Source organism: Aeromonas sp. QDB54 (assembly GCF_027707385.1).
Lineage (GTDB): Bacteria > Pseudomonadota > Gammaproteobacteria > Enterobacterales > Aeromonadaceae > Aeromonas > Aeromonas hydrophila.
In genome coordinates this window covers 114,217-228,602 of the sequence record NZ_JAPCIT010000001.1, presented here as the reverse complement: position 1 = coordinate 228,602, position 114,386 = coordinate 114,217, and the positions used below count along the sequence as shown (strand labels likewise).

Below are 114,386 nucleotides of genomic sequence, written 5' to 3'. Positions count from 1 at the left end.
GCGGGTTGTCGGCCGGCTCGCCGCGGGCGATGGCGGCCTTGTCCAGCGACGCTTCCAGCACCGCCAGCTGACGCTGGTTGGCCAGCACCAGCTCGTGGATCAGGGCCGCATCGAGGGAGGAGAGCATGTGGCCGTAACCGGCCACCGTCTTGTCGATGCTGCGCAGATAGCTGGCCGTCGCCAGGGCCAGGGTCACCACCAGCACCAGGGTGCCCAGCAGCAGGGTCAACGAGGTCAACAGGTAGTAACGCCGACTAATCAACCACTGGATCATCAACACCCCGCAAAAAATTCTGTAATGCGAGGATTCTATGGCGGTCGGACAGAATCATTCATTGATTAAAATCAGCCGCCCTCCGGCTAACTGACAAAAAACATATAAACGTGATACTGCTCATCCATGCCGTGGATATGTATATCAACAAAAAGTAAAAACAGTGACCACTGTGCGTTGACGGCTAACCAGGAAGGGGGTGTTATAGTCTATAGCTTGAACAATCGGAGCCGGATGGCCTTGCCAAGGACCACCGAAGACGATTCCCTGTCAAACAAAGGAGATGTTATGAGCAGTCCGTTTATCGAACAGATCAAAGTACGTCGTACCATCTATGCCCTGGGTGACCAGGTTTCCCATACGCCGGAGCAGCTGACCACTCTCATCCAGGATGCCATCAAGCACAGCCCCTCCTCGTTCAACTCCCAGAGCTCCCGCGCCGTCATCCTGTTTGGCGCCCAGCACCACAAGCTGTGGGACATCGTCAAGGCGGAGCTGAAGAAGATAGTGCCGCCGGAAGCCTATCCCCAGAGCGAAGCCAAGGTGGACGGCAGCTTCCGCGCAGGTTTCGGCACCGTGCTCTTCTTCGAGGACACCGACGTCATCAAGGATCTGCAGCAAAAATTCGCCCTCTACGCCGACAACTTCCCCATCTGGTCGGAACATGCCACCGGCATCGCCCAGTTTGCGGTCTGGACCACCCTGGCCCAGGAGAAGATCGGCGCCTCCCTGCAGCACTACAACCCGCTCATCGACCAGGCGGTACACAAGGAGTGGAACCTGCCCGCCAGCTGGCTGCTGCGCGCCCAGATGCCCTTTGGCAGCATCAAGCAACCGGCCGGTGACAAGACCTTCATGGACGACGCCGCGCGTTTTCGCGTGTTCAAATAAGCGTATCGCCCACCATCCAAGCCCCCGCTCGACGGGGGCTTTTTGTTGTCAGGCCAGCAGCGTCAGCTGCAGACCCGCCGCCTCCTCCACCACGCTCACCTGGCGCCAGTCCTGGATCAGGGCACTGATGTCCGGGTCGAGCCGCTGCCTTCCCCCCACCTGCACTACACGACAACCCGCCTGCAGCGCACTGGTGATGCCGGCCGGCGCATCCTCGAACACCAGGCAATCGGCCGCCGCCAGCCCCAGACGCTCGGCCGCCAGCAGATAGGGCTCGGGATCCGGCTTGCCATGCACCACATCCTCGGCCCCCACCAGCAGGGCGGGCAACGGCAGAGCGGCACTGCGCAATCGATGACGGGCCACCCGCTGGCTGGCGGAGGTCACCAGCGCCCAGCGCTCGCTCGGCAAACCCGCCAGCAGAGCCCGGGCACCGGCAATGGCCTCCGCCTGGCCGGTGTGGTTGATCTCCAGCTCGTCGAGCAGGGCCACCTCCTGCGCCATGTCCAGTTGCGGGGCCAGGGTGCGGAGCACCTCTCGCGAGCGCACCCCGTGGCACATGGCCAGCACCGGCTCGGGCGCCAGCTGATGGCGGCGGCACCAGAGCCGCCATACCGTTTCCACTTCGTCGGTGGAGTGCACCAGGGTGCCATCCATGTCCAGCAGCAGGGCGCTGGCCCGCAGCACAAGCCGGCTCATGCGCCGACCCCGGCCAGGCCGGGTTCACTCCCCGCCAGAATGTCGCCGAAGGCCCGCCGCTGGGCCGCCTGTTCATAGCAGGCCAGCGCCTGTTCGGCATTGCTCGCCCAGACTTGCAAGGGGCCGACCGCAAAGCCCTGTTGCAACAGGCTGGTAAGCAGCTCTCCCGTCTCCGGCGCAGCCAGCGGCTGGGCCAGTACCAGGGTTCCCTTGATCAAAAACAGATAGCGTTCGGCAGGCATAAGATGACTCCTTGTGACGGATCGGATGGGGCCAATGGGGCCCGCTACCAGACCATTAGAACAAGGCGGTTAGATAATTTATAATCACAAAATGGCCACTTTAGATAACCATATGGAATGAAATTCGATCTGAAGCAACTGCAGGCATTCGTCACCCTGGCCGACACCGCCAACTACCGGGAGGCCGCCAACCGGCTGTTCATCACCCAGCCGGCCCTCACCAAGCAGATCCAGGGGCTGGAGCAGACCCTCGGCAGTACCCTGTTCAACCGGGGTCGCCACGGCGCCGAGCTGACCGCCATCGGCGCCCAGCTGCTCACCCAGGCGAGCGCCCTGGTCGAACACGGCAAGGGCTTTGAACTCCACGCCATGGCGTTGGCCAGCGGCATTGCCGGGCGCCTCAAGATTGGTTTCGGCCTGTCGAGCTTCGCGCTGGCACCGGCACTGGTGGCCAGCTTCAAGCAGCAGGTGCCCGAGGTGATGGTGCATCTGCAGGACATGACCTCCGCCATCCAGCAGGAGCGGCTGCTGTCGGGCCAGCTGCAGCTCGGCTTCATGCGCCGGCCCCAGGCGCCGCAGTTGCAGGAGCACAGACTGCTGACCGATCGGCTGGTGCTGGCGGTGCCAACCCTGATGACGCAGCCGGATCCGGCCGCCTTCGATGTGGAGCAGGCGCTGGCCAGTCAGCCCTTGCTGCAGATGGTCGGCCACCGCTGCCCCGGCCTCAGCCAGCAGATCGCCGGCTTCCTCGGCGCCAACCGGCTGACCGGCATGATCCAGGAGGCGGAGGATATCCAGACCCTGGTGGCACTGGTGGCCGCCGGCATCGGCAACGCCATCCTGCCGCGCAGCGTCAGCTTCATCGCCGGCCCGGACGTCACCCTCTACCCCTTGTCCGGCCCCTGCTCCGAGTGGGAGATAAGCCTGGTGTGGAACCCGGAATTTGCCGATCCCATCCGCGATCGCTTCGTGCAGCTGGTCATCGATGCCCACCCGGCGCCGCAGCCAGCCCTGCCGGGTCGCTGATGCGATAGGTTCAGGGAGTCGATATCAGGGGACAGGCGAGGTATCGCCACGGGGGGTGTGGCAATCGAGTATCAGGCGGCCGGCAGCGCGCTGCAGCTGACGCAGTGGCAGCGATTCTTGCCCCCCTGCTTGGCCAGATAGAGCGCCATGTCGGCGGCGGTCAGCAGCTCCTCTTCCGAGACACGGGCCTGCTGCGGCAACAAGGTGGCGATGCCGACGCTGGCACTGAGTCTAAGTCCATCCGCCCCCGGGATCAGCAGCTCGCCGATGCCGACGCGAATGGCCTCCCCCATGCGGGAGGCGGCCTCGTCCCCGGTGTTGCCGAGGATCAGGGCAAATTCGTCGCCGCCGAAGCGGCACGGCAGATCGGTAGCCCGCTGGCAGAAGGTGCTCAGCAGCTGACCCACCTGCTGCAAGAAACCGTCCCCGACCTGATGGCCGAAGTGGTCGTTGCACAGCTTGAAGTTGTCCAGATCCAGCATGATGAAGGAGATGGGGGTCTGTTCGCGCATGCTGCGCCGCCACTCGTTGTGCAGAAAGCTGTTGAACAGCCGCCGGTTGGCCAGCCCGGTCAGCGGGTCGTGCAGGGAGAGGTAGGCCATGTCCAGCTCCTGCAGCTTGCGTTCGGTGACGTTGATGTGGCTGATGGTGTAGAACTCGACCTCGATACCGGGGATGGCGGAGACTCGCATCATGAACCAGCGCTGGGTATCCGGGCTGTGACAGGGGTACTCCAGATGAAAGTGCTGCTGCTCGTGGCGCAGTACCCGCCGGATCCCCTCGGCCGCCATCTGGGCCAGCGGCTCCACCGAGTTGTCGCACACCCTCAGATAGTTGACGCCCAGCCAGTCGTACCCCTCCGGCATGCCGTTCTGTTCGGCGAAGCTATTCCAGGCGAGGTTGGTGTAGTGGATGACGCCATCCCGATCGATCACCGAGATCTGCTCCTCCAGCGAATTGAGCAATGCAGACAGGTATTGCGCCCGATCGGAGAAGTGAAACAGTGATCCCTGAAAATAGTCCGCCATGACCCTGTTCCTCACCCAACAACGACGTACCGCACCTGCCGCAACCACCAGCGTAATGCCGGCGTGCCGTCCATGACGAAGGGGCATCGGCGGCCATGGCCCGCTCCCGGCCTGCAAGATAAAGATAGATGATCAACCACTTGCACCATCCCCGCTAGTGGCCGCACCACTGGCTTTCACAAGGAATCCCATTCCCTCTTCCTCTGCCGTCCATCTTGGTATTGGGGCAGTTTTGCAAAAACCAGGTCGCCTCCTCGCAGGAGGTCATCTGGGAGCAGTACTGCCGACCGTCGCACTGACGGACGAAGGTGGGCGCCGCCTGCGGGCTGTCTGTGCTGTCCACTGTCTGCTGACTGAAAGAAGAGCTTGGCGAAGGCGAGACCGACTCGGCCGAGAAACGGGAGTAAATGGAGAAGATCCCGGCCAGCACCAGCAGCGGGATCAGCTTGCCGCGCCAGTTGCTGCGGCGTCGATAGACGGGGCGCGGGCGTGCCCTGGCTGGCGTCGGCCGCTCCCCGGTCACAGCCTGTCTGCCCACAGAGGGCGCTGGTTGGGCGCCTGCCAGCGACAGCGGCCGATCCACAAAGAACACCTGCTCGGCCCTGGGTTTGCCATCTTGGCCGCTGCCAAGCTGATAGGAGACCCGCTCGCCGGCCTTGGGCAGCGAGCCATCTGACTGCAGCGCCGAGATGTGCACAAACAGCTCGGCACCTTTCGGCTCGCCATCCCCCTGTTCGGGGGCGATAAAACCAAAGCCGCGCGCCTCGTTCCAGCGCACGATCCGTCCCTGATAACGCATGCCCTCATCCTTGTGGCCATCGATGCTCGCTTCATGTTGCCCAAAATGGCTGCGGCCCGACAGGGGGCCGCAGACAAAATGTCAAAACAGTGAGCAAGCTCCGCTTGCCGCCGGGATCAGGCCAGCTGGGCCACCTTGCAGATCTCGGCGATGCGGCCGAGCATTCGCAGCGAGGCATGGTGCTCATTGGCATCCGCCGCCGCGCAGGCATCCTCCAGGATGGTGATGGCGTAGTCGCGATCATGACCCTCCCGCGCCGCCGCCTGAATGGCCCAGCTGGTGCTCACCCCGCACAGATAGAGGTGGTCGATGTGGTTGGCTCGCAGCGCCGGCTCCAGCGCGGTGCCGTAGAAGGGGCTGACCCTGGGCTTGGTCAGCACCAAGTCGCCTGGCTGCACGTCGAGGTCGGCGTGAAAGTCGGTGCCGCTGTCGCCAAGCGACAGCGCCCCGAACTGGTGAGCCCGGCCAAACATGGGCGAGCCCTTGGGTTGCAGCAGATAGTGCGGGTCAAAACCCACCTTGATCAGCACCACCAGCCAGCCGTGGGCGCGGGCATGGGCCAGCGCCTGATTGGCGTGCGCGATGGCGTCCTGTTCCAGCACATGGGCCGCCGAGGCGGCGATGCGCCCGTCCGGGTGGGCGATGTCGTTGATGAAATCGATCACCAGCAATGCCTTGTTCATGCTGCCTGCTCCCTCATGATGGCGCCGTGCGCCTTAAACCAGCCCCAGCGCATAGCGTAGCGCCATCTCCTTGAGCGGGCCCGCCTTGTCCGCCAGATTGAGGGCCAGGTTGCGCGCCAGCTTGAGCGGGCCAATCTCGTTGCTGAACACCCCGTAGAAGAGATCCATCCCCGACTGCATCAACAGGTTGTCGGGGCGACGGCGCCGCTCATAGCGCCCGGCCAGCCCCAGCTGATGCCAGTCGGCCCCGGCCCCTTGCAGCAGATCGCTCCAACAGGCCACGTCCTTGAAACCGAGGTTGACCCCCTGCCCCGCCAGCGGGTTGATGGTGTGGGCGGCATCGCCCAGCAGCACCACCCGACCGGCGTGATAGTCGTTGGCGTGGCGGCGCACCAACGGGAAACACCCCTTGGCCGTCACGGCAAACCCGCCAAGCCGGCTCGGGAAGTGGCGGCGCACCTCGGCGGCCAGCCCCTCGTTGCTCATGGCAGCCAGCGCCCGGATGCGGGCCGGACTGTCATACCACACCAGGGAGCCGTGCTGGCCCGGCAGCGGCAGGAAGGCGCGCGGGCCGCTCGGGGTAAACTGCTGCCAGGTGATGTCTTCCTGCGCGAAGTCGGTGTCGATGTTGATCAGCATGCAGTGCTGGCGGTACTCGAAGCGCGACACGCCTATGCCCGCCAGCCGGCGCATCTGGGATTCGGCGCCGTCGCAGGCCAGCACCCAGCGGGCGGCCAGCTCGCTGCCATCATCCAGGGTCAGCACCGCCTCGTCCGCGCTCTGGCGCAGGCTCGTCACCGCCGCCGGGGTGTGGGTCTGGATGTTGGGGAAATCTTCCATGCGTCTGAGCAACGCCAGCTGCACCAGCCGGTTCTCGATGATGTAGCCAAGCTGGGGCAGGCCGAGGTCGGCGGCATTGAAGCGGGTGGCGAAGCCATCCAGCTCCCAGGTCTCCAGCCGGCGATAGGGGCACAGCCGCATCTGCTGCAGATGCTGCCAGGCGCCGGCCTGCTCCAGCAGTGCCACCGAAGCCTGGCTGATGGCGGAGACCCGCAGATCCAGCGGCTGCTCGGGGGCGTATTGCTCCGGCAGCCGGGTCTCGATGACCCGCACCGACAGACCCTGCGCCGCCAGCAGACAGGCGGTGGCGGCGCCGACCATGCCGGCCCCGACGATGGCGATATCACACTGTTCCATAACTTGATTCCTGCAAGGGGTGAGCCCGGGCAAGGGGAAAACGCAGCCGGACCGAATGACCACATGATACCGCAAGGGGCGCCGGGAAACAGTGAAGGGTGTGGAGAATTAGTGCGCCAAATCAAGGAGAAAGCCGATGCCGACCGGAAGCCCGTCGGCGGCGCTCCGGCCGTGGCCAGCTGGATATTCGCTAGGCAGTCTCCGGATTGCGGAGTAAAATGCCCGGTCCTTTGACCATGCCGCATTCAAAACAAGTCAAGAGAAGCAATGAGCAAAAAACTTCACATCAAAACCTGGGGTTGCCAGATGAACGAGTACGACTCGTCCAAGATGGCCGACCTGTTGGATGCCAGCAATGGCTACACGCTTACCGAAGAGCCCGAAGAGGCAGACGTTTTGCTGCTCAACACCTGCTCCATCCGCGAAAAAGCGCAGGAGAAGGTGTTTCACCAGCTGGGACGCTGGAAGAAGCTCAAGGCAAACAAACCCGGTCTGGTGATCGGCGTGGGCGGCTGCGTCGCCTCTCAGGAGGGGGACAACATCCGCACCCGCGCCCCCTATGTGGACATCGTCTTCGGCCCGCAGACCCTGCATCGCCTGCCCACCATGATCAAGCAAGTGCAGGAGGGGCGCGGTGCCCAGGTGGACGTCGCCTTCCCGGAAATCGAGAAGTTCGACAGCCTGCCCGAGCCGCGCGCCGAAGGGGCGACCGCCTTCGTGTCCATCATGGAAGGCTGTTCCAAATACTGCTCCTTCTGCGTGGTGCCCTACACCCGCGGCGAGGAGGTGAGCCGTCCGCTCGACGACGTGCTCTATGAAATCGCCCAGCTCGCCCAGCAGGGCGTGCGCGAAGTGAACCTGCTCGGCCAGAACGTCAACGCCTATCGGGGCCCGACCTTCGACGGCGGCATCTGCACCTTCGCCGAGCTGCTGCGGCTGGTGGCCGCCATCGACGGCATCGATCGCATTCGCTATACCACCAGCCACCCCATCGAGTTCACCGACGACATCATCGAGGTCTACAAGGACACCCCGGAAGTGGTCAGCTTCCTGCACCTGCCGGTGCAGAGCGGCTCCGACCGCATCCTGACCATGATGAAGCGCCCGCACACCGTGCTGGAGTACAAGTCCAAGATCCGTCGCCTGCGCGCCGCCCGTCCCGACATCACCATCAGTTCCGACTTCATCGTCGGCTTCCCGAACGAGACGGACGAGGATTTCGAGGCCACCATGAAACTCATCGAAGAGATCAACTTCGACATGAGCTTCAGCTTCATCTACAGCCCGCGCCCCGGTACCCCGGCCGCCGATCTGCCTGATGATGTCGACATGGAGGTGAAGAAAGCCCGCCTGACTCGCCTGCAGCATGTCATCAACAACCAGTCGATGCAGATTGGCCGCGCCATGCTGGGCTCCACCCAGCGCATCCTGGTGGAAGGGCCCTCCAAGCTCGACCCCATGCAGCTGTGCGGCCGCACCGAGAACAACCGGGTGGTCAACTTCGAGGGCCCGCATACCCTGATCGGCGGCTTTGCCGACGTGGAGATCACCGAGGTGCGTCCCAACTCCCTGCGCGGCAAATTCCTGCGCGGCGAGAACGAGATGAACCTGCGCATCGCCACCGCTCCGAGCGAGATCCTGGCCCGCCGCCCGGATAACATACCGGACCAGCTGGGCGTTGCCGCGTTTACTCCCAACCCAAGCGAGATCCTGGTTAAATCCGACCGCCCGGACAATGTACCGGACCAGCTGGGCGTGGCCGCCTTCACTCCCCACTAATCTATTCACCCCATCCGGCCCCGGCCGGGTGGGATCGCGTCAAGACGAGGACACTTTGAGCCGACACATCTCGACCCTGAATCTGCATCTGGAACCCGCCGACAACCAGCGTCTCGCCAGTCTGTGCGGTCCGTTCGATGACAACGTCAAACAGCTGGAGCGCCGCCTCGGCGTCGAGGTCAGCTACCGCGACAACCACTTCCAGCTGCTGGGCAAGCAGGCCCAGGTGGAGGCGGCCGCCGTCATCCTCAAGCACCTCTATGTGGAAACCCAGCCGCTCAAGGGTGGCAAGGTGACCGACATCACCCCCGACATGGTCCATCTGGCCATTCAGGAGTCACGGGTGCTGGAGCAGGATGACGAGCCGGCGCCGAGCATCCCTTACGGCAAGGAGGTGACGGTCAAGACCAAGCGCGGCCTCATCAAGCCGCGCAGCCCCAACCAGGCCCAGTACATCGCCAATATCGTGCGCCACGACATCTGCTTCGGCATCGGCCCTGCCGGGACCGGCAAGACCTATCTGGCGGTGGCGGCGGCGGTGGACGCGCTGGAGCGTCAGGAAATTCGTCGCATTCTGCTGACCCGTCCGGCGGTGGAAGCGGGGGAGAAGCTCGGCTTCCTGCCCGGCGATCTCTCCCAGAAGGTGGATCCCTACCTGCGCCCGCTCTACGACGCCCTGTTCGAGATGCTGGGCTTTGAGCGGGTGGAGAAGCTGATGGAGCGCAACATCATCGAGGTGGCGCCGCTCGCCTACATGCGAGGCAGAACCTTGAATGACGCCTTTATCATCCTGGACGAGGCCCAGAACACCACCACCGAGCAGATGAAGATGTTCCTGACCCGCATCGGCTTCAACTCCAAGGCGGTGGTGACCGGCGACATCACCCAGATAGACCTGCCCCGCAACCAGAAATCGGGCCTGCGCCACGCGCTGGAAGTGCTGCAGGATGTCGACGGCCTGTCGTTCAACTTCTTCGAATCCAAGGACGTGGTGCGCCACCCGGTGGTGGCTCGCATCGTGCAGGCCTACGAGGCGTTCGATGCCAAACAGGCGGCCGATAAAGCCGCCCCCCACACCAGCAAAGAGAGTGCCCAATGAGCGTGACCCTGGATCTGCAACTGGCCAGTGCCAGCACCGACGGCCTGCCGAGCGAGGCCCAGCTGCAGGGCTGGCTCGACGGCACCATTCTCGGCTTCCAGCAGGAGGCCGAAGTGACGGTGCGCATCGTCGACGAGGCGGAGAGCAACGAGCTCAACCTCACCTATCGCGGCAAGGACAAGCCCACCAACGTGCTCTCCTTCCCGTTCGAGGCCCCGCCCGGCCTGGAGCTGCCGCTGCTCGGCGATCTGGTGATCTGCCGCCAGGTGGTGGAGCGCGAAGCCGTCGAACAGGGCAAGCCGCTGATGGCCCACTGGGCCCACATGGTTGTGCACGGCAGTCTGCATCTGCTAGGTTATGACCATATCGAGGATGACGAGGCCGAAGAGATGGAAGCGCTCGAGCGCGACATCATGCAGGAGCTCGGTTTCGCCGATCCTTATCTGAACGACGAAGAGTAAAGAACCGGATGGTCATCGTCTTGAAACAGCCGATGCCCATCCTCATATAGCCACAACGATTTCAAGTGTGTTCATACGAGTAACCAAGAGAGAAAATGACCGACGATCACCCTAGTACCGGCTCGCCGAAGAAAACCTGGCTCGACAAACTCAGCCAACTCTTCCAGGGCGAGCCAAAAGACCGCAACGATTTGGTGGAAGTGATAGCCGACGCCGAAGAGCGCGATCTCATCGATCAGGACACCAAGGACATGATCGAGGGCGTGCTCGAAATTGCCGAGCTGCGCGTGCGCGACATCATGATCCCCCGCTCCCAGATGGTGACCATCGAGAAATCCCAGCCAGTGGACGAGATCCTGCCGGTGATCATCGAGTCGGGTCACTCCCGCTTTCCGGTGATCAACGAAGACAAGGATCACGTGGAGGGCATCTTGCTCGCCAAGGATCTGCTGCCGTTCGGGTTTGGCGGCCACCACGCCAGCGAACCGCTGCAGCTGGAGAAGATCCTGCGTCCCACGGTGATCGTCCCCGAGAGCAAGCGGGTCGACCGTCTGCTCAAAGAGTTTCGTGAAGAGCGCTACCACATGGCCATCGTGGTGGACGAGTTCGGCGGCGTCTCAGGTCTGGTGACCATCGAGGACATCCTCGAGCTCATCGTCGGCGAGATCGACGACGAATTCGACGACATCGAGGATGAGCCGGACGAGATCCGCCGTATCAGCAAGCGGGTGTTCGCCGTCAGCGCCCTCACCGAGATCGAAGATTTCAACGACTTCTTCGGCACCCAGTTCAGCGATGAAGAGGTGGATACGGTGGGCGGTCTGGTGATGCACGCCTTCAGCCATCTGCCCAAGAAGGGCGAGGAGATCGAGCTGGAAGGCTACCTGTTCAAGGTGATGCACGCCGACAAGCGCCGCCTGCAGCAGCTGCAGGTGAAGATCCCCGACAACCATGTCGCGGCCCAGTCCGAGGCCCAATAAGCCTTGACCCTTGCCAACAGCGCCCCGCCCGTCGGGGCGCTGTTCGTTTGAGCACACACCACCTCTGCTTCTCCCCGGTCACAAGGCCCGTCATCGCCCTTTTATCCCCTCGCTTCGGGCCGTCGGCCGGGAGGCTCGCCGTTGACCGCCTTTACGGGTTAAGATACCGGCCACTCAACCCATTGCAGTTCAATCCGAGCCTTATCGCCCGTGAAACTACAGCCCGTGAAATCAAAACTCCTGACCAGCCTGTTTGCCATGGCCTCTGGCGCCATCGCCGTGCTCGCCTTCTCGCCCTTCAACTACTGGCCGCTGGTGATCCCCTCCCTGCTCGGTCTCTACGCCCTGCTGGACAAGGCCAACCCCAAGCAGGCGGCCTGGCGCGGCTTTGGCTACGCCATGGGGCTGTTTTTGCCGGGGCTGTGGTGGATCCACGTCAGCATGACCATGTTCGGCGGCATTCCACTGCCGGTGGCCTTCGTGCTGCTGGCCGGGCTGTCGGCCTATCTGGCGCTCTACCCGACCCTGGCCTGCTGGGCCTTCGCCCGCTTCTTCAGCGGTCGCCACTGGAGTCGCTGGCTGCTCGCCTTCCCGGCGCTCTGGCTGATGGCCGACTGGCTGCGCGGCTGGGTGATGACCGGCTTTCCCTGGCTCTGGTTCGGCTACAGCCAGATTGACGGGCCGCTCAAGGGCTTTGCTCCCATCCTCGGCGTGCAGGGCATCACCCTGGCATTGCTGTTGACCGCCTCCGCCCTCTGGCTGCTCTGGCAGAGCCGCAAGCCGGCCTGGCTGCTGGTGCCGGTGGCCCTGGTGGGCGCCGCCCAGGGGCTGATGCAGCTCAACTGGGTGACCCGCGGTGAACCGGTCAAGGTGGCGCTGGTGCAGGGCAACATCGAACAGTCCCTCAAGTGGGATCCGGAGGCGCTGGTGCCGACCGTGCGCAAGTATCAGGATCTCAGCCGCGAGAACCAGGACGCCGACATCATCGTCTGGCCGGAATCGGCCATCCCGGCCATCGAAAAGGAGATGGGCAACTACCTGGAGAGCCTGGACAAGGCGATGAAGGTGAACGATACCGGCCTGCTGGCGGGGATCATCCACTACGATCTCGAGCAGCAGCGCTTCTTCAATACCGTGCTCGGCATGGGGGTGCAGGATGCGGAAGGCAAGGAGTCCTACTACTACCAGCACAAGAACCGTTACTACAAATACCACCTGCTGCCCATCGGCGAGTTCGTGCCCCTTGAAGATCTGCTGCGTCCCATCGCGCCCTTCTTCAACCTGCCCATGTCCTCCTTCAGCCGTGGCGACGAGGTGCAACCGAACCTGATCGCCAAGGGGCTCAAGTTTGCCGCCGCCATCTGCTACGAGATCATCTTCCCGGACGAGGTGCGCCGCAACGTGCAGCCGGATACCGACTTCCTGCTGACCGTCTCCAACGACGCCTGGTTCGGCACCAGCATCGGTCCCTGGCAGCACATGGAGATCGCCCGCATGCGTGCCCTCGAGCTGGCCCGCCCGCTGCTGCGCGACACCAACACCGGCATCACCATCGTCACCGAGATCGACGGCAGCATCATCGCCCAGATCCCGCAGTTCGAGGCCGGCGTGCTGCGCACCGAGGTGCGTCCCGCCCACGGCGAGACCCCCTACCTGCGCTTTGGCAGCTGGCCCATGTATGGCATCGCCGCCCTGCTGCTGGCGCTGGGACTGGGGCTGCGCCCCCGCGCCCACCCCTGGGCGCGCAAGGGCTGACCCGGTCGTTCAACCCGATAAATAAGAGAGGCGCCCAAGGGCGCCTCTCTTCTGTTCAGTCTGATACCCGATCAGAACCTGTTCAGGCTCTGTAACGAGAGGTCGTCAGCAAGGTGAAGAGCAGCGCAGGAACCGGAGCGTATAGATATACGTGAGGATTCCGAGCAGCACATGAGCCTTGATCACGGCCTCGCAGCAAGAGCGTGGGCAGGTTCTCAGGGGGAGAGCGGCTCACGGTGATACTCATCGGCCCCGCACTCGGGACAAGTGCCGAGCTGCTGGGGGTGCAGCACGGTATGGCGCCACTCGCAGTGATCGCACACCAAGACCCCGAGCCCCACCCAGTCGCCGGCCCGGTAGACCCCCTTGTGCTCCAGCTCGTCCGCCAGCTCCTGCCACTCCACCTGGGTGCGGTCGGTCACATCCGCCAGCCATGACCAGGCAGTGTCTTTGAGCGCCAGCATGAAGGCGGACTCCTCCACCTGCTCATCCTTGCGCCCCTCGTCATAGTTGCCCAGATCCCGCTTCACATACTCGGCGATCAGCGCCAGCTCGTCCTGGGTCAGATCCCCGGCCGCCTCCAGATAAGCCTGCACCTTGGCGGTCATCCGGTTGAGGCGCTCCCCCTGGAACTGTTCTGTCTCTTGCCACTGCTTTTGCAGCTCGGCAATGAAGGCTTCGTACCCTTTTTGACGTTTGTCCATGGCCGTTACTCCTCTACTGAACCCTGATCAGGCCCGGCTTAAGGCCCGAGGGACGCTGGCGGTTGTTGCCGCCGCAGGATATGGGTATTCTATTGCGATTTCCCAGCTGATTTATCTATCCATTTCACAGATCCGGATGTCACCAATGCAAGAGCAATACGTTCCCCAATCCATAGAACCAGCAGTGCAAAAGCACTGGGATGCCAAGAAAACCTTCAAGGCGGTGGAGAAAGTAGACAAGGAAAAGTTCTACTGCCTCTCCATGTTCCCCTATCCGTCTGGTCGTCTACACATGGGGCACGTTCGCAACTACACCATAGGTGATGTGATCTCCCGTTATCAACGCCTCAATGGCAAGAACGTGCTGCAACCCATCGGTTGGGACGCATTCGGCCTGCCGGCGGAAAACGCCGCCATCAAGAACAACACGGCACCGGCGCCCTGGACCTACGAAAACATCGAATACATGAAGAACCAGCTGAAGATGCTGGGTCTGGGTTATGACTGGGATCGCGAGCTGGCCACCTGCAAGCCGGATTACTACCGCTGGGAGCAGTGGTTCTTCACCAAGCTCTACGAGAAGGGGCTGGTCTACAAGAAGACCTCCTCCGTCAACTGGTGCCCAAACGACATGACCGTACTGGCCAACGAGCAGGTTGTCGACAACTGCTGCTGGCGCTGTGACACCCCGGTGGAGCAGAAAGAGATCCCCCAGTGGTTCATCAAGATCACCGACTACGCCGAAGAGCTGCTGAACGATATCGACAATCTGGAAGGCTGGCCGGAGATGGTCAAGACCATGCAGCGCAACTGGATTGGCCGCTCCGAAGGGGTCAACATCAGCTTCGCCATCGAGGGTCAGGCTGAGCATCTGGAGGTCTACACCACCCGTCCGGACACCTTCATGGGCGTGACCTATGTCGGTATCGCCGCCGGCCACCCGCTGGCGCTACAGGCAGCCGAGAGTAACCCCGAGCTCGCCGCCTTTATCGAAGAGTGCAAGAACACCAAGGTGGCCGAAGCCGAGCTCGCCACCATGGAGAAGAAGGGCATGGCCACCGGCCTCTACGCCATTCACCCGCTGGATGGCCGCAAGGTGCCGGTCTGGGTCGCCAACTTCGTGCTGATGAACTACGGCACCGGCGCCGTGATGGCGGTACCGGGCCACGACCTGCGTGACCATGAGTTCGCCACCAAGTACGGTCTCGAGATCAAGCCGGTCATCAAGCCGATCGATGGCGAGCTGCCGAACGTGATCGACGCCGCCTACACCGACAAGGGCGTGCTGTTCAACTCTGGCGAGTTCGACGGCCTCGAGTTCCAGCCGGCTTTCGATGCCATCGCCAGCAAGCTGGAGAGCCTTGGCTGCGGCAAGCGCACCGTCAACTTCCGTCTGCGCGACTGGGGTGTCTCCCGTCAGCGCTACTGGGGTGCTCCCATCCCCATGCTGACCCTGGCCGACGGCACCGTAGTGCCGACCCCGGAAGACCAACTGCCGGTGCTGCTGCCGGAAGACGTCGTGATGGACGGCATCCAGAGCCCGATCAAGGCCGACGCCGAGTGGGCCAAGACCACTTACAACGGTCAGGAAGCGTTCCGCGAGACCGATACCTTCGACACCTTCATGGAGTCCTCCTGGTACTACGCCCGCTACTGCTCCCCGGACTACGACAAGGGCATGCTGGATCCGGCGGCGGCCAACCACTGGCTGCCGGTGGATCAGTACATCGGCGGCATCGAGCACGCCTGTATGCACCTGCTCTACGCCCGCTTCTTCCACAAGCTGCTGCGTGACGCAGGCCTGGTGAACAGCGACGAGCCGTTCAAGCGCCTGCTCTGCCAGGGCATGGTGCTGGCCGACGCCTTCTACTACAAAGACGAGAAGGGCGGCAACGTCTGGGTCAGCCCGACCGACGTCAAGGTGGAGCGTGACGAGAAGGGTCGCATCACCAAGGCCGTCGACAACGAAGGCCGTGAAGTCATTCACTCCGGCATGACCAAGATGTCCAAGTCCAAGAACAACGGCATCGACCCGCAGCTGATGGTGGAGCGTTACGGCGCCGATACCGTGCGTCTGTTCATGATGTTCGCCTCGCCGGCCGAGATGACCCTGGAGTGGTCCGACTCCGGCGTCGAGGGTGCCCAGCGCTTCCTGCGCCGTCTGTGGCGCATCACCTTCGAGCACGTCAGTGCCGGCGTAGCTCCCGCACTGAATGTGGCGGCACTCAGCGGCGACCAGAAGGCCGTGCGCCGCGAGCTGCACAAGACCATCGCCAAGGTGAGCGACGACGTGGGTCGCCGTCAGACCTTCAACACCGCCATCGCAGCCATCATGGAGCTGATGAACAACCTGGCCAAGCTGGGCAGCGACGAGCAGGATCGCGCCCTGATGCAGGAAGCGCTGGAAGCGGTCGTGGTCATGCTCTACCCCATCACCCCGCACATCGGCTTCGAGCTGTGGAAGATGCTGGGCAAGGGCGACGACGTGGATCACGCCACCTGGCCGGTGGCCGACGAAGCGGCCATGGTCGAGACCGAGAAGCTGGTGGTAGTGCAGATCAACGGCAAGATGCGCGGCAAGCTGACCGTGCCGGCCGAGATCAGCCAGGCCGACGTCGAGAAGCTGGCCATGGCCGATACCTCGGTCCAGAAGTTCACCGACGGTCTGACCGTGCGCAAGGTGATCTACGTGCCGGGCAAACTGCTCAACATCGTGGCCAACTGATGCCATACCGCCTGGCCATGCAGACTGACCGTCTGGTTGCCAGGTGGTAACAGCAAACGGATGATAACGGCGGGCCCTGCGCCCGCCGCTCTTCACTTCATGCAAAGAGGATTTTCTATGGGCACCACCCTCACTCGCTGGCTGACCATACTGCTGACCGGCCTGCTACTGCAGGCCTGCGGTTTTCAGATGCGCGGCACCGCCATCCCGCCCGAGTTGATGACCATGAAGGTGGTCGGTGACAACAAGAGCGATTTCTATCGGCTGGTCACCACCCGCCTCAAGGCGGCCGGCGTGCAGCTCGCCGACAAGGAGGGCATCCCGGTGCTGACCCTGTCCGGCGTCGGCAGCACCAGTCAGGTCGCCTCCGTCGACTCCATCGGCCAGGCCCGTGAATACGTGTTGGGCTACAACACCCAGTTCACCGTCTCCATGCCGGGCAAACCGACCCAGGTCTTCCCCATCGCCTTCAACCGCAGTTTCCTGAACAAGCCGGACGCGGCGCTCGCCTCCTCCCGCGAGCAGGAGCAGCTTGGCAAGGAGATGCAGGAGCAGGCCGCCAACCTGGTGATCCGCCAGCTCAGCCAGGTCAAGTTCTGATGCGAGTATCTTGATGAGAGTACGTTGATGAGAGTCTATCCCGAGCAGTTTGCGGATCACCTCAAAGCAGGGCTCAAGCCCTGCTATCTCATTTTTGGGGACGATCCCCTGTTCAAGAATGAGCAAGCCATCGACCGTGCATCCTTCCCCCTCAACCAGGCCAGGTTCTGATGCGGATTTACCCTGAACAACTCGCGGACCATCTCAAAGCAGGGCTCAAGCCCTGCTATCTCATTTTTGGGGACGAGCCCCTGCTCAAGCTGGAAGCCATCGATGCCGTGCGCCAGGTGGCGCGCAAACAGGGCTTCGATGAGCGCCACAGCTTCGTGGTGGAACAGGGACTGGACTGGAATCAGGTCTACGATGCCTGCCAGGCCATGAGCCTGTTCTCGGCCCGCCAGATCATCGAGCTGGAGCTGCCGGCCAAGGTCGACAAGGAGTTGGCCGCCCGCATCAGCGAGATCGGCAAGCAGCTGCACCCAGACCTGCTGCTGGTCCTGAGCGGTAATCGCCTCAACCAGACCCAGATGAAGGCAGCCTGGTTCGACAAGCTGAGCCAGAGCGGCACCTATGTGCCGGTCAACCACCCCGAGCCCCGCTTCTTTCCGCGCTGGATGAGCGCCCGCTTCCAGCGCTTCGGGCTGAAGGCGCTGCCGGATGCGGTCAACTTCATGTGCCACTCCTACGAGGGCAATCTGCTGGCCGCCAGCCAGGAGATAGAGAAGCTGACCCTGCTCTCGCCACCCCAGCCCATCAGCGTCGCCTATCTGCAGGAGACCATCATCCGCCACGCCCACTTCACCCCGTTCCAGCTCATCGACACCCTGCTGGAAGGGAAGGTGAACCGGGCACAGCGCATCCTGCTGGCCCTGCGCGCCGAGGGCACCGAGCCCGGCATGCTGGCCTGGGCCCTGTGCCGCGAGCTGGAGCAGCTCACCGAGCTGGCGCTGGCGGCCAGGGCCGGTCAGCCGCTGGTGGAGCACTTCTCCCGCCTGCGCATCTGGCAGAGCCGCCAGCAGCTCATTCAACAGGCGCTGACCCGGCTGCCCTTCGCCAAGCTGCAGCAGTTGTGGCAACTGATGGCCCGGCTCGACGACGCCCAGCGTCGCTTCGATACCGAGCAGGCCTGGCTGATGCTGCAGACCCTCGCCCTCGGTTTTCGCGATGGCACCCCCTTGCCGCTGGCAGGATCTGACACATGATCCAGCCCGTCGACATCCCGGCCGTCACCGGAGGGAACCCCATGTTGCAGCCGCCTATCGGCATTCTGGGGGGGACGTTCGATCCCATCCACATCGGTCACCTGCGCCCGGCCATCGAGGCCCGCGACGCTCTGGGCCTGGCCGAAGTGCGTCTGCTGCCGAACCATATTCCGCCCCACCGGGCCAGCCCCTTCTGCTCCAGCGAGCAGCGTTTGGCCATGGTCGCCCTGGCAGCGGCGGAAAACCCGGGCTTCGTGGTGGATGAGCGGGAGCTCAAGCGGGACACCCCCTCCTGGACCATCGACACCCTTATCGAGCTGCGTCATGAACTGCCGGACACCCCGCTCTGCTTTTTGATGGGGATGGACTCCCTGCTCGGCCTGCCGAGCTGGCATCGCTGGCAGGAGCTGCTTGATTACGCCCATCTGGTGGTGAGTACCCGCCCCGGCTGGCAGCAGGATTACCCGGCCGAGGTGGCCGAGCTGCTGGCCCGCCACCAGAGCCGGCAGGTGGCAGATCTGCACCGACTGCGCCACGGCCGCATCTGGCTGGCGGACAATCTGCCGGTCGAGCTGTCGGCCACCCGCTTGCGGGCCCTGCTGGCAACGGGCGCGGATCCCCACTATCTGCTGCCGCCGTCGGTGGCACAATACATCCGCCAGCAGGGGCTGTACCGGCCGGCATGAACCCGATCGCGGCCGGCGGTTGTCCGACACGGATCGCGCACTATAGTGATCAACAGGGGGCGAGTTTGCCAAGCGGGCACGGCCCCTGTTCCACTCCCCTTCGCCGCACTGGGAAACGGGAGTGACCATGATATAATCCGCCGCCCTCACGCCGTGAAAGCGCGCCGGAATACAGGAGAGACTCATTGCAAGGTCAAGAATTGCATGCCTTTATCGTCGACAAGATCGATGACATGAAAGGCCGCGACATCATCACCCTCGATGTACGCGGCAAATCCAGCATCACCGACACCATGATCGTCTGTTCCGGCAACTCCAGCCGTCACGTCAGCGCCATCGCCCACCATCTGGCCAGCGAGGCCCGCCATGCCGGGCTCGATCTGCTGAGCGTGGAAGGCCAGCTCACCGGCGAATGGGTACTGGTGGATCTGGGGTCGGTGATCGTGCACGTGATGCAGGATGAGCATCGCGACTTCTACCAGCTGGAAAAACTCTGGAGCGGCACCGCTCAAGTGAACGCGCAATAACCGAGTACATGTGTAATAAGCGATGAAGATCCAGTTGATTGCGGTGGGCACCAAGATGCCCGCCTGGGTAGAGCATGGCTTCGAAGAGTATCGTCGTCGTTTCCCCAAAGACATGCCGTTCGAGCTGGTCGAGATCGGCGCCGGCAAACGTGGCAAAAATGCCGACATCCCCCGCATTCTGCAAAAAGAGGGGGAAGCCATGCTGGCGGCGGCCGGTCGTTCGCGTATCGTGACCCTGGATATTCCCGGCAAACCCTGGACCACCGAGCAGCTCGCCGTGCAGCTGGAAGCCTGGAAGCTGGATGGCCGCGATGTGGCCCTGCTGGTGGGCGGCCCTGAAGGGCTGTCGCCCGAGTGCAAGGCTGCCGCCGAGCAGAGCTGGTCGCTGTCGCCGCTGACCCTGCCCCACCCGCTGGTGCGGGTGCTGGTGGCCGAAAGCCTCTATCGCGCCTGGAGCATCACAACCAATCATCCGTATCACAGAGAGTGAACCATGCGTTATTCCAGCATCACCCTCGCATACCCGTATCACAGAGAGTGAGCCATGCACTATTCCAGCATCACCCTCACATACCCGTATCACAGAGAGTGGGACATGCACTATTCCAGCATCACCCTCACATACCCGTATCACAGAGAGTGGGACATGCACTATTCCAGCATCACCCTCGCATACCCGAATCACAGAGAGTGAGCCATGCACTATTCCAGCATCAGCATCCCCCTCTCAAACCAGAATCACAGAGCGTGAGCATGCACATCTGCACCCCGTTTCTCACCTGCTCGACAGTCATAAGGTAGCGGCATGCTGAAGAATCGCATCGAGATGCGCGACCACAGCGCCGAGGGTCGCCTCTTCTTCCGACGTACCCTGGTCGCCTACATCGGCATGATAGTGCTGATGCTGGTGTTGCTGGGCAACCTCTATTACCTGCAGGTCGAGTCTTACGACACCTACCAGACCCGCTCCAACGACAACCGCATCCGGGTGGTGCCGGTGGCACCGCCACGCGGCCTCATCTATGACGCCAACGGCGTGCTATTGGCGGAGAACCGCCCGGTCTACAGCCTGGAGATAGTGCCGGAAGAGACCAAGGATCTGGAGAAGACCGCCGACGAGCTGATCGCCCTGCTGAAGCTGCCGGAGGGAACCAAGGAGAAGTTCCTGGCCGAGGTCAAGCGCCAGCGCCGCTTCAAGCCGGTGGCCCTGTTCGAGAAGCTGACCGAGTATCAGGTCGCCCTCTTCTCGGTCAACCAGCACAACTACCCCGGGGTCAGCATCGAGGCCTACCTCAAGCGCTACTATCCGTTTGGCGACACCCTCACCCATGCGCTGGGCTATGTGGCCAAGATCAACACCCGCGACGTGGAGCGCCTCGACAAGGAGGACAAGCTCGCCAACTATGCCGCCACCAAGGACATCGGCAAGCAGGGGGTGGAGAAGTACTACGAGGATCAGCTGCACGGCGTGGCGGGCTACCAGGAGGTCGAGGTCAACAACCGCGGCCGGGTGGTGCGTACCCTCAAGTTCCAGCCGCCCGAGCCCGGCAAGGACATCTACCTCAACATCGACATCCGCCTGCAGCTCAAGGCGCAGGAGTTGCTGGCCGGCCGCCGGGGCGCCATCGTGATGATGGATCCCAATACCGGCGCCATTCTGGCCATGGAGTCGAGCCCGAGCTATGACCCCAACCTGTTCGTGACCGGCATCTCCAGCGCCAACTACTCGGCGCTGCTCAACGATCCGGCAAGGCCACTGGTGAACCGCACCACCCAGGGCATCTATGCCCCCGCCTCCACCGTCAAGCCCATGATGGCGGTGATGGGGCTCAACGAGGGGGCCATCACCCCCAACTACCGCTACTTCGGCGGCCCCAGCTTCTCCATCCCCGGCACCACCAAGAAGTTCCGAGACTGGCGCCGCTGGGGTCACGGCTGGCTCGACGTCTACCGCGCCATCGAAGTGTCGGCGGATACCTACTTCTACGATCTCGCCTACCGGGTCGGCATCGACAAGATCAACAGCTACATGACCAAGTTCGGCTTCGGTCAGTACAGCGGCGTCGATCTGTACGAGGAGACCAAGGGGGTGATGCCGTCACGCGACTGGAAGATGGCCCGCTGGCGCCAGCCCTGGTATCAGGGTGACACCATCTCCATCGGCATCGGCCAGGGCTACTGGAGCGCCACCCCGATCCAGCTGGCCAAGGCGATCAGCATCCTGACCCAGAACGGCCACGACGTGACGCCGCACCTGCTCAAGAGCACAGCCTCCATCGATGGCGTGGTCAATGCCCCCATCAACCCGAACATGGCCATCCAGACCAAGAGCGACAGCTACTGGCAAGTGGCCAAGGACGGCATGTGGCGGGTCATCAACGGTCACGAGGGGACGGGTCGGCGCGCCTTTGCCAACACCCCCTACAAGGCGGCAGGCAAGTCCGGTACCGCCCAGGTGGTGGGGCTGAAGGAGAACCAGGTCTACAACGCGGCCACCACCAAGGTGGAGCACCGCGACAACGCCCTGTTCGTCTCGTTCGCCCCGTTCGAAGCACCCAAGGCGGTCGTCGCCCTGGTACTGGAAAACGCCGGTGGCGGCAGCAGCATGGCCGCTCCGGTGGCCCGCCAGATGCTGGATGCCTACCTGCTGCCACCGGAGCCGCAACTGCCGCCGGCGCCGGCCAAGAAGCCCCAATCTGAAGAGGTCGCTCCTCATGAGTAATTCCGCTCGCCAGCAGAGCATCTGGTACAAGCTGCACATCGACTTGCCGCTGCTGCTCGGCCTGCTGACCCTGATGTCCCTCTCCATGGTGGTGCTCTACTCCGCCTCCGGCCAGGACGTCGACTCCATCGTGCGCCAGCTGGTGCGCGGCGGGCTGGCGTTCGCCCTGATGATCGGCATGGCCCAGCTGCCCCCCTCCCTCTATGCCCGCTGGTCGGTGCCGCTGTTCGTGGTGGTGGTGCTGCTGCTGGTCGCGGTGGACGTGTTCGGTCATATCGGCAAGGGGGCCCAGCGCTGGCTGGACCTCGGCTTCATGAAGTTTCAGCCCTCCGAGGTGATGAAGCTCTCCATGCCCATCATGGTGGCTGCCTGGCTCAGCCGCCACTCGCTGCCGCCCAAGTTCAGCCACCTGGTGCTGAGTCTCATCATGGTGCTGCTGCCAACCCTGCTGATCGCGGCCCAGCCTGACCTCGGCACCTCCATCCTGGTAGCCGCCTCCGGCTTCTTCGTCATCTTTCTGGCGGGGATCAGCTGGTGGCTGATCGGGCTGGCGGTGCTGCTCATCTGCGCCTTCATGCCGGTTCTCTGGTTCTTCCTGATGCACGACTACCAGCGCCAGCGGGTGCTGATGCTGCTGGACCCGGAGAAGGACCCGCTCGGTCGCGGCTATCACATCATCCAGTCCAAGATAGCCATCGGCTCCGGCGGCGTGTTCGGCAAGGGCTGGCTGCAGGGCACCCAGTCCCAGCTGGAGTTCCTGCCAGAGCGCCACACCGACTTCATCTTCGCGGTGTTCAGCGAGGAGTTCGGCCTGGTGGGCGTGGCCCTCCTGCTGGTGATCTATCTCTACATCATCAGTCGCTGCCTGTTTATCTCCATGCAGGCCCAGAACAGCTTCGAGCGCCTGCTGGGCGGTGCCCTGACCCTCACCTTCTTCGTCTACGTGTTCGTCAACATGGGCATGGTGAGCGGCATACTACCCGTGGTGGGGGTCCCCCTGCCGCTGGTGAGCTACGGCGGTACCTCCATGGTGACCCTGATGGCCGGCTTCGGCATCCTGATGTCCATCCAGACCCACAGAAGGCTGCTGGCCTGATGAGACTGGCCGGTGTGCTGCTCTCGCTCGTTGCCCTGACCGCAGTGGCGGCCGTCGAGCCCCCGGGGCTCGCCCGGCTCGCTGAGCAGCAACAGGTGCCGCTGGCCGAGCTGCAGGCCGCCGCGGCCCAGGCCAGCTTGCGCCAGGAGGTGCTCGACACCATCAGCCGCCCCTGGGAGGCTAAACCCTGGCACCGCTACCGGCCGCTGTTCATCACCCCGGAGCGGATCCGGGACGGCGTCGACTTCTGGCAACGCCACGCCGCTACCCTGGCGCGGGCCGAACACACCTACCAGGTGCCGGCGTCGCTCATCGTCGCCATCATCGGCATCGAGACCTTCTACGGCCGCCAGATGGGCCGCCATCCGGTGCTCGACAGCCTCTATACCCTGGGCTTCCACTACCCCGAACGGGCAGACTTCTTTGCCAAGGAGTTTGCCCAGCTGGTGCTGCTTGCCCGGGAAGAGAAGTGGCCACTCACCCGCCTGAAGGGTTCCTATGCCGGCGCCATGGGGATGGGTCAGTTCATGCCCTCCAGCTATCGCCACTACGCAGTCGACTTCGACGGCGACGGCAAGCGCGATCTGTTCGCCAATCCGGTGGATGCCATCGGCAGCGTTGCCCACTATTTTGCCGAGCACCAGTGGCGCTGGGGGGAGTCGCCGGTCGAACCCGCCTTGATCGGGCTGGCGCCAGTGGGTACCCTGCTGGGGCCTGCCCCCGAGCTGACCCAGACCTGGGCCGAGCTGGCCACCGCAGGCATTGAACTCGCCACCCCTCTGGCACCCGACACGCCGGTGAAACTGCTGGCATTGGAACAGGCCGATGGACCGGAATACTGGGTCGCGCGCCACAATTTTTACGTGATCACCCGCTATAACCGCAGCCCGCTCTATGCGATGGCGGTGCATCAACTCAGTCAAGCAATCCAGGACGCGTATGCATTACAGCCACAAACTTCTCCCGCTCAGCCTGACCTTGTTGCTGGCCGCCTGTAGCAGCCAGCCGGAACAGCTTCCCCCGCCTCCCGAACCGGTCCAGCCGGAAAAACCCCAGGTCATCGAGATCCCGCAGGCCACCGGCGCCATCCCGCGCCCCGAGCCCCTGAGCGCCAGCGGCAACCGTGACTACTGGATTGGCAAGCAGAAGAACGAGGTGTGGCGCGACATCAAGCACTACAGCGAAGAGGGGACCGCCAGCTGGCTGGCGCAGGATCTGGACGGCCAGAAGACCGCCAACGGCGATGTGCAGGACAGCAAGCTGTTCAGCGCCGCCCACCGCAACCTGCCGCTGCCAAGCTATGTGCGGGTCACCAACCTGGACAACGGGCTGGAGACCATAGTACGCGTCAACGATCGCGGCCCCTTCGGCAGCGACCGGCTGATCGATCTCTCCCATGCGGCCGCCAAGCAGCTGGAGATGGTGGAAGGGGGCGAGGCACGGGTGCGGGTCGAGCTCATCAACGACACCCCGGACCAGATGGTGATCATGGCCCCCATGAAGCCCATCGAGATGACGCCGACCACGCCAGCAGCTACTGCGGCCCCCGCCGCTCAGGACGGCTTCGTCGGCCAGCCCACCGAACTGGCCATGGCTACACCGGCCCCCGTCAAGGCTCCGGTCGCCAAACCCGCCAAACCGGCAGCGGCCAAAGCGGCCGCGCCCGCCAGCAGCGGCGAGGGCAAGATGATCCAGGTGCTGGCCAGCGGCTCGCAGGCGCGGGCCGAGGCGATGGGCAAGGTGATGACCCAGCGCCATGGGGTGCCCTACCAGGTGGCGGCCCACGGTGCCATCTTCCGGGTCCTGCTGGGACCGGTCCCCGCCGCTCAGCAGACCGCCCTGCTCGAACAGATCCGTCAGGGGGGGCTGGAGCAAGCCTTCATCGTCCCCTGATAGCGGGGTGGCTCAGCCAGCATGAACCACCGCCAACCGCCCGCCATCACGTCGTTTCCCGGCGTGATGGCGGCAACGGATGGATAAAAAACCAGGCCAGATGGCACGTCGGGCTTTGACCGACGGTCGCTTCTGGTATAGTGAAGCCCGCATTTTTAACTTGGGTTACCCCAACCAGGCTCCAGGAATTTCAAGATGTCCAAATTTGCCCGTTCAGTTATTCTGGCCTCCCTGATAAGCGCCACCGCTCAGGCCAACACGCCTGTACCGACCCCGAACGCCAACCCCGTGGTCGTTCCCGCCGCGCCGGAGATCTCCGCCAAGGCCCATATTCTGATCGACTACTACTCGGGTCAGGTGCTGGCCGAGCAGAACGCCGAAGAGCGTCTGCCGCCCGCCAGTCTGACCAAGATGATGACCTCCTACATCATCGGCCAGGAGCTGCTGAAGGGGAACATCAAGCGCACCGACATGGTGACCATCAGCCAGAACGCCTGGTCCAAGAACTACTCCGACTCCTCCAAGATGTTCATCGAGGTGGGCAAGCAGGTCTCGGTCGATGATCTCAACAAGGGTATCATCATCCAGTCCGGCAACGACGCCTGCGTCGCCATGGCCGAATTCCTGGCCGGCAGCACCGACTCCTTCGCCAGCCTGATGAACAGCTGGGCCGCCAAGCTCGGCATGAACGACAGCCACTTCATGAACCCGCACGGTCTGGATGCGGAAGGTCACTACAGTACCGCCCACGACATGGCCCGTCTGGGTCAGGCCCTGATCCGCGATCTGCCTGAGGAGTACAAGATCTACTCCCAGAAATCCTTCGTGTTCAACGGCATCACCCAGCACAACCGCAACCGTCTGCTGTGGGATCAATCCCTGCAAGTGGATGGCATCAAGACCGGCCACGTCAGCCAGGTCGGCTACAACCTGGTCTCCTCCGCCACCAACAACGAAGGCATGCGCCTGATCGCCGTGGTACTGGGCGCCAGCAGCGAGGGTTCCCGCGCCGCCGAGAGCAAGAAACTGCTCACCTATGGCTTCCGTTTCTTCCAGAGCCTGACCCCGTACAAGGCCGGCACCGAGCTGGTGACCCAGAAGATCTGGATGGGCGACAAGTTTGAAGTGAAACTGGGCGTCGACAAGGACGTCTCCGTGCTGGTCACCCGTGGCCAGGGCAACAACCTCAAGGCTGACTTCCAGCTCGAAAGCGAGCTGAAGGCACCGCTGGCCAAGGGCCAACGGGTCGGTACCGTGTTCCTCAAGCAAGGCGACAAGGAGATCAAGCAGGTTCCGCTGGTCGCCCTGGAAGAGGTGCAAGAGGGTGGCCTGATGAGCCGTCTGTGGGATTACCTGGTGATGCTGGTCTCCAGCTGGTTCAAGTAACCTGCGCACAAACCTGACCAAACAGCGGCGCCAACAGGCGCCGCTGCTGTCTTTTGCGGTCGGGCCAGTCAATAACCCTGCAATCTGCAGGTTCCGCCGACTGACGATTTGTGGTAAAAAGCAGCACCTCCATGCCTCGTCTGCCAGACCGGACCTTGATCCCGGCCTGGGCAATGCCCATATACACTTGAGCAGTGCCCGCCACAGACGGGTAGATGGCGGCCCTGATGGGCCATCGGCCACTAGCCACAAGCGATGAAGTCGTCCCGTGACGACACCAAAAGGTGAGTAAATGAATACCAAGTTTGATGAACTGCTGGAGTTCCCCTGCAAGTTCCCGTTCAAGGTGCTCGGCGTTGCCGACCCGGCGCTGCCGGACATGGTGGTGGAAGTGCTGCAGCAGCACGCCCCCGGTACCTACAGCCCGACCGTGCAGCCCAGCTCCAAGGGCAACTACCACTCGGTCCGGGTCACTGTGACCGCCCAGAGCAAGGAACATATCGAAGCCATGTATACCGCACTCGGTAACATAGAGCTGGTTCGCTACGTCCTGTAAGTCGCCTCTCTCGCCCCGCCACCGGGGCGACTGATTATTTGCCAGCCGGCTGTCGTGGCCGCGCTGGCCGACCCCAGCGCCTGTCAGTGAGGAAAGATGTCACTCCAAAACCCCGCCGAATCACCATCGTCAGCCCCCCGGCTGCTGGTCAGACAGCTGGGCCGCCGTCCCTACCAGCCGGTATGGGATGCCATGAAGGCCTTCACCGACAGCCGTACCCCCGATACCCCGGACGAGTTCTGGGTGGTGGAGCACGATCCCGTCTACACCCAGGGTCAGGTCGGCAAGGCCGAACATCTGCTCGCCCCCGGCGACATCCCGGTGGTGCAGAGCGATCGCGGTGGTCAGGTGACCTATCACGGCCCCGGCCAGCTGGTGCTCTACGTGCTGGTGGATGTGCGTCGCAGCAAGCTGACGGTGCGCGAGCTGGTGACCTGCCTCGAGACCGCCATCATCAACACCCTGGCCAAGAGCGGGATTGAGGCTTATGCCAAACCCGATGCCCCCGGCGTCTACGTGAAGAACCAGCTCGGCGCCTCGCTGCAGACAGAAGCCAAACTGGCCTCGCTCGGCCTGCGCATCCGCAAGGGTTGCTCGTTCCACGGCCTGGCCCTCAACGTCAACATGGACATGACCCCCTTCCTGCGCATCAATCCGTGCGGCTATGCGGGCATGGCCATGACCCAGACCAGCGCCCTGGGCGGCCCGCAGAGCGTGGCCGAGGCGCAAGCGATGCTGGTGGCCGAACTGGCCAGCCTGATCGGCTATGAGACAATCACGAATACCGAAGAGGCGGCATGAGCGAGCCCATGCTGCCTGGCCATGAGGGCACCAAGATGACCCTGGTGGCTATCAACCAGACAATAACAAACACCGAGAGTGAATCATGAGCAAACCCGTTCGTATGGAGCCGGGCGTCAAGCTGCGCGATGGCGACAAGATGGCCCTGATCCCGGTGAAATTCATGCCGGATCCCAACGAGGAAGTGCTGCGCAAGCCGGACTGGATGCGGATCAAGCTGCCGCCGTCGAGCCAGAAGATCGAGCACATCAAGAGCACCCTGCGCAAGAACAAGCTGCACTCAGTGTGTGAGGAGGCCTCCTGCCCCAACCTGGCGGAGTGCTTCAACCACGGCACCGCCACCTTCATGATCATGGGCGCCATCTGTACCCGTCGCTGCCCCTTCTGCGACGTGGCCCACGGCCGCCCGCTGGCGCTCGATCCGGACGAGCCGAAGAAGCTGGCGCTGACCATCAAGGAGATGGGGCTGAAATACGTGGTGATCACCTCGGTGGACCGCGACGATCTGCGCGACGGCGGTGCCCAGCACTTCGCCGACTGCATCAAGCAGATCCGCGAGCACAGCCCGCAGACCCGCATCGAGATCCTGACCCCGGACTTCCGCGGCCGGATGGAGCAGGCGCTGGAAGTGTTCCGCGAGACCCCGCCTGACGTGTTCAACCACAACCTGGAAACCGCCCCGCGCATGTACCGGGTCGCCCGTCCGGGTGCCGACTACAAGTGGTCGCTGGAGCTGCTGCGCCGCATCAAGGAGATGCACCCCCATGTGCCGACCAAGTCCGGCGTCATGATGGGCCTGGGCGAAACCAACGAAGAGATCGTGCAGGTACTCAAGGACTTGCGCGAACACGGCGTCAACATGCTGACCCTGGGCCAGTATCTGCAGCCAAGCCGCCACCACCTGCCGGTGAAGCGCTACGTGCCGCCCGCAGAGTTCGACGAGCTCAAAGATGTGGCCATGGGGCTGGGTTTCTCCCACGCCGCCTGCGGTCCCTTCGTCCGCTCCTCCTACCATGCGGACCTGCAAGCCAAGGGCGAAGAGGTGAAATAACCTCCTCCTGGTCAAAAAAGAGCGCCCAAAGGCGCTCTTTTTTATGGGCCGGCCGCAGGCGGACGCCGCTCCGGCTGCCGACCACAGCCAACGCCGTTTGCACTCACTTCGCCGCCGGGTTAACGTGAGCCTCCCTTCTCCCCTTGAGTGATCTGCAGGATGCCGACACCGCTTATCCGCTTGCTGCCCATGAGCGAGCAGCACTACCCCGCCTATTGCGCCTGCTTCATCGAGGAGTACGCGCAGGATCTCGCCAGCAACCAGGGCCACGATCTCGCCACCGCCCGCCACAAGGCCGAGGCCTCCCTGCAGCGCTATCTGCCGCAAGGGGTGGCCAGCGCCGGCCACAGCCTGCTCTGCATCCTGCCCGCAGAGGGAGCAGTTGCCCCCGCCGACGAGGAGCCACTGGGTTATCTCTGGCACGCCATCGACAGCGACGGCGCCGCCACCTTTATCTATGACTTCTATGTCGCGCCGGCCCACCGCAGCCGGGGGATCGGCAAGGCCGCCATGGCGCTGCTGGAAGCCGAGCTCAGGCGCAGCGGCATCCGCCAGATCACCCTGCGGGTCGCCCACGACAACCCGCGCGCCCTGGCGCTTTACCAGGAGGCGGGCTTCTCCATCACCGGCTACAACATGGCCAAACGGCTGGGTTGAACGGTTTATCCCGCCCTTGTACCACCCGGACAGGGGCGTGCCACCACCCGGCTGGCGCTGATATGATGAGGCCGCCCCGGCCCGCGTCGCTGCGCACGTCCTGTTTGTTCCCTGTCGCCCCGTTTCAGGATCCTGCTTATGTCGCACACCCGCGTCTTCATCGTGCACGGCTATACCGCCTCCCCCCACTCCCACTGGTTCCCCTGGCTCAAGGCGCAGCTCGAAGCCCGCGATATCCGGGTCGAGGTGCTGGCCATGCCTGATCCCCACCATCCGCAACCCGCCGCCTGGGACGCCGCCATGGACAGCCTGGTGCGGGATCACGATGAACGGACCTTTTTGCTGGGCCACAGCCTCGGCTGCATCACCATCTTGCGCCAGCTGAGCCGCCTGCCCGCCTCCCGCCGGGTGGGCGGGATCCTGCTGGTATCCGGCTTCGATCAGCCGCTGCACACCCTGCCTGAGCTGGATCCCTTCATGACCCAGGGTTACGAGCCGGCCCACATCATGGCGCTGGCGCCCCGACGGGTCGTGGTTGCCTCCCGCGACGATGCCATCGTGCCCTATCGCTACTGCCAGCACCTGAGCGAACAGCTGGCCGCGCCGCTCTACAGCCTGGAGCATGGCGGTCACTTCCTCGATCGGGACGGTTTTCTGGAGCTGCCACTGGTACACGACCGGCTGCTGGGGATGATCGAGGACCAATAGATGGCAAAACGGCCACTTGCGTGGCCGTTGTTACACCCATTCGGCTAAAGCGAGATGCCGGAAAAAGACATGAAGCCGAGCGACATCAGCCCGGCCACGATGAAGGTGATGCCGATGCCGCGCAGTCCCTCTGGCACATCCGAATACTTCATCTTCTGGCGCAGACCGGCGATGGCGACAATGGCCAGCAGCCAGCCCAGCCCTGAGCCAGCCCCGTACACCACGGATTCGATAAAGTCGTAATCCCGCTGGGCCATGAACATCACCCCGCCGAAGATGGCGCAATGCACCGTCAGCAGCGGCAGATAGATGCCCAGCGCGTGATAGAGCGCCGGGAAATGTTTGTCGAGCACCATCTCCATCACCTGCACCAGTGCCGCCAGTACCCCGATATAGACGATGAAATCGAGAAAGCTCAGATCAAACTCGCCGAGGAAGGTACTCTCGGGACGCAGGATATGACGGTAGATCAGGTTGTTGAGGGGAATGGCGATCACCATGACCACCAGCACCGTCATGCCAAGGCCGAAGGCGGTGTTGATGTTCTTGGAAACGGCCAGGAAGGTGCACATGCCAAGGAAGAAGGCCAGCGCCAGGTTTTCGACAAAAATCGAGTGAATAAACAGGTTTACATAATAATCCATCGGGTCGGCTCACAAGGTGTACGGGGTGGGAGCCGCCTTCGTGCTCGCCGGCGGGCAGGCATGAAGACGGTGCAAGGAGGGCACCGGACCGCACGGGCATGCCTTCGCGGCGGACATCAATCAGCGAGGGAGAAAGCCTTGGGCGGACGGGCGCTCAGCAAGCAGCCAGGTACGAGTCGCTGTGGCAGAAACGAAATTGCAGGTGATGGCAGCTCAAGCGCCACCGGTGCAGATAACCGAAGTAGTCGCTCAGTTGCCTTAGGTAGATGAGGGGCAGGAAGAACAGCAGGCCGCAGAGCAGGCCGAGGATATCGTGCTGGAACCAGGCCAGCAGCACCTGATAGAGCTCGGCTTGAGCGGCCCCTTCCAGCCGTCGCCCCTGCTCGAAGCTGAGCCGCCACTGGCCGCCCGGCGGCAGGCTGACGCTGTTGACAAGCCCTGGATCGGCTGGCTCATGCAACTGCATCGAGGCGCCCTGGCCGACCGTAGCCTGACGTACGGCGGCACCGACCTCTGCCGCGGCGAAGGCGGCAAGCCACAGAAGGCAGGCGATGGCGAGGGCCATCAGCCAGGTCGAGCGTCGGCCAGCGAGTGACAAGCGGGGAGTCCCTTCTTGAAAAGAGGATTCAGCGAGGCCGAATATATCACAATTCATCTTTTTCTTGAATTTGAAACCCTGCAAACACTCACGAATCGATACTAAAAACCCTCGTTATCAATAAAGCTGGCAATTAAAAACCACAATGAACGCAAGGAGCACTCTCTTTGCCCTCACAGTGCCCCTCACGCCTGCACAAAGGCCGGGTGGTAGCACACTTCGCCACGGGGCATGGCGGCGCCGAACGAGCGGGCCATGAAGTACTCCGCCGGCACGCCGGGCAGCGTCAACCCCGGCTCGGACACGAAGCCGAAACGGCCGTAGAAACCGGGATCCCCCAGCACCACGCAGCCGGCCGCCCCCATCCCCTCGAGCTGTGCCAGACCCGCCTCCATCAGCCTTGACCCCAGCCCCTTGCCGTGCAGCGCAGGAGAGACCGAAATGGGGCCAAGACCATACCAGTGCGGGCTGCCATCACTGATGGTCACCGGCGAGAAGCAGAGGTGGCCGACCACCCGCCTCTCCTGCTCCGCCACCAGCGACAGACTGAGTGCCCCGGCCTGGCGCAGGTCGCGCACGATCCGCTGCTCGTTGTGATCGGTATGGGGCGCATTGAGGAACGCGGCCATGGTCAACGCCTCAATGGCGTCGTGATCGGCACCCGTTTCGGGCCGAATGAGGATGTTCATAGGTTTTCTCCGTTTGTTCTCTTGCAATGGATGGCCTGATCAGACTGCCTGCAGGCAGCAGATCACATAGCCGTAGCAGCCCAGGTATTGACGGTGCATGGCCACTTCCCGGCTCAGATCCTGCCAGGCTGGGCTATCCCCCAGCTCGGCGCGATGGCGCGCCAGATTGCGTTCGATGGGGTCCAGATAGTTGTGCCAGGCCCTTTGCGGCAACGGGGTGTGCGACAGACAGCGATAACCCGCCTCTTGCACCGTCTTCAGCAGGCCCGCCAGGGTCTGCATGGCGGGATAATCCCGTTGCCAGAACGCCAGTGCCTCCTCTGGCGGCGTGTCCGTCAGCCATACCAGGTCGCTCAGCACCAGGCAGGCAGCAGGGCCGGCAAGGTACGGCCGCCATGCTTGCAAGGCGTTGGCCACCCCTATGGTGTAGGCACTCCCCTCGGCCCAGATGAGATCGGCGGGGGCAAGTTCCATGGGCAAGTCCGCCATATTGGCGCACAGGGTGGTGACCTGACCCAGACCCGCCGCACTGGCGCTGCGGGCCACGGCGGCCAGCGCCTCCTCGTCCAGATCGATGGCCACTATGGTGGCGTCCGTCAGCTGTGCCAGCGCCAGGGTGGCGGCGCCGCGCCCGCAGCCCATGTCGAGGATCCGGCGAGGCTGGCTGGGCAGCGCGGCAAATTGCTGCTGGGTGAAGAGGCTATCGCCCGCCCCCCAATAGCTCATGCCGTCCAGCAGCAGCTTGAAATCCCGGATATAACGTTCATGTTCATTCATGTCTTTGCTGAGCCACTGCAGGTGGTAACGCGCTTTTTCACTGAATCCCTGCTTCATCACCCAGGCAAAGTAGGCCTGCGGGGCTTGATGCTGCAGTTGCCGCTGCCAGGCCTTGAACTCGTCGCCGGAGTGCGCACGCAAACCGGCGAGATCCGCTAGCAGATCCCGGGCGCGTTGCATCCGCGCCAGCTCTTCATCCAGCTCCCTGACCCGGGCTTCCAGCGTTGCCTGCTCCAGCTCGCCCGCCAGGCAGGCGAGGCACTGCTTGAGGCTGAGCCCGCCGGCCTGCAGGGCCTGTACCATCCGCAGCCGCTGCAGATCGTCATCGTCGTAGTGGCGATAGCCGTTGGCGCCCCTCGTGCCCGCAATCACCCCCAGCTTCTCGTAATAGAGCAGGGTGGAGCGGGCCAGGCCGCAGCGCCGGGCCAGTTCGGATATTTTCATGACAACCACTCGCTGAGGGGTCCGTGACCCGATGAAGGGAAGCTTAAACTGTGAAGCAATAGACGGGTCAACGACAACATCCGGGTTCACACCATAAAAAAACGGCCACCCTGAGGTGGCCGTCATCGACAGCAAGAGAGACTCGCGGGAATCAGAGGCCGGCGGCTTCCAGATGCTCCACCAGCAGCTGCACGCTGCGGTTGCCGCGCCACTCGTTGACGTCGAGCCGGTAGACCAGCCGCACCCGCTTCACCGAGGCATCGGGCCAGCGCTGCAAGTCGACGCCAAAGGCGATGGCATCCACCGCGTGGCCGGAATCCGTGGTCAGCATCATCTTGAGGTGCTTCTCCCCCACCAGCCGCTGCTGCACCAGCACGAATTCCCCGTCAAACAGCGGCTCGGGAAAGGCCTGACCCCAGGGGCCGGAGGCGCGGATCAGCTCCGCCAGCTCGAGGGTGAGCTCGTCCGGCAGCAGCTCGCCGTCGGTGAGCAGCACCCCGGTCAAGAGCTCAGGGGTCACCAGCTCGCCGATGACCGCCTCGAAGGCCCGGCCGAAGGCCTCGATATTGGCCTTGGGCAGGGTCAACCCGGCCGCCATGGCGTGGCCGCCAAACTTGCCCATCAAGCCGGGGTGGCGGGTATCGAGCAGTTCCAGCGCATCGCGCAGGTGCACCCCCGGGATGGAGCGCCCGGATCCCTTGAGCTCGGTCTCGCTGCTCTCGGCAAAGGCGATGACCGGGCGGTAGTACTTCTCCTTCACCTTGGAGGCCACCAGCCCCACCACCCCCTGATGCCACTCATCCCGGTGCAGCACGATGCCGGAGGGCACCTCGCCGTCACGAAAACGGATCTGCTCCAGGGTGGCGAGCGCTTCCTGCTGCATCCCCTGCTCGATCTCCTTGCGCTCCTGGTTGAGGCTGTCCATTTCGGAGGCGAACTGGCGCGCCAGGTTGATGTCGTCACAGAGCAGACAGGCGACCCCGAGGGACATGTCATCGAGCCGGCCCACCGCGTTGAGGCGCGGCCCCAGCGCAAAGCCGAGATCGGCAGCGCACAGGCGACGACCGTCGCGGCCCGACACATCCACCAGCGCCTGGATGCCGGGGCGACAACGGCCGGCCCGGATCCGCTGCAACCCCTGATGAACCAGGATGCGGTTGTTGCCATCGAGCGCCACCACGTCGGCCACGGTGCCGAGGGCCACCAGATCCAGGTAATCCGCCACGTTGGGGGCGCGCAGCCCCTGGCGCTCATACCAGCCGCTCTGGCGCAGATGGGTGTTGAGGGCCGCCATCAGATAGAAGGCGACCCCGACCCCGGCCAGGGACTTGGAGGGGAAGTCGCAGCCATGCTGGTTGGGGTTCACTATCGCGTCGGCGTCAGGCAGCTCCTGACCCGGCAAATGGTGATCGGTAACCAGTACCTGCATGCCTGCCGCCTTGGCCGCCGCCACCCCGGCGATGCTGGAGATGCCGTTGTCCACCGTGATCAGGAACTCGGCGCCGCGGGCCACCGCCAGCTCGACGATCTCCGGGGTGAGGCCATAGCCGAACTCGAAGCGATTGGGCACCAGAAAATCGATGTGGTGCCCCCCCATGGCGCGCAAGGCCAGCACGCACAAGGCCGAGCTGGTGGCGCCGTCGCAGTCGAAGTCACCGACGATGAGAATGCGTTTTTGCGCCGTCAGCGCCTCGGCCAGCAGCGGCACCGCCTGCGCCATGCCGAACAGACGCTGGGGCGGCAGCAGCTGGTTGGCGCTGCGCTCCAGCAGGGCAGGGTCTTCTACCCCGCGGCTGGCGAAGATCTGGCGAAGCAGCGGGTGCAGGGTGGCGGGCAGATGGGAATCATCAACTCGCGGACGACGACGGATTTGCAGGGGCATTGATGTGATCCAGTATCTTGAGCAGTTGTTCGGGGCTCTGGTAACCACGCACCAGATCACCATTGGGCAGGACCCAGCTCGGTGACGCCTTGATCCCGAGCCATTGGCTCAGGCCGATATGATGGGCAAGGATCGCATTACAGCCGCTCTCAGGCAAACGATCGCTGAAGTTGAGTTCGCGCAGCAGCCCGGGATCGCACCAGCTAGCCTGATCCGAGGCGGCGACAGGCGCAGGCAGCAGTTGCACGCTCACGCCCCTCGCCTGCAAGCGGGGCAATTCCTCCAGCGCGATGCGGCAAGGACCGCAGGCGAGATCGGTAAACAGGGTGAGGCGGTGGCGTTCAGGGGTGGCCTTGAGCCAGAGCCGGGCCTCCCCTATCTGGGAGAGCGCCAGCCTGCGTTGCTGCTGCTGGCTGAGCCGGGTGAGGTTTCTCATCTCGTGGGCCAGATCCAGCATGGAGCCCTGCAGCACATAGTCTCCCCTGGCATCGCTGTAGAGCAGTCCCTGGGCCGTGCCCAGCAGATAGAGGCCCGGCATGGGGGTCTCGTCCACCAGGTAGACCTGCACACCGAGGCGCTGCTCTATGGTCTGTTTCAACACATGGGGGTCCATCCCCGCGCTGGCCGCAAAAGCGCACAGCAGCATCATTCCCAGCAGTAAATATCGCATCAGCTCATTCACTTGGCATGATTGAATGGCCTCATAAGGTAACCCAGACAATTCCCTCTCCCAAAGACCTTAATTAGTGATCGATTAATAACGTCCGCAAGAAAAAATCACGGGATGACAGGTTGCCAATCGGGCTTTAGCCCCGCAAGCTAATCAGGACGACGGGAGACATCTTTAGTCATCCCTCTGTTTTGCTGATGTTTTATTATTCAAATCGACGTGCGCTCAAGTGGCATGTCGTCCATTTCTAGGGGGAAAAATGAGTCTGATTCAAGAGTTCAAGGCCTTTGCATCCAGGGGCAATGTGATCGACATGGCGGTCGGTATCATCATAGGTGCCGCCTTTGGCAAGATTGTCTCCTCCTTCGTGGGAGACGTGATCATGCCCCCCATCGGGCTGATCCTGGGGGGCGTGGATTTCAGCGATCTCGCCGTGACCCTGAAGGCCGCCGAAGGGGATGCCCCTGCCGTGGTCATCGCCTACGGCAAGTTCATCCAGACCTGTATCGACTTCCTGATCATCTCCTTCGCCATCTTCATGGGGCTCAAGGCCATCAACACCCTGAAGAAGAAGCAGGAAGAGGAAGCCGCTGCCCCGGCCGGCCCCACCAAGGATCAGGAGCTGCTGACCGAGATCCGCGACTTGCTGAAATCCCAGCAGGGGAAATAACCGTTTCCTCCCTGTCGTGTGCTGAAAAAAACCGCCTTCGGGCGGTTTTTTGTTGCAAGGCCGGTGAGGCGATCAGGCTCTGGGGTGGTGCTGGCCGTGCAGCGCCTTGAGCCGCTCGTTGGCCACGTGGGTATAGATCTGGGTGGTGGAGAGATCCGCGTGGCCCAGCAGCATCTGCACTACCCGCAGATCGGCGCCATGGTTGAGCAGATGGGTGGCGAAGGCGTGGCGCAGGGTGTGGGGGGAGAGCTCGCCCTGGATGCCGGCGCGCTGGGCATAGAGCTTGATCCGGTGCCAGAAGGTCTGACGGGTCATCATGCGCGCCTGCTTGGAGGGGAACACCACGTCCGAGCTGGTGCCGCCGAGCAGCAGGGTACGCGCCTCCCGGTAGTAGCGCTCCAGCCAGTGCACCGCTTCCTCCCCCATGGGGACCAGTCGCTCCTTGTTGCCCTTGCCGACCACCCGCACCAGCCCCTGGCGCAGGCTGACATGCTCGGCGGTCAGCCCCACCAGCTCGGAGACCCGCAGCCCGGTGGCGTAGAGCAGCTCGAGCATCGCCTTGTCCCGCAGCTCCAGCGGCTCGTCCACCAGCGGCGCTTGCAGCAGCGCCTCCACCTCGGCTTCGCTGAGATCCGATGGCAACTTCTTCGGCAGTTTGGGCCCCTCCAGCAGCACGGTGGGGTCGTCGCTGCGCAGCTTCTCTCGGTTGAGGTACTGATAGAAACGGCGCAGGGCCGACAGAAAGCGGGCCGTGCTGCTGGCCGCAAACTGCTGGTCCACCCGCCAGGCGAGATAGTGCTGGATGTCGTCCAGCCCCGCCAGCAGCAGGGAGCCCCCCTGCTCATCGAGCCAGAGGGCAAATTTTTCCAGATCGGTGCGATAGGAGCTGACCGTGTTGTCGGAAAGACCCCGCTCCAGCCAGAGGGCGTCCAGAAACGGCTCGATCAGGGGATGGGATTCAGACTTGCTCATGGTGCGCCGCGCTCAGGGGAAACATGGCCCATTGTAACGTGCCGACCCACCGCGGCCGCAAGTTGCCGTTGTCCATCGCCCGCCAGGCGGTGAAGCGCGTCGGGCAATCTGCTAGACTGACGCCCTCCCCCGGGCGCCACCCTGCGGTTGCCCGCTCCCATTGCCGACTGCGATCAAGAGAAGAGCGATGAAGATAGGTTTGTTTTACGGCTCTACCACCTGCTACACCGAGATGGCCGCCGAGAAGATCCGCGCCCTCATTGGCCCCGAGCTGGTTGATCTCCACAACATCAAGGATGTGCCTCTCACCCTCATGCAGGAGTACGACATCCTGATCCTGGGCATCTCCACCTGGGACTTTGGCGAGCTGCAGGAAGACTGGGAATCCCGCTGGGAAGACATTCAGGATGTCGAGCTGGAAGGCCGCATCATCGCCCTGTTCGGCATGGGCGATCAGCTGGGTTACGGCGAATGGTATCAGGATGCCCTCGGCCTGCTGCACGATCAGCTGGTCCCCAAGGGGGTCAAGCTGGTGGGCTACTGGCCCAACGAGGGGTACGAGTTCGATGCCTCCAAGGCGCTGATCGACGATGGCCGTCACTTCGTCGGGCTGGCGCTCGACGACGCCAATCAGTACGACCAGACCGAATCCCGCATCGAGCAGTGGGTCGACCAGATCCTGAGCGAGATCCACGAGCTGCTGTGAGCCAGCAACCACACAGGGTTGCCTGATACAACTGGCGATGGCCCCCAGCCATCGCCCTCTCCCCACACGGCATGACGAAGAAGGCCTGGTGAAAGGTCCCCTTGAACAAACGTCAGCGGAGACGCTTCCCTGACTACCGGCGGCTGGGTGTCGGGCCGCCGGGCGCATAAATCGCACCGATTTTCTCAATCGGTATCATCGCATGACGCTATAGCGACTTTTTTGTGCTGGTCTGCAACAATGGAAACGGTACCCCATAACAATCACAGCCGGGTATCGGAAGCAAACGGACAGACCAGAATAAGGAAATTCTATGACCCCATTCTCCCTGTTGGCCCCCGCCATCGCCCGCGACGTGCTCGATCACGCGCTGGCGCTGGGTGCCGACTTCGCCGAGCTGTTTGTGGAGCGCAAGCGCCGCAGCCAGCTCAGCCTGCTCTCCAGCCAGATAGAAAACATCAGCGGTGGCCTCGATTTCGGCATCGGCGTGCGCCTGTGCTACGGCCACAAGGTGCTCTATGGCTACACCAACCTGGCCAGCCGCGATGAGCTCTTGCGCATCGTCAGCCTGCTGGCGGCCAAGGATCGGCGTGACCCCGTGGTGACTGCCACCGCCTTCGACTTCAGTCGCCTGAGCGATCGCAACCCGGTGGCCTTGCCGCTCTCAGCCGACAAGCTGCTGGAACAGAAGATCGCCTACCTGCACGCCATGGATGCCGCGGCCCGCGCCGAGAGCACCAAGGTGAGCCAGTTTACCGGCAACGTGCTGGGCTGGGAGCAGGAGGTGGAGATCTTCAACAGCGAAGGGGTGCAGGTGAGCGATCGCCGTCACTACAACCGCATCATGGCCCAGACCATCGCCGCCCTTGGCAGCGAACAGAGCGTGGGTTACGAAGCCCCAGGCGCCATGATGGGCTGGGAACACGCCGCCGGCGTGGATCCCCGCGAGCTGGCCCTCACCGCCACCCGCCAGGCGCTGGTGAAGCTGGGGGCAGCCCCCTGCCCGAGCGGCAAGCTGCCGGTCATCATGGAGAGCGGCTTTGGCGGCGTCATCTTCCACGAGGCGTGCGGCCACCTGCTGGAGACCACCTCGGTGGCCAAGAAGGCATCCGTGTTCCACGACAAGATGGGCCAGCTCATCGCCAACCCCGCTGTTAGCGCGGTGGACGAGGGGCTGCAGGGCAACGCCTGGGGTTCCATCAACGTCGATGACGAGGGAATGGCGACTCAGCACACCCAGCTCATCAAGGATGGCGTGCTCACCGGTTTCCTGGTGGACCGGATGGGGGCCCTGCGCACCGGCTACGCCCGTACCGGTTCCGGGCGCCGCGAATCCTACAAGTTCGCGCCGGCCTCGCGCATGCGCAACACCTACATAGAGCCGGGCCATCACAGCCTGGACGAGATGCTGGCAACCGTGGAGCACGGCATCTATGCCAAGCGGATGGGAGGAGGCTCGGTGCAGCCCGGCACCGGCGAGTTCAACTTCAACGTGCAGGAGGCCTACCTCATCGAGGGAGGCAAGATCACCCGGCCACTCAAGTCGGCCACCCTGATCGGCACCGGCCCGCAGGTACTGAAGGAGATCTCCATGGTGGGGCGCGATCTGGCCCTCTCCGCCGGCATGTGCGGCTCGGTCTCCGGCTCCATTCCAGCCTCGGTCGGCCAGCCGCCGCTCAAGGTTGACAACATTCTGGTCGGAGGGAACGCCTGATGAGCCAACTCGACATGAACCAACTGCTTGCCCGCCTGCTGGACCAGGTCGCCGCTCTCGGTGCCGAGGCCGACATCATCGCCAACCAGGACAAGGCCTTCTCCCTCAAGGCCGACAAGGGCGAGCTCAGCGAATACAAGGTCACCAGCAGCCAGCAGATCGGCATTCGGCTGATAAAAGAGGGCCGGGTCGGCATCGCCTATTCGGAGTCCCTCGACGAGTCGGCGCTGGCCGCCATGCTGCAGGATGCGCTGGATGCCAGCCGCTTCGCCAAGGTGGACCCGGATCAGACCATCACCGTGCAGCAGAGCCGGCTCACCACCGACTGCGCCGAGATCAATCAGCCCGACACCACCCCGGTGGAGGAGAAGATTGCCCTGGCTCTGCGCCTCGAGTCGGACATGCTGGCGCTGCCGGACGTGACCGGCGCCCCCTACAACAGCTTCTTCGAGGGAGAGGGCCGGCTGTGGCTCGCCAACAGCCAGGGCAGCCTCTGCCAGCATCAGGCGTTCAGCGTCGGCTGCTACAGCTCCGCCCTCATAGAGCGCGACGGCCGTCAGTCCATGTTCTCCCAGGGGCAGTATGAGCGCCGCTTCGATGCACTGGACAGCCAGACCCTCATCCGCCAGATCCACGCCGTGGCCGATGGCCTGCTGGCGGGAGAAGCGGTGCCGAGCGGCCACTACAGCGCCATCTTCGACACCAATGCTCTGGCCAGCCTGTTCGGCTGCTTCCAGGCCGCGCTGTCGGGTAAGTGGGCCCAGCAGGGGATCAACCCCTGGCGCGACAAGCTGGGCCAGTCGGTGGCCTCCCGCTGGCTCACCCTGGAGAGCCGGGCCTATATGCCGGGTGGCATGCATATCAAGGCCTTCGATGGCGAGGGTGCCCCCACCCGGGATCTGCTGCTGATCGGCGAAGGGGAGCTCAAAACCCTGCTGCACAACAGCGCCACCGCCCACCACTTCGGCCTGGCCAGCAACGGCTCGGCGGCGCGCAGCGCCCGCAGTGCGCTGGATGTCAGCCCGCGCCACCTGGTGTTCGGGCTCGGCCCCCACAGCGAGGCCGAGACGCAAGGCGGCGAGTACCTGGAGCTGGTCAAGCTGGACGGCCTGCACTCCGGCGCCGATGCGGTGAGCGGCGACTTCTCGTTCGGTGCCTCCGGCTTCCTGTGTCGGGACGGCGTGCGGGTGGCGCCGGTACGCGGCATCACGGTGGCGGGCAACTTCTATCGCCTGCTGGGTGAGCTGGAAGCGGTCGCCAACGTGCTGCACCACGACGATGGCAAGAGCTTCTATGCCCCGCTCATCCGCTTCGGCGGACTGAGCATTGCTGGCAAGTAACTGTATATCGAAGGAAAAAACCTCCAATTCCCCACCCAAAAGCGGCGCCATCAGGCGCCGCTTTTTTAGCTCTGGCGCCCCTCATGGGCCGCTCCTAACCTCTAGGAAGCTGCCTGCGAGCTGCCGCCAGAGGCCGTCAGCAAGGAACAGCGCCGCCGGTCGCATCGGCCGGAACATGCTGGAGATCACCAAGATGGACAATACCCTGGTCTGGGCCGACATTCCGACAAAGGATCTGGATCGCGCCATGGCCTTCTACTCGGCCCTGCTCGACGTGCCGGTCACGCCGATACAGGAGGAGATCCGCTTCGCCATGTTGCGCCACGATGGCAACAACGCGGCGGCCTGTCTCGGCCCCATGGACAAGTACCACCAGCCGGGACACACGGGCCCCCTCATCTACCTCGCCCTTGGCAAGCGCCTGCAGGAGGCTGAACAGCTGGTGCCCAGCATCGGCGGACGGGTACTCGAGCCCCTGCACAGCATCGGCAGCGGCCATGGCTCCCGGGTCATCATCGAAGATACCGAGGGCAACTGGCTGGCCCTCTATGCGCCCCCCGCCAGCTGATGGCCGGTGGCAGTGCCAGAAACAACAACGGCGACCTCATGGTCGCCGTTGTGCATTAGCCTGTCTCCCCGGTCATCAGACCTGCGGGTTGAGACGGGTCGGCATGCCGGTACGCTGTTCCAGCACCTGCTTGACCACATTGGAGTCGCTGTCCATGTGGGCGATGAAGCGGGTGGTGGCCTGGGTCATGGGCAGCGGCACGGAGGCGGTAGAGTTGAACTCCTCCTCGTTGCGTGACAGCGGCTCGTGCACTTCCATGTAGCGACCGCCATCCGGCTCGACCGTGGTCTTGACCGGCTGGTTGACGAACTGGACGCGAGTGCCGACCGGCACGTTGTCGAACAGATACTTGATGTCGTCGGCGCGCAGACGCACGCAACCGCTGCTCACCCGCAGACCGATGCCGAAGGTGGCGTTGGTGCCGTGAATGGCGTACAGGTTGCCGATGTAGAGCGCGTGCAGGCCCATGGGGTTGTCCGGACCGGCCGGCCAGACTGCAGGCAGGGTCTTGCCCTGGGCGGCGTAGCGGCGACGGATGTTTTCAGTCGGGGTCCAGGTCGGGTTGGCGCGCTTGCGCTCCACCTTGGTGATCCAGTTCTCCGGGGTGTTGACCCCCAGCTGGCCGATGCCGATGGGCAGCACCTGCACCACGTTCTTGCCTTTCGGGTAGTAGTAGAGACGCATCTCAGCCACGTTGATGACGATCCCTTCGCGGGGAGCGTTCGGCAGGATCAGCTGATGGGGGATGACCAGTTTGCTGCCCGCCTTGGGCAGGTAGGGGTCGACACCCGGGTTGGCTTCCATGATGTTGGTCAGACCCAACTGGAAGTCGGAGGCGATCTGCTCCAGCGGACGGTTGTCCGCGGGTACCACGTACTCCTGGTTCTCACCGATCAGACGGCTGTTGGCTGCAGGCAGCTGGTATTCAACAGCGGCGGCCTGCTGGCTGACCAGCGCCAGAGTACATAAAAGAGCCGAAGCGGCAGTGCGAAGGGGATTCATAAAATTCCTGTGTGGTTTCCTGTACCAAGTTGGCCGACGGCCATTTCATCCTCGGTCTGGCCCGTGACGAGTCACCTTGCGTCCGAGGTCGATTACCGAGCGCGCATTCTTTCCTGAGTCGGCCAAAAATTCAACGTCGGGATCGCTCTTTTTGCATGAAAAAGCGCATCCGGCGCCGCTGACGCCGCCTCTTGTCACCCTTGCCACCCTAGCAGCCACAAACTGAGCGCAAGCTGAACAACAGGGAGGCCATCGAGCCCCCCTGTTTCATCACGGGATCACCCTTGCCCGCCGAGCAGGGCCGTCACCGTCCCGGCGATGGCGGCGCGAGCATCGAGCGCAGCCATCTCGTCGGCCAGCAGCCGGGCCCTGGCCCGATAGCGCGGCTCGTGCACCAGCTTGCGCACCGCCGCCGCCACCGCGTCCGCCGTCGGCTCGTTGCTGTGCAGATTGATGCCGGCGCCGCTCCACGCCACCCGGGTGGCCACCTCCGCCTTGTCCTCCCCGGTGCCCGCTACCACCAGCGACACCCCGTGGGCCAGCGCGGCCTGCACCGAGCCGTAACCACCGTTGGTCACCAGCACGGCGGCGCGGGGCAGCGCCAGTTCGAACGGCACGTGTTCGGTGACGATGGCATTGGCCGGGACGGCGGCGCCCAGCCGCGCCGGATCCCGCCCGCCGGTGGTCAGTAGCAGTTGCAGCTCGTCGCCAGCCAGCCCCTGCATGGCCGGGATCAGCAGTTGCCCCAGATCCACGTTGGCCAGGGTGCCCTGGCTGACGATGACCAGCGGCCGCTCATCGAGCCGTGCCCACCAGGGCGGCGGCGTCAGCTCAAGCCGGGGTGGCAGCAGCGGGCCGACATAACGGATCACCCCCTCCAGCTCCGGTCGCTCGTATTCAAAGCCGGCGCAGGAGAGCTGCAAAAAGGCATCGGGGGCCGTCACCATCACGTCGGTGAAGGGAGCCGTCAGCGGCGGCGCCCCCGCCTCGGCCAGCGCGGCATCGAAGCGCTGCTGAACCTCCCTTTGCAGTTGCCGGGTCGGCTCATCGAGCCAGGGCAGCTCGCCAAGGGAGCGGCGCAGCTCGGGAGGAATGCGCGGGCCGTAGAAGATGGCGTCCGGACTCGAGAAGGAGACCGGGTTCACCCCCAGCATCAGGATGGGAAGGCGCCGCCCGTCCCCCTGCTGCAACAGCGGCAGCACGCCGTAGAAGCCGTTCTCCACCAGCAGCAGATCCACCTTCTCCGTCGCGATCAGCGCCCGCAGATGGCGGTCGTGCTGCGCCATGGGGGCGGCGAAGAAGCGCTTGAGCGCCAGCGCCATCTGGGCGGTACCGCTCAGGCTGGCCCGCTCGGGAAAATGCCGCTCCAGCGCCCGGTAGTCAAAGTCCACCTCGGGGGCGAAGGGCACGAATTCGGCACCGGTTGCGCGGATGCGCTGCTCGAACAGGGCGCCGCACAGCATCAGCACTCTATGCCCCTGCGCCACCAGCAGACGGGCCGCCGCCAGCATGGGATTAACGTGGCCCGGGGTGGCGGTGGCCGCCAGCAAAATGGTCGCCATCACGCCGCCCCTTGCGGCGCCAGCGCCGGGTTGAGGCAGACCGGGCTGGCCTGGATGTGGACCCGCTGGATGTGGCGGGCCGAGCGGGCGGTGAACCCCTCGCGGCCGTGCAGCAGGCCGAGGTTGTCGGCGATCACCACGTCCCCCCCCTGCCACTGGTGGGCATAGAAGTAGCGCGGGTCGTAGAGCCGCTGGTGCAGATCCTGCAGGAAGGCGGCCTGTTCGCCGGGTGCCACCCCCTCAATCTCGAGGGCATGCTGGTTGAGAAAACGTACCCCCTCGCGCGGCGGCTCGTTGTAGCGCAGCACCGTCTCGCCGCTCACCGGATGAGGCACCAGCAGCGGCGAGCGCACCTGGCCGCCGTAGTGCACCACCTGCTTGATGCGATAGGTGATGTGCACCCGCTCCCAGCGGGCCAGTCGCTCGCCGTCGAGTTCGGTGAGCAGCTGACGGGTATTGATGAAGGTGGTGCGCCCCCCTTCGTCCGCCGCCGGGGCGTGCACGCAGTGAAACAGCTGGAACTCGGGCAGGGTCGGCTTGTACATGCCGTCCCAATGCAGCGGCACATAGCTGGAGTCGAAGATGTGGTCGGTGGCGTTCTCGTGCTCTTTCACGTCCAGCACGGCGCCGAAGGGCCACATCATGATCTCGCCCCACTCCTCGCCGTAGCGGGTCAGCCGCTCGGGATCGGTGAAGCCGGACTCGAACCCGCGCAGGATCAGCACGCCGTGGCGGCGGGCCAGCTCGCGCAGCGCCTCGATAACCAGGCTCTGCACCGGCTGGGCGTTGCGGGCCGGTTCAATCAGCAGGCCGAACGGGGCCTGTGGCAGGATGCGGCAGCGCTCGCCGCCGAGGGTAACGATGGATGCAGTCATGGGAAACTCCTCAGGCGGCGGCCTGCTTGCCGTTGATCAGGTAGTGGCTCGGACGGCCGTGGATATGGACCAGCTCATGCTCCATCGCCAGCACGTCGCGCCGCTTCATCAGCACGAACTGGCCATCCAGGTTGGCCGCCACCCCGTGCCAGGGGGTGAGCCAGTCATCCCGGGTCGGCAGCATGTGGATGCCCATCTTCAGGCTGTGGCTCGCCTGGGGGTGGATGGAGAGACGGATCGCCTCGGGGAAGCGCTCCGCCAGCAGGTTGCCCCAGGCACGGCTGCGCTGGATCACCGCATGGGTGCGCGCCTTGGCATCCCGCTGCAGCGCCGTGTTGGAGAGCGGAGTGTCCGGCAGTTGGCTGTCTTCATAGAGGAAGCGGGTCATGGCGCGATAGAGGCGAATGCCCTCCTCGGTGCTTCTCACCTCTTCCGTGATCTGTGCCAGCGGCTCGGCATAACGCTCCACCAGCTGTTCGCGCAGGGTGTCGAAGTCGCGGCTGGCGCAAAACTCGGCCATGCCCGCCACCATGCCCAGGTGGAAGACCCCGAGGTGGGTCGCCCCCAGCTCCAGGATCAGTTGCTCGATGTGGGCCTGATAGGCGTCGATGGCCGGGTCCGCCACCCGGATGAGGTCACCGAACACGTGGCCGTCCGAGCAGATGAGGATCCGCATGCCGGGCGCATAGTGCAGCTGAATGCGCTGGCAGAGGTGGTTGAGAAAGCTGAGGGAGAGCCGCTCCGCCATGTCCGGCAGGGTGCCCAGCACCTTGTTCGGATTGGGCGACTTGGTTGGGAAGGCGGGCAGCACGCAGGTGATGGTCTCGCCCCGCTCGATGAAGGCCTGCAGACGGGGGATCTGGATGGCGGCCACCTCTGCTTCCTCCTGCTGCCGATCCAGAATGGGATCGGGGAAGCGGCGGCGATAAGGCAACAGCTCGGCAAATATATTTTTGGCAATATGACGGGAAGATAAACCACTCATTATTCCGGCTCCTTTGGCAGGATTAAAATCAATAAAGATGACTCTTTATCAATGCGTCCAGTCTCTGTCGTTATTATTTTTGTATCCGTTTGCTACCCAAACGAATCGAGAGGGGACAGTAGCCGAGATGAAGTCAGGCTATCAATTCGCCATTGATGTAAACAGATTCAACCCGCAGCGAATAATCTATTTCGCATAAGCTAAGTTGAACTATACATATGAATAAAAACAGATTTTATTTAAATTGATGCGTGTCAAATATCACCAATCAGAAAAGTTCCCCAACCGCTTTATTATTCAGTCACAAATTGACTCGTGGATTATTTAGCACAACTTAATAGTGATATTTTGTCATGGCGGCAATCCTGACCATTTCGCTGTAAATATCGCAAATAATTATCCAGCTACATATTAAGCAGACAAACAGAGTGCAGCCACCGCCGCGCAAGAGGGGGAATGAGTGGGCGAAATGACGCGTCGCATCTCTGCTGCGCCATCGCCATGCGCTTTCATGGGGCGGGATCCTAACAGGGCCGCAATGGCGTACAAAAAGCGCCTAAGCGCTCCCTAGGTAGTCGAGGGCCGCCTGCCAGCCCATCTGATAACCCTGCTCCAGCCGCCCCCGGTCGGTGGTCATGCGACCGACCCGAAAACCCGCCGGCGGCACTATGACCCGGATGCGGCAATCGGCCGGAGGCTGGCGGATGAAGTCGATGGCATCGTTGTAGCTTTGATGACGCGACAGGCTGGCACGAGCCAGGGCCGGCGTCTCGCGCAGCAGGTAGCGATGCAGGACGGGCAGGCGCGGCACCCGCTTGCGATAGCCCAGCGGGCGGGAGAGCACCACTGTGATGTCGCGCGCCCCCTGCTCATAGGCGTGGCGCACCGGAATGGAGTCGGCCACCCCGCCATCCGTCATGGCCTCCCCGTCGATGCGCACGAAGTCCCGGTAGACCAACGGCACCGAGCAGGAGGCCTTGATCTGCTGCTCCAGCTCGGCGGCGTTGGCCTTGAGGTAGGCGGCCTGACCATCCGCTACCCGGGTGGTCACCACGGTCAGCGGCACCGGGTTGGCGGCAAAGCGCGCCAGATCGAGTCGGCACTCGCGGATGGTGATCGCCCACAGCCAGTCGAGATCGAGCCAGTGGCCGCCGCGCAAGAACTTGGCCAGGTTGATGAACTCGGGGCGGCAGGAGTAGTCGGTGATGACGTTGTGGTTGCGCCCCTGCTGACCGGCCAGAAAGGCCGCCAGATTGACCGCCCCGGCCGATACCCCGATGCAGTGATCAAACGCCGTGCGGCCCTTGGCCAGAAACGCATCCAGCACCCCGGCGGCGAAAATGCCGCGCATGGCGCCCCCCTCGACCACCAGGGCCGTCTGTCGCCGACTCATCTCGCCTCCCCGTTTTGCTCTGTGAATGGTCTCACACTTTGGCCCATTCAGAGCCCGACTGCCGGCCGGGATCCCTATAATGGGCACGCCTTTGCTCCCCATGAGCAAGGTATAACTTATTGATGCTACGGAATATTACAATGAAAAATATCAGCAAATCCCTACTGGCCGCTGCCATTTCCCTCGGATTGATGGCAGGCTGTAACAGCCAAAATGACTCCGAGACCCCGACCCCCATGGTTCGCTTCGCTACCTTTAACCTCTCCTTCGATCGCACCGCCGCCGGCATGCTCGCCGGTGAACTGGCCCTCAGTCGCACCGAGCAGGATGCCTTGCTGGCCCGCCTCGCCGACGGCACCTTGAGCGGCGCCGAGAAGACCAAGGCCCTCGACGTGCAGCAGATCCGCAACATCGCCGAAATCATCCAGCGTACCCGGCCGGACGTGTTCCTGCTCAACGAATTCGACAACGATGGCAAAGGTGAGAACACCGCCGATCTGAAAGCCTTCAACGACAACTACCTGGCCCATGCCCAGCACGACGAGGTGAAGGCCATCAGCTACCCGGTGCTGCAGAACTTCGCCACCAACACCGGTCTGATGAGCGGCCATGACCTCAACCTGGACGGCAAGGTCAACAACGGGCCGGATGACGCCTGGGGCTTTGGCAACTACCACGGCCAGTACGCCTTCGCCGTGATGTCCCAGTACCCCATCGATACCAAGCAGATCCGCACCTTCCAGAAATTCAAGTGGAAGGACATGCCCGGCGAAGTGAACCCCGTCATCGACGACTGCAACAATGCCAAGGCGCCGATCCCGGCCGGCCGCCAGTGCGGCGATGCCTGGTATGACGACGCCGCCTGGCAGGCCTTCCCGCTCTCGTCCAAGAACCACGCCGACGTGCCGGTGCGCATCAAGCGCGGCAACAAGGAGGAGGTGGTCCACTTCCTCATCTCCCACCCGACTCCGCCCATCTTCGGCAACGCGGCGCGCCACAACGTCAAGCACAACCGGGCCGAAGTCGCCTTCTGGCAGGATTACGTGGAGACCGCCAGCTACATGGTGGATGACGCCGGCAAGGCCGGTGGCCTGCCCGCGGGCGCCAAGTTCGTCATCGCCGGCGATCTCAACGCCGATCCCCAGATTGGCGATGGGGATCTCACCGCCATTCAGGACTTGCACAACCATGTACTGGTCAATCAGGCCGTCACCAACGGCGCCCTGATCCCGGTCAGCCAGGGCGGCCCCGAGTGCCTCGCCAGCCAGCCGGATCAGTGCAAGCGCAACAACAACCGCCCCACCCCGGAGCGCATCACCAGCAGCAGCGGTCTGCAGCTCGACCACGTGCTGCCCTCCGCCAACCTGAACGCGGTCGCCTCCGGCGTGTTCTGGCCGGCCAGCTTCGAGCCGGGCTACCATCTGGTGTATGACGCCAAGCTCGGCATCGCCAAGGGAGTCAGCTCGGATCACCGCCTGGTATGGGTCGACTTCAAACTGTGACAGTGACGCAGAGCAGATAAGCAACGGGGCCCACAGGCCCCGTTTTCATTGGATCGTCATACCAGCTTCTCCACCCGGGCCGGCAGCCCCTGGCGGGCCGACGAGCCGATGGCCCAGTCCACCAGGGGGTAGCGGCCATGGCGGCTGGGATCCAATACCGCCAGATCGTTGAGGTTGACCCCGGCTCCGCGCAGCGGGTTGGCAACCACTTTCTGGCCGTCTATCCAGTGCTCCCGCGCCCCCAGCTCCTTGTGGCCGAAGCCGTGCTCGATGGCGATGGCATCGGCCTGCACCCCGGCCACGCACTCGGCCACCCCGATCACGCTGCCATCCGGGGTGCTGACCCGTACCCGGTCCCCGCTCTCGATCCCCAGCTGCGCCGCCGTCTGCGCATTGAGCCGCACCCGGTTGCTGGGGTTCACCTGGCGCAGACGATCCGAGCCGATGCTCATGGAGCTCATGGTGTGGGACTTGTAGCTGGTGAGCAGCAGCGGCCACTGGGCCGGCTTGAACGCCTCATTGAGCGGCGTGCCGTCCGCCAGCTGGGGGCGGAAGAAGCGCGGGGTACCGCTCAAGTATTGCCCGCTCTGGCTGTGACGGCGGCTGCCCACCTCGGGGTTCCACACCATCAGCGGCTTGGGCCAGCGCTTGCTCGGTTGACCCGCGTCATCGCGCCCCTGGGCCGCCGGCTCGAAGCGCCCACCGCGGGCGAAGAGATAGGCGGCGCGGCCCGCCTCCTCCGCACTCAGGGTGGCGTTCAGCACTGGTAGGATGCGTTCTACTCCGGACCAGGCGAGATCCTCGAGACCTATGGCGGGCACCGGCTGACCCAGGTAGGCCACGTTCGCAGCCCCGTAGAGGGAGAAGTCCGCCGCCCGGTTCAAGCCGTGCAGCTTGCCGTCCGCCCCTTTGAGCGCCCCCTCGCCAAAGCCCGGCAACCCCAGCCGTTTAGCCACCGCGATAAAGAAGGACTCCATGCAGACGGGATCTCCCTCGGCGGTCTTGGCGACACGGGGCTCCACGATGGGCCAGCGGCCGGTGGAGACCTTGGTCAGCACCCCGTGCCAGGCGGTGGCCCAGCCCCAGGATTCGTAGGTCAGGGTGTCCGGCACTAGGTAGTCCGACAGCGCCGACGACTCGTTGATGAAGCTGTCGATGCTGACAATGAGCGGCAGCACGGCAGGATCCTTGAGCTCTTCGCCTATGGCCTTGGCGAGCCCGGCCTGGCCGTAGAGGGGGTTGCCCATGTGATTGATCCAGGCCTTGAGCCGGTAGGGGTAACCGTTCACCGCAGCGGTCAGGTGTTCGCCGAGCAAGGGGCCCGAGATCGGGAACCAGGGCTCTTGCGCCGGATAGGGGTTTTGGCCTGCCTCGCGCTTGCGCCGATATTCGGAGGTCTTCTCGTAGGGGAACTTGGATCGCGACAGGAAGACTCCGGTGGGCTTGACCATGCCCGGGAAGCTCGCCAGATCGTAGCGCGGCCCCGCCCCGAAGGGATCGAACTTGCCGCCGCTCGCCACGGCGCCGCCCCGGGCATTGAGGTTCCCAATCATGAGGTTGAGCATCATGATGGCCCAGGCCGAGTAGAAGCCGTTGGCGCTCATGGTGCCGCCATGGGAGACCACCGCCGCCCGAGTGCCGTGGCTGGTGAACTCCCGCGCCAGCGCCTCGATGTCGGCCACCGGCACGGCGCACTCGGCACTGTATTGCGCGAGAGAGTGCTCCCGGCACGCCTCGGCCAGCAGCTGGAAGCTGCTCTTGACCGCGAACTCCCCCTTGGGGCCCTGAATGGGACGATCCACCCAGAGGTTGGCTCGCTCACACTGGCCGGCGGGTCTCGGCTCGCCGCTGCTCGCCTCCTCTACCAGCATGGCGTCCCCCTCCCCATAGGCTTCCCCCTCAAAGGGCAAGCCAAGATCGCTGGCCCGCAGCATCTGGCCGAAGCGCGGATGCCCCTCATCGCAGAGCACCAGGTGGCTGGCGTTGCAAAAACCGCGATAGCCGGCCCGCTCGGCGGCAGCGGCATGGGGTGCCGTCAGGAAAGACTCGGCGTAGCGTTGGTTGTCGATGATCCAGCGCAGCATGGCCATGGCCAGCGCCGAGTCGGTGGCAGGGCGGATGGGCAGCCAGCGGTTGGCGGGGGCGGACGGCATGTTCACCGTGTTGGGCAGGCTGGGGGCCACTACCACGTAGGAGAACGGCTTGCCCGGCCGCGCCCGGTTTGCCGCCAGCTGACGGGACTGGCGCTTGAAGGGATTGCCCGATTGCTGGGGCGAGGTGCCCATGAACAGCAGGAAGTCGCTCTCGTCCCAGTCCGGCTTGAGGTGGGCGTTCTTCTCCAGATCGTCCAGCAGGGCGCCGGCCCCGACCCGGAATGACAGGCCGCAATAAGCGCCGTGGTTGGCGAAGTTGCGGGTGCCGAAGCTGTTGAAGGTGAAGCGCTTGATGAAGTGATCCCGCCCCTCGTCCGAGGCGTTGCTCACCAGCAGCTGGTTGGCCCTGGGGCCGTACTCCGGGTTGGCCGGGTCGAGCGGCTCGGCGAGGTTGCGAATGGCCCGCAGCCCATCGACCTGGCCCTCGCCAAACAGATCGCCCCCCTCCACCACCTCGGCCACCAGCTGCTCGAAGGGGATGCTCTGCCAGCGACCGCTGCCACGGGGCCCCACCCGCTTGAGACAACGGGTGACCCGCTGCGGGCTGTCGAGCTGCTCGAGCATGGCGTTGCCCCGGGCGCAGGCGGTGGAGCGCCCGTCCAGCCCCCCTTCCTGGTAGCCACTGGTTGCGAGCAGCGCCTGCTTGACCGGGGTCTTGAAGTCGATGTGATGGCGGGCGGAGAGGGGATGATAGGGGTTGCCCAGGATCCGCACTATCTGGTCGCGTTCGTTGTCGATGCGGGCCCGCACTCCGCACAGGGTCCAGCAGCCGAGGCACATGGTGTTGGCAACCCGCTGGGCCGGGTTGGGGTGCAACGCCCCCCGCTCGTCGACCCGGTACTCCACGGCCAGCGAGTTGCCATGGATGGGATCCCGGGTCGGCTGGCCCGAGCTGCCGGTGGCGAGGCCGCTCGCCACCTGCTTGAGGGTGTCGCTGTAACCGGCGACGAACAGCCCGGTGCCACCGGCGATGGCGGCGCCCTTGAGAAACTTGCGTTTGCTGTGATCCATCAGAGTGCCTCGCGTGCAAAAGGAGTGGATGCCTTGATGGCGGGGGAAACAGAGGGGCGCACCAGCTCCGAGAGGGCCACCAGCAGGGCCAGCAGCAGACCGAAGGTGCCGAGAATGCCGAGCACACCGGCCGGGCCCCAGGCAATTTCATAGAGATAGACGCCGGCCCCGTACTTGGGCGCGAGCTGCCCCTGGATCAGCAGCAGCCAGCGCAGGCCCCACACCAGGTGCAGCCCCAGCAGCGCCAACCCCCAGAGTGACAGGCGGGCAGAGATCCTGGGCCGCAGCAGCATCAGCAGGCTGGCCAGCCCCAGGGTCAACAACAGCCAGTGGGCCGCCAGCCGCCAGCTCGGGTCGAGCCGATAGAGGGCTGCAGCCTCTGCCGCCGAGGCGCCGCCAAACAGGGCCCAGCCCAGCAGGGAGAGCGCCAGCAGGCCTAACGTCCAGCCGCTCTGGCGCAGCAGGGTCGACTCGGTCTGGGCACGCCAGCCCGCCAGCAAGCGGTTGAGCAGCAGCAGGGCACTCTGGGCCCCCAGCACGGCGCTCAGGGTCAGCAACCAGGGCAACCAGGGGGTATGCCAGAGCGGGCGCGCCGCCACCGCCATGGTCTCGAGCCCGGTGTAGAGGGCGATGCTGAGCCCGCTCAGGGCCGCCAGCAGGGAGAGGGGCCGCAGCCAGACGTGCCCCGACCAGCTTCCCAGACAGAGCAGCCGGGCAAGGCGAGCTATCTTGTCCCCTTCTGCGCCGCGCCGGGCCAGGGCTGGTCTTAGCAGCAGCCAGCCGAGCAGCATGGAGAGCAGGCTGAACAGCGGCAGCAGATAGGCGCCATACCACATGACGGAACCAACGCGCGTCTGGGCGTAGAAGTGCCAGGCCCGGGCCGGCTGGTGCAGATCCGCGGTCAGGGCGATGGGGGCCACCAGACCGGCCGCCACCATCAGCACCGCCGCCAGGGTCTGCAGCCGCGGATCCGGCGCCTTGCGCCACAGCTCAAACGCGCCGAGCCAGAGGGCCCCGTAGGCGAGGCCGATGAGGAAGAAATATTGCACCGCCCAGGGCAGCCAGGTGATGGGCTGAGCCGGGGCCAGCAGTTCGTTAATGACCATGGGCTATCTCCTTGCCATCGTCGGTGAGCAGGGTGCGCAGGGCCGGGTTGCCGTCGACCTTGCTGACGAAGGCCTCGTCCATGCCGAGATAAAAGACCCGCGGCTGGGTATTGGCCTCCGGCTTGAGCACCTTGAGCGCCGGCTCGTGTTCGCGCAGCAAGCGGCTTATCCGGCTCTTGGGGTCGTTCAAATCGCCTATGATGCGCGCCTCGCCGACACAGCTCTCCACGCAGGCGGGCAAGAGCCCCGCCTCCAGCCGATGGGCGCAGAAGGTGCACTTGTCGGCGGTGTTGGTCTCGTGGTTGATGAAGCGGGCATCGTAGGGGCAGGCCTGCACGCAGTAACCGCAGCCGACGCACCAGTCGTTGTTGACCACGACGATGCCGTCATCGCGCTGGAAGGTGGCGCCGGTGGGGCAGACATCGAGGCAGGCGGGCTCGGCGCAGTGGTTGCACAGCCTCGGCAGCATCAAGAGAGAGGCGGGAGCCGCGAGGGCGGCCACGTCGCTCACCTCGTACTGGCTCACCGTGGTGCGAAACTGGCCGAGGGGAGGCTGATTTTCGATGGTGCAGGCCACGGTGCAGGCCTGACAGCCGACGCAGCGGCGCAGGTCGATCAGCATGCCGTAACGCTTACGCCCGTCCCTCCGGCTGATGGCCGCCCGCCCGTTGCGGGGAGCGGGAACGGACTGCGCCTGAACCTGGGTGACGGGGATCAGGGCCGCCCCTGCGGTGAGGGCGGCGATCCCGGATAACAATCGGCGCTTGCTGGGCTCCATGGCGTCTTTCCTTCTGCTGAGCTGGCTTGAAAGGGGTTGGGCCGATTGTCCTCAACGCAGGAAGTCGCCTCTATTGTGGTTTTCCACATACCGGGAGCCGGGTTGATCCAGCGCAATAAAAAATGCCCCAGCCCTGCTGAACTGTGACCGGGGCGGCGTTTGCCACCCCTCCCGGCCCCGTTCGCGTGCAAGCGCACGTCCCGGTGATAGACTGCCCCCTTTGCACCGAGAGGAGAGCCCCCTGCACGCTCCAGTTCCCTTGCCCCTGCTCAGCCTGCTGCTCTGGCTCACGCTGTCAGCCCTGCCGCTGCGGGTGCAAGCCGCCCCGACCCCCTCTTCACCAGCGCCGGCCCGGCAGCAACCCGCACCATCCCAGGCCACGCCGGTGCAGACCTTGGCCGAGCCGATACGCATCGGCGTGCTGGCGACCCGCGGCCCGGCACTGGCCAGAGCCCAGTGGCAACCGCTGCTGCGCTGGCTGGCACAGCGCGTGCCCGCCCATCGCTTCGTGCTGCATCCGCTGGGGCTCGATGAACTGGCCGAGGCCGTCGCCCGCGAGCACCTCGATTTCGTCATCACCAACCCGGGCCAGTCGGTGAGTCTGGCGCGCCAGTACCCGCTGGCCTGGCTCGCCACCCTCAAGAACCCGGCCGGGGGAGACAACCTCGCCATCGGTGCGGCGCTGGTGGTGCCCGCCCAGACCCCCTACCGACACTGGCGTGACCTCGAGGGGCAAGCGGTCGCCGCCGTTTCGGAGAACGCCTTCGGCGGCTACCTCGCCTATCGTTTCGAGGCGGGCGAACAGGGGGTCAGGCTGGAGCACTTCTTCTCCACCGTGCAGTTCACCGGCTTTCCGCTGGACCGGCTCATCGAGCGGCTGGCCGCAGGGAAGGTGGCAGCCGCCATCGTGCCGGTGTGCCAGCTCGAGCGCATGGAGCGGGAAGGCAAGGTCGCCAAGGGGGCATATCGGGTGCTGGACGATCAGGCGCCGGCCGGCTTTGGCTGCCAAAGCTCGACCCGGCTCTATCCCAACTGGTCCTTCGCCAAGACAGAGCGGGCCTCCCCCGCGCTGGCGCTGGCGGTGACCCGTGCGCTGTACGACCTGCCCGCTGATAGCGAGGCGGCCATCGCCGCCGATTCGGCGGGCTGGACCGTGCCCACCAGCGAGCTCGCCATCGACCGCCTGCTCAAGGCGCTGGATCGCCACCCGCTGCAGGGCCCCTGGTGGCAAACGGCCTGGCACTGGCTGCGCCAGCATCAACAGTGGGGCTGGGGCGCCCTGGCGCTGGTACTGCTGCTGGGGGGCCACCACCTGCTGCTGCAATACCTGTTCAATCGCAGCCAGCGCCGGCTGCTCAAAGCCCGCCACCAGCTCGAGCAGAAGGGACGCCAGCTGGCACAGGCCAGACGGCTCGCCGAACTGGGCGAGCTGGGCGCCAACGTGGCCCACGAGATCAATCAGCCCCTCAGCGCCATCGCCAACTACAGCCAGGGGGCCTTGTTGCGACTGGACAGATTGGCACAGGATCCGGCCCAGGCTGCCGCCCAGGCCTCCCTGCGTCAGGCCCTGGAGCAGATAGGGCTGCAGGTCCAGCGCATCACCCAGACCGTCAACCGGCTCAGGGCCAGGCTGCAACAGCGCCCTCCCCGCGTCGAGCCTTGCGATCTGCCCACCCTGGTGGCGGAGCTGCGCCCCCTGCTGGAACAGATGCTGGCGCCCCTCGACGTCGCCTTCACCCTGCACTGGCGGGGCCAGCCGCGCCGGCTGCCTCTGGATGGCACCGGGATGGAGCAGTTGCTGGTCAACCTCATCAAGAATGGCGCCGAGAGTGCAGCGAAGAAGGCGCGCGCCGCTGTTCACTCTCCTGCTCACCCCCCTACGCAAGCAGCGGCACAGGCGCCTGCCCGGGTCGAGCTGTTGATCGCCTTCGAGGCGCAGAGGCTACTGCTGGAGATCCGCGACAACGGCGCCGGCCTGAGGGTCCCCGCCACCGAACTGCAGCAGGCGTTTTACAGCGACAAGCCCGATGGCATGGGGCTGGGGCTGGCCATCTGCCGGGAGGTGGTCGAGAGCCATCGCGGCCAGTTCAGCCTGGAGAACCTGAGCCCCTACGGCTGCCTGGCCCGGGTCATTCTGCCCGTGCCGCCCCCCGAGGATCCCGCCTCAGCCACCCCCACCCACCCGCCAACTCCGAGGAACTGAGATGACGTCCCCCTCCCGCCCCCCGCTCTATCTGGTCGACGATGACGAGGCCGTGCTCGACTCTCTGCGCTTCATGCTGGAGAGCTGCGACGAGCGGCAGCTGTTCAGCTTTGCCGATGGCGAGCGCTTTCTGGCCGAGGTCGACCTGCACCAGCCCGCCTGCCTCATCCTCGACTGCCGCATGCCGGGGCTGTCGGGCCCCGAGGTGCAGCAGCGGCTGAAGGCGGCCCAGAGCCCCATCGCCATCCTGTTTCTCACCGGCCACGGCGAGGTGCCGCTGGCGGTGGAGTCCCTCAAGCAGGGGGCGGTGGATTTCTTGCAAAAGCCGGTACAGCTGGCCCCCCTGCTCGCAGCCATCGGCCGGGCCGAGCAGGCGACCCTGAGTGCGGCCACCCGTTTCGCCCAGCTGGCCGCCTATCAGCGGCTCACCCCGCGCGAGCACCAGCTGCTGCAGCTCATCGCCCGGGGCCACAAAAATCAGCAGATTGCGCAGGATCTCTGCATCTCGGTGCGCACCGTCGAGGTGTGCCGCGCCAGCCTGATGAAACGCCTCGAGGTTGACTCCCTGGCCGAGCTGATGCTGCTCTATGCAAACGTCCATTCAGCCCCCTGAGCCGGGCCACTAATCCAGGCCAGGGAGAGTGACCCACTTGCCGGGCGTATGCCCATCCCCCATCGGCCGAACAGGGGATGCCTTTGGCTCAGGGTGCCGGCAAATCTGTGCGCAGGCGCGCTATTCCGGCGCCCGCGGCTTGCAGCGCAAATCGGGGTTTGCTAATACTCCGCGTCCATTGGATGAGCATCCCCTTTCGAGATAGTGTGCCGTGGCTTTCGAACAATTCGCGCTCGTGATATCTCTCTTCCAGCAGCTCTGCGTCTATCTGGTGATCGCCTGGCTGCTCTCCAAGACGCCGCTGTTCATGCCGCTGACTCAGGTGACCCTGAGCTGGCCCCACAAGATCCTCTGCTACCTCATCTTCTCCGGCTTCTGCGTGATGGGCACCTACTTTGGCCTCAGAGTCGAGGACTCCATCGCCAACACCCGCGCCATCGGCGCCGTGCTGGGCGGCATCGTCGGCGGCCCTGTGGTGGGGCTGCTGGTGGGGCTGACCGGCGGCATCCATCGCTATTCGCTGGGGGGCTTCACCGCGCTCGCCTGCACCTTCTCCACCATCGCCGAGGGGCTGCTCGGCGGCCTGGTGCACCGCCACTTCGTCGCCCGCCACCGGCTCGACCTGCTGTTCAGCCCCTGGGTAGTGGGATCTGTGGCCCTCATCGCCGAGCTGATGCAGATGGGGATCATCTTGCTGGTGGCCCGCCCGTTTGACGACGCCGTCCACCTCATCGAGAACATCATCGCCCCCATGCTGGTGGCCAATACGCTAGGGGCCGCCATGTTCATGCGGATGATCCTTGATCACCGCGCCATGCTGGAGAAGTACTCGGTCGCCTTCTCCGCCCGCGCCCTCAAGATCGCCGAGCGGGCGATGCGGGTGCTGGACAAGGGCTTCACCCAGCAGGCGTGCCAGCAGATGGTGCGCATTCTCTACGAGGAGACCGGGGTGGGCGCGGTGGCCATCACGGATCGGGAGAAGCTGCTCGCCTTTATCGGCATCGGCGAGGATCACCACCTGCCGGGCACCGCCATCAATTCGGCCCACACTTTCAAGGCGATCCAGCACAACGAGGTGGTCTATGCCGACGGCAACCTGATCCCCTACAGCTGCAACCTACATCCCCAGTGCCGGCTCGGCTCCTCGCTGGTCATTCCGCTGCGAGGGGAAGAGGGCTCCGTGGTGGGCACCATCAAGCTCTACGAGCCCAAGCGCAAGTTCTTCTCCTCCATCAACCGCACCCTGGGGGAAGGGATCGCCCGGCTGCTCTCCGGCCAGATCCTGGCCAGCAAGTACAACGAGCAGAAGCGACTGCTGGCCCAGTCGGAGATCAAGCTGTTGCAGGCGCAGATCAACCCGCACTTCCTGTTCAACGCCCTCAACACCCTGGCGGCGGTGATCCGGCGCGACCCCGAGGATGCCCGCACCCTGGTGCACCACCTCTCCACCTTCTTTCGCAAGAACCTCAAGCGGCAAGGGGACGAGGTGACCCTGGCCGACGAACTGGAGCACGTGAACGCCTACCTGCACATCGAGCAGGCCCGCTTCGCCGAGCACCTGAGCGTGCAGATCGACATCCCCGAGCCGCTGCTGGAGTACCGGCTGCCCACCTTCTCCCTGCAGCCCCTCGTCGAGAACGCCATCAAGCACGGCATCTCCCAGATGTTCGAGCCCGGCCGACTGACCCTGACGGCGCGGCAGGAGGGCGAGCAGCTGGTGCTGGAGGTCTGTGACAACGCCGGCCTCTATCAGGCCAACCGGGAGGAGAGCGGCCTTGGCATGAACATAGTGGACCGGCGCATCAAGGCCCGTTACGGCGCCGAGTACGGGGTCACCATTCACTGCGAGCCCCATCAATCCACCCGGGTGAGGATCACCCTTCCCCTGCAGGAGAGCCCATGCTGACCGCCCTTATCGTCGACGATGAACCCCTCGCCCGCGAGGAGCTGCGGCTGCTGCTGGAGCAGGCGGGCAACATCCGCCTGCTGGGAGAGTGTGCCCACGCCATGGAGGCGCTGCCCGCCATCCACCGCCTCAAGCCCGACCTGCTGTTTCTCGACATCCAGATGCCGCGTATCAACGGGCTGGAGCTGGTGAGCATGCTGGACCCGGACTTGCGCCCCCACATCGTCTTCATCACCGCCTACGACGAGTTTGCCCTGCGTGCGTTCGAGGAGAACGCCCTCGACTACCTGCTCAAGCCGGTCACGGCAGAGCGGATGAACAAGGCGCTGGAGCGCATCCAGCGGCTGCTCTCGCCAAAAGGTGAGCTGGCGGGTCAGCCGCTGCCGGACCCGACCCGCATCGCCCAGCCCCTGCGCAGCATCCCCTGCAGCGGCCACAACCGCATTCTGCTGCTGCCCCTTGGCGAGGTGGAGTTCGTCCACAGCGATCTGGCCGGCAACAAGGTGGTGAGCGCCCAGCAGCAGGGCACCACAGAGCTGACCCTGCGCACCCTGGAGGAGAAGACCGGCTTCGTGCGCTGTCACCGCCAGTACCTGCTCAACCCCGGCCAGATCCGCGAGATCCTGCTGCTGGACGGCGGCCTGGCGGAGGTGGTGACCCAGGGCGGCCACAAGGTGCCGGTGAGCCGCCGCTACCTCAAGCCCCTCAAGGAGCTGCTGGAGATCCCCTGAGGAGCGGGCCACTCACCCCGCTCTTGCTCTGCCCGTTACCACTCACCCGCTTGCCGCGCCCGCCGGCTCATCCCTCAAACCGCTCGGTGCCGCTTTTCTGCCGCTCGCGGGCGGCCATCTGCCACTGACCTTTTCTGCGCTCCCCTTTCCCTGTCGCCTGCGTAGAGTGCAGCCTGAGCCCGGCCGGATTGGCCGCAGGAAAAGGAAACTCCGTCATGCAACACGCAATCACCTTCGTCATTGCGGCCCTCTGCATCCTCGCCATCGCCTATCGCCTCTACGGCGTGTTCTTTGTGCGCAAGGTGCTGATGGCCGACGACAAGCTGGTCACCCCCTCCCACCAGCTGGAAGATGGCAAAAACTATGTGCCGACCAACAAGTGGGTCAACTTCGGCCAGCACTTCGCCGCCATCGCCGCCGCCGGTCCGCTGGTGGGCCCGGTCCTGGCGGCCCAGTACGGTTACCTGCCGAGCTTTCTCTGGCTGCTGATCGGCTGTGTCATCGGCGGCGCGGTGCACGACACTGTCGTGCTGTTCGCCTCCATGAAGCATCAGGGCAAGTCCCTCTCCGAGGTGGCCAAGGCCGAACTCGGCCCCATCGCCGGCTGGTGTACCGGCCTTGCGATGCTGTTCATCATCACCATCACCATGGCGGGTCTCTCCATGGTGGTGGTACACGCGCTGGAGCGTAACGCCTGGGGCGTGTTCGCGGTGTTCATGACCATCCCCATCTCCATGGTGGTGGGGATCTGGCACAAGCTGACCGGCAACCTGCAAGCCGCCTCCTGGGTGGGCTTCATCGCCGTGCTGGCCTGCGTCTTCTTCGGCCCCTACGTGCAGGAGAGCGCCTTCGGTGCCTGGCTGACCCTGCGCGCCGAGACCATCAGTCTGGCGCTGCCGGTCTACGCCTTCTTCGCCACCGCCCTGCCGGTCTGGCTGCTGCTCACCCCGCGCGGCTACATCTCCAGCTTCATGAAGATCGGTGTATTCGGCGCTTTGGTGATCGGCGTCATCTGCATCAACCCCGAGATCCAGTTCCCCGCCATGACCCAGTTCGTCCACGGTGGCGGTCCGGTACTGGGTGGCCCGGTCTGGCCCTTCATCTCCATCACCATCGCCTGTGGCGCCATCTCCGGCTTCCACGCCTTCATCGGCTCCGGCACCACCCCGAAACTGGTGGACAAGTGGAGCGACATCCTGCCGGTTGCCTTCGGTGCCATGCTGGCCGAGTGCGTGGTGGGCGTGATGGCGCTGATCGCCGCCACCGCCCTGCACCCGGCCGACTACTTCGCCATCAACGCCACCCCGGAGGCCTTCGCCAAGCTGGGGATGCAGGTGGTGGATCTGCCGTTCCTCTCCCAGGAGATCGGCATGGACCTGAACGGTCGCACCGGCGGCGCCGTCACCCTGGCGGTGGGCATGTCCTACATCTTCACCAAGGTGCCCTGGTTCAGCAATCTCGCCTCCTACTTCTTCCAGTTCGTGGTGATGTTTGAAGCGGTGTTCATCCTGACTGCCGTCGACTCCGGCACCCGGGTCTCCCGCTACCTCATTCAGGACTTCTTCGGCGAGTTCTATCCGCCCCTCAAGCGCATCGACTGGATGCCGGGCGCCATCGGGGCCAGCGTGCTCGCCTGCGTGATGTGGGGCTACCTGCTGATGTCCGGTGATATCGGATCTGTGTGGGCGCTGTTCGGGGTCTCGAACCAGCTGATGGCCTCGGTGGGCCTCATCATAGGTGCCACCATCATCTTGCGACTGGCCAGCAAGCGCCGCTACATGCTGACCTGCCTGATCCCGCTGGCCTACCTGTTCGTCACCGTCAACTACGCCGGTTACTGGATGGTCAGCCACGTCTACTTCAACCCCGAAGCCAAGGGCTACAACCTGCTCAACGGCGGCATCTCGCTGCTGATGCTGGGGCTGGGCGCCGTCATCCTGGTGTCGGCCATCCGCAAGTGGATTGAGCTGTGGAAGCTGCGCCAGCAACCCGAGTTCCGGATTGCCCCGGCCAGCGCCAGCTGACCCATCCGCTGCAACCACAAACCCCGGCATGCCGGGGTTTGTTGCATCTGGCGGTCAAAAAACGGCCTCATCAGGATACATGGCGCCATCGATCACAGAACCCGAGCCGCGATCGGGCTAGAATGGGGGCTTCCGTCACCCGGCTTGGGGCCGGTGACCTCTTCGCGCTTTCACTTATCGAGGACACGCTTCATGGAACTGCTTCTGCTTAGCAACGGCAAAGCCAACGAATGCCCGGGCCTGCTCGGCTGGGCCCGGGATCGGGTGCAGACCCTGCTCGCCCGCAAACAGGTCAAGCGCATCCTGCTGATCCCCTACGCGGTGATCCGCAGCGACTGGGATGCCCGCGCCCTGGAGCTCAGCGAGAGCCTGGGGGTGGAGGCCATCAGCATTCACCAGTTCGATGACCCGGTGGACGCGATCAACCATGCCGACGCCATCTTTATCAGCGGCGGCAACACCTGGCGCCTCAACCAGCTGCTGCACGAGAACGGCCTGGTGGTGCCCATCCAGCGCGCCGTGCGCGAGCGGGGCGTGCCCTATGTGGGCTGGAGCGCCGGTTGCAACGTGGCGACCCCCAGCATCCGCACCACCAACGACATGCCGGTCTGCAGCGCCGCCGTGCTGCCTGCGCTGGGGCTGTTCCCACTGCAGATCAATCCGCACTATCTGGACGCCAGCATCAGCGGCCACATGGGGGAGACCCGCGACGAGCGCCTGGCCGAGTTCTGCGCCATCAACCCGAGCGAACACGTGGTGGCCCTGCGCGAGGCCAGCCTGCTCCAGGTCAGTGGCGAGCACATCGAATACTGGAGCGCCCGCGGCGAAGGCTTCAAAATCTTCAAGCACGCCGAGACCACCCAGGAGTTCAGCACGGCCGCGCCGCTGGCCGAGCTGACGCCGTTTCGCCCGCGCGGCTGAATGGTGCTGACCGGCTGAAAACCCACAGGGGCGCAGGATGTCGCCCCTTTTTTCGCAATGAAGGGAGGATGAGATGAAGAGCAGGACTGAACACGACAGCTTCGGCGCGATCGCCGTGCCGGCCGATCGGCTGTGGGGAGCCCAGACCCAGCGCTCCCTGCAACACTTCGACATCTCCGGCGAGCGCCAGCCGATGGCGCTGATCCACGCCCTGGCCCGCATCAAGTCGGCCTGTGCCCGGGTCAACCACGCCAACGGACTGCTGCCCGCCCGCACGGCGCAGGCCATCATGAGCGCCGCCGACGAGATCCTGTGCGGCCAGCATGATGAAGAGTTCCCGCTGCGGGTATGGCAGACCGGCTCCGGCACCCAGACCAACATGAACCTCAACGAGGTGCTGGCCAACCGGGCCAGCGAGCTGCTCGGCGGCACTCGTGGCGAGGGGCGGCTGGTGCACCCCAACGACGAGGTGAACAAGAGCCAGTCGAGCAATGACGTCTTCCCGAGCGCCATGAACCTGGCGGCCGTCACGGCCATCACCGGGCACCTGTTGCCCGCCCTGACCACCCTGCGCACTACCCTGGCCGGCAAGGCGGCGGCCTTCGACGACATCGTCAAGATAGGCCGCACCCATCTGCAGGATGCCACCCCGCTCACCCTGGGGCAGGAGTTCTCCGGCTGGGTCGCCCAGCTCCAGCAGGGAGAGCGCCATATCCGGGCCGCCCTGCCCCATCTGTGCGAGCTGGCGCTGGGGGGCACTGCCGTCGGCACCGGCCTCAACACCCCGCCCAGCTTCGCCGACGCGGTGGCCGCCACCCTGGCCGAGCAGACCGGGCTGCCGCTGGTGAGCGCCCCCAACAAGTTCGAGGCGCTGGCGGCGAGCGATGCCCTGGTGCATGGCCACGGCGCCCTCAAGACCCTGGCCGCCTCCCTCATGAAGATCGCCAACGACGTGCGCTGGCTGGCGAGCGGCCCCCGCTGCGGGCTGGGAGAGCTGCTCATCCCGGAAAACGAGCCAGGTTCATCCATCATGCCCGGCAAGGTCAACCCGACCCAGTGCGAGGCGCTCACCATGCTGTGCGCCCAGGTGATGGGCAACGACGTCGCCATCAACATCGGCGGCGCCAGCGGCAACTTCGAGCTCAACGTGTTCAGGCCGATGATCGCCCACAACTTCCTGCAGAGCGTGCGGCTGCTGGCGGACGGCATGCAGAGCTTCCACGACCACTGCGCCGTCGGCATCACCCCGAACCAGCCCCGCATCGACGAGCTGCTGGCCCGCTCCCTGATGCTGGTGACGGCACTCAACCCCCATATCGGCTATGACAAGGCGGCAGAGATCGCCAAGCGGGCCCACCATGAGGGGCTCAGTCTGCGGGAGGCGGCCATCGCCTCCGGCCACCTGACGGCGCAGCAGTTCGATGCCTGGGTGGTGCCGGCCGATATGGTGGGTCGGCGCGGCGGCTGAGCCAGCCCGGAGGGAAACATGAGATAAAAAAGAAGCCGGACTGCGCCGGCTTCTTTTTTCATCGATGAGTCAGGGTTTGGCAAGCTTGCTCAGGGCATCCAGCTCGCGCTGGGCGGCCAGCAGCTTGGTCTGGGCCTCTTCCAGCTTGGCCTGCTTCTTGGCGATCTTGTCGGGCTTGCCCGTCACCCTGGCGTTTTGCAGCTCGACCAACCGTTCGTTGACCTGCTCCTTGAGCTCGGCCACCCGCTGCTGCTGCTCCTTGAACAGGCCGGCGTCGGTGCAGTGAGTCTCGATATTGCGCAGGGCCCGCTCCAGCCCGGCGACCTGATCCGCATTGCCGTGCGCCTTGGCAAACACCAGCTGATCCTTGACGGCCTGCTGGCGCGCCTTGCAGCCAACGGCCTCACTGCCATAGGCCTGGCCGGCCAACAGCAGCATGCTCATTCCGATAACCTTCCACATAACGACCTCGTTCCCCTGTCATGTTTGATGGCCGCCTATCAGACCGTACTCGGCCGGCCGGGTCAAGGCGCGGGCAAACCGCTACGACAGAGTTTGTGCGACATCACGCCAACCGGGTGCCGATGGGCCTACAATGGCTACTTTCATGAAGGAGTCTGTTATGAATCAAGAGATTGTCATCATCGCCAACGGCGCCCCCTATGGCAGCGAATCCCTGTTCAATGCCCTGCGCCTGGCCATCGCCCTGCGCGAACAGGGCGGTGCCAACCTGAAACTGTTTCTGATGTCCGATGCGGTCAGCGCCGCACTGGCGGGCCAGGCCCCGGCCGAGGGCTACAACCTGCGCCAGATGCTGGAGATCCTGCTGGCTCAGGGGATCAGCATCCGCCTTTGCAAGACCTGTACCGATGCCCGTGGCATCACGGCGCTGCCGCTCATCGAGGGGATCGAGATCGGCACCCTGCCGCTGCTGGCCCAGTGGACACTGGCGGCCGACAAGGTGTTGACCTTCTAGCAGTGCGAGAACCAGGCGCAGGCGTTGATCCGCAACAATCCTGCGCCATTTGAAAACCTGCCTTGGGCTGTTAATGTCTACACTGTCAGTTAGATAACAACGTGCGCGCTTTCATTTTCGTTCAGGGAACTGCCATGAATCCAACCGAACAGACTCTGCTGGAACAAATGCGGATCACCGAGTTCGAAATCGCCCATCGCAAGGAGCTGTTGCTGCTGGATGAGCAGGATTTCGCCCTGCTCGCCAGCTACCGTCCCAAAATCGAGCCCCACATCGACGCCCTGGTCGACAAGTTTTACACCCTGCAGACCGGGATAACCGAAATTGCTCTATTGATCGGCGACGCCGATACCCTCACCCGGCTGCGGGCCGCCCAGCGCCGCTATATTCTCGACCTGTTCAGCGGCCTGTATGACCTGGAATACGTCAACAACCGGCTGCGGATCGGACTGGTGCACAAGCGGATCGGGGTGGAACCCAAGCTCTATCTGGCCGCCATCAACACCCTCAAGGGGCTGCTCATCGAGGATATCTTCGCCCAGATCCCCGATGAGCAGGAGCGGGTCACCATGCTGACCGCCCTCGACAAGCTGTTCCTGTTCGACATCACCCTGGTGTTCGAGACCTATATTCGCAGCCTGGTGTCGGAGATCGAGTCCTCCAAGGAGAAATCGGAGATCTACGCCAAGGCACTGGAGGAGAAGGTACGCGAGCGCACCCAGCAGCTGGAGGAGATGAGTCGGACCGATGCCCTCACCGGCCTGCTCAGCGTGCGCCATCTGCAGGAGAACCTGACTCGCACCCTGCGTACTTGCCAGCGCCGCTCAGAGCCGGTGGTCATCGCCTATCTCGACATCGACGACTTCAAGCAGATCAACGACAGCCAGGGCCATCAGCGCGGGGACGAGATCCTGCGCATCGTCGGCGACTGCATTCGCAAGGTCTCACGGGCGGAGGATTGCTGTTTCCGTTACGGCGGGGACGAGTTCTGCCTGATCCTGCCCAACTGCAACGAGGAGCAGGCCAGAGACGTCTACCTGCAGCGGCTGACCAACGCGCTGGCCGAGCAGATCAGTGACGTCACCCTCAGCATCGGTCTGGTGCAGACCGGGCCGGTCCAGTTCGACGAGGGCAACAGCCTGATCCGGCTGGCCGACGAGCGCATGTATGCCGCCAAGAAGGCGATGAAGCAGGTCAACCAGAACAGTACCCACTGAGGTTCAATCCTGCCTGACCCGAATCCGTTCCGGGCGCGCAATGCGGGCGCCCCACTCATAGAGCAGGAAGGTAAACAGGCAGAGCACCGCCATCAGCACGTAGAGCGCCTGACCGCCCCACTCGGCAAGGATCCAGCCCCCCAGCAAGGCACCGATGGCACTACCCAGCCCGGCCAGCGCACCGGCACCGAAGTAGCTCCCCTTCAGGTGCGGAGGCGACATCTGATCGATCAGCACGTTGAGCAGCGGAAACAGTATGGTCTCCCCCAGGCTCAGCATCAGTACCGCCCCGACCCAGTGCGACCACTGCTGCGGATCCCCCAGCGCAAACAGCACCTGAGCCCCCAGAAACAGAGTGATACCGACCTGCAGGCGCACCTTGCCCGGCCAGCGGGCCAGGAGGTGCAGCAAGGGGAACTGCAGCAGTACCACGGTCAGGGCGTTGGTGGCTACCAGAAGGGCGATGAGGCTCGCCACCTCTGGCGTCCCGGCCCGGGTCAGGTACTGCACCAACGGTGAGTGGAACTGGGAATAGACCAGGTTCATCAACAGGTTGGCCAGCACCAGCAGCAAGAAGCCCCGGTCCAGCCACAATACCTTGATGGCCGCACGCAGGCCCAGCTCGCTGCCGTGGGTCGTCACTACCCTGCTTTGCGCAAATCCCCAGAGGAAGGCAGCCCCCAGCAATAGATAGCTGCTACTCAGCAGCAGGAAGGTCTGCTGCTGAGCACTGATGCCGAGGGTCACCCCCAGCAGGGGGCCGAGAGCCGCCCCCAGGTTGAGCAGGAAGTAGCGCAGGTGCAACGCCAGCTCGCGCGCCTTGGCCGAAGCCAGGCTGTCGGCCATCAGCGCCTTGCCGGGCGCATCGATGAGCCCGGAGGAGAGGCCGCTGCCGAGCACCCCGAGTCCGAGCCACAGCACCGAATGGGAGAAGCCGAGCAGGCCGTAGCAGAGCACCGAGACCAGACAACCCGCCAGCAGGATGTTGCGCCGCCCCAGCTTGTCGGACAGCCAGCCGCCATAGAAGCTGACCAGGGTGGAGATGGCCGCAGTCGCCCCCAGCATGGCGCCAATGGCAGTCGCCGAGAGGCCATACTCGCGATAGAGCAAGATGGAGAGAAACGGCCAAACCATGTAATAGCTGGTGCGCACCATGAAGGTGCCCAGGATCACGGTCCAGACCAGGGGAGGAAACTGCCTGAGGAGGGCCCACGACATCACACTGCTCCTTGTTGCCCGTCGCACGGGAAGCCTTTCGTTATAACAAGAGGTCTCAAAAGAGACAACATCAAGCCGCAAATATAAAAAAAGCCGACCCTGAGGTCGGCTTTTTCACGGCTCGGCGGCTTATTCGGCGGCCGGCTCTTCGACGGCGGCAACAGCCGGCTCGGCGGCGGCTTCGGTCGGGGCGTTCGCTTCCTTGATGGAGAGACGCACGCGGCCCTGACGGTCCACTTCCAGTACCTTCACCTTCACCACGTCACCGATCTTCAGATAGTCGGCCACGTTCTGCACGCGTGCATCGGTGATCTGGGAGATGTGCACCAGACCATCCTTGCCCGGCAGGATGTTGACGAAGGCACCGAAGTCGGCCAGACGTACAACCTTGCCTTCGTAGATGCGGTTCACTTCGATCTCGGCGGTGATGGCCTCGATACGGCGGATCGCTTCCTTGGCGGCATCACCGTCAACGGCGGCGATGCGGACGGTACCGTCATCATCCAGCTCGATGTTGGTGCCGGTCTCTTCGGTCAGGGCACGGATCACGGAGCCACCTTTACCGATGACGTCCTTGATCTTCTCCGGGTTGATCTTGATGGTGTGGATGCGCGGGGCGAAATCGGAGATCTCGGCACGCGGTGCCTGGATGGCTTCGTCCATCACTTTCAGGATGTGCAGGCGAGCACCACGAGCTTGCTTCAGGGCAATCTCCATGATCTCTTTGGTGATGCCTTCAATCTTGATGTCCATCTGCAGCGCGGTCACACCTTCGGTGGTACCGGCAACCTTGAAGTCCATGTCGCCCAGGTGATCTTCGTCACCCAGGATGTCGGACAGCACGACGAAACCTTCTTCTTCCTTCACCAGACCCATGGCGATACCGGCAACGGAGGCCTTGATCGGCACACCGGCGTCCATCAGCGCCAGGGAGGAACCACAGACGGAGGCCATGGAGGAGGAACCGTTGGATTCGGTGATTTCAGAGACCACGCGTACCACGTACGGGAACTCGTCGGCGCTCGGCATCACGGCAGCAACGCCGCGCTTGGCCAGACGACCGTGACCGATTTCACGACGTTTCGGGCTACCCATCATGCCGGTCTCACCGACGCAGTATGGCGGGAAGTTGTAGTGCAGCATGAAGCGATCGGCACGGTTGCCGGTCAGCTCGTCGATGTTCTGGGCGTCACGCTCGGTGCCCAGGGTGGCAACGACCATGGCCTGAGTCTCACCACGGGTGAACAGGGCGGAGCCGTGGGCACGCGGCAGTACGCCGGTGGCGACGGACAGGGCGCGGATCATCTCCGGATCGCGACCATCGATGCGCGGCTCGCCACGGACGACGCGACCACGGACGATGCGGCTTTCCAGGCTGTGGAACTCTTCGCCGATCTTCTTGGCATCTTCTTCCACGCCGGAAGCGATGACTTGCTCAACCACGCGAGCCTTGATGGCACCGATGGTTTCGTAACGCACGGCTTTCTCGGTGATGCGGTAGGCTTCACCCAGCTCAGCTGTCGCCAGCTCGGCAACCTTGGCTTTCAGCGCTTCGTTGACGGCAGGAGCAGTCCAGTTCCACGGCTTGGTGCCGACGTCGGCAGCGAATTCGTTGATGGCGTTGATAACGGCCTGCATCTGTTCGTGACCGAACACCACGGCACCCAGCATCACCTCTTCGGAGAGGATGGCCGCTTCGGATTCAACCATCAGCACGGCGTTGGCGGTACCGGCAACGACCAGGTCCAGATCGCTCTGCGGCAGTTCGGTAGTGGTCGGGTTCAGCACGTACTGACCGTTCATGTAACCCACGCGGGCTGCACCGATCGGGCCGCCGAACGGGATACCGGAGATGGCCAGCGCCGCGGAGGCACCGATCATGGCAACGATGTCGGGAGAAACGGCCGGGTTCACGGACATGACGGTGGCAACCACCTGAACCTCATTGAGGAAGCCTTCCGGGAACAGCGGACGAATAGGACGGTCGATCAGACGGGAGATCAGGGTCTCGCCTTCGCTCGGACGGCCTTCACGACGGAAGAAACCACCCGGGATACGACCAGCAGCATAGGTACGCTCCTGGTAGTTGACGGTCAGCGGGAAGAAATCACGGCCGTGATCGGCCTCTTTCTTGCCAACTACGGTCACAAATACGCAGGTATCGTCCATGCTGACCATGACGGCCGCAGTGGCTTGACGGGCCATCACTCCGGTTTCCAGAGTGACGGTGTGTTGACCGTACTGGAATGACTTTACAATAGGATTCACGTGAATTTCCTTTTTACAATTTGGCGCTTTAAATTCGCGTGCAAGTATACTTGATTCGATGCAAAAGGTAAGCAGCGACACAAATTCTGTGAGGGCGGCAACAGCCTGACGCGCAATAAAAAAGGGGAACCCGGAGGTTCCCCTTTTTCGCGAAATCTGATGGTCGATTAACGACGCAGACCCAGCTTGGCGATCAGAGCAGCGTAACGCTGAACGTCTTTACGCTTCAGGTAGTCCAGCAGCTTACGACGCTGGGAAACCATGCGCAGCAGACCGCGACGACCGTGGTGATCCTTGGAGTGCTCCTTGAAGTGACCTTGCAGATGGTTGATCTGGGCAGTCAGCAGGGCAACTTGCACTTCGGGGGAGCCAGTGTCGTTGGCGCAACGAGCGTTGTCAGCAACGATTTGAGCTTTGATCTCAGCATTTAGAGACATGGTATTACTCCAGTAGAGTGTTTAAAGGTTCACAGCCAATCTCTAATTCAGCCGTGAAATGAGGGCGGTATCATAATCGTCCCCGTCACTTTTCGCAACGGGAAAGAGCCACAACAGCCAACACGCGACGATACCGCCTGAGGATCACTCCTCGTCGTGTTCGTCGTGATAACGCACCAGACGCTTGGGCGCCACGCGCCCCTCGTCGTCGATCTCGCCCACGCCGATGAACTCGCGCTCCGGACCGACCGTCATGCGCACCTGACCGCTTTGCGGCGCTCCGGCAACCTGCACGGCCTGGCCCTGGTTCACATAGGCGGCCACGGCGGCCAGCATGTTCACCTCGGGCAGGCTTGCCACGGCGGTGTCCATCGGCAGCAGCAGCGGATCCAGCTGCTCGCGCGGCGGAATGCTTTCGGCCTTGGCCTGCTCGAAGATGCACTCGAGCTGTTCCAGGGTCAGCATCCGCTCATAGGGGTAGCTGGCCACCTGGGTTCGGCGCAACTGGGTGACGTGCGCGCCACAGCCCAGCACCTCCCCCAGATCGTCCACCAGGGAGCGGATGTAGGTACCCTTGCTGCAGTGCACCTCCAGCTTGACCTCATCCCCTTCAAAGCTGATGAGCTTGAGCTCGAACACCGTGATGGGGCGGGCTTCCCGCTCGATCTCGATACCTTCACGGGCGTACTCGTAGAGCGGGCGACCGTTGTGCTTGAGGGCGGAGTACATGGACGGCACCTGCATGATGGGGCCGCGGAACTGGTCCAGCGACTCGATCAGGGTACCCACGGCCACGTTCACCGGCCGGGTGGAGACCACCTCGCCATCGGAGTCGCTGGTATTGGTGCGCTCGCCCAGCTTGGCGGTCACCTCGTAGCGCTTGTCCGCTTCCAGCAGATACTGGGAGAACTTGGTGGCTTCGCCGAGGCAGATCGGCAGCATGCCGGTTGCCAGCGGGTCCAGGGCGCCGGTGTGGCCGGCCTTGGCGGCGTTGTAGATCCGCTTGACCTTCTGCAACACATCGTTGGAGGTCAGCCCGGTCGGCTTGTCCAGCAGCAGGATACCGTGCACGTCACGGCCCTTGAAACGACGTCTACGAGACATCTCAGGCGTTATCCTCAGTAGTTTCATCCGGCGCGGCATCGTCTTCTTCACGACCGGATTCGGCCATGCGACGCTTGTCTTCACGGATGGTGTTGGTCACCAGGTTGGAGAGACGCATCCCCTCGACCAGGGTCTGGTCGTAGAAGAAACGCAGCTCGGGCACCACGCGCAGACGCATGGCGCTGCCCAGCAGGCTGCGGATGTAGCCAGCGGCTTCCGTCAGCGCCTTGAGCCCTTCCTTGATGCGTTCGGCATCATTTTCCAGCTGCAAGAAGGTGACATACACCTTGGCGTAATTGAGGTCACGGGACACTTCCACATCGGAAACGGTCACCATGCCGATGCGCGGATCCTTGACCTCGCGCTGCAGAATGAGCGCGATTTCACGCTGGATCTGCTGTCCGACCCGACGGGTCCGGCTAAATTCTCTGGCCATATTCTATCCTGCGATAAAAGGGGGCCGCGGCCCCCTATTTAATCTGACTCCAGCCTTACAGAGTCCGTTGAATTTCAACGGTCTCATAAACTTCGATCTGGTCGCCTTCGCGTACGTCGTTGTAGTTCTTGACCGCGATACCACATTCGTAGCCGTTCTTGACTTCGTTGACGTCATCCTTGAAGCGACGCAGGGATTCCAGCTCGCCTTCATAGATAACCACGTTGTCGCGCAGAACGCGAATACGGTTGGAACGCTTGACCACACCCTCGGTGACCATACAGCCGGCCACGGCACCAAACTTCGGTGACTTGAACACGCTGCGCACTTCGGCCAGACCGATGATTTCCTGACGGTACTCGGGGGCCAGCATGCCGCTCATGGCCTGCTTCACTTCGTCGATCAGGTCATAGATGACGGAGTAGTAACGCAGATCCAGGCTCTCGGCCTCGATGACCTTGCGTGCAGAGGCATCGGCACGGACGTTGAAGCCGACCAGGATGGCGCTGGACGCGGCAGCCAGGGTAGCGTCGGTCTCGGTGATACCACCCACGCCGGAACCCACGATCTTCACCTTCACTTCGTCGGTGGAGAGCTTGACCAGGGCATCGCAGATCGCTTCCACGGAACCCTGTACGTCGGCCTTGATCACCACGTTCACTTCGGACACTTCGCCCTCGGTCATGTTGGCGAACATGTTTTCCAGCTTGGCCTTCTGCTGGCGGGCCAGCTTGACTTCGCGGAACTTGCCTTGACGATAGAGCGCCACTTCACGGGCTTTCTTCTCGTCACGCACGACGGTGGCTTCGTCACCGGCAGAGGGAACGCCGGACAGGCCGAGGATTTCCACCGGCAGGGACGGACCCGCTTCCTTGATCTCGCGACCCAGCTCGTCACGCATGGCACGGACACGACCATATTCCAGGCCGCACAGCACGATGTCGCCCTGACGCAGGGTGCCTTCTTGTACCAGAACGGTAGCAACCGGGCCACGCCCCTTGTCCAGGAAGGACTCGATCACGACGCCGTTGGCCATGCCGTCAACCACCGCTTTCAGCTCCAGTACTTCGGACTGGATCAGGATGGCTTCCAGCAGGTCATCGATGCCCTGGCCGGATTTGGCGGAGACATGGACGAACTGGCAATCGCCACCCCAGTCTTCGGACATGACGTTGTAACGGGCCAGCTCGGTCTTGACGCGATCCGGATCCGCTTCCGGCTTGTCGATCTTGTTGACCGCCACCACCAAGGGCACTTCAGCGGCCTTGGCGTGCTGGATGGCTTCGATGGTTTGCGGCATCACGCCATCATCGGCAGCAACGACCAGCACCACGATATCGGTCGCCTTGGCACCACGAGCACGCATGGAGGTAAACGCCGCGTGACCCGGGGTATCCAGGAAGGTGATCATGCCACTGTCGGTTTCGACGTGATAAGCACCGATATGCTGGGTAATACCACCGGCTTCGCCCGCGGCAACCTTGGCTTTACGGATGTAGTCCAGCAGCGAGGTCTTGCCGTGGTCGACGTGACCCATGATGGTCACGACCGGCGCGCGCGGCTTGGCTTCGGAGGTCTCGTCACGATCGGACAGTACCGCCTCTTCCAGCTCGTTCTCGCGACGCAGCACCACCTTGTGACCCATCTCCTCGGCGACCAGCTGAGCGGTCTCCTGGTCGATCACCTGGTTGATGGTGGCCATGGCACCCATCTTCATCATCACCTTGATGACTTCAACGCCCTTGACGGCCATCTTGTTGGCCAGGTCGGCCACAGTGATGGTCTCGCCGATCACCACATCGCGGTTCACCGCGGCAGCCGGCTTGTTGAAGCCGTGCTTCATGGCGTTCGGAGTGGCAACCTTGCCACGCTTGCCCTTGCGAGCACGCGGGTTGCGCGCATCGCGATCGTCTTCACGACGACCGGCCTTTTTCGGGCCCTTGGCAGCAGCGGCAGTGCGGCGGCTGGTCTCTTCCTTACGATCCAACTCATCTTCAGCCGCCTGAGCGTGCTTGTTGGTGGTCAGATGGTAATCGCTGCTCTCTTTGGCGCGAGCGGCTTCTTCTTCAGCCCAGCGGGCTGCGTTCTGTTCCGCCATGACACGAGCCTCTTCGGCTTTCTTCGCGGCGAGTTCCTCAGCCTTGGTCAAGGCTGCTTGTTCTTGTTGGCGCTTCAGTTCTTCTGCTTCGCGCTTGGCCATCTTTTCTGCCTCTTGCTGAGCTGTGCTACCGGCTGCTTTGGCGGGCTGTTGAGCCTGTCGAGCCTTTTGTTGTGCCTCGATCCGCGCCTTTTCCTCAGCTTCACGACGAGCCTGCTCAGCCTCACGGCGAGCCTTCTCTTCAGCGTCGAGACGGGCCTTCTCTTCGGCCTCGCGACGAGCTTTTTCTTCTGCTTCCAAACGCGCTGTTTCCTCGGCTTCCGCCTGGCGCTGTTCATCTTCCAGCGCCGAACGTCTTACATAGGTGCGAGACTTGCGCACTTCTACCTGCACTTCCTTGTTCTTGCCGCCAGTCCCCTGAACACTGATGGTGCTCTTGGTCTTGCGCTGCAAGGTCATGCGGGCAGGTGCGGCGACCTCGTCACCTCCATGCTGTTTCTTCAGATGGGCCAGCAGTGTCTGTTTCTCAGACTCGCTGACCATGTCGTCGGCCTTGCTCTTGCTGATACCGGCATCGACAAACTGCTGGAGAAGACGATCAACCGGTGTGTCGATGTCAGTGGCAAGTTGTTTGACTGATACTTCTGCCATTCATTTTCCTCCGTTTGATCTTACTCAGACTGCTCTTCTCCGAACCAACAGATATTACGAGCAGCCATAATCAGCTCACCGGCTTTCTCTGCCGTCAGCCCTTCAATATCAGCAAGGTCATCGATGCCTTGCTCTGCCAAATCTTCCAGGGTACCGATGCCGCGAGCGGCCAGTGCGTACGCCATTTCACGGCCAAGGCCGTTCAGATTGAGCAGTTCTTCGGAAGGCTCTACACCTTCAAAGGATTCTTCTTTGGCCAAAGCCTTGGTGGTCAGAGCATCCTTGGCGCGTTTGCGCAGCTCTTCCACCATGTCTTCGTCCAGGCCATCAATGGCCAGCAGCTCGTTGACCGGCACGAAGGCGATCTCTTCCAGAGTGGAGAAACCCTCTTCCATCAACAGGCTGGCGAAATCGTCATCGATGTCCAGAGTGCTGGTGAACAGCGTCAGGATGCGGTCGTTCTCGGCCTGGTGCTTGGCACGCATGTCCTCGACGGTCATCACGTTCAGCTCCCAACCGGTCAGCTGGGAAGCCAGACGCACGTTCTGACCGTTGCGACCGATGGCCTGGGCCAGGTTGGCGGCTTCCACGGCGATGTCCATGGTGTGGTTGTCTTCATCAACGATGATGGAGGCCACATCGGCAGGCGCCATGGCATTGATCACGTACTGGGCCGGGTTGTCATCGTACAGCACGATGTCGGCGCGCTCGCCGCTCAGCTCGGCGGAGACCGCCTGAACGCGGGCACCGCGCATGCCGATACAAGCACCGATCGGGTCGATACGACGATCGTTGGTCTTCACCGCGATCTTGGCGCGGGAACCCGGATCACGGGCTGCGCCCATGATTTCGATCATTTCTTCACCGATTTCCGGTACTTCGATGCGGAACAGCTCTTTCAGGAAGTCCGGGCTGGAACGGCTGACGAACAGCTGGGAACCACGGGCTTCCGGACGCACGGCGTAGAGCAGACCACGGATGCGGTCACCCGGGCGGAAGGTCTCGCGCGGCAGCATGTCGTCGCGGAAGATCACGGCTTCGGCGTTGCTGCCCAGATCCAGGATCACGTTGTCGCGGTTGCTCTTCTTGACCACGCCGCTGATGATGGTGCCTTCCTTGTCCTTGAACTGGTCAACGACCTGGGAACGCTCGGCTTCGCGCACTTTCTGCACGATGACCTGCTTGGCAGTCTGAGTGGTGATGCGGTCGAAGGTGACAGAGTCGATCTGATCTTCGACGTATTCACCGATCTGGATTTCTGGCTGCTCGATCTGGGCAGCTTCCAGGGTAATCTCGGCGTAGGGGTTTTCCATCGCAGCTTGATCTGCAATGACCACCCAGCGGCGATAAGTGTCGTAGTCACCGGTCTTGCGATCGATCTCGACCCGAACTTCAATCTCGCCTTCGTATTTTTTCTTGGTCGCTGTCGCCAACGCGGTTTCCAGAGCCTGGAAAATCTTCTCGCGGGGTACCGCCTTCTCGTTGGAAACTGCGTCAACGACCAGCAAAATCTCTTTATTCATATCCGATAGCCTCGTTAACCAAAGTTCGGCACTATGTTCGCTTTTTGGATATTGGTGAAAGCCAACACTTCGTCCTTACCATCTACCGTCAGGGTGATCATGTCGCCCTGCACGGCTTTGATTACGCCTTTGAACTTGCGGCGGTTGTTTGTTGCCATCCGAAGCGTTACCGCCGCCTCTTGGCCAACGTATTTTTCGAACTGGGCAACTTTGAACAGGGGACGATCCAGACCCGGGGAAGACACCTCGAGGTAATACTCCTCGGTGATGGGATCTTCGACATCCATGATGGCGCCAACCTGATGGCTGACCTCAGCACAGTTCTCGACGCTCACGCCATGCTCGCCGTCGATATAGACGCGCAAGGTGGAGTGTTTACCCGCACGGATAAACTCAATCCCCCACAGTTCAAAGCCCAAGGCAACGACAGGAGCCTCGAGCAGATCGGTCAAACGTTGTTCCAACGTAGCCAAAGTCACCCTCCGAAAAAACAAAAAAAGGGCATAAAGCCCAGATAGAAATTGGTTCAGAGTAAATTGCACATAACAAAAAGCCCCGATGTCAAATCGGGGCTTGGCGCTTTACCCTGATTGTCGCCTCGCAGCGACCGCCTTCCTGAGCGTAGGAAATGCGTGAAATTTGGTTGCGGGGGCCGGATTTGAACCGACGACCTTCGGGTTATGAGCCCGACGAGCTACCATGCTGCTCCACCCCGCGTCCGAAATCGTGCGAGATTATAGCCACTTCACCCTCGCCACACAAGACTGACTGGCTATAATACACCCGGTTACCCGGGCTCACTGCTTAATTGGTGCCGTGGGCGGGACTCGAACCCGCACACCCTAGAGCACTACCCCCTCAAGATAGCGTGTCTACCAATTCCACCACCACGGCAAAAATCTTACTCGGGAACGTCAGTGTCTTTCTTGACTGGCGCTTTGCTCTGCTCAACCTGTTGGGTTTGTTGCAGATTTTCCCATTCACTACCCTGTTTGACCTTGTTGCTGGACATAGATCCAAGCACCAAGCTAATCAAGAAGAACAGAGTAGCCAAAATCGCTGTTGTGCGGGTCAGGAAGCTGCCTGAACCACCGGAGCCGAATACGGTATTCGATGCCCCTGCGCCGAAGGAGGCGCCCATGTCAGCCCCTTTACCTTGCTGAATCATCACCAGACCAATCAGAGCCAGTGACACCAGCAGATAAACGACCAAAAGAATCTCGTACATTTAACTTGCACCCTTTGCCGCTTCAACAATTCCTAAAAACGTCTGGTCATCGAGACTTGCTCCACCAATCAGGCCGCCGTCAACGTCGGGCTGGGCAAACAACTCTCTCGCATTGGCCGGCGTTACGCTCCCACCATAGATGATTCTGACTTTCTCACCTATGACCGGAGTATCCTCCGCCAAGCGACCACGTATAAAGGAATGAACCTCTTGTGCCTGCTCGGGTGTGGCGCATTTACCTGTACCTACAGCCCAAATCGGCTCGTAGGCGATGATAGCATTATCGAAAGCCATCGCGCCATTTTTCTCTATGACGATGTCCAGCTCTTCGGCGATCACCTCGAAGGTTCTTCTCGCCTGCCTCGCCGCCCCTGATTCACCCAAACAGAGGATGGGAATCAGACCTGCCGCTCTGGCTGCCGCAAACTTCTCTGCGACGATAAAACTGGTCTCACCAAAGAGACGCCTGCGCTCGGAGTGCCCTACCAGTACGTATCGACACCCTGCCTCGACCAGCATCTGACACGAGATTTCCCCCGTGTAAGCGCCCTGTCTGTGCTGGCTCACATTCTGAGCCCCCAACTTCATTGTCCGCTGCTCACCGAGCAGTGCGGCCGTGAAGTCGAGATGCACATGGGATGGACACAAGACCACGTCTACTCGTTCATCAACGTCCTTCAGACATTGACCAGTAAACTGCTCTAACTGCGACCTACTACCGTGTAACTTCCAGTTGGCTGCTACAAACGGCTTGCGATGTCCCATCGGCAACTCCCTTGCGAAAGCGGGGCTGATAATATCCAGAGGATTGTCAGCTGACAAGCGCTATTTTCAAATTTTCGAATCGTTTGAACAAGATACAACCAGGGCGGCTTAAAAGCCGCCCTTTTTGTTCATTAAAACGCCGATTCAACCTGTTGTGCGATGCGTTGGGCCATATCACGCACCTGCTGTTCATGTTCCCCTTCCACCATCACGCGGATCAGGGGTTCAGTGCCAGATTTGCGCAGCAGCACACGGCCACGACCAGCCAGCTCCTGTTCCACCTTGGCCACTTCCTGCTGCACGGCGTCGGCCGCCAGCGGATCCTTGCCTTCGGCAAAACGCACATTGACCAGCACCTGCGGGAACTTGTTCATGCCGGAGCGCAGCTTGGCCAGCGGCATCTCGGCGGTACAGATGGCGGTTAGTACCTGCAGGGCGGCGACGATGCCATCCCCGGTAGTGGTCTGATCCAGGCAGATGATGTGACCGGAGTTCTCGCCGCCGATGCGCCAGCCCTTCTCGTTCATCATCTCCAGCACGTAGCGGTCGCCCACCTTGGCACGGGCGAACGGGATGCCGAGGGTCTGCAGCGCCAGCTCCAGACCCATGTTGGCCATCAGGGTGCCCACCACGCCGCCCTTGAGGCGACCGTTGCGCAGTGCATCGCGGGCGATGATGTAGAGGATTTCATCGCCGTCGATGATATAGCCGGTGTTGTCCACCATCACCAGACGGTCGCCATCACCATCGAAGGCCACCCCCAGATCCGCCTTGCACTCCAGCACCTTGGCCGCCAGAGCTTCCGGGGCGGTCGAACCGACACCGTCGTTGATGTTGAGACCATCCGGGCTGCAGCCGATGGCGATCACTTCTGCCCCCAGCTCGCGGAATACGGAAGGCGCAATGTGGTAGGTCGCACCATGACCACAGTCCACCACCATCTTCAGCCCTTCCAGGCTCAGATTGGAGGGGAAAGTGCTCTTGCAGAATTCGATGTAACGACCGGCGGCATCGTCGATGCGCAGTGCCTTGCCCAGCTCGGCAGACTCCACGCACTTCAGCTCGTGGTCCAGCTCGGCTTCGATGGCCATCTCGACTTCGTCAGGCAGCTTGGTACCGTCGGCGGAGAAGAACTTGATGCCGTTGTCGTAATAGGGGTTGTGGGAAGCGCTGATGACGATGCCGGCTTCGGCCCGGAAGGTGCGGGTCAGGTAAGCGACGGCCGGGGTGGGCATGGGGCCCATCAGAATGGCCTTGAGACCCGCGGCGGACAGGCCCGCCTCCAGTGCGGACTCCAGCATGTAGCCGGAGATGCGGGTATCCTTGCCGATCAGCACCTTGCGAGTACCCTTCTTGGAGAGCACCTTGCCCGCGGCCCAGCCCAGTTTCATCACGAAATCCGGGGTGATCGGGTATTCACCCACCTTGCCGCGTACACCGTCGGTGCCAAAATACTTTCTTGCCATTGTCTGTTCTCGTTTTTTTATTTGGATATGAAATCTTGTCCCGTCATGACCATCCAGCCGGTACGCAAGGCATCCATGGTCGCTCGCACATCATGCACCCGAATGATCCGGGCACCGCGCTGCATCCCGATGAGCGCACAGGCCAGACTGCCGGCCAGCCGTTCATCAACCGGGCAGCCAAGCAGGTTGCCTATCATAGACTTTCGCGACATACCGACCAAGAGCGGAAGCTGGTAATCGAGCAACTTCTCCTGCTGGGCAAGCAGCTGATAGTTGTGCGCGAGCGTCTTGCCAAAACCGTAACCGGGGTCCAGCAACAACTGCTCCCTCCGTATTCCCGCTGCCAGACAGGCGGCGATCCGCTCGTCGAAGAAAGCCCTCACCTCCCCCAGCAGATCGTCATAGTGCGGCTCTGCCTGCATGGTTCTGGGCTGCCCCTGCATGTGCATCAGGCACACCGGAACGTCGGCAACGGCGGCCGCGGCCAGGGCCCCCGGCTCGAGCAGGGCTCGTACGTCGTTGATAAGATGGGCACCCGCCGCGCAGCCTTCCCGCATCACCGCTGCCTTGGAGGTATCCAGGGAGATCATCACCTCCAGCTCGGCGACCATGCGCTCCACCACGGGAATGACTCTGTCCAGCTCCTCCTGCTCGCTCACATCGGGAGCACCGGGGCGGGTCGACTCGCCACCGATGTCGATGAGGGTCGCCCCCTCCGCCACCATCTGGCGCGCATGGGTCATCGCCCGCTCCAGCTGATTGAAATGACCACCGTCGGAGAAGGAGTCCGGTGTCACATTGAGGATCCCCATGACGTGGGGACGTTCGAGGGAGAGGCTGAGCCCCTTGCTGGTTAGCTGCATCGTTACTTCCGTTGACATAAAGAAAAACCCCGGGGCCAGCCCGGGGTTTGTATCATCACGATTTATTTGGCCGGCAGATCGTTGGCCTTGTCGATATCGACATCAGCCACCTGCTCGCTCTCGGCTACCGCCGGCTTGGCCTCTGCTGCAACCGTGGCACCGCCTTGCGGGGTATCACCGTGCTCATCATGCCAGTTGCTGGGGGCACGCACTTCGCGGCGAGCCATCAGATCGTCGATCTGCTTGGCATCGATGGTCTCGTACTTCATCAGCGCATCTTTCATGCTGTGCAGCACGTCCATGTTGTCCAGCAGGATCTGCTTGGAGCGGGCGTAGTTGCGATCGATGACCTGCTTGACCTCGGCATCGATGACGCGCGCAGTATCATCGGACATGTGCTTGGCCTTGGCCATGCTGCGACCGAGGAACACCTCGCCATCTTCTTCCGCGTAGAGCATGGGGCCGAGACGCTCGGACATGCCCCACTGGGTCACCATCTTGCGGGCGATGTCGGTGGCGCGCTCAATGTCGTTGGACGCACCGGTCGATACCTTCTCGGCACCGTAGATCAGCTCTTCCGCCAGACGGCCGCCGTACAGGCTGGAGATCATGGACTCCAGATGCTGCTTGGAGTGGCTCCATCGATCCTGCTCCGGCAGGTACATGGTCACCCCCAGCGCACGACCGCGCGGAATGATGGAAACCTTGTAGACGGGGTCATGATCCGGCACCAGACGACCAATGATGGCGTGACCGGCTTCGTGATAGGCCGTCATCTCTTTCTCGGACTCTTTCATCACCATGGAGCGACGTTCCGCACCCATCATGATCTTGTCCTTGGCCTTTTCAAACTCGGCCATGGAGACCACTCGACGGCTCTCACGGGCCGAGAACAGGGCGGCTTCGTTGACCAGGTTGGCCAGGTCAGCACCAGAGAAACCGGGCGTACCGCGGGCAATCAGCGCCGGATTGACGTCATCTGCCAACGGTACCTTGCGCATGTGCACTTTCAGGATCTGTTCGCGACCACGCACATCCGGCAGACCGACCACGACCTGACGGTCGAAACGACCCGGACGCAGCAAGGCGGGGTCCAGTACGTCAGGACGGTTGGTAGCGGCGATGACAATGATGCCTTCATTGCCTTCAAAGCCATCCATTTCGACCAGCATCTGGTTCAGGGTCTGCTCACGCTCATCATGACCACCGCCCAGACCGGCGCCACGCTGGCGGCCGACCGCGTCGATCTCGTCAATGAAGATGATGCAGGGAGAAGACTTCTTGGCCTGCTCGAACATGTCACGCACCCGGGAGGCACCGACACCCACGAACATCTCGACGAAATCTGAACCCGAAATGGTAAAGAAGGGCACCTTGGCCTCGCCCGCAATGGCCTTGGCCAGCAGGGTCTTACCGGTACCGGGAGGACCAACAAGCAGTACGCCGGTCGGGATCTTGCCGCCCAGTTTCTGGAACTTGCTCGGATCGCGCAGATAGTCGACCAGCTCCTTCACCTCTTCCTTGGCCTCGTCACAGCCAGCCACGTCGGCAAAGGTGGTCTTGATCTGATCTTCACTCATCAGGCGAGCCTTGCTCTTGCCGAACGACATGGCACCCTTGCCACCACCGCCCTGCATTTGACGCATGAAGAAGACCCAGACACCGATCAGCAACAGCATCGGGAACCAGGAGATGAAGATGGACGTCAGCAGAGACGGCTCTTCCGGCTTCTCGCCCATCACTTTGACATTGTGATTGAGCATGTCGTTGAGCAGCTGGGGATCCGGCGCCGGGATGATGGTGGTGAAGCGTTCACCGGTGCGCTTGACGCCATTAATGACCTTGCCATCCATCCGCACTTCACGGATCTGCTCTTGGGTCACTTCTTTAACGAAGCTGGAATAGTCCAGCTGGCGACTGGTGGTATCGCTGGGGCTGAAGCTATTGAACACCGACATCAACACGACGGCGATGACCAGCCACAGGATTAGGTTTTTCGCCATGTCACTCAAATCAGTAACCTCGCAGACTGACAGTTAACGATGAAGGTTAGGGTACTACAGTTTAAAACCGGTAGCCACAATGTAGACTTCTCGTGAACGGGCACGAGACGAGTCTGGTTTACGAATCTTGACGGCAGTGAAAAGTTTACGGATTTCATTGAGATAGATATCAAACCCCTCCCCCTGGAACACCTTGACCACGAAGCTGCCGTTGGCCCGCAGGACCTGGTTGCACATGTCCAGCGCCAGTTCGACCAGATACATGGAACGGGCCTGATCCACCTGCTGGGTACCGCTCATGTTGGGCGCCATGTCGGACATGACGACGTCAACCTTGTCCGGACCTACCCGTTCAAGCAGAGCGCCCAGTACAGTTTCCTCCCGAAAGTCGCCCTGAAGGAAATCGACACCGGCGATGGAATCCATCGGCAGAATATCGCAGGCGATCACCCGGCCCTTGTCACCGACCTGGTCGATGGCAAACTGGGACCAGCCACCGGGGGCCGCCCCCAGATCCACCACCGTCATGCCCGGTTTGAGCAGTTTGTCCTTGCCCTGGATCTCGTCGATCTTGAACACGGCACGGGATCTCAGTCCCAACTTCTGGGCTTTTTTGACGTATTGATCGTCAAAATGCTCTTTTAACCAGCGGGTTGAACTGGGGGAATGTTTTTTCTGGGTCATGATCGTCGACTTTAAAAAACCACAAGGGTTATTAGTATTAAGGGCTAAGTGGGGGTAGAATACGCCCCTTTCAACCCTGACTTATGAAGAAATTGCCATGATTCTCAACAATAAACAGAAACAGTACCTCAAGGGCCTTGCCCACAGTCTGAAGCCGGTCGTCCTGCTGGGACAACACGGTCTGACCGAAGGTGTGCTGGCCGAGATCGATCTGGCGCTCAACCACCACGAGCTGATCAAGGTTAAGGTTGCGTCTGAAGATCGTGAGATGAAACAGCTGGTTATGGATGCCATCGTCCGTGAAACCGGCGCGGTGAAAGTACAGAGCATCGGCCACGTGCTGACCATCTATCGTCAGGCCAACGAGCCGAAAATCCAACTGCCCCGCAAGTAACAGGAAAGAGCATCGCTCTTTCCTTCATTTCCCCTCTTCCCAAGTCGCTTGCCAAAGTAGTCGCTAGGCCCTTAACCTGCGATGAATACTCGTGGATACCCGCTATGGATCACCATCAGATTCTCACCGAAGATGAACTGGCCATGCTACGGGACTTGGGAAGCGATCAGGAGACGGCCGCCGGTCAATCCCTGAGCGGTTATCTCGCCACTCCCCTGCTAGGCCTGCTGCAACGCGCCGACCAGCTGGTGCTGGAAGCCCGTTTTGCCGGGCATCAGCTCCGTTTTCCGCTGCGCTTCACTCAAGGAGATGATGGCTTTGTCGAGCCACGCATCGCAGCCCCCGTCATCAAGGAGCTGGGTTATCCCCATCCGCGCACTTGGCGGCTGGACGAGCAGGCCAGCTTCAGGATGGGTGAGCACGAGTATCTGGTGCACAGCCTGTCGCTCGATGGTCTGGTCGTCGAGGGCCTGCCGCCCGGACTGGCCGTCGGCGCCACCTTGACGGGCAGCCTGCTCATTGAGGATCTCGCTCCCCTGCCGCTCAGCGCAGAGCTGGTCAGACACATTCATCGTCGCAACGGCATTCAGGGCTGGGCACTGCATTTCCAGATGGCCAAAGCGGACCTTGAACTGCTGCGCAACTGGATGTTCCAGCGTCATCAGGACGCCTTCACCCAGGCTTACCAGCCCCGCTAAATACAAACAGGGGAGCCGGGGCTCCCCTGTTCTGGCATCCACCTACCTCAGAGGTAGGCAACTTCCAGGATCTCGTACTCCACATCGCCTGCCGGCGTCTTGACGATGGCCACATCGTCCACTTCCTTGCCGATCAGGGCACGGGCGATGGGGGAATTCACGGAGATCATGTTCTGTTTGATGTCCGCCTCGTCGTCACCCACGATACGGTAGACCACCTCTTCTTCCGTCTCGCTCTTGAGCAGAGTCACGGTTGCCCCGAAGATGACGCGACCATTGTTGGTCATCTTGGTGATGTCGATCACCTGGGCGTTGGAGAGCTTGCTCTCGATTTCCTGGATACGGCCTTCACAGAAGCCTTGCTGCTCGCGGGCAGCATGGTATTCGGCGTTTTCTTTCAGATCACCATGTTCACGGGCATCTGCAATCGCTTCGATAATCTGCGGACGCAGCTCGGTCTTGAGATATTCGAGCTCTTCACGCAGCTTTTCAGCGCCGCGAACAGTCATCGGAGTATGATTCATAGTCGAAACCTGGGTTGCTTGAAAAGAGAAGCTGCGGCTATCAGAGAGAGCCGCAGCTGTCGGTTCGGATGAGGCATCTTAATATGAAGCCGGCACAAAATCCATGTCAGTCCCTGCGAGCGGGATCGCGCTTTCTCATCAGAATTTGCCGGAACTATTTCTGCTCCTGTGCGCTGATCGGGGCTGACACCGTCGGTTTGCCCTGCATGATGGAGATCTCCACCCGCCGGTTCATGCGCCGGTTTTCCGGGCTGGTATTGGGCACCAGCGGCTGGGAATCGGCCATGCCCTGTACCACCAGCCGGCCGCCATCGAAGCCCGGCACCTTGATCATCTGGTGGGCTACCGCCACCGCCCGCTGGGAGGAGAGCTCCCAATTGGACTGGAACAGCTCATCCTCGGTGGCGGCATCATCAGTGTGACCCGAAATGGTGATCTCGCCAGGCACATCCTTGAGCAGAGCCGCCACCTTGCGCACCACCGGCCAGAACTGGGGCTGCAGGAAGGCGGAGCCCGCCGGGAAGGCCGCTTTTTCCCGGATCCGGATGATGATCTGCTGACCCAGCGCCTCCACTTCGATGGCGCCATCCTGGATCTGCGCCTTCATCTGATCCGCCAGCGCCTTGGCCAGCGCGTTGGACTGCTCCTGCTGCTGCTGTTTCTGCGCCTCCTGCTGGGTGTCGCCCCCCACCAGCTTCTCTTCGCTCTTGTCATGACCGCCGGCCTGATCGGCATCGCCGGGCTGAAAATCCAGCTCGGTCTGGGTCATGTCCATGGTCTGCTGCATGATGGTATCGATGGGGGTCGGCTCCGGGCGACCCGGCCTGAACTCCTGGGCGATGACGGAGGTTCCCTTGGGGATGTCCTTCACCTCGAGAATATTCTGCACCCCGAACGCCTTCTCCATGGAGCCGGCGATCTGCTTGAACTTCTGCACATCCATCTCGGCAAACGAGAGCAGCAGCACGAAGAAGCACATCAACAGCGACATCAGGTCGGCGAAGGTTCCCATATAGCCGGGCAGACCGGGAGGTGGGCACTTGCACTTTGCCATGCGCGCTCCTATTCGGTCCCGTTGTTGCGTTTGGACTGGTTCAGGTAGTTCTGCAGCATGGCCTGGATCACCCGCGGGTTCTGGCCGTCCTGAATGCCCATGATGGCGTCGAGGATCAGGGTACGGCTCAGCTGCTCCTCACCGCTGCGCAGCTCCAGCTTGTCGGCGATGGGGATGGCGATCATGTTGGCCTCGATCGCCCCGTACAGGGTGGTGAGCAAGGCCACCGCCATGGCCGGGCCGATGGACTTGGGGTCACTCATGTTCGCCAGCATGGCCACCAGCCCCACCAGGGTACCGATCATCCCCATGGCGGGGCCAAGATCCCCCAGGGAGCGGAACACCTTGACGGCGATGACGTGGCGCTCCGAGGTCAGCTCGATGTCCTTCTCCATCACGGCCCGTACCACGTCGGCGTCATGGCCATCCACCAGCATGTCGATGCCCTTCTTCATGAAGGTATTGGGGATCTCCGCCGCCTCCAGGGCCAGGAAGCCCCCCTTGCGGGCCGCGTCCGCCAGTTCCACCGCCTTGGCAATCAGGTCATCGAGCTTGTCCCCCTTGTACATGAATGCCTTGCCGGCCACCTTGAACGCCATCAAAAACTGGCCGAGGTTGAACTTCATCATGCAGATGAACAGAGAACCCAAAATGGTGATATAGACCGAGGGCATATCCACATACATGCTCATGGGGCCACCCAGCAGCATGCCGTACACCACCACCCCGAACCCCAGCACTATGCCTATCAGACTGCCTAAATCCACATCCTTACTCCTGTCAGCTGAAATTTGTTGTATCTGCAGTTTGTTGAATTTTCTGCTATTGGCTCATCAGCGGCAAGGGTTGCCACAATTTTCCCCGTTCGGAAGATGGCTTATTATCGGCCACTTTTCCGAGAGTTTAAGCCGAGGGCATTTTTCTGCCTCCCCCCTGCCCGTCGTCGATGTTAAGATAAGCCGTTTTTTTCAATCCCCGAGGATGGACATGGCCAGTAAAAAAATCGACCGCCTGAGTTTTGATGCCACTCTGGAAGAGCTGGAAACCATAGTTCATCAACTGGAACAGGGCTCTCTGCCGCTGGAAGAGGCTCTCAAGCAGTTTGAGCAGGGTATTCATCTGGTGCGGGCCGGCCAGCAGAAGCTGGAGCAGGCCGAGCAGAAGATCCAGATCCTGCTGACTCAGGCCGATGGCAGCGAGCAAGCCGTCCCCTTCCAGCCAGAGCAAGGAGAGGAGTGAGTGACGCTGGACGATTTTTCCCGCCTGCACCGGCAACGTATTGACGACTGTCTGTCTGCACAACTTGAATCCTTGCCCGCAATGGCCCCCCGCCTGCGCGATGCCATGCGTTACGGCCTGCTGCTGGGCGGCAAGCGGGTGCGCCCCTTCCTGGTCTACGCCGTCGGCGAGATGCTGGGCGTAAAGAACGAACTGCTGGATGGCCCGGCCGCCGCAGTAGAGTGCATTCACGCCTACTCCCTGCTGCACGACGACCTGCCCGCCATGGACAACGACGATCTGCGTCGCGGTCAGCCGACGGTGCACAAGGCCTTCGATGAAGGCACCGCCATTTTGGCCGGCGACGCCCTGCAGACCCTGGCCTTCACCATTCTGGCCGATCACCCGATGCCGGACGCGCTGCTGGCCAACCGGGTACGGATGCTGAGCCGGCTGGCCCGCGCCTCGGGTTATCTCGGCATGTGCGGTGGCCAGGCGCTGGATCTGCAGGCGGAAGGTCGCCAGATCTCCCTCGCCGAGCTGGAACAGGTACACCGTCACAAGACCGGGGCCCTCATCGAGTGCGCCGTGGCGCTTGGCGCCCTGTGCAAGGCCGACGTGGATGAAACCACCCTGAGCGCGCTGCAAACCTATGCCGCCGCCATCGGTCTCGCCTTCCAGGTGCAGGATGACATCCTCGACATCACGGGCGATACCGCCACCCTCGGCAAGCGACAAGGTTCCGATCTGGCGCTGGAAAAGAGTACCTATCCGGCGCTGCTGGGGCTCGACAATGCCCGTGAGCTGGCTCGCGAACTGCATGGTAAAGCCTTAACAGCCTTGCAATCTTTGCCCTACAATACCGACATTCTGGAAGCGTTTGCCGATTACATCATCGAGCGAACCCACTAAACGCTGGATAACAGTAACAATATGAGCGTTGATATAAGCAATTTCCCCAACCTGGCCCTCGCGGATACGCCGGTCGAGTTGCGATCCCTGCCCTTCGAGCGACTGCCCGTACTGTGCAACGAACTGCGTGAATATCTGCTGCGTTCGGTGAGTCGCTCCAGTGGCCATCTTGCCTCCGGGCTCGGCACCGTCGAACTGACGGTGGCGCTGCACTACGTCTACAACACCCCGTTCGATCGGCTGGTGTGGGACGTGGGCCACCAGGCTTATCCCCACAAGATCCTCACCGGTCGCCGCGATCGGATGCAGAGCATCCGCCAGAAAGACGGTCTGCACCCCTTCCCCTGGCGCGGCGAGAGCGAATATGACGTGCTCTCGGTCGGCCACTCCAGCACCTCCATCGGTGCGGCGCTCGGCATGGCAGTCGCGGCCGAGAGCGAAGGGCTGGGGCGCAAGGTGGTTGCGGTGATCGGCGACGGTGCCATTACCGCCGGCATGGCGTTCGAGGCTCTCAATCACGCCGGCGATGTCCACAAGGACATGCTGGTGGTGCTCAACGACAACGAGATGTCCATCTCCGAAAATGTCGGGGCGCTCAACAACCACCTGGCCCGCATCATGTCTGGCAAGCTCTACACCACCATCCGCGAGGGTGGCAAGAAGGTGCTGGCCGGTCTGCCGCCGGTCAAGGAGCTGGCCAAGCGGGCCGAGGAACACCTCAAGGGAATGGTGGTGCCCGGCACCCTGTTCGAGGAGTTCGGCTTCAACTACATAGGCCCCATCGACGGCCACGACATCAACGCCCTGGTCGAGACCCTGCGCAACATGCGCAACCTCAAGGGGCCGCAGTTGCTGCACGTCAAGACCAAGAAGGGCAAGGGCTATGAGCCCGCCGAGAAGGACCCCATCGGTTATCACGGCGTGCCCAAGTTCAATCCGAACGAGTGCACCCTGCCCAAGGCGAGCGGTGGCAAGCCGAGCTTCTCCGCCATCTTCGGCCAGTGGCTGTGCGACATGGCGGCCAAGGATGAGCGGCTGGTCGGCATCACCCCGGCCATGCGCGAAGGCTCCGGCCTGGTGAAGTTCAGCCAGCAGTATCCGGATCGCTACTTCGACGTGGCCATCGCCGAGCAGCACGCGGTCACCTTCGCCGCCGGTCTCGCCATCGCCGACCAGAAGCCGGTGGTCGCCATCTACTCGAGCTTCCTGCAGCGTGCCTACGACCAGCTGATCCACGATGTGGCGCTGCAAGAGCTGCCGGTGCTGTTCGCCATCGACCGGGCCGGTCTGGTGGGAGCCGACGGCCCCACTCATCAGGGGGCGTTCGACATCAGCTTCCTGCGCACCGTGCCCAACATGGTGATCATGACCCCGTCCGACGAGAACGAATGCCGTCAGATGCTCTACACCGGCTACCAGTGCAACGGGCCGGCGGCGGTACGCTACCCCCGCGGCAGCGGCACCGGCATCCAGGTCGAGAGCGAGATGCAGGCGCTGGCGCTCGGCAAGGGCCGGATCGTGCGTCAGGGCAAGGGCACCGCCATCCTGGCGTTCGGCACATTGCTGCAACAGGCCAAAGCGGCTGCCGAGGCGCTCGATGCCACCCTGGTGGACATGCGCTTCGTCAAGCCGATGGACGAGGCCCTGGTGCTCTCCCTGGCCACGACCCACGATCAGTTCGTCACCCTCGAGGACAACGCCATCATGGGCGGTGCCGGCTCTGCGGTGAACGAGCTGTTGATGCGCAGCAAACAGTGCAAGCCGGTGCTCAATCTCGGCCTGCCGGATCGCTTCGTCGAACAGGGTACCCAGGAGGAGATCTACACACTGCTGGGGCTCGATGGCGCCGGCATCCAGCGCAGCATAGAGCAGTGGCTGCAGGCTTGACCCCCTCAGCACACACAGTAAAAGGGCGCCGTTATGGCGCCCTTTTTGTTTCTCTGTCTCGTTGGTTTATCCGCGACCATCAGCCCTTGTAGAGCTTGGGATTGAACACATCCCGCAGCCAGTCACCCAACAGGTTGATGACCAGCACCAGCACCACCAGGCAGATGCCCGGGAAGGCGGTGATCCACCAGGAACCGGAGAAGATGTAGTTGAAGCCCACGCTGATGAGCGAGCCCAGCGACGGCTGATCCACCGGCATTCCCAGACCGAGGAAGGAGAGGGCTGCCTCACTCATGATGGCGTTGGCCACCTGCACCGTGGAGATGACCAGGATCGGCGACAGGCAGTTGGGCAGAATGTGGCGGAACATGATGCGCGGGGCGCGAAAGCCCATCACCTTGGCCGCTTCCACATACTCCTTCTTCTTCTCCGCCAGCACCGAGGCGCGCACGGTTCGGGCGTACTGCGGCCACTCGGCGATACCGATGATCACCACCAGCATCAGGATGGCGAACTTCGAGTAGAACTCGGAACCAAACGTCGCCTGGAAGATGGCGGAGATGATGATCGCCACCATCATGGTGGAGAACGACAGCTGCACGTCGGCAAAGCGCATCAGCAGGCTGTCGATGCGGCCACCGAAGTAACCGGCGATGAGGCCGATGACGATGCCGAGCACCAGCTGCAGCGCCACCGCGAACAGACCTATGGTCAGCGAGATGCGGGCGCCATAGAGAATGGTGCTCCAGATGTCGCGGCCCTGGTTGTCGGTACCGAGCCAGAAGCGCTCTTCGCCTCCTTCCAGCCAGGAGGGCGGCAATTCGGCATCCATCAGATCGAAGCTGGTCTGGTCATAGACGTTGTACGGGGCCAGCCAGGGTGCCAGCAGGGCCGCCAGGACGAACACCACGAACACCGCAAAGCTGAACATGGCTACCTTGTCCCGCAGGAAGTAGTAGACGATGTCGGAATTTTTAAAACGAGCCCAACGGCTTGGGCTTGCAGTTACAGCATGAGTCATCTGTTACCCCTTGGCGGTCAGGTTGACGGTCGGGTTGATCAACCCGTAAAGCAGGTCGACCAGGGTATTGGTCACCACGAAAATGAGCCCGACGAAGATGACGTAGGCGGTGATGAGGGGCGTATCGACCCGGTGGATCGCCTCGAGGAACAGGAAGCCGGTCCCCGGCCACTGGAATACGCTCTCGGTCAGGATGGTGTAGGCCACCATGGTACCGATCTGCACACCACCGACGGTAATGACCGGCAGCATGGTGTTCTTCAGAGCGTGGCTGTAGTAGACCTTGTTGTTGTCCAGCCCCTTGGCACGGGCGAACTTGACGTACTCGGAGGAGAGCTGCTCCAGCATCTCGGAGCGCACCAGCCGGATGAACAGCGGCAACATGATGGAGGAGAGCGCCACGCAGGGCAGGATCAAATGCTTGATTCCGTCCCAGGTGAAGAAGCCCGACTCCCAGCCCAGCAGGTTGTAGGTCTCGCCACGGCCATAGGCCGGCAGCCAGCCCAGCTGGATGGAGAAGAGGTACATCAGCATGATGGCGGTCAGGAACACCGGGATCGAGATGCCGATGCTGCTCCCCGCCATGATGATCTTGGTCGGTATGCTGTGCGGGCGGATCGCCGAGTAGACCCCAAGCGGAATGGAGACCACCACGATGATCAGCGCAGCGCCAAACACCAGCTCAAGAGTAGCCACCAGCTTGTCGAGGATAACCTCGAGGGCTGGTCGCTTGAAGAAGTAGGAAGTACCCAGATCCCCGTGTACCGCGTTCTTCAAGAAGCGGCTGTATTTGACGAGGAAAGGATCGTTGAGGCCCATCTTCTCGCGCAATTCGTGGCGCTGGGCTTCGGAGACGGATTGTCCCACCAGCTCGCGCAACGGATCCCCCAGGTTGTCCTGGATGGAGAAGGCGACCAGGCTGATGACGAACATCACTATCACGGCCTGATAGAACCGTTTCAGCAGGAATGTAAACATGCTTGTCCTTCTACGTGGCCTGTGTCATGGCACAGGCTTCTGTTAGCAGGCGGGGTGGCCGGCTGACCACCCCGCCCCGTCCTTCCTTGCAACCTTCGCTTACTTGCCGACCACCAGGTCGCCGAAGTAAGGGAAGTTCATCACGTTGACCACCGGCTTGATGTCGGCGTTCTTCTTGGCGCCGTAGGCCAGATCTTCCCAGTGCAGCGGCACATAGGCAGCGTCGTCGATCAGCATGGCTTCGACCTTCTTCAACATCTCGGCACGCTTGGCCGGATCGGTCTCGGCGTTGGCCTGCTCGACCAGCTTGTCAGCCTCGGCGTTGGCATAACCGGCGCAGTTGTACTGGCCCATGCCGGTCTTGGCATCCTTGGTGAAGGTCAGGAACTCGAAGAAGTTCGCACTGTCTTCGGTGTCGGAGTGCCAGCCGATCAGCTGCATGTCCGCGGCGCACTTGTCAAACTCAGGCCAGTACTGGGCCACCGGCATGGTCTTCAGATCCACCTTGATGTTGATCTTGGCCAGCATGGCGGAGACGGCCTGGGCAATCTTGACGTCGTTGACGTAACGGGCAGCCGGGGAGATGAAGCTCATCTTGAAGCCCTGCTCATAGCCGGCTTCCTTCATCAGCTGCTTGGCCTTGGCCAGATCATACTGGGGCTTGAGCGCCTCGTTGTGACCGGCATAGCCTTTCGGACTCAGCTGGCCGGCAGGGGTACCGAAGCCTTTGTTGATCTTCTCGACGATGCCCACCTGGTTGATGGCGTAGTTGATCGCCTGACGCACGCGTTTGTCTTTCAGCGCCGGGTTGGTGTTCTGGTTCAGCTCGATGATGATGGCGCGGGTACCGGACAGGGTCACCAGCTGGGTGTCCTTGCCGTTCTTCACGCGCTCCAGATCGTTCGGCGCAACCGGGTAGATCACGTCCACGTCACCACCCAGCAGGGCCGCCACGCGGGTGGCGTCCTCCTTGATGGGCACCACGGTCAGGTTGTCGACGTTGCCCTTGGAGGCCTTGTCCCAGTAGTTGGCGTTGCGGGTGTACTCCAGCTTGACGCCCTGCTCGCGGAACTTGACGCTGAACGGGCCGGTACCGGAGACATGGGTGGAGGCGTAGGAGTCGCCGTTCTTGACGATCTCGGCCTTGTCTTTGCCCGCCTCGGTCTTGCCGGTATAGAACTTGGAGTCCATCGGGAAGATATAGGTGACGGTCTGCAGCACCAGCGGGAACGGCTTGGCGGTGACGAGATCGACGGTGTACTCATCGACCTTCTTCACTTCGGCGATGGGGTCGAAGATGGCCTTGAAGTCGACTGAGGACTTCAGACGGTTGACGGTCCACACCACGTCGTCGGCGGTGAAGTCGTTGCCGGAGTGGAACTTGACGCCCTTGCGCAGGAAGAAGCGCACGGTCTTGTCGTCGATGCGCTCATACTTCTCGGCCAGACGCGGCTCGAATTTCAGGTCCTGGGTGTAACGCATCAGCGGATCGAACACCAGGTGGGACATCTCCAGGGTCTGACCGGAGAGCTGCTCCTGCGGGTCCAGCGAGGTGGCGTCGGAGGCGACGGCGACCTTGATGTCGACGGCGGAAACGTTAAAAGCGAAACCGGCGGCAAACAGCGCCAGGGCAATCTTGGATAATCCTTTCTTCATGTCTTTCTCCATGCTTTTGGCTTTTTATTGACACTTTTTTTGACAAGCAGAGCGGCGGGCCGCCCCTTTCCTAGCTTGCGATTTCCAGCCCCTCGCGGGACATTCCCTTGAACTCCGGCATGAGGGAGATCAGCTTGCGGCTGTACTCATGCTCGGCATTGGTAAAGAGTTTCTCGGTCTCCGCCACTTCCACCAGATGACCGTGCTGCATCACCCCGATGCGATCGCACATCTGGCGGATCACCGGCAGATCGTGACTGATGAACAGCATGGTGAGGCCAAGCTCCTGCTGCAGATCCTTGAGCAGGTTGAGGATCTGGGCCTGCACCGACACATCCAGCGCCGAGGTGGGCTCGTCGCAGATGAGGAAGCGTGGCCGGGTCGCCAGAGCGCGGGCAATGGAGATGCGCTGACGCTGGCCGCCGGAGAATTCGTGGGGATACTTCACCCCGGCACCACGGCCAAGGCCGACGTGATCCAGCAGATCCCCCACGATCCCCTCGATCTGGCTCTCGCTGCCGGCCAGCTTATGAAAGCGGATCGGCTCTGCGATGATGTCGCGTACCTTCATGCGCGGGTTCATCGAGGAGTAGGGGTTCTGGAACACCATCTGCATCTGGCGACGCAGCGGGCGCCGCTCATGCTCACCCTTGAGCGCGGTCAGATCGATCCCCTCGAAGAAGATCTTGCCGGTATCGGGCGGATAGAGGCCGGTGATGGCACGGGCGATGGTCGACTTGCCGGAGCCAGACTCCCCCACCAGGCCGAAGGTTTCACCCTCGAAGATCTCGAAGCTGATGTTGTTGCAAGCCCGCACGTACTGGCGGCGGCTCGGGAACAGGGAATCCTTGGTGACGAACTTCAGATCCACGTTTTCCACCCGCAGCAGCGCCCCTTCATAGGCACGCTCGTCCTGACTCTGGCCAAGCCAATGGGTCTTGAGATCGATGCTGGTATCCGCCGCACCGGCGTCCTCGATATAGGAGACCAGCGGGAAGCGCACCAGCTTCACATCCGAGCGGGGCACCGCCGAGATGAGGCTGCGGGTATAGGGGTGGTTGGGGCGACCCAGCACCTGTTCGGTGGTACCGAACTCCACCAGATCGCCGCGATACATGACCGCCACCTTGTCGGTGACGTTGGACACCACGCCCATGTCGTGAGTCACCAGCATGCAGCCCACCTGCCGCTCTTTGCAGAGGTTGCGGATGAGCTGGAGGATCTGATCCTGAATGGAGACGTCCAGCGCCGTGGTCGGCTCGTCGGCGATGATGAGCTCGGGGTCGCCGGAGAGGGCGATGGCAATCACCACCCGCTGGCGCATGCCACCGGAGAACTGGTGAGGATACTGCTTGATACGCAGCTCAGGCTGCGGGATCCCCACCGCCGCCATCAGGGAAAGCGCCTTGGCAAAGGCCGCCTCACGGGTGAGGTCGGTATTGGCCAGAATGGTTTCAACCAGCTGCCGTTCGACGGTGAACAGCGGGTTGAGGGAGGTCATGGGGTCCTGGAAGATGAAGCCGATGCGCGACCCTCGAATGGCCCGCATCTCGTTCTGGCTCTTGCCGGAGATGAGTTCGCCATTGAGATAGATGTCGCCACGGGCGATACGGCCAGGGGGGCTCAGCAGGTCGATGACGGCGTTGCCTATGGTGGACTTGCCGGCACCGGACTCGCCTACCACACCGACTATCTCCCCCTTTTCCACGGAAAAAGAGAGATCCTTCACTGCGGCCAGCACCCCGTAGCGGGAGGGGTACTCGATCCGCAAGTTTTTCACTTCGAGCAAGGACATGTTTACCTCTGCGGGGGACATCCGTCCCAAATAATTCGTCCGTAAATCGGCCGCAGATGCCGGTCGTGCCTTGGGGTGATCTTGAGTGCTTGATATGACTGCAAAACGCTCAATCCATGAGACAACGAAACCAGCGATCCGGGCGGGTTTTTTGCATTTTTTTGGAATAACCCGCGAGTAACTTAGACGGTTTGGCGGCGAGTGTAAATGATCGGGTTATACAATTTCGCAATACTTTGCTCAGTTAGCAGCCAAGTCAGCAGTCATAAATCATGACTCCTATCACATATACAGACTATATGACCGATAAAATGCCTGACTAGTGCTTTTACTTTCAACAATGGCGTAACAGGCGGGAATATTCACTATTGACACAATAGTCTTAAGCTTCGAATGAGTAGTGAATATTTATGTGAAATGATTTTTTAACGGCAGCATATGCCGATGAATGAAAACTAAACAGAGATATATAGGGGGATGCCAGCATGGCACTCCCCCTTGCTGTCACCCTCAACCCAGCCAGTATGCCAGTGATTGCATACAAAACAGGGCGAACAGGCCGGCGATGAGATCGTCCAGCATGATGCCAAGGCCGCCATGAATGCGGCGGTCAAACCAGGAGATGGGCCAGGGCTTGAGTATGTCGAACAACCGGAACAGCACGAAGCCGGCCAGCACCCACTCCCAGCCGGCCGGGGCCGCTATCATGGTGACACCAAAACCGATCACCTCGTCCCAGACGATGGCGCCGTGATCCGGCATGCCGATGGCATCGGTGGCGCTCTGGCAGATGCGGATGCCCGCCACGAAGCCCACTATCAGCAGCGCGATGAACCAGGGCGTTGACAGACCGCTCACCAGCAGATAAAGGGGGATGGCGGCGAGCGTCCCCATGGTGCCCGGCGCCTTGGGCGAGAGGCCGGAGCCAAAGCCCACCGCCAGAAAGTGCAGCGGATGCTTCAGGTTCAGCCGCTTCAGCTCAGGCTTTATCATCAACAGGCTCATGCGAAGTGGTCCCACCCTTTCAGTTCCAGCGCCACCGTTTGTTCGCCCCGCAGATAGTCGATGCCCGGTTCGCCGGCAACGATGCGGCCGATGCGGGTAAACTTGACGCCGCAGTTGGCCAGCGCCGTGTCCAGCGCGCCGCGATGCTCCTCCGGCACGGTGAAACAGAGCTCGTAGTCATCGCCACCGGCCAGTGCCAGCTGCCAGGCATCCTGTTCGCTCACCGCATCCTGCAGCACCGGCGAGAGCGGCAGCAGATCGAGATCGATCTGGGCCCGCACGCCGGAGGCCTTGAGGATATGGCCGAGATCCGAGGCCAACCCGTCGGAGAGATCCAGCGCACTGCCGGCCAGCCCGCGCAGGGCCTGTCCGGCCAGAATGCGGGGATGAGGATGGTCGAGGCGCGGCAGCACGGCCGCCAGCTGGTTCTCGTTGAGGGTTCGCTTGGCCAGCAGATGGGAGAGCGCCAGGGCGGCATCGCCCAGGGTGCCGGTCACATAGACTCCGTCCCCGGCCTTGGCACCGCTGCGCAGCAGGGCACGGCCAGCCGGTACCGACCCCTTCACCGACACCGTGATGGAGAGCGGGCCGCGGGTCATGTCGCCGCCCACCAGCGCCACGTTGTAGTATTCGGCAAGCTCCAGGAACCCTTCCGCAAAGCCGGCCACCCAGGCCTCGTTGATGGTGGGCAGGGTCAGCGCCAGCGAGACCCAGCGCGGCTCGGCGCCCATGGCAGCCAGATCGGAGAGATTGACCGCCAGCGCCTTGTAGCCGAGATCCACCGGATCCATGTCGGGAAAGAAGTGGACGCCGCTCACCAGGGTATCCGTGCTCACCGCCAGCTGGGTGTCGGGGGGCAGGGTCAGCAGGGCACAATCATCTCCAGGGCCCATCACCACGTCCTTGCGGGCGTGGGGGACCTTGAAGTACTTATCAATCAGCTCGAATTCACCCATACAGTAAAAAGCCAGCAATAAGCTGGCTCCTCTCTTAGATGCTGTTGACGGACAGCAGGATCAACGCTTGTTCAGCGACTTGATCACCTTGTCCAGTACACCGTTGACAAACTTGTGGCTGTCATCGGCAGCAAAGGATTTGGCCAGCTCGATCGCTTCGTTGATGGCCACGCGCGGCGGCACATCATCACGACGGGTCAGCTCATAGGTCGCCAGACGCAGGATCGCCTTGTCCACCATGTCCACTTCTTCCAGCGGACGGGAGAGGAAAGGTGCGAAGACCTTGTCCAGCTCGTTGCAGTGGAGGGCTACTCCGAACAGCAGATCGCGGAAGTAGTTCAGGTCCACACCCTTGGTGTCCTGATCGATCTTGAACTGCTCTTCGATGTCGCCCACGTTGGCCTTGGTCATCTGCCACTGGTAGATGGCCTGGGTGGCACAATGGCGGGCCTTGCGGCGCTCGGACGGTTTCAATGCATTTCTCCTCGTTACACGTCCAGCTGTTTCAGGACGTTGATCATTTCGAGCGCGCTCAATGCTGCCTCTGCACCCTTGTTACCCGCCTTGGTACCGGCACGCTCGATGGCTTGTTCAATGTTTTCAGTGGTCAGTACGCCGAAGGCAACCGGAATTTCATATTCCATCATTACCTGGGCCATGCCCTTGCTGTTCTCGTTTGCCACCAGATCGAAGTGATAAGTGCCGCCACGAATGACGGTGCCCAGCGCCACGATAGCGTCATATTGACCACTCTTGGCCAGCTTCTTGATGGCCAGGGGGATTTCGACTGCGCCCGGCACTCGCACCAGGGTCAGGTTGCTGTCCTGGACTTGACCTTGACGCTTCAGTACGTCTACCGCACCGTCCACCAGGCTTTCGTTGATGAAGCTGTTGAAACGGGCAACGACAATAGCAACGCGCGCCTCAGGAGCGGCGATATTTCCTTCGATAACCTTCATGGGAAATCCTGTCTCTGTGCAATCAAAAAGGGCCGGAGTCAAAAGTGCGCACATTCTAGCACAAAGGGGAATCGGACAAAAACATGCATCACAATTCTGGCAACGACAGTGCAATTGACTTTTTGCTTAACTGATCCGACCTGATAATAATACGTCACCCTACTACGGGTTAAAATAATAACACCAAGGAGTTCAGTATGTTGGATTTCAAACGCAGCAGCGTCGTACTCGCCTGCCTGCTGCCGCTGGCTGCTCAGGCCGATGCTGGCAGCCCGCGCATCATCGGCGGCAGCGCCGTCACAGCCCCCAGCTGGATGGTGGCCGTCGGCGAAGTCGTCAACGGCAATTGGAGCAATTTCTGCGGCGGCACCCTCATCGACAAGCAGTGGGTACTCACCGCAGCGCACTGCGTCGCCGAGGCCCAGTCCGGCCCCATGGAAGTGGCCATCGGGGTAAGTGATCTCAGCCGCCCCCACCTTCGCAGCAAGGTCGACCAGGTGCTGATGCACCCGGAATATTACGTCAACCTGCTGACCAATCTGGGTTATCGCGACACCCCGAACGCCTCGGATGTGGCCCTGCTGCACCTTGCCACTCCCGTTACCCAGGCACCTATCGCCATCGCCGATCCCGTCATCAAGGATACCTGGCAGCAGAACACGACCATGCTGCATGCCCTGGGGTACGGTGGCATCGACCCCAGCGCGACCAAAGCCAGCCCGCAGTTGCTGGCGGTGGATCTCGCCTATCGGGGAGATCGGGACTTCTGGTACGGTGATCCGACCACGACCCATATCTTCGCCGGCAAGCTGACCGGTCAGGACACCTGCAAAGGCGACAGCGGTGGCCCGCTCACTTATGGTGGACAACTGGTCGGCGTGACCAGCTACGGGGCCTTCCCCTGCGCCACCGGCAGCGCCGGTGGCTATGTCTACGCCCCCGCCTTCAGTGACTGGATCGCCGAGCAGCAGCAAGGCGTCACCCTGACCACGGTCCGCGGCCTGATCCTGCCTTCAGGCACCAGTGGCTGGGCCGACTACCTGCTGGCCAACCGCAGCAACCAGGCGGTCACCCTGAGCGGCATCTACAGCGACGCCCCCGCCATGAGCAACGGCTGCGCCGCCCGTCTGGAGGCGGGTCAAACCTGCACCCTGCGGCTTCGCGCCGATGGCAACAATACAGTCGGTACCCTGCGCGTGCAGGGCGTTGAACTCACCGCCACCAATGAACAGGGGGCGAGCCAGCGTCTTGAAGGGGCCTTGATCAGTCTCACCAGCGAGCCCACCAAGATTCCGGATACCACCACGACCACCACCACGACCACCACTTCAAGCAGTGGCGGTGGTGGCGCCACCGGATTCGCAGCCCTGTTGCTGCTGCCGCTGGCCTGGTTGCGCCGGCGCCGCTAAGGCAAAACAACAAGGGATGACCGAGGTCATCCCTTGTTTCATATTCATTTCATCACATCAGGCTTATTCGCCGACGTACTCCACCACCTCTAGGCCGAAACCGCCGAGGGCGTGGTACTTCTTCGGTGAGCTCAACAGGCGCATCTTGCCGACCCCCAGCGCCTTGAGGATCTGGGAACCGACGCCGACCCGGCGCGAGGTGCCCTGCCACTTGGCCCCTTCCGGTGCCAGCCCCTTGTCCGCCGCTTCGAATCCCTTGACCCGGGCCAGCAGCTCGGCGCCGTGGGCTTCCGCCCCCAGGATCACCAGCACCCCGCCTTCATCGGCGATGCGGGCCATGGACTTGGGCAGCGGCCAGCTGCGGGCGCTGTGGCGATCGGTCAACAGCAGATCGCTCAGCACGTCGTGCAGATGGACCCGCACCAGGGTTGGCTGCTCGGCCTGAACCTCACCCTTTTTCAGGGCGAAGTGCACCTGGTTGTCGATGGTGTCGCGGAAGGTGATGAGGTCGAACTCGCCAAACTCGGTGGGCAGCTTGCACTCGGCCACCTTCTCTACCGTGGTCTCGTGCTGGTTGCGGTATTCGATGAGGTCGGCGATGGTGCCGAGCTTGATGCCGTGCTGCTCGGCGAACAGCTCCAGATCAGGGCGGCGCGCCATGGTGCCATCTTCGTTGAGGATCTCGACGATGACGGACGCCGGCTCGTAACCCGCTAGCCGGGCCAGATCGCAACCGGCCTCGGTGTGGCCGGCGCGGGTCAGCACGCCACCGTCCTGCGCCATCAGCGGGAAGATGTGGCCGGGCTGCACCAGATCGGCGGCCTTGGCATTGGGCGCTACCGCCGCCTGCACGGTCACCGCGCGGTCGGCGGCGGAGATGCCGGTGGTTACCCCTTCGGCCGCTTCGATGGTCACGGTAAAGGCGGTGGAGAACTGGGCATTGTTGCGATCGACCATCAGCGGCAGCGCCAACTGCTTGCAGCGATCCCGGGTCAGGGTCAGACAGATGAGCCCCCGGCCGTAGCGGGCCATGAAGTTGATATCTTCCGGGCGGACACAGGAGGCGGCCATGATGAGGTCCCCTTCGTTCTCCCTGTCTTCGTCATCCATCAGGATCACCATCTTGCCAGCCTTGATATCGGCAATGATTTCCTGGGTCGTGCTTAGCGCCATGGGCTACTCCATCAACATGCTGCGGGGATTGAGCCAGTCGGCTCGGCTTGATACTGCCTATTGTGCTCTAGATGGGGCACAGGGGGCCCCATTTCAATCGGCGCGGGATCACAGAAAAGCGTTTTTCCCGCCGAGGGTCCATCACAGGAAGCCGGACTGGGCCAGCTTTTCCAGGGTCAAGGTGGAGGCGCTGCTCTCCTCGCGCTTGCCCGTCATCAAGCGCTCCAGATAGCGGGCAATCTGATCCACCTCGAGATTCACCCTGTAGCCAGGTTTCCACTGGGCGATGGTGGTCTCCTGGGCGGTGTGGGGCACTATGGTCAGCCGGAACAGATCCCCCTGCACGGCGTTGACGGTGAGGCTGATGCCGTCCACCGCGATCGAGCCCTTCTCGGCGATGTAGCGGGAGAGCTCGCCCGGCGCCTTGATCCAGTACTCGATGGCACGGCCACTGCTGGAGACGCTTTTCACTTCACCTACCCCGTCCACATGGCCGGAGACCAGATGGCCGCCGAGGCGGGAGGTGGGCATCAATGCCTTCTCGAGGTTGACCCGATCCCCCACCCTGGCGCTGGCGAAACCGGTGCGGGAGAGGGTTTCCAGCGACACGTCGGCGGTATAACTCTTGTCGCTGAGCGCGATCACGGTGAGGCAGACGCCGTTGGTGGCGATGGAGTCGCCCAGCTTGACGTCGCTGAAGTCCAGGGTCGGTGCGTGCACGGTGAGGGCCATGTCCTCACCCTGGCGGCGCAGCTCGGCCAGGGTTCCCACCGCTTCGATAATTCCGGTAAACATGCAGATCACCTTGCTGATGACGGGGGCGGTACCACCCCCTTTAACATTGATAAATCAGGCCAGTTTGGCGGTAATGCGGATATCCGGTCCCACCATGCGCACATCCTTGATGTTGAGCTTGGGCGCCTGGAACAGCCGGGTCAGCCCCGGCAGGTGGAACAGGCCGCGCCCCTCATCCCCCATCAGTTTGGGCGCTTGATAGAGTACCAGCTCGTCCACCAGCCCCTTGTCCAGCAGGGCGCCGCACAGCCGCGGTCCCGCCTCCACCAGCACAGAGTTGACGTTCTGCTTGGCCAGCAGCATGAACAGGCTGACCAGATCCAACTTGCCATCCAGCAGCGGTACTTCCAGCTGCTGCACCCAGGCGGGCCACTCACCGGATGCCTTGTGGCGAGCCAGCAGTACCGGGCCCTCGCTCTGGAACAGCGGCAGATCAGGGGTGAGCCGGTTTTGCGAATCGACGATGACCCGCAGCGGCTGGCGCAGGGTCTCTTTGGGATAGACGGCCTTGACCGAGGCAGGCAGCTCATCCCAGCGCACGGTGAGGGAGGCGTTATCCGCCAGCACCGTCTCGGCGCTGGAGAGCACCGCATCGTGGCGGGCCCGCAGTCGCTGCACGTCGCGACGCGCCTCCGGGGAGGTGATCCACTGGCTCTCGCCGCTCGCCATGGCGGTACGACCATCCAGGCTGGCGCCGAGCTTGACCGTTACCTGTGGAAACGCGGTCCGCATCCGCTTGAAAAAGCCCGGGTTGAGCGCCTCGGCTTCGCTTGCCAGCAGGCCGAAATCGGTCTTGATGCCAGCCTCGGAGAGCATGCGCAGGCCGCGTCCACCCACCTGAGGGTTAGGATCCACCATGGCGGCGACCACACGGGTCACCCCGGCTTTGATCAGCGCCTCGGCGCAGGGCGGGGTGCGCCCGTGATGGGAGCAGGGCTCCAGGGTCACGTAGGCGGTGGCGCCACGGGCGTTGTCACCGGCGGCATGCAGGGCGTACACCTCGGCATGGGGCTCGCCGGCCCGCTGGTGCCAGCCCTCTCCCACCACCACGCCGGCCTTCACCAGCACGGCGCCGACGCAAGGGTTGGGGGCCGTGGTGTAACGGCCGCGGCGGGCCAGTTCGAGGGCCCGGCTCATCCATTGGTAATCGTCTTGACTAAACATCTGGGCTCCTCTGACAGCACATCCAGGCTTACGCAATATCGTAGGTTCGATTAGCGCAGCGTAATCGAACGCGGCAACCTGGTTTGGAAGAAAGACTTACTTCTCCAGCTTGGCGATCTCTTCGCCGAACTCACGAATGTCTTCAAAGCTGCGATAGACGGAGGCAAAGCGGATATAGGCCACCTTGTCCAGGCTCTTGAGCTCGTCCATCACCAGGTTGCCCACCAGCTGGGAGGCGACTTCGCGCTCGCCGGTGGCGCGCAGGCGGGACTTGATGTGGTTGACCGCCTTTTCGATGGCCTCCATGCTCACCGGCCGCTTCTCCAGCGCCCGCAAGATGCCGGCCCGCAGCTTGTCTTCGTTGAATGGCTCGCGCGAGCCGTTGGACTTGATGACGCGGGGCATCACCAGCTCGGCCATCTCGAAGGTGGTGAAGCGCTCGTGGCAGAGCAGGCATTCGCGACGGCGGCGCACCTGATGGCCTTCGGCCACCAGACGGGAATCGATCACCTTGGTATCTACCGCACTACAGAAAGGGCAATGCATCGGACCTCCGGCGTTGACGGAAAAGGGCGCCGGCCCCGGGGGCTGGCTCTAGGCCGGCCAGTGTAGCACGGCCATCCGGAACCGGTAAAAGCCCGTGGAAACAAGGGATGTGACAGATGCCATCAGCAACCACGGAGTGCATCAATGGCGACATCAGACAACCAGAGCACAGTATTGGCGTCGCTCTCGATCAACTCGACAATGGCTTCTCTCGGACCTGTCCGCCATGCTTCCGTGGCATAGAATGCCGCCTGTGAACGGTTCAATTCCTCAAGGTCATCGTAAGCCCGCATCAAAAAATAAACGTCCGGATCATGTAGGGAGGGTCCGTGGTTCACCACATCCATCCCCCACTCACGATGTAGAGGCAAACTCTGTTCTGCCACCAACCGATGAAAAATCGCTCCACTCCCGGCTTTGAGCCGATAGTTCCGAATCTCTAGCACTCTCTTCACTGAGTTATCTCCTGCAATCCATCTCTTGAAAATAGTGTTTCCGATGTTCACCCTGACTATCCAGTCAACCGAGCTCAGTCGTCATAAGGCAGGGCATCGGGGTCGCAGCCCTGATAATCGGGTTCGGGATCCACGGCAAAGCGACGCGCCTCGATATGGCTGTGGCCCAGCAGCAACGCCTTGCCCACCCGGTGCATGCCATCCATCACCCGGCCAGCGCTGTCCAGCAGGATGGGATAGGCGAGATCGGCCGCCATCATCAACTGGCAGTGCTCCACCACGCTGCGCACCGTGGGGCGGGCGGCGTCATGGCCGTACCAGTGCACCTGATCGAGCTCGGCAATGTCACCGAGCGCCACCGCCTGCACCGGCAGATCACGGCTCAGTCGCACCAGCCGGCGCACGTCCCAGGCCAGCAGCCCCTGTTCGCTGGCGCGAAAATGGTACTGGGCGCGGATCGCCTGCCTGAGCGCAGCCTCCAGCGCCTCGTCTTGCTGTTCACTGGCCATGGTCAGCTTGCCTTGCCCGCTATGCTCTTCGTCGTTCAGCGTCATCAGGCCCTCCTGTGTTGCCAAACGCCACAAAAAACAATGCCACCCGTGGGTGGCATTGGTCTCAAACCGGGTGAGGGCCGTTATCAGGCATACACCGGGAAACGACGGCAGATGTCCAGCACCTGTTCACGTACGGTGGCCAGCACGGCATCGTTGTCGTGGTTGTCCAGCACGTCGCAGATCCAGTTGGTCAGCTGGATGGACTCGGCTTCCTTGAAACCACGGCGGGTGATGGCCGGGGTACCGATCCGCACGCCGGAGGTGACGAACGGGGAGCGCGGGTCGTTGGGCACGGAGTTCTTGTTGACGGTGATGTTGGCTTTGCCAAGGGCCGCATCGGCCTCTTTGCCGGTCAGCTCGCGGCCGATCAGGTCAACCAGCATCAGATGGTTGTCGGTACCGCCGGAGACGATCTTGTAGCCGCGCTCGATAAAGGTGGCTGCCATCGCCTTGGCGTTCTTGACGACCTGAGCCTGGTAGGTCTTGAACTCGGGTTCCAGTGCCTCTTTGAAGGCCACCGCTTTACCGGCGATGACGTGCATCAGCGGGCCACCCTGACCACCCGGGAAGACGGCGGAGTTGAGCTTCTTGTAGAGCTCCTCGTCGTCAGCGGCGGAGAGGATCAGACCACCGCGCGGACCGGCCAGGGTCTTGTGGGTGGTGGAGGTGACCACGTGAGCGTGGGGCACCGGGTTCGGGTAGACACCAGCGGCGATGAGGCCTGCCACGTGGGCCATGTCGACAAACAGCCAGGCACCGACCTTGTCGGCGATTTCGCGCATGCGGGCCCAGTCAACGATACCGGAGTAGGCGGAGAAGCCACCGATCATCATCTTCGGCTTGTGCTCGACCGCCTGACGTTCCATGTCGTCGTAGTCGATCTTGCCGGACTCGTCGATGCCGTAGGGGATGATGTTGTACAGCTTGCCGGAGAAGTTGACCGGGGAGCCGTGGGTCAAGTGACCGCCATGGGCCAGGTTCATGCCCAGCACGGTGTCGCCCGGTTGCAGCAGGGCCATGTAGACGGCGCTGTTGGCCTGGGAGCCGGAGTGCGGCTGCACGTTGGCGTAGGTGGCACCGAACAGCTCTTTGGCGCGCTCGATAGCCAGGGTTTCAACCACATCCACATACTCGCAACCACCGTAGTAACGCTTGGAGGGGTAACCCTCGGCGTACTTGTTGGTCAGCTGGGAGCCCTGGGCTTCCATGACACGGGGGCTGGTGTAGTTCTCGGACGCAATCAGCTCGATATGCTCTTCCTGACGACGGGTCTCGTCTGTGATGGCCTGCCACAGCTCTGGATCATAGCCGGCAATGGTCATGTCACGTTTCAACATCCGTTTCTCTCCTGAAAATCGTTTGCGCGATAGGTGAAGTGGGCAGGCGCATTGTAACGTGAGCTGGATCAAAGAGACAGTCCAACCACCCAAAAATTTGTTTAAAAAATGTAAAATGTGTCGCGAAATTCACAATGACCATGCTCCCCAATCGGCTGGACCGTCATCACCCGACACCCACGCCAGCCGTGCGATCCCCTGTCACCACTCGAGCAACATGACCGGGCCCGGACTGGCCTAACTGCCAAAACCAGAGCCAGATCATGGATATAGCATTTACTAACAGATAACATCTTTAGCTGGCACAGCGGTTGCCCGGCATGCGCAGCAACGACGCGACCGGCAACGGAAGGGCCCTCTCATCGCATCCGGTCAACTGCTGCTCACGTCACCCCCTTGCCTCTTTGCACCGCAGACCTCACGGGAGTAAGCCATGCTGGATAACCTGATGCTGTTTCTGATTATTTCGGTATTCGCGCTGTTCTATTGGATCTACTATACCGACACTCGCAAGAGTCCCTTTGTCACGCAGTGGGATCAACTGCCCACCCGCGAGCAGTATCTGGCAGCGCACCCGGAAGCCATCGATGGCGACATCATCTTCTGCATTAATTGCGGCCACCATCAGCAACTGGATGTGGGCCTGGTGCACCAGACCGATTTCCGGCGCCAGCATATCTGCACCCGCTGCAAGAAGACGCTCTATCGCGAGGAGCTCTGACCCATCAGCCAAGGATCCGCAAGATGACATCATTGACCGCCAGCTGCCTGTGCGGCGCCGTCGCCCTGAGCCTGCCCGACCGCTTCGACTATCTGGGCAACTGCCACTGTTCCGAGTGCCGCAAATTTTCCGGCGCCGATTACGCTCCGGTGGGCGGCCTGGATGGCGCGCTCGTCACCATCACTCGAGGAGAGGAGGCCATCAGCCGCTTCCAGAAATCCCCCGAGACCACCCTCGCCTTCTGCCGCCACTGCGGCTCCAGCCTGTTCAGCGAGAAGCGCAGCAGCGGCAAGCTGAACCTGCGCCTCGGCATTCTCGATACGGCGCCGAGCCAGCGGCCCGGCTTTCACATTTTCGTCGGCTCCAAGGCTCCCTGGCACGAGATCACCGATGAGCTGCCGCAGTTCGAGACTCGCCCCACCGCCTGACACCGTCGCCGACATGCCCTGAAAAGGCCGCCTCTGGCGGCGTTTTTCCCGACTTGTTCGGCGGATTGTCACCTATGGGTTAACTTTTCTGCCAAAGCCGTTAGAATCGGGCTCAGTCTGCTTCCCGCTTGCCATCCACGGAGGAAAAATGCAGGAATTTCTGGCCACTAGCGAACGTCGGGCCGAACTTTACTGGTGGTTTGCCACTCTGTTTACCGCCCAGCTCAGCGACGAACAGATCGCCGAATACGACAGCTATGATGTGCGAAGCTTCCTGAAGAGCCTCTCCACGCTCGATCCGATGCGCCCGGCCGTGGCCGAGCTCAATGACGCCATCGCCCGCCTGCTGGTGCGCCCCGAGCGGGCCAACGCGCTGGCCGGCGACTTCCATGAGCTGTTCCTGGCCAACGACGCCGTCTCTCCCCATGAATCCGCCCACCAGGACGCCGCTGCGCTCGAGCGCATGCAGGCGCGGCTGAGCCGGATCAATATCGATGTCAGCGCCAAATACCAACAACCGGTCGATCATCTGGGGGTTGAACTGGATCTGATGGGCAATCTCATCATCCGCGCCGCCGAAGCCGCCAGCGCCGACCTGCGCGAACAGTGGCTCGGCGAGCAGGAAGCCTTGCTGCACGGCCATCTGCTGGCCTGGTTCCCGCATTTCGAGCGAGCCTGCCGCGCCGCCGATCCGTTTGGCTTCTACGGCGCCAGCGCCCGCCTGCTGGGGGTCTTCCTCACCATGGATGCCAACTACCTCAGCCTGGTCAAACCGGCGCCAGCCGCCGACTGAGTTCGACATGAAGACGGCCCTGCTGCTGATCGCCTGCTGGCTGCTGGCCCTGATCCCGCTGGATCAGGGCCTTACCCCCCTCGTGACCCTGCTGTTCAACCCGGACCGCGTCCTCTACGGCACCGCCCAGCTCACCGGTTTCGCCGGCATCCTGCTGACCCTCTACCTCGCCAATCTCGGGGTGGAGGTGGTGCTGCGCCGCCGCTTCCAGATCGCGGGCATGCTGGCCCTGCTGGCCGCCTGGGTCGACTTCATCAACAGCAGCGGCAGCGAGGCCCACTGGCTGCTGCTGCTCGCCCTGGCGCTGCCGTTTCACGGGCTCGGCCTGCTGGTGCTGGTGCGCGGCATCCAGGCCTTCGGCCGCCAGAAAGGCTGATAAACCGCCAAAACTATTACAAATCATGACAGCCCGATCCGCCCATCCGCCCTTGTCACAAGGGCAGGCCCTCAATTGCTGGTAACATTCGCTTACATTCAGCTCCCGTTCAGTTTCGCCGCAACCGTTATAGTGCCGCTCCTTTTCCAACCAATGCAGGAGCATCAGCATGCCTCCACAGGATGCACGCATCACTGGTCTCGACCTGTTGCGAGGGCTCGTCATCTTCATGGCCGTCTTCGAGCACTACACCGGCTACCTCAACTACTGGTACATCGACTTCTTCAACCGGGAACACGCCCTGTGGGACAGCTTCTATCTGTCGCACAAGGCGATGGCCGGCCAGCTGCTGCCCATGGATCACACCACGGCCCAGGTCTCGGCCTGGCTCATTCCCTGGGTCAGCCAGATCTACCTGGCACTGGCCGCCTTCAACCTCAGCCGCCGCGATCAGGCCAGTTTCAGACCGCAGCTGGGCGGCAAGCTGGTGCTGTTCGCCAGCATCATTCTGGTGCTCTATGTGGAAGGGCTGGTGATCGCCCCCAACTTCGGCGAGGCCATCTCGTTCTACCCGGTGATGCTGTGGATGTGCCTGCTGGCGCTCTTCTCGCTGGTCTACGCCTGGTTCGGCATTCGCGGCATGCTGCTGCTGACCCTGCTCAGCCTGCTGCTGGATCAGCTCGGCGTGCAGGAGCTGCTCGGTCACATCGACGGCTGGATGAAACTGCACGTGCACCCCGACTACGAGCTGGATGCCCGCCTCGACCTCTTCATGGCCAGCGGCTGCTTCGGCTTCCTCTATGGCTGGTGCTGGCATCAGCGGCCCCAATGGCGGGACCGCCTCAACGCCCTGGTGCTGACGCTCTCGCTGCTGGCGCTGGCCGTCTATCTCATGCTCGGCGAGACCAGCACGGTCGAGCTCAGCGACATCTACGCCAACGAGCACGAACTGGCGATGGACATGGTCGGCCGCGCCGGCATCTGGGGCATGGAGTTTCTGGTGATCGGGGCCGTGCTCTGGCTGCATCAGCGCAACATCCGGCTGTGCTGGCGCCCGCTCAACTGGATCGGCATGTACTCGCTGACCGTCTTCATCTTCCACAAGAGCATCTTCGTGCACCTGTGGGGCCCGCTCTTGCTGTGGTGGACCGCCCGTCAGGGCACCATCTTGCCCAACAACTTCGGCCTCATCATGGCACTCAGCGCCACCAGCGTGCTGCTCATCTACGCCTTCCAGCGCTCCGGCATCATCTGCCACCTGATGGGCATGCATCAGGACCGTGACTGGGCGCGGCTCTATGGCAAATAAGTGCTGGCTGCCACTGCTGTTCCTGACCCTGCCCCTGTCGGCCAAAGAGCCGGACAACCAGTGGCAGCTGGGCGGTCAATGGCAGCTTGGCAGCAATCAGGCGGGGGTCCGCGCCGATGCCAGCATGCAGTTCTGGCTCGCCTATGAGCGGGAAACCCAGGTCGGCCTGCTCTTCGCCGATGGTCAGAGCGCCGGGCTGGCCTTGCCGCTCTATAAAAAGAGCTTCTTCGCCGTCGGCGTCGCCCCCATGCAGGTGGTCGATCGCAACCGCTTCAGCGCCTTCTGGCGCCTCGGCTGGCAACTGGACGACGATCACCAGCTCACCCTGGGCCAGCTCTATGACGTCAGCGGCCGTTATGGCCAGCTCTGGTACATGGAGCACAGCCTGCCGCTGCCGGCCGAGATCTCCCTCAACCTCTGGCTGACCCGGGGCAGCCAGGCCCACATGGCCGCCTATGGGGCAGACGAGGGCCTGCGGGACTGGGGAGTCACGCTGGAACGCAGCTGGCGCTGGCAGCAGTGGCGCCTTGGCACCGAGTTCGGCGCCAAGCAGTGGCTCATCAAGGATCACGACTGGCAACCGATGATCAACCTGACCCTGAGCTATCACTTCAGCTGGTAACACCGCAAAAAGGGGGCGAATGACGCCCCCTCCCTTCCCTCCAGAATGCTTCATGCCATACTGACAGCAGCTTAAATGACAAAGAAGTCAATTCAGGAGCGCGCGATGGGCGAAGAGACTTTCAATGCCATGCCGGATCCACCGCTGGCGGGGCAATTGAACATGAACGAGCTGCAGCAGCTGTTCGAACTGGCCCCGTTTGGCATAGGCGTGTTTGACCGCCACTTTCGCTGCCGCAGCGTCAACCAGACCCTGGCCGATCTCAACGGCCTCTCCCGAGAAGAGCACTACGGCAGATATCTGCGCGAAATCGTACCTACGCTGGCTCCGGTGCTGGAACCCCTGTTCCAGCAGATCATCAGCAGCGGTGTCCCCCGGGTCGAGCTGAACCTGAGCGGCCATACCGCGGCCCATCAGGGTCGGCAGCGCCACTGGCAGGCGATTTACAGCCCCATGCTGGACGAACAGGGGGTGCCCGACCGCATCCTCACCATAGTGCGGGACGTCACCGAGCAGGTCGAAGCACAGCAGCGACTGCAACTGGCCATGAGTGCCGGCCAGATCGGGGTGTGGGAGTGGCATGTGACGGAGGACAGGCTGCAGTTTGACGGCCAGGTCGAGCGCCTGCTCGGCACCACGGCCAGCCAGTTCCAGGGGGGGATGGAGCAGTTCATCAAGCGCTTCGATCCGCTCTCTGGCGAGCAGTTCAGGGCGGCGGTCAACGGCACGGCCCCCATTCACCTCACCCTCGGCTATCTCGGGCCGGATCAGTTGCGGGGCTGGGTCGACATTCACGCCGATCACGTGGCGGCCACCGACCATCAGGGGCGGCGCATCACCGGGGTGATCCACGATGCCACCAGTCGCTGCAACCAGGAGGACAAGCTGCGCCAGGCCAACGTGGTATTCGAGACCGCCGCCGAAGGCATCATCATCATGGATGGCCAGCGCCAGATCATCTCGGTCAACCCGGCCTTTTCCAGCATGACTCAATATGAAGAGGCGGAGATCGTGGGCAAGTCGCCGGAGGCCATCATGCATCCGCGCCGTCACACCGACATCGATTATCCCTGGCATACCCTGCTGCCCGGCAGTCACGCCTGGCATGGCGAGATGATGTGTCTGCGCAAGGATGGCGGCTACTTCACCTCCTGGCAGCATGTCAGCGCCGTGCACGACAGTCGCCACAACACCACCAACTACGTCATCGCCTTCTCCGACATCAGCGCCATTCGCAAGGCCGAAGCACAGCTCAACCACCTCGCCTATCACGATCCGCTGACCGAGCTCGGCAACCGCAACCTGCTGCAGGAGCGGCTGGAGCTGGAACTCAAGACCGCCCAGCTCAACCACCAGCAACTGGCCCTGCTGTTCATCGATCTGGACGGCTTCAAGCTGATCAACGACACCCTGGGCCATCGCGCCGGCGATGAACTGCTCAAGCTGCTGGCCGAGCGGATCCGCCGCGTCCTGCGCCACAACGACGTGGCCGCCCGGCTCGGTGGCGATGAATTCCTGGTGCTGATCCCCTTCTTTGAACGGCCACAGGAGCTGGAGCGACTCGCCGAGCAACTGCTGGCCAGCCTGCGCGAGCCGGTCGAACTCGGCCACGAGCGGGTGGCCGTCTCCGCCAGCATCGGTATCGCCCTCTATCCGGAACACGCCACCAGCCCGGATACCCTGGTCAGCGCCGCCGACAGCGCCATGTACGAGGCCAAGAACCGGGGCCGCAACGGCTATCTATTCTATACCCCGGACATGACCGAGCAGACCAAGGAGCGAATGAGCATGGAGCAGGGACTGTTCAAGGCCATCGAGCAGCATCAGCTCTGCGTCCTCTATCAACCCATGACGGAGCTCGCCAGCAACCGCATGAGCGGGCTGGAGGCCCTGCTGCGCTGGCAGCACCCCAGCGAGGGCATGATAGGGCCCACCCGTTTCATCCCGGTGGCCGAGGAGTGCGGGCTCATCGAGCAGATCGGCGAATGGGTCATGCGCACCGCCTGCCGGCAGGGACAGGCGTGGCTGGCCGCCGGACTGGCGGTACCCAGGCTGTCGATCAATGTATCGGTGCGGGAGATGCGCTCGGCAGGTTACGTGGAGCGGGTCGCCGCCATCCTGACCGAGACCGGCTTTCCGCCAGAGAAGCTGGAGATAGAAGTCACCGAGAGCATCATCCAGCGGGTCGATCAGAGCCTGCAGTTGTTCAGACGCCTGAAGGCGCTGGGGGTACAGATCGCCATCGACGACTTCGGCACCGGCTTCTCATCCCTGAGCCTGCTCAAGAGCCTGCCCATCGATCGCATCAAGATTGACCGCACCTTCGTGCAGGCACTGCCCGATGACAAACACAGCCGGGAGCTGTGCCGCACCATCATCAACCTGGCCGACAGCCTGGGCATGGTGGTCACCGCCGAAGGGATCGAGACCCAGGCCCAGCGCCAGTTTCTGCAATCACTGCACTGCCAGGAGGGGCAGGGTTATCTGTTCAGCCACCCGCTGGCCGAGCCCCATCTGGCCGAGCAGTTGGGCTCGCGCAAGGGCGCCTGGTGCTAGCGGTGTGCCGGGATCAGCGCCGCGCCAGCGGCGCAGGTGACGCTCATCAGTTGAATGTCAGCCTGGCATCCCACCCTTCGTCCTGCTGCCGGCGTGACTCTTCCAGCAACGAGTCCTGCGGATAGGAGGATTTTTTCTCTTCAAGGGTGACGGACACCGACGGCTTGCGCGCCAGCCAGGCCTCGCTCAACTGACCGCTGATGTGGTCCCGCAGGGATGGCGAAGCGGGCTGTGCCGGTGTCAGTGCAAGGCCGTTGGCATGGGGGGCGGCCAATGCGGCCTCATCGGTGGCCTGCGGGGCCTCGAACTGCCAGAGGGAGGAGCACAATAGCAGGGTCAACATGGGACTATCTCCGTCGATAAAACGACGTTTTACCCAATCAGCGATGAATTGTCATCGGCTCGACTGTAAGCGGATGTTGCCATCTATCCAAAAGTCTAATTGCCCTCCCCCGCCAAAGGTATAAGTTGTTACCTAATCATTACAAGAATGTATTCAAAGGAGTGACACATGAGCGAGAGCAAGGTCTACCCGGTCAAAGCCCACATCAGCAACGGCGCCCTGCTGGACAAGGCAGGCTATGAAGCCATGTACCGGGCCTCGGTGCAGGATCCGGATGCCTTCTGGGGCGAGCAGGGCAAGATCCTCGACTGGATGAAGCCCTACACCAGGGTCAAGAACACCTCCTATGATCCGGGCCACGTCTCCATCAAATGGTATGAAGACGGCCTGCTCAACGTCTCTGCCAACTGTCTGGACCGCCATCTGGCCCAGCGCGGCGACAAGGTCGCCATCATCTGGGAAGGGGACAACCCGGCCGAAGATCGCAAGCTCACCTACCGCGAGCTGCACACCGAGGTGTGCAAGTTTGCCAACGTCTTGAAGGCGCAGGGAGTGCATCGCGGCGACGTGGTCTGCCTCTACATGCCCATGGTGCCGGAAGCCGCCATCGCCATGCTGGCCTGTACCCGCATCGGTGCGGTGCACAGCATCGTCTTCGGCGGTTTCTCGCCGGAAGCCCTGGCCGGTCGCATCATCGACTCCGGCTCTTCCATCGTCATCACCGCCGATGAAGGGCTGCGCGGCGGCCGCCCGGTGCCGCTCAAGAAGAACGTGGATGAAGCGCTCACCAACCCGGAGACCAAGGTCAACAAGGTGATCGTGCTCAAGCGTACCGGCGGCAACATCGCCTGGCACAACCACAGGGACATCTGGTGGCACGACGCCGTCGCCACCGTCAGCACCGACTGCCCGCCCGAGGCGATGGGGGCCGAAGATCCGCTCTTCATCCTCTACACCTCCGGCTCCACCGGCAAACCCAAGGGAGTGCTGCACACCACCGGCGGCTATCTGGTCTATGCCACTCTCACCTTCAAGTACATCTTCGACTACCACGAAGAGGACATCTACTGGTGTACCGCCGACGTGGGTTGGGTCACCGGCCACTCCTATCTGGTCTACGGACCGCTTGCCAACGGCGCCACCACCATCATGTTCGAAGGGGTGCCCAACTACCCGGCCACCAACCGCATGAGCCAGGTGGTGGACAAGCACCAGGTCAGCATTCTCTACACCGCCCCTACCGCCATCCGCGCGCTGATGGCCAAGGGCAACGAGGCGGTAGCCGACACCTCCCGTTCGAGCCTGCGCATCATGGGTTCGGTGGGCGAGCCCATCAACCCGGAAGCCTGGGAGTGGTACTACCGCACCATCGGTGAAGAGCGCTGCCCCATCGTCGATACCTGGTGGCAGACCGAGACCGGCGGCATCCTCATCAGCCCGCTGCCCGGCGTCACCGATCTCAAGCCAGGCTCGGCTACCCGCCCCTTCTTCGGCGTGCAGCCGGCACTGGTGGACAACATGGGCGAGCCGCTGGAGGGGGCCACCGAGGGCAACCTGGTGATCACCGACTCCTGGCCGGGCCAGATGCGCACCGTGTTCGGCGATCACGAGCGCTTCGAGCAGACCTATTTCTCCACCTTCCCCGGTCGCTACTTCACCGGCGACGGTGCCCGTCGC

108 protein-coding genes, 2 tRNA genes and 2 pseudogenes (2 of these 112 only partly in view) are annotated in these 114,386 nt (G+C 62.7%); 53 read left to right on the top strand and 59 right to left on the bottom strand.

The window, feature by feature from the left end; genetic code table 11:
* Positions 1-274: pseudogene (locus PG881_RS01075) on the bottom strand (GGDEF domain-containing protein) (it extends 1,280 nt beyond the left edge of the window).
* A 288-nt stretch (positions 275-562) separates the two neighbouring features.
* On the opposite strand from PG881_RS01075, the gene PG881_RS01070 reads away from it, so the two are divergent.
* Positions 563-1,165, top strand: a complete 603-nt coding sequence (locus PG881_RS01070; protein ID WP_016351664.1) for a nitroreductase family protein — start codon at positions 563-565, stop codon at positions 1,163-1,165.
* Positions 1,166-1,213: 48 nt separating this feature from the next.
* On the opposite strand, the gene PG881_RS01065 is transcribed toward PG881_RS01070, so the two are convergent.
* Positions 1,214-1,864, bottom strand: a complete 651-nt coding sequence (locus PG881_RS01065) for an HAD-IA family hydrolase (protein WP_270797799.1) — start codon at positions 1,862-1,864, stop codon at positions 1,214-1,216.
* Positions 1,861-2,106: a hypothetical protein gene (locus PG881_RS01060; protein ID WP_011707010.1), complete on the bottom strand. Its 246-nt coding sequence runs from the start codon at positions 2,104-2,106 to the stop codon at positions 1,861-1,863. Before PG881_RS01060 ends, PG881_RS01065 begins: the two co-directional genes overlap by 4 nt.
* Positions 2,107-2,223: 117 nt before the next feature.
* Between PG881_RS01060 and PG881_RS01055 the strand changes: the two genes are divergently transcribed.
* Positions 2,224-3,132: a LysR family transcriptional regulator gene (locus PG881_RS01055; RefSeq protein ID WP_270797798.1), complete on the top strand. Its 909-nt coding sequence runs from the start codon at positions 2,224-2,226 to the stop codon at positions 3,130-3,132.
* Between the two features lie 71 nt (positions 3,133-3,203).
* Here PG881_RS01055 and PG881_RS01050 read toward each other — a convergent pair whose 3' ends face one another.
* From PG881_RS01050 to PG881_RS01035, 4 genes are all read right to left on the bottom strand, one after another.
* Complete coding sequence (locus PG881_RS01050; protein WP_011707012.1) at positions 3,204-4,160, bottom strand: diguanylate cyclase domain-containing protein; 957 nt, start codon at positions 4,158-4,160, stop codon at positions 3,204-3,206.
* 154 nt (positions 4,161-4,314) lie between these two features.
* Positions 4,315-4,959: a cold-shock protein gene (locus PG881_RS01045; protein WP_270797797.1), complete on the bottom strand. Its 645-nt coding sequence runs from the start codon at positions 4,957-4,959 to the stop codon at positions 4,315-4,317.
* Positions 4,960-5,075: 116 nt separating this feature from the next.
* Positions 5,076-5,642 carry an isochorismatase family cysteine hydrolase gene (locus tag PG881_RS01040; RefSeq protein WP_017409242.1) on the bottom strand — a complete coding sequence of 189 codons (567 nt, stop codon included), beginning with the start codon at positions 5,640-5,642 and terminating at the stop codon, positions 5,076-5,078.
* 33 nt (positions 5,643-5,675) lie between these two features.
* Entirely contained in the window at positions 5,676-6,839 is a 1,164-nt protein-coding gene (locus tag PG881_RS01035) for an FAD-dependent oxidoreductase (protein ID WP_045528234.1), read from the bottom strand.
* Positions 6,840-7,106: 267 nt separating this feature from the next.
* Between PG881_RS01035 and miaB the strand changes: the two are divergent.
* The 5 genes and pseudogenes from miaB to lnt form a co-directional block, all read left to right on the top strand.
* A pseudogene (gene miaB / locus PG881_RS01030) lies at positions 7,107-8,537 on the top strand (tRNA (N6-isopentenyl adenosine(37)-C2)-methylthiotransferase MiaB); the annotation flags it as partial.
* A 136-nt stretch (positions 8,538-8,673) separates the two neighbouring features.
* The gene (locus PG881_RS01025) at positions 8,674-9,717 is read left to right on the top strand and encodes a PhoH family protein (RefSeq protein WP_270797796.1); all 1,044 of its coding nucleotides are present in this window, start codon (positions 8,674-8,676) and stop codon (positions 9,715-9,717) included.
* Entirely contained in the window at positions 9,714-10,178 is a 465-nt protein-coding gene (gene ybeY / locus PG881_RS01020; RefSeq protein ID WP_270797795.1) for an rRNA maturation RNase YbeY, read from the top strand. Before PG881_RS01025 ends, ybeY begins: the two co-directional genes overlap by 4 nt.
* 95 nt (positions 10,179-10,273) lie before the next feature.
* On the top strand, positions 10,274-11,158 hold the full coding sequence (gene corC / locus PG881_RS01015; protein WP_011707019.1) for a CNNM family magnesium/cobalt transport protein CorC: 885 nt from the start codon (positions 10,274-10,276) through the stop codon (positions 11,156-11,158).
* A 210-nt stretch (positions 11,159-11,368) separates the two neighbouring features.
* Positions 11,369-12,913: an apolipoprotein N-acyltransferase gene (gene lnt / locus PG881_RS01010; RefSeq protein WP_011707020.1), complete on the top strand. Its 1,545-nt coding sequence runs from the start codon at positions 11,369-11,371 to the stop codon at positions 12,911-12,913.
* 215 nt (positions 12,914-13,128) lie between these two features.
* Here lnt and PG881_RS01005 read toward each other — a convergent pair whose 3' ends face one another.
* On the bottom strand, positions 13,129-13,617 hold the full coding sequence (locus PG881_RS01005) for a zinc ribbon-containing protein (RefSeq protein ID WP_270797794.1): 489 nt from the start codon (positions 13,615-13,617) through the stop codon (positions 13,129-13,131).
* A gap of 145 nt (positions 13,618-13,762) precedes the next feature.
* Here PG881_RS01005 and leuS point away from each other — a divergent pair, with 145 nt between their 5' ends.
* The 17 genes from leuS (at position 13,763) to PG881_RS00920 (ending at position 30,227) form a co-directional block, all read left to right on the top strand.
* On the top strand, positions 13,763-16,342 hold the full coding sequence (leuS, locus tag PG881_RS01000) for a leucine--tRNA ligase (protein WP_270797793.1): 2,580 nt from the start codon (positions 13,763-13,765) through the stop codon (positions 16,340-16,342).
* A gap of 117 nt (positions 16,343-16,459) precedes the next feature.
* A complete protein-coding gene (locus tag PG881_RS00995) occupies positions 16,460-16,942 on the top strand; it encodes an LPS-assembly lipoprotein LptE (protein ID WP_016351676.1) in 483 nt (160 codons plus the stop codon).
* 27 nt (positions 16,943-16,969) lie between these two features.
* The gene (locus PG881_RS00990; RefSeq protein ID WP_045789187.1) at positions 16,970-17,113 is read left to right on the top strand and encodes a hypothetical protein; all 144 of its coding nucleotides are present in this window, start codon (positions 16,970-16,972) and stop codon (positions 17,111-17,113) included.
* Entirely contained in the window at positions 17,113-18,144 is a 1,032-nt protein-coding gene (holA, locus tag PG881_RS00985; protein WP_270797792.1) for a DNA polymerase III subunit delta, read from the top strand. Before PG881_RS00990 ends, holA begins: the two co-directional genes overlap by 1 nt.
* A gap of 41 nt (positions 18,145-18,185) precedes the next feature.
* Positions 18,186-18,830, top strand: coding sequence for a nicotinate-nucleotide adenylyltransferase (gene nadD, locus PG881_RS00980; protein ID WP_270797862.1), 645 nt, complete (start codon positions 18,186-18,188; stop codon positions 18,828-18,830).
* A gap of 185 nt (positions 18,831-19,015) precedes the next feature.
* A complete protein-coding gene (gene rsfS, locus PG881_RS00975) occupies positions 19,016-19,357 on the top strand; it encodes a ribosome silencing factor (protein ID WP_011707026.1) in 342 nt (113 codons plus the stop codon).
* Between the two features lie 22 nt (positions 19,358-19,379).
* A complete protein-coding gene (rlmH, locus tag PG881_RS00970) occupies positions 19,380-19,847 on the top strand; it encodes a 23S rRNA (pseudouridine(1915)-N(3))-methyltransferase RlmH (protein ID WP_005298242.1) in 468 nt (155 codons plus the stop codon).
* A gap of 315 nt (positions 19,848-20,162) precedes the next feature.
* A complete protein-coding gene (gene mrdA, locus PG881_RS00965) occupies positions 20,163-22,079 on the top strand; it encodes a penicillin-binding protein 2 (RefSeq protein WP_016351679.1) in 1,917 nt (638 codons plus the stop codon).
* Positions 22,072-23,175: a rod shape-determining protein RodA gene (gene rodA / locus PG881_RS00960; RefSeq protein ID WP_016351680.1), complete on the top strand. Its 1,104-nt coding sequence runs from the start codon at positions 22,072-22,074 to the stop codon at positions 23,173-23,175. Before mrdA ends, rodA begins: the two co-directional genes overlap by 8 nt.
* Positions 23,175-24,173: a lytic murein transglycosylase B gene (gene mltB, locus PG881_RS00955; protein WP_270797791.1), complete on the top strand. Its 999-nt coding sequence runs from the start codon at positions 23,175-23,177 to the stop codon at positions 24,171-24,173. Before rodA ends, mltB begins: the two co-directional genes overlap by 1 nt.
* Positions 24,115-25,068: a septal ring lytic transglycosylase RlpA family protein gene (locus PG881_RS00950; RefSeq protein ID WP_270797790.1), complete on the top strand. Its 954-nt coding sequence runs from the start codon at positions 24,115-24,117 to the stop codon at positions 25,066-25,068. Before mltB ends, PG881_RS00950 begins: the two co-directional genes overlap by 59 nt.
* Before the next feature lie 195 nt (positions 25,069-25,263).
* Positions 25,264-26,454 (top strand): D-alanyl-D-alanine carboxypeptidase family protein, encoded by a 1,191-nt coding sequence (locus PG881_RS00945; protein ID WP_270797789.1) that lies wholly within the window; start codon positions 25,264-25,266, stop codon positions 26,452-26,454.
* Positions 26,455-26,746: 292 nt separating this feature from the next.
* Positions 26,747-27,010 (top strand): DUF493 family protein YbeD, encoded by a 264-nt coding sequence (gene ybeD / locus PG881_RS00940; protein WP_005298227.1) that lies wholly within the window; start codon positions 26,747-26,749, stop codon positions 27,008-27,010.
* A 96-nt stretch (positions 27,011-27,106) separates the two neighbouring features.
* Positions 27,107-27,811 carry a lipoyl(octanoyl) transferase LipB gene (gene lipB / locus PG881_RS00935; RefSeq protein ID WP_270797788.1) on the top strand — a complete coding sequence of 235 codons (705 nt, stop codon included), beginning with the start codon at positions 27,107-27,109 and terminating at the stop codon, positions 27,809-27,811.
* An 85-nt stretch (positions 27,812-27,896) separates the two neighbouring features.
* Positions 27,897-28,862 (top strand): lipoyl synthase, encoded by a 966-nt coding sequence (lipA, locus tag PG881_RS00930; RefSeq protein WP_011707035.1) that lies wholly within the window; start codon positions 27,897-27,899, stop codon positions 28,860-28,862.
* 159 nt (positions 28,863-29,021) lie between these two features.
* Positions 29,022-29,519, top strand: coding sequence for a GNAT family N-acetyltransferase (locus PG881_RS00925; RefSeq protein WP_270797787.1), 498 nt, complete (start codon positions 29,022-29,024; stop codon positions 29,517-29,519).
* Positions 29,520-29,657: 138 nt separating this feature from the next.
* Complete coding sequence (locus PG881_RS00920; RefSeq protein WP_016351685.1) at positions 29,658-30,227, top strand: RBBP9/YdeN family alpha/beta hydrolase; 570 nt, start codon at positions 29,658-29,660, stop codon at positions 30,225-30,227.
* Between the two features lie 44 nt (positions 30,228-30,271).
* On the opposite strand, the gene nqrE is transcribed toward PG881_RS00920, so the two are convergent.
* The 6 genes from nqrE to PG881_RS00890 form a co-directional block, all read right to left on the bottom strand.
* The gene (gene nqrE, locus PG881_RS00915; protein WP_011707038.1) at positions 30,272-30,871 is read right to left on the bottom strand and encodes an NADH:ubiquinone reductase (Na(+)-transporting) subunit E; all 600 of its coding nucleotides are present in this window, start codon (positions 30,869-30,871) and stop codon (positions 30,272-30,274) included.
* A 154-nt stretch (positions 30,872-31,025) separates the two neighbouring features.
* Complete coding sequence (locus PG881_RS00910) at positions 31,026-31,469, bottom strand: hypothetical protein (RefSeq protein ID WP_270797786.1); 444 nt, start codon at positions 31,467-31,469, stop codon at positions 31,026-31,028.
* Between the two features lie 185 nt (positions 31,470-31,654).
* A complete protein-coding gene (locus PG881_RS00905) occupies positions 31,655-32,158 on the bottom strand; it encodes a GNAT family N-acetyltransferase (protein ID WP_270797785.1) in 504 nt (167 codons plus the stop codon).
* A gap of 39 nt (positions 32,159-32,197) precedes the next feature.
* A complete protein-coding gene (locus tag PG881_RS00900) occupies positions 32,198-33,379 on the bottom strand; it encodes a MerR family transcriptional regulator (RefSeq protein ID WP_270797784.1) in 1,182 nt (393 codons plus the stop codon).
* Positions 33,380-33,530: 151 nt separating this feature from the next.
* Positions 33,531-35,261, bottom strand: a complete 1,731-nt coding sequence (recJ, locus tag PG881_RS00895; protein ID WP_104452440.1) for a single-stranded-DNA-specific exonuclease RecJ — start codon at positions 35,259-35,261, stop codon at positions 33,531-33,533.
* Complete coding sequence (locus PG881_RS00890) at positions 35,227-35,931, bottom strand: disulfide isomerase DsbC N-terminal domain-containing protein (protein WP_042014491.1); 705 nt, start codon at positions 35,929-35,931, stop codon at positions 35,227-35,229. The genes recJ and PG881_RS00890 overlap by 35 nt, the downstream gene beginning before the upstream one ends.
* Before the next feature lie 259 nt (positions 35,932-36,190).
* On the opposite strand from PG881_RS00890, the gene mscL reads away from it, so the two are divergent.
* A complete protein-coding gene (mscL, locus tag PG881_RS00885; RefSeq protein ID WP_010673746.1) occupies positions 36,191-36,601 on the top strand; it encodes a large-conductance mechanosensitive channel protein MscL in 411 nt (136 codons plus the stop codon).
* 72 nt (positions 36,602-36,673) lie between these two features.
* Here the strand turns inward: mscL and xerD are convergent, their stop codons facing one another.
* A complete protein-coding gene (gene xerD, locus PG881_RS00880) occupies positions 36,674-37,573 on the bottom strand; it encodes a site-specific tyrosine recombinase XerD (RefSeq protein WP_011707046.1) in 900 nt (299 codons plus the stop codon).
* 187 nt (positions 37,574-37,760) lie between these two features.
* Between xerD and fldB the strand changes: the two genes are divergently transcribed.
* The 4 genes from fldB (at position 37,761) to PG881_RS00860 (ending at position 41,901) form a co-directional block, all read left to right on the top strand.
* The gene (gene fldB / locus PG881_RS00875) at positions 37,761-38,279 is read left to right on the top strand and encodes a flavodoxin FldB (RefSeq protein ID WP_011707047.1); all 519 of its coding nucleotides are present in this window, start codon (positions 37,761-37,763) and stop codon (positions 38,277-38,279) included.
* Between the two features lie 313 nt (positions 38,280-38,592).
* On the top strand, positions 38,593-39,993 hold the full coding sequence (locus tag PG881_RS00870; protein WP_270797783.1) for a TldD/PmbA family protein: 1,401 nt from the start codon (positions 38,593-38,595) through the stop codon (positions 39,991-39,993).
* On the top strand, positions 39,993-41,333 hold the full coding sequence (locus tag PG881_RS00865; protein WP_270797782.1) for a TldD/PmbA family protein: 1,341 nt from the start codon (positions 39,993-39,995) through the stop codon (positions 41,331-41,333). Before PG881_RS00870 ends, PG881_RS00865 begins: the two co-directional genes overlap by 1 nt.
* Before the next feature lie 175 nt (positions 41,334-41,508).
* On the top strand, positions 41,509-41,901 hold the full coding sequence (locus tag PG881_RS00860) for a VOC family protein (protein WP_270797781.1): 393 nt from the start codon (positions 41,509-41,511) through the stop codon (positions 41,899-41,901).
* A 75-nt stretch (positions 41,902-41,976) separates the two neighbouring features.
* Here the strand turns inward: PG881_RS00860 and PG881_RS00855 are convergent, their stop codons facing one another.
* The 5 genes from PG881_RS00855 to PG881_RS00835 form a co-directional block, all read right to left on the bottom strand.
* The gene (locus PG881_RS00855) at positions 41,977-42,903 is read right to left on the bottom strand and encodes a L,D-transpeptidase family protein (protein WP_011707051.1); all 927 of its coding nucleotides are present in this window, start codon (positions 42,901-42,903) and stop codon (positions 41,977-41,979) included.
* Positions 42,904-43,181: 278 nt separating this feature from the next.
* Positions 43,182-44,465 (bottom strand): glycosyltransferase, encoded by a 1,284-nt coding sequence (locus PG881_RS00850; protein ID WP_270797780.1) that lies wholly within the window; start codon positions 44,463-44,465, stop codon positions 43,182-43,184.
* A complete protein-coding gene (locus tag PG881_RS00845) occupies positions 44,465-45,340 on the bottom strand; it encodes a TauD/TfdA dioxygenase family protein (protein WP_270797779.1) in 876 nt (291 codons plus the stop codon). The genes PG881_RS00850 and PG881_RS00845 overlap by 1 nt, the downstream gene beginning before the upstream one ends.
* A 10-nt stretch (positions 45,341-45,350) precedes the next feature.
* A complete protein-coding gene (locus tag PG881_RS00840) occupies positions 45,351-46,325 on the bottom strand; it encodes an isocyanide synthase family protein (protein ID WP_270797778.1) in 975 nt (324 codons plus the stop codon).
* Between the two features lie 556 nt (positions 46,326-46,881).
* Positions 46,882-47,718 carry a patatin-like phospholipase family protein gene (locus PG881_RS00835; RefSeq protein ID WP_270797777.1) on the bottom strand — a complete coding sequence of 279 codons (837 nt, stop codon included), beginning with the start codon at positions 47,716-47,718 and terminating at the stop codon, positions 46,882-46,884.
* 140 nt (positions 47,719-47,858) lie between these two features.
* On the opposite strand from PG881_RS00835, the gene PG881_RS00830 reads away from it, so the two are divergent.
* Positions 47,859-49,220 carry an endonuclease/exonuclease/phosphatase family protein gene (locus PG881_RS00830; protein WP_042064966.1) on the top strand — a complete coding sequence of 454 codons (1,362 nt, stop codon included), beginning with the start codon at positions 47,859-47,861 and terminating at the stop codon, positions 49,218-49,220.
* A 56-nt stretch (positions 49,221-49,276) separates the two neighbouring features.
* Here PG881_RS00830 and PG881_RS00825 read toward each other — a convergent pair whose 3' ends face one another.
* Genes PG881_RS00825 through dsrO form a run of 3 tightly spaced genes read right to left on the bottom strand, consistent with a single transcriptional unit; the run spans position 49,277 to position 54,268 of the window.
* A complete protein-coding gene (locus PG881_RS00825) occupies positions 49,277-52,384 on the bottom strand; it encodes a tetrathionate reductase subunit A (protein WP_270797775.1) in 3,108 nt (1,035 codons plus the stop codon).
* A complete protein-coding gene (nrfD, locus tag PG881_RS00820) occupies positions 52,384-53,490 on the bottom strand; it encodes an NrfD/PsrC family molybdoenzyme membrane anchor subunit (protein ID WP_270797774.1) in 1,107 nt (368 codons plus the stop codon). Before nrfD ends, PG881_RS00825 begins: the two co-directional genes overlap by 1 nt.
* Entirely contained in the window at positions 53,480-54,268 is a 789-nt protein-coding gene (gene dsrO, locus PG881_RS00815) for a sulfate reduction electron transfer complex DsrMKJOP subunit DsrO (protein ID WP_270797773.1), read from the bottom strand. The genes nrfD and dsrO overlap by 11 nt, the downstream gene beginning before the upstream one ends.
* A 259-nt stretch (positions 54,269-54,527) precedes the next feature.
* Between dsrO and PG881_RS00810 the strand changes: the two genes are divergently transcribed.
* From PG881_RS00810 to fumC, 7 genes are all read left to right on the top strand, one after another.
* The gene (locus PG881_RS00810) at positions 54,528-56,471 is read left to right on the top strand and encodes a sensor histidine kinase (RefSeq protein WP_270797772.1); all 1,944 of its coding nucleotides are present in this window, start codon (positions 54,528-54,530) and stop codon (positions 56,469-56,471) included.
* 1 nt (position 56,472) lies between these two features.
* Positions 56,473-57,084: a response regulator transcription factor gene (locus PG881_RS00805; RefSeq protein ID WP_270797770.1), complete on the top strand. Its 612-nt coding sequence runs from the start codon at positions 56,473-56,475 to the stop codon at positions 57,082-57,084.
* Positions 57,085-57,295: 211 nt separating this feature from the next.
* Complete coding sequence (locus PG881_RS00800; RefSeq protein ID WP_270797768.1) at positions 57,296-58,990, top strand: sensor histidine kinase; 1,695 nt, start codon at positions 57,296-57,298, stop codon at positions 58,988-58,990.
* Complete coding sequence (gene btsR / locus PG881_RS00795) at positions 58,984-59,721, top strand: two-component system response regulator BtsR (RefSeq protein WP_045528292.1); 738 nt, start codon at positions 58,984-58,986, stop codon at positions 59,719-59,721. Before PG881_RS00800 ends, btsR begins: the two co-directional genes overlap by 7 nt.
* Positions 59,722-59,936: 215 nt before the next feature.
* Entirely contained in the window at positions 59,937-61,745 is a 1,809-nt protein-coding gene (locus PG881_RS00790; protein ID WP_024944260.1) for a carbon starvation CstA family protein, read from the top strand.
* 192 nt (positions 61,746-61,937) lie between these two features.
* On the top strand, positions 61,938-62,666 hold the full coding sequence (gene pepE, locus PG881_RS00785) for a dipeptidase PepE (RefSeq protein ID WP_270797767.1): 729 nt from the start codon (positions 61,938-61,940) through the stop codon (positions 62,664-62,666).
* Positions 62,667-62,739: 73 nt separating this feature from the next.
* The gene (gene fumC / locus PG881_RS00780) at positions 62,740-64,134 is read left to right on the top strand and encodes a class II fumarate hydratase (protein ID WP_270797766.1); all 1,395 of its coding nucleotides are present in this window, start codon (positions 62,740-62,742) and stop codon (positions 64,132-64,134) included.
* 69 nt (positions 64,135-64,203) lie between these two features.
* On the opposite strand, the gene PG881_RS00775 is transcribed toward fumC, so the two are convergent.
* The gene (locus tag PG881_RS00775; RefSeq protein ID WP_045789162.1) at positions 64,204-64,578 is read right to left on the bottom strand and encodes a DUF1090 domain-containing protein; all 375 of its coding nucleotides are present in this window, start codon (positions 64,576-64,578) and stop codon (positions 64,204-64,206) included.
* Between the two features lie 178 nt (positions 64,579-64,756).
* On the opposite strand from PG881_RS00775, the gene PG881_RS00770 reads away from it, so the two are divergent.
* A complete protein-coding gene (locus PG881_RS00770; protein ID WP_011707068.1) occupies positions 64,757-65,110 on the top strand; it encodes a DsrE/DsrF/TusD sulfur relay family protein in 354 nt (117 codons plus the stop codon).
* A 134-nt stretch (positions 65,111-65,244) separates the two neighbouring features.
* Positions 65,245-66,327 carry a protoglobin domain-containing protein gene (locus tag PG881_RS00765; protein WP_270797760.1) on the top strand — a complete coding sequence of 361 codons (1,083 nt, stop codon included), beginning with the start codon at positions 65,245-65,247 and terminating at the stop codon, positions 66,325-66,327.
* 3 nt (positions 66,328-66,330) lie between these two features.
* On the opposite strand, the gene PG881_RS00760 is transcribed toward PG881_RS00765, so the two are convergent.
* The 16 genes from PG881_RS00760 to rlmE form a co-directional block, all read right to left on the bottom strand.
* The gene (locus PG881_RS00760; protein ID WP_333563418.1) at positions 66,331-67,572 is read right to left on the bottom strand and encodes an MFS transporter; all 1,242 of its coding nucleotides are present in this window, start codon (positions 67,570-67,572) and stop codon (positions 66,331-66,333) included.
* Between the two features lie 102 nt (positions 67,573-67,674).
* Positions 67,675-69,813 carry a polyribonucleotide nucleotidyltransferase gene (gene pnp / locus PG881_RS00755; RefSeq protein ID WP_011707071.1) on the bottom strand — a complete coding sequence of 713 codons (2,139 nt, stop codon included), beginning with the start codon at positions 69,811-69,813 and terminating at the stop codon, positions 67,675-67,677.
* Between the two features lie 167 nt (positions 69,814-69,980).
* Positions 69,981-70,250 carry a 30S ribosomal protein S15 gene (gene rpsO / locus PG881_RS00750; protein WP_005298162.1) on the bottom strand — a complete coding sequence of 90 codons (270 nt, stop codon included), beginning with the start codon at positions 70,248-70,250 and terminating at the stop codon, positions 69,981-69,983.
* Between the two features lie 144 nt (positions 70,251-70,394).
* Positions 70,395-71,354, bottom strand: a complete 960-nt coding sequence (gene truB, locus PG881_RS00745) for a tRNA pseudouridine(55) synthase TruB (protein ID WP_016351717.1) — start codon at positions 71,352-71,354, stop codon at positions 70,395-70,397.
* Between the two features lies 1 nt (position 71,355).
* A complete protein-coding gene (gene rbfA / locus PG881_RS00740; RefSeq protein ID WP_011707073.1) occupies positions 71,356-71,790 on the bottom strand; it encodes a 30S ribosome-binding factor RbfA in 435 nt (144 codons plus the stop codon).
* Between the two features lie 55 nt (positions 71,791-71,845).
* The gene (infB, locus tag PG881_RS00735) at positions 71,846-74,539 is read right to left on the bottom strand and encodes a translation initiation factor IF-2 (RefSeq protein ID WP_016351718.1); all 2,694 of its coding nucleotides are present in this window, start codon (positions 74,537-74,539) and stop codon (positions 71,846-71,848) included.
* A gap of 20 nt (positions 74,540-74,559) precedes the next feature.
* Positions 74,560-76,062, bottom strand: coding sequence for a transcription termination factor NusA (gene nusA / locus PG881_RS00730; protein ID WP_011707075.1), 1,503 nt, complete (start codon positions 76,060-76,062; stop codon positions 74,560-74,562).
* A 14-nt stretch (positions 76,063-76,076) separates the two neighbouring features.
* A complete protein-coding gene (rimP, locus tag PG881_RS00725) occupies positions 76,077-76,535 on the bottom strand; it encodes a ribosome maturation factor RimP (protein WP_016351719.1) in 459 nt (152 codons plus the stop codon).
* A 167-nt stretch (positions 76,536-76,702) separates the two neighbouring features.
* Positions 76,703-76,779, bottom strand: a tRNA-Met gene (locus PG881_RS00720).
* A gap of 92 nt (positions 76,780-76,871) precedes the next feature.
* Positions 76,872-76,956 (bottom strand) — tRNA-Leu (locus PG881_RS00715).
* Positions 76,957-76,963: 7 nt separating this feature from the next.
* Positions 76,964-77,290, bottom strand: a complete 327-nt coding sequence (secG, locus tag PG881_RS00710) for a preprotein translocase subunit SecG (protein WP_010633113.1) — start codon at positions 77,288-77,290, stop codon at positions 76,964-76,966.
* Positions 77,291-78,055 (bottom strand): triose-phosphate isomerase, encoded by a 765-nt coding sequence (gene tpiA / locus PG881_RS00705; protein ID WP_029299295.1) that lies wholly within the window; start codon positions 78,053-78,055, stop codon positions 77,291-77,293. It abuts the gene before it with no gap.
* A 131-nt stretch (positions 78,056-78,186) separates the two neighbouring features.
* On the bottom strand, positions 78,187-79,521 hold the full coding sequence (gene glmM / locus PG881_RS00700) for a phosphoglucosamine mutase (protein ID WP_016351721.1): 1,335 nt from the start codon (positions 79,519-79,521) through the stop codon (positions 78,187-78,189).
* A gap of 17 nt (positions 79,522-79,538) precedes the next feature.
* On the bottom strand, positions 79,539-80,384 hold the full coding sequence (folP, locus tag PG881_RS00695) for a dihydropteroate synthase (protein WP_024944267.1): 846 nt from the start codon (positions 80,382-80,384) through the stop codon (positions 79,539-79,541).
* A 62-nt stretch (positions 80,385-80,446) separates the two neighbouring features.
* On the bottom strand, positions 80,447-82,396 hold the full coding sequence (gene ftsH / locus PG881_RS00690) for an ATP-dependent zinc metalloprotease FtsH (protein ID WP_039214770.1): 1,950 nt from the start codon (positions 82,394-82,396) through the stop codon (positions 80,447-80,449).
* Positions 82,397-82,441: 45 nt separating this feature from the next.
* On the bottom strand, positions 82,442-83,071 hold the full coding sequence (gene rlmE, locus PG881_RS00685; RefSeq protein ID WP_011707081.1) for a 23S rRNA (uridine(2552)-2'-O)-methyltransferase RlmE: 630 nt from the start codon (positions 83,069-83,071) through the stop codon (positions 82,442-82,444).
* A 97-nt stretch (positions 83,072-83,168) separates the two neighbouring features.
* Here rlmE and yhbY point away from each other — a divergent pair, with 97 nt between their 5' ends.
* Entirely contained in the window at positions 83,169-83,465 is a 297-nt protein-coding gene (gene yhbY, locus PG881_RS00680) for a ribosome assembly RNA-binding protein YhbY (RefSeq protein WP_005298134.1), read from the top strand.
* A gap of 104 nt (positions 83,466-83,569) precedes the next feature.
* The gene (locus tag PG881_RS00675; protein WP_024944268.1) at positions 83,570-84,163 is read left to right on the top strand and encodes a hypothetical protein; all 594 of its coding nucleotides are present in this window, start codon (positions 83,570-83,572) and stop codon (positions 84,161-84,163) included.
* Positions 84,164-84,210: 47 nt separating this feature from the next.
* Here PG881_RS00675 and greA read toward each other — a convergent pair whose 3' ends face one another.
* The 3 genes from greA to pomA all read right to left on the bottom strand — a co-directional run bounded on the left by greA (position 84,211) and on the right by pomA (position 86,508).
* Entirely contained in the window at positions 84,211-84,687 is a 477-nt protein-coding gene (gene greA / locus PG881_RS00670; protein WP_011707083.1) for a transcription elongation factor GreA, read from the bottom strand.
* Positions 84,688-84,841: 154 nt separating this feature from the next.
* Positions 84,842-85,741, bottom strand: a complete 900-nt coding sequence (locus PG881_RS00665) for a flagellar motor protein MotB (protein ID WP_011707084.1) — start codon at positions 85,739-85,741, stop codon at positions 84,842-84,844.
* A gap of 8 nt (positions 85,742-85,749) precedes the next feature.
* A complete protein-coding gene (gene pomA / locus PG881_RS00660; protein ID WP_011707085.1) occupies positions 85,750-86,508 on the bottom strand; it encodes a flagellar motor protein PomA in 759 nt (252 codons plus the stop codon).
* A gap of 220 nt (positions 86,509-86,728) precedes the next feature.
* Between pomA and xseB the strand changes: the two genes are divergently transcribed.
* From xseB to dxs, 3 genes are read left to right on the top strand one after another with little or no spacing between them, the layout of a single operon-like run.
* A complete protein-coding gene (gene xseB, locus PG881_RS00655; RefSeq protein WP_016351725.1) occupies positions 86,729-86,980 on the top strand; it encodes an exodeoxyribonuclease VII small subunit in 252 nt (83 codons plus the stop codon).
* Entirely contained in the window at positions 86,981-87,871 is an 891-nt protein-coding gene (gene ispA / locus PG881_RS00650) for a (2E,6E)-farnesyl diphosphate synthase (RefSeq protein ID WP_139704818.1), read from the top strand.
* 21 nt (positions 87,872-87,892) lie between these two features.
* On the top strand, positions 87,893-89,758 hold the full coding sequence (gene dxs, locus PG881_RS00645; RefSeq protein ID WP_270797748.1) for a 1-deoxy-D-xylulose-5-phosphate synthase: 1,866 nt from the start codon (positions 87,893-87,895) through the stop codon (positions 89,756-89,758).
* A gap of 79 nt (positions 89,759-89,837) precedes the next feature.
* On the opposite strand, the gene PG881_RS00640 is transcribed toward dxs, so the two are convergent.
* From PG881_RS00640 to ribH, 8 genes are all read right to left on the bottom strand, one after another.
* Positions 89,838-90,779 carry an ABC transporter permease gene (locus PG881_RS00640; RefSeq protein WP_203133615.1) on the bottom strand — a complete coding sequence of 314 codons (942 nt, stop codon included), beginning with the start codon at positions 90,777-90,779 and terminating at the stop codon, positions 89,838-89,840.
* Positions 90,780-90,782: 3 nt separating this feature from the next.
* On the bottom strand, positions 90,783-91,757 hold the full coding sequence (locus PG881_RS00635) for an ABC transporter permease (protein ID WP_011707090.1): 975 nt from the start codon (positions 91,755-91,757) through the stop codon (positions 90,783-90,785).
* A gap of 99 nt (positions 91,758-91,856) precedes the next feature.
* Positions 91,857-93,413 (bottom strand): ABC transporter substrate-binding protein, encoded by a 1,557-nt coding sequence (locus PG881_RS00630; protein WP_011707091.1) that lies wholly within the window; start codon positions 93,411-93,413, stop codon positions 91,857-91,859.
* A 70-nt stretch (positions 93,414-93,483) separates the two neighbouring features.
* On the bottom strand, positions 93,484-95,208 hold the full coding sequence (locus PG881_RS00625) for a dipeptide ABC transporter ATP-binding protein (RefSeq protein ID WP_011707092.1): 1,725 nt from the start codon (positions 95,206-95,208) through the stop codon (positions 93,484-93,486).
* 510 nt (positions 95,209-95,718) lie between these two features.
* On the bottom strand, positions 95,719-96,213 hold the full coding sequence (locus PG881_RS00620) for a phosphatidylglycerophosphatase A family protein (RefSeq protein WP_045789154.1): 495 nt from the start codon (positions 96,211-96,213) through the stop codon (positions 95,719-95,721).
* A complete protein-coding gene (gene thiL / locus PG881_RS00615; RefSeq protein WP_029299287.1) occupies positions 96,210-97,169 on the bottom strand; it encodes a thiamine-phosphate kinase in 960 nt (319 codons plus the stop codon). The genes PG881_RS00620 and thiL overlap by 4 nt, the downstream gene beginning before the upstream one ends.
* A 60-nt stretch (positions 97,170-97,229) precedes the next feature.
* Entirely contained in the window at positions 97,230-97,643 is a 414-nt protein-coding gene (nusB, locus tag PG881_RS00610; protein WP_011707095.1) for a transcription antitermination factor NusB, read from the bottom strand.
* 14 nt (positions 97,644-97,657) lie between these two features.
* Positions 97,658-98,128 carry a 6,7-dimethyl-8-ribityllumazine synthase gene (gene ribH / locus PG881_RS00605; RefSeq protein ID WP_016351731.1) on the bottom strand — a complete coding sequence of 157 codons (471 nt, stop codon included), beginning with the start codon at positions 98,126-98,128 and terminating at the stop codon, positions 97,658-97,660.
* Between the two features lie 197 nt (positions 98,129-98,325).
* On the opposite strand from ribH, the gene PG881_RS00600 reads away from it, so the two are divergent.
* Entirely contained in the window at positions 98,326-99,537 is a 1,212-nt protein-coding gene (locus tag PG881_RS00600; protein WP_270797746.1) for a S1 family peptidase, read from the top strand.
* 63 nt (positions 99,538-99,600) lie between these two features.
* Here PG881_RS00600 and ribBA read toward each other — a convergent pair whose 3' ends face one another.
* The 7 genes from ribBA to glyA form a co-directional block, all read right to left on the bottom strand.
* Positions 99,601-100,710, bottom strand: coding sequence for a bifunctional 3,4-dihydroxy-2-butanone-4-phosphate synthase/GTP cyclohydrolase II (ribBA, locus tag PG881_RS00595; RefSeq protein WP_016351734.1), 1,110 nt, complete (start codon positions 100,708-100,710; stop codon positions 99,601-99,603).
* A 141-nt stretch (positions 100,711-100,851) separates the two neighbouring features.
* Positions 100,852-101,505 (bottom strand): riboflavin synthase, encoded by a 654-nt coding sequence (locus PG881_RS00590; RefSeq protein ID WP_270797745.1) that lies wholly within the window; start codon positions 101,503-101,505, stop codon positions 100,852-100,854.
* A gap of 54 nt (positions 101,506-101,559) precedes the next feature.
* A complete protein-coding gene (gene ribD, locus PG881_RS00585) occupies positions 101,560-102,669 on the bottom strand; it encodes a bifunctional diaminohydroxyphosphoribosylaminopyrimidine deaminase/5-amino-6-(5-phosphoribosylamino)uracil reductase RibD (protein WP_016351736.1) in 1,110 nt (369 codons plus the stop codon).
* 96 nt (positions 102,670-102,765) lie between these two features.
* Positions 102,766-103,215, bottom strand: a complete 450-nt coding sequence (gene nrdR, locus PG881_RS00580; protein WP_010675395.1) for a transcriptional regulator NrdR — start codon at positions 103,213-103,215, stop codon at positions 102,766-102,768.
* Positions 103,216-103,337: 122 nt separating this feature from the next.
* Positions 103,338-103,670, bottom strand: a complete 333-nt coding sequence (locus PG881_RS00575) for an NIPSNAP family protein (RefSeq protein WP_270797861.1) — start codon at positions 103,668-103,670, stop codon at positions 103,338-103,340.
* A gap of 74 nt (positions 103,671-103,744) precedes the next feature.
* Positions 103,745-104,179 (bottom strand): hypothetical protein, encoded by a 435-nt coding sequence (locus PG881_RS00570; RefSeq protein WP_270797860.1) that lies wholly within the window; start codon positions 104,177-104,179, stop codon positions 103,745-103,747.
* A 128-nt stretch (positions 104,180-104,307) separates the two neighbouring features.
* Positions 104,308-105,561 (bottom strand): serine hydroxymethyltransferase, encoded by a 1,254-nt coding sequence (gene glyA / locus PG881_RS00565; protein WP_011707102.1) that lies wholly within the window; start codon positions 105,559-105,561, stop codon positions 104,308-104,310.
* 433 nt (positions 105,562-105,994) lie between these two features.
* On the opposite strand from glyA, the gene PG881_RS00560 reads away from it, so the two are divergent.
* The 7 genes from PG881_RS00560 (at position 105,995) to PG881_RS00530 (ending at position 112,366) form a co-directional block, all read left to right on the top strand.
* Complete coding sequence (locus PG881_RS00560) at positions 105,995-106,282, top strand: hypothetical protein (RefSeq protein WP_270797743.1); 288 nt, start codon at positions 105,995-105,997, stop codon at positions 106,280-106,282.
* Positions 106,283-106,305: 23 nt separating this feature from the next.
* On the top strand, positions 106,306-106,710 hold the full coding sequence (locus tag PG881_RS00555; protein WP_024944278.1) for a GFA family protein: 405 nt from the start codon (positions 106,306-106,308) through the stop codon (positions 106,708-106,710).
* Positions 106,711-106,858: 148 nt separating this feature from the next.
* Positions 106,859-107,503 carry a molecular chaperone TorD gene (gene torD, locus PG881_RS00550; RefSeq protein ID WP_201885492.1) on the top strand — a complete coding sequence of 215 codons (645 nt, stop codon included), beginning with the start codon at positions 106,859-106,861 and terminating at the stop codon, positions 107,501-107,503.
* A gap of 7 nt (positions 107,504-107,510) precedes the next feature.
* The gene (locus tag PG881_RS00545; RefSeq protein WP_016351742.1) at positions 107,511-107,879 is read left to right on the top strand and encodes a hypothetical protein; all 369 of its coding nucleotides are present in this window, start codon (positions 107,511-107,513) and stop codon (positions 107,877-107,879) included.
* Between the two features lie 169 nt (positions 107,880-108,048).
* Entirely contained in the window at positions 108,049-109,188 is a 1,140-nt protein-coding gene (locus PG881_RS00540; RefSeq protein WP_270797742.1) for a hypothetical protein, read from the top strand.
* Entirely contained in the window at positions 109,178-109,810 is a 633-nt protein-coding gene (locus PG881_RS00535; RefSeq protein WP_167824887.1) for a hypothetical protein, read from the top strand. The genes PG881_RS00540 and PG881_RS00535 overlap by 11 nt, the downstream gene beginning before the upstream one ends.
* Before the next feature lie 105 nt (positions 109,811-109,915).
* Positions 109,916-112,366 carry a sensor domain-containing protein gene (locus tag PG881_RS00530; protein ID WP_270797741.1) on the top strand — a complete coding sequence of 817 codons (2,451 nt, stop codon included), beginning with the start codon at positions 109,916-109,918 and terminating at the stop codon, positions 112,364-112,366.
* 46 nt (positions 112,367-112,412) lie between these two features.
* On the opposite strand, the gene PG881_RS00525 is transcribed toward PG881_RS00530, so the two are convergent.
* Positions 112,413-112,709, bottom strand: a complete 297-nt coding sequence (locus PG881_RS00525; RefSeq protein ID WP_011707109.1) for a hypothetical protein — start codon at positions 112,707-112,709, stop codon at positions 112,413-112,415.
* Positions 112,710-112,877: 168 nt separating this feature from the next.
* On the opposite strand from PG881_RS00525, the gene acs reads away from it, so the two are divergent.
* Positions 112,878-114,386: the 5' portion of an acetate--CoA ligase gene (acs, locus tag PG881_RS00520; RefSeq protein ID WP_270797738.1), read on the top strand. 438 nt of this gene lie beyond the right edge of the window; the window shows 1,509 of its 1,947 coding nt (coding positions 1-1,509); it begins with the start codon at positions 112,878-112,880; its stop codon lies off the right edge, out of view.

Excerpts from the sequence above, each read along its gene's own strand:
- PG881_RS01070 (WP_016351664.1), top strand. The coding sequence starts at position 563 with ATGAGCAGTCCGTTTATCGAACAGATCAAAGTACGTCGTACCATCTAT.
- PG881_RS01065 (WP_270797799.1), bottom strand. The coding sequence starts at position 1,864 with ATGAGCCGGCTTGTGCTGCGGGCCAGCGCCCTGCTGCTGGACATGGAT.
- PG881_RS01060 (WP_011707010.1), bottom strand. The coding sequence starts at position 2,106 with ATGCCTGCCGAACGCTATCTGTTTTTGATCAAGGGAACCCTGGTACTG.
- PG881_RS01055 (WP_270797798.1), top strand. The coding sequence starts at position 2,224 with ATGAAATTCGATCTGAAGCAACTGCAGGCATTCGTCACCCTGGCCGAC.
- PG881_RS01050 (WP_011707012.1), bottom strand. The coding sequence starts at position 4,160 with ATGGCGGACTATTTTCAGGGATCACTGTTTCACTTCTCCGATCGGGCG.
- PG881_RS01045 (WP_270797797.1), bottom strand. The coding sequence starts at position 4,959 with ATGCGTTATCAGGGACGGATCGTGCGCTGGAACGAGGCGCGCGGCTTT.
- PG881_RS01040 (WP_017409242.1), bottom strand. The coding sequence starts at position 5,642 with ATGAACAAGGCATTGCTGGTGATCGATTTCATCAACGACATCGCCCAC.
- PG881_RS01035 (WP_045528234.1), bottom strand. The coding sequence starts at position 6,839 with ATGGAACAGTGTGATATCGCCATCGTCGGGGCCGGCATGGTCGGCGCC.
- ybeY (WP_270797795.1), top strand. The coding sequence starts at position 9,714 with ATGAGCGTGACCCTGGATCTGCAACTGGCCAGTGCCAGCACCGACGGC.
- corC (WP_011707019.1), top strand. The coding sequence starts at position 10,274 with ATGACCGACGATCACCCTAGTACCGGCTCGCCGAAGAAAACCTGGCTC.
- PG881_RS01005 (WP_270797794.1), bottom strand. The coding sequence starts at position 13,617 with ATGGACAAACGTCAAAAAGGGTACGAAGCCTTCATTGCCGAGCTGCAA.
- leuS (WP_270797793.1), top strand. The coding sequence starts at position 13,763 with ATGCAAGAGCAATACGTTCCCCAATCCATAGAACCAGCAGTGCAAAAG.
- PG881_RS00995 (WP_016351676.1), top strand. The coding sequence starts at position 16,460 with ATGGGCACCACCCTCACTCGCTGGCTGACCATACTGCTGACCGGCCTG.
- PG881_RS00990 (WP_045789187.1), top strand. The coding sequence starts at position 16,970 with ATGAGAGTCTATCCCGAGCAGTTTGCGGATCACCTCAAAGCAGGGCTC.
- holA (WP_270797792.1), top strand. The coding sequence starts at position 17,113 with ATGCGGATTTACCCTGAACAACTCGCGGACCATCTCAAAGCAGGGCTC.
- nadD (WP_270797862.1), top strand. The coding sequence starts at position 18,186 with ATGTTGCAGCCGCCTATCGGCATTCTGGGGGGGACGTTCGATCCCATC.
- rlmH (WP_005298242.1), top strand. The coding sequence starts at position 19,380 with ATGAAGATCCAGTTGATTGCGGTGGGCACCAAGATGCCCGCCTGGGTA.
- mrdA (WP_016351679.1), top strand. The coding sequence starts at position 20,163 with ATGCTGAAGAATCGCATCGAGATGCGCGACCACAGCGCCGAGGGTCGC.
- rodA (WP_016351680.1), top strand. The coding sequence starts at position 22,072 with ATGAGTAATTCCGCTCGCCAGCAGAGCATCTGGTACAAGCTGCACATC.
- mltB (WP_270797791.1), top strand. The coding sequence starts at position 23,175 with ATGAGACTGGCCGGTGTGCTGCTCTCGCTCGTTGCCCTGACCGCAGTG.
- PG881_RS00950 (WP_270797790.1), top strand. The coding sequence starts at position 24,115 with ATGCATTACAGCCACAAACTTCTCCCGCTCAGCCTGACCTTGTTGCTG.
- PG881_RS00945 (WP_270797789.1), top strand. The coding sequence starts at position 25,264 with ATGTCCAAATTTGCCCGTTCAGTTATTCTGGCCTCCCTGATAAGCGCC.
- ybeD (WP_005298227.1), top strand. The coding sequence starts at position 26,747 with ATGAATACCAAGTTTGATGAACTGCTGGAGTTCCCCTGCAAGTTCCCG.
- lipB (WP_270797788.1), top strand. The coding sequence starts at position 27,107 with ATGTCACTCCAAAACCCCGCCGAATCACCATCGTCAGCCCCCCGGCTG.
- lipA (WP_011707035.1), top strand. The coding sequence starts at position 27,897 with ATGAGCAAACCCGTTCGTATGGAGCCGGGCGTCAAGCTGCGCGATGGC.
- PG881_RS00925 (WP_270797787.1), top strand. The coding sequence starts at position 29,022 with ATGCCGACACCGCTTATCCGCTTGCTGCCCATGAGCGAGCAGCACTAC.
- PG881_RS00920 (WP_016351685.1), top strand. The coding sequence starts at position 29,658 with ATGTCGCACACCCGCGTCTTCATCGTGCACGGCTATACCGCCTCCCCC.
- nqrE (WP_011707038.1), bottom strand. The coding sequence starts at position 30,871 with ATGGATTATTATGTAAACCTGTTTATTCACTCGATTTTTGTCGAAAAC.
- PG881_RS00905 (WP_270797785.1), bottom strand. The coding sequence starts at position 32,158 with ATGAACATCCTCATTCGGCCCGAAACGGGTGCCGATCACGACGCCATT.
- PG881_RS00900 (WP_270797784.1), bottom strand. The coding sequence starts at position 33,379 with ATGAAAATATCCGAACTGGCCCGGCGCTGCGGCCTGGCCCGCTCCACC.
- recJ (WP_104452440.1), bottom strand. The coding sequence starts at position 35,261 with ATGCCCCTGCAAATCCGTCGTCGTCCGCGAGTTGATGATTCCCATCTG.
- PG881_RS00890 (WP_042014491.1), bottom strand. The coding sequence starts at position 35,931 with ATGCGATATTTACTGCTGGGAATGATGCTGCTGTGCGCTTTTGCGGCC.
- mscL (WP_010673746.1), top strand. The coding sequence starts at position 36,191 with ATGAGTCTGATTCAAGAGTTCAAGGCCTTTGCATCCAGGGGCAATGTG.
- xerD (WP_011707046.1), bottom strand. The coding sequence starts at position 37,573 with ATGAGCAAGTCTGAATCCCATCCCCTGATCGAGCCGTTTCTGGACGCC.
- fldB (WP_011707047.1), top strand. The coding sequence starts at position 37,761 with ATGAAGATAGGTTTGTTTTACGGCTCTACCACCTGCTACACCGAGATG.
- PG881_RS00870 (WP_270797783.1), top strand. The coding sequence starts at position 38,593 with ATGACCCCATTCTCCCTGTTGGCCCCCGCCATCGCCCGCGACGTGCTC.
- PG881_RS00865 (WP_270797782.1), top strand. The coding sequence starts at position 39,993 with ATGAGCCAACTCGACATGAACCAACTGCTTGCCCGCCTGCTGGACCAG.
- PG881_RS00860 (WP_270797781.1), top strand. The coding sequence starts at position 41,509 with ATGCTGGAGATCACCAAGATGGACAATACCCTGGTCTGGGCCGACATT.
- PG881_RS00855 (WP_011707051.1), bottom strand. The coding sequence starts at position 42,903 with ATGAATCCCCTTCGCACTGCCGCTTCGGCTCTTTTATGTACTCTGGCG.
- PG881_RS00850 (WP_270797780.1), bottom strand. The coding sequence starts at position 44,465 with ATGGCGACCATTTTGCTGGCGGCCACCGCCACCCCGGGCCACGTTAAT.
- PG881_RS00845 (WP_270797779.1), bottom strand. The coding sequence starts at position 45,340 with ATGACTGCATCCATCGTTACCCTCGGCGGCGAGCGCTGCCGCATCCTG.
- PG881_RS00840 (WP_270797778.1), bottom strand. The coding sequence starts at position 46,325 with ATGAGTGGTTTATCTTCCCGTCATATTGCCAAAAATATATTTGCCGAG.
- PG881_RS00835 (WP_270797777.1), bottom strand. The coding sequence starts at position 47,718 with ATGAGTCGGCGACAGACGGCCCTGGTGGTCGAGGGGGGCGCCATGCGC.
- PG881_RS00830 (WP_042064966.1), top strand. The coding sequence starts at position 47,859 with ATGAAAAATATCAGCAAATCCCTACTGGCCGCTGCCATTTCCCTCGGA.
- PG881_RS00825 (WP_270797775.1), bottom strand. The coding sequence starts at position 52,384 with ATGGATCACAGCAAACGCAAGTTTCTCAAGGGCGCCGCCATCGCCGGT.
- nrfD (WP_270797774.1), bottom strand. The coding sequence starts at position 53,490 with ATGGTCATTAACGAACTGCTGGCCCCGGCTCAGCCCATCACCTGGCTG.
- dsrO (WP_270797773.1), bottom strand. The coding sequence starts at position 54,268 with ATGGAGCCCAGCAAGCGCCGATTGTTATCCGGGATCGCCGCCCTCACC.
- PG881_RS00805 (WP_270797770.1), top strand. The coding sequence starts at position 56,473 with ATGACGTCCCCCTCCCGCCCCCCGCTCTATCTGGTCGACGATGACGAG.
- btsR (WP_045528292.1), top strand. The coding sequence starts at position 58,984 with ATGCTGACCGCCCTTATCGTCGACGATGAACCCCTCGCCCGCGAGGAG.
- PG881_RS00790 (WP_024944260.1), top strand. The coding sequence starts at position 59,937 with ATGCAACACGCAATCACCTTCGTCATTGCGGCCCTCTGCATCCTCGCC.
- pepE (WP_270797767.1), top strand. The coding sequence starts at position 61,938 with ATGGAACTGCTTCTGCTTAGCAACGGCAAAGCCAACGAATGCCCGGGC.
- fumC (WP_270797766.1), top strand. The coding sequence starts at position 62,740 with ATGAAGAGCAGGACTGAACACGACAGCTTCGGCGCGATCGCCGTGCCG.
- PG881_RS00775 (WP_045789162.1), bottom strand. The coding sequence starts at position 64,578 with ATGAGCATGCTGCTGTTGGCCGGCCAGGCCTATGGCAGTGAGGCCGTT.
- PG881_RS00770 (WP_011707068.1), top strand. The coding sequence starts at position 64,757 with ATGAATCAAGAGATTGTCATCATCGCCAACGGCGCCCCCTATGGCAGC.
- PG881_RS00765 (WP_270797760.1), top strand. The coding sequence starts at position 65,245 with ATGAATCCAACCGAACAGACTCTGCTGGAACAAATGCGGATCACCGAG.
- rpsO (WP_005298162.1), bottom strand. The coding sequence starts at position 70,250 with ATGTCTCTAAATGCTGAGATCAAAGCTCAAATCGTTGCTGACAACGCT.
- truB (WP_016351717.1), bottom strand. The coding sequence starts at position 71,354 with ATGTCTCGTAGACGTCGTTTCAAGGGCCGTGACGTGCACGGTATCCTG.
- rbfA (WP_011707073.1), bottom strand. The coding sequence starts at position 71,790 with ATGGCCAGAGAATTTAGCCGGACCCGTCGGGTCGGACAGCAGATCCAG.
- infB (WP_016351718.1), bottom strand. The coding sequence starts at position 74,539 with ATGGCAGAAGTATCAGTCAAACAACTTGCCACTGACATCGACACACCG.
- nusA (WP_011707075.1), bottom strand. The coding sequence starts at position 76,062 with ATGAATAAAGAGATTTTGCTGGTCGTTGACGCAGTTTCCAACGAGAAG.
- secG (WP_010633113.1), bottom strand. The coding sequence starts at position 77,290 with ATGTACGAGATTCTTTTGGTCGTTTATCTGCTGGTGTCACTGGCTCTG.
- tpiA (WP_029299295.1), bottom strand. The coding sequence starts at position 78,055 with ATGGGACATCGCAAGCCGTTTGTAGCAGCCAACTGGAAGTTACACGGT.
- glmM (WP_016351721.1), bottom strand. The coding sequence starts at position 79,521 with ATGGCAAGAAAGTATTTTGGCACCGACGGTGTACGCGGCAAGGTGGGT.
- folP (WP_024944267.1), bottom strand. The coding sequence starts at position 80,384 with ATGCAGCTAACCAGCAAGGGGCTCAGCCTCTCCCTCGAACGTCCCCAC.
- rlmE (WP_011707081.1), bottom strand. The coding sequence starts at position 83,071 with ATGACCCAGAAAAAACATTCCCCCAGTTCAACCCGCTGGTTAAAAGAG.
- yhbY (WP_005298134.1), top strand. The coding sequence starts at position 83,169 with ATGATTCTCAACAATAAACAGAAACAGTACCTCAAGGGCCTTGCCCAC.
- PG881_RS00675 (WP_024944268.1), top strand. The coding sequence starts at position 83,570 with ATGGATCACCATCAGATTCTCACCGAAGATGAACTGGCCATGCTACGG.
- greA (WP_011707083.1), bottom strand. The coding sequence starts at position 84,687 with ATGAATCATACTCCGATGACTGTTCGCGGCGCTGAAAAGCTGCGTGAA.
- PG881_RS00665 (WP_011707084.1), bottom strand. The coding sequence starts at position 85,741 with ATGGCAAAGTGCAAGTGCCCACCTCCCGGTCTGCCCGGCTATATGGGA.
- xseB (WP_016351725.1), top strand. The coding sequence starts at position 86,729 with ATGGCCAGTAAAAAAATCGACCGCCTGAGTTTTGATGCCACTCTGGAA.
- dxs (WP_270797748.1), top strand. The coding sequence starts at position 87,893 with ATGAGCGTTGATATAAGCAATTTCCCCAACCTGGCCCTCGCGGATACG.
- PG881_RS00640 (WP_203133615.1), bottom strand. The coding sequence starts at position 90,779 with ATGACTCATGCTGTAACTGCAAGCCCAAGCCGTTGGGCTCGTTTTAAA.
- PG881_RS00635 (WP_011707090.1), bottom strand. The coding sequence starts at position 91,757 with ATGTTTACATTCCTGCTGAAACGGTTCTATCAGGCCGTGATAGTGATG.
- PG881_RS00630 (WP_011707091.1), bottom strand. The coding sequence starts at position 93,413 with ATGAAGAAAGGATTATCCAAGATTGCCCTGGCGCTGTTTGCCGCCGGT.
- PG881_RS00625 (WP_011707092.1), bottom strand. The coding sequence starts at position 95,208 with ATGTCCTTGCTCGAAGTGAAAAACTTGCGGATCGAGTACCCCTCCCGC.
- PG881_RS00620 (WP_045789154.1), bottom strand. The coding sequence starts at position 96,213 with ATGAGCCTGTTGATGATAAAGCCTGAGCTGAAGCGGCTGAACCTGAAG.
- thiL (WP_029299287.1), bottom strand. The coding sequence starts at position 97,169 with ATGGGTGAATTCGAGCTGATTGATAAGTACTTCAAGGTCCCCCACGCC.
- ribH (WP_016351731.1), bottom strand. The coding sequence starts at position 98,128 with ATGAAGGTTATCGAAGGAAATATCGCCGCTCCTGAGGCGCGCGTTGCT.
- PG881_RS00600 (WP_270797746.1), top strand. The coding sequence starts at position 98,326 with ATGTTGGATTTCAAACGCAGCAGCGTCGTACTCGCCTGCCTGCTGCCG.
- ribBA (WP_016351734.1), bottom strand. The coding sequence starts at position 100,710 with ATGGCGCTAAGCACGACCCAGGAAATCATTGCCGATATCAAGGCTGGC.
- PG881_RS00590 (WP_270797745.1), bottom strand. The coding sequence starts at position 101,505 with ATGTTTACCGGAATTATCGAAGCGGTGGGAACCCTGGCCGAGCTGCGC.
- ribD (WP_016351736.1), bottom strand. The coding sequence starts at position 102,669 with ATGTTTAGTCAAGACGATTACCAATGGATGAGCCGGGCCCTCGAACTG.
- nrdR (WP_010675395.1), bottom strand. The coding sequence starts at position 103,215 with ATGCATTGCCCTTTCTGTAGTGCGGTAGATACCAAGGTGATCGATTCC.
- PG881_RS00570 (WP_270797860.1), bottom strand. The coding sequence starts at position 104,179 with ATGGCCAGTGAACAGCAAGACGAGGCGCTGGAGGCTGCGCTCAGGCAG.
- glyA (WP_011707102.1), bottom strand. The coding sequence starts at position 105,561 with ATGTTGAAACGTGACATGACCATTGCCGGCTATGATCCAGAGCTGTGG.
- PG881_RS00560 (WP_270797743.1), top strand. The coding sequence starts at position 105,995 with ATGCTGGATAACCTGATGCTGTTTCTGATTATTTCGGTATTCGCGCTG.
- PG881_RS00555 (WP_024944278.1), top strand. The coding sequence starts at position 106,306 with ATGACATCATTGACCGCCAGCTGCCTGTGCGGCGCCGTCGCCCTGAGC.
- torD (WP_201885492.1), top strand. The coding sequence starts at position 106,859 with ATGCAGGAATTTCTGGCCACTAGCGAACGTCGGGCCGAACTTTACTGG.
- PG881_RS00545 (WP_016351742.1), top strand. The coding sequence starts at position 107,511 with ATGAAGACGGCCCTGCTGCTGATCGCCTGCTGGCTGCTGGCCCTGATC.
- PG881_RS00540 (WP_270797742.1), top strand. The coding sequence starts at position 108,049 with ATGCCTCCACAGGATGCACGCATCACTGGTCTCGACCTGTTGCGAGGG.
- PG881_RS00535 (WP_167824887.1), top strand. The coding sequence starts at position 109,178 with ATGGCAAATAAGTGCTGGCTGCCACTGCTGTTCCTGACCCTGCCCCTG.
- PG881_RS00530 (WP_270797741.1), top strand. The coding sequence starts at position 109,916 with ATGGGCGAAGAGACTTTCAATGCCATGCCGGATCCACCGCTGGCGGGG.
- PG881_RS00525 (WP_011707109.1), bottom strand. The coding sequence starts at position 112,709 with ATGTTGACCCTGCTATTGTGCTCCTCCCTCTGGCAGTTCGAGGCCCCG.